Raw genomic sequence first — 115,343 nt, 5'->3', positions numbered from 1 at the left:
CGTGGGTTTGTCCAGGGCAACCTCGAAGGCCTGCGCCTGCTGCAGGCCAACCAGTTGCTGATGAAGGTGCGCGCTGCCGGCCATTGGCTGGCCTGTGATTGCCAGCCCAAGGCCATGCCGGTGCTCAACGTCAACCTCAACGGCAACACCGGCACCCTGTTCCTCAAGAACAACCCGGGCACCGCCGAGCACGCGCCAGACTGTGCGTTCATCAAGGACGAGCGTGAAAGCGCCAGCCGCGACAGCGACACTGATGCACCACCGGCCGCGTGGCTGGCGCCCGATGCGCCGTTGCGGCTGATTGGTGATTTCAAGCGAGCCAGTGAAGCCAGCGGCGAATCCGCGGGTACTGGCGACAAACGCGAACAGCACCGATTGCTGTCGTTGCTGCTGACCCTGATCGAGGCCAGTGGCCTGAACGTCTACGCCACTCACCTGAAAAAAGACCTCACCGGGCAGTTTGCCGAGTTGCGCGGGGTGGCCAGCCGTTATCCGCTGATCGAACGGGTGCCGGCCAGCAACTACCTGGAAACCCGCCTGGACATGAAGCACATGATGATGCTCAAGGCGCGCTTGCGCGAGTCCACGGCCTTTGGCACCCATCGCCGGCATGGCTTGCTGCTCGACTGCGTCAGCCAGATCAAGGCGCGCAAGGTGTTCAACGAGCGCAGCGAGGACGGCTTCGACTTCCAGGGCCATCACCTGCTCTGGGGTGGCAGCAAGACTCCGGGGCCGTTGCTGGCCCTGGCGATCTACTCGCCGGCCAGTGCCGGCAGTCATTTCTATGAGCTGATCCATGTCGCCAGCGTGCCGGTGCTGTCGCGCGGGCAGCTGTTTGCGGTGTACCGCGATGAAGAGCGCGAGCCGCTGAAAATGCTCATCTCGCTGATCGACTGGATGGCCAGCAAGGGCGTCAAGGTGATCATGCGCCGGCCGGTGCTCGGTGGCCAGGGCATGGACGCGCTGGTGCTCAGCTCCGACCAGGACCGGGTGCTGTCGGTGTCACTGACCGAGCAGCCGCTGGGGCCGGAGCCGGAGGGCGAGACCTTCAAGCGCTATGCCGACTTCAAGAGCCTGGACACCTTCCGTAAGTACGTGGCAGGTTTTTTCATGCGCGGGCGCGAGTAGCGCCGTTGGTCGCGTGCGTCGCACCTTCCCTTCGCGGCTGGGCCTAACCTCTGGCACCTGCCCTGAAAAGGAGTTTGACCATGACCCGTAGCGCCCTCGCTGCCTTATTGATTGCCGCATTGCTCGGCACCCAGGCGGTTGCCGCCGGCACCGGCCCGACCAACCCCAACCCGGACACCACCCCGACCACGCCGTTGCCGGGCATCAACACCGGCACCAACCCCACCGACACCCCACTGCCCAGCGGCACCGACCCGCGCACCCAGGGCAATGACGCCGGGCGCCAGGGTGGTAGCGAGACCGATGGCAGCCGGCGCGAGCCGAAGAAAGACGGCAGCGGCTCGGAGAGTGGCGGCGAAGCTGGGGGCAGTGCCGGTAGCTACTAGGCCTGACCTCCAATGTATTACGACCGCTGCGCGCTCGATCGCGGGTCCAGCCCGCTCCCACAGGTTTGGCGTACACAGCACTATTGAGCTGGTACGCCTACCACTGGCGCTTGTCCGGCCGGGTCAGGCCGAGCTTTTCGATCCGGTAGCGCAACATGTCCCGGCTCAGGCCCAGCAGCCGCGCCGATTTGGTGACGTTCCAGTCGGTGCGGTCGAGCATCTTGCGCACCATGTCGCGCTCCACTTCCGGCAAGCTCGCCGAGGCCATGGCCTCAGCATTGCCGAACGCCTCATGCACGGCAGGCGCCGGCATTTCCAGCGGCTCGTCGACCAGGCTCATGCACACGTTGAGCTGGTGCGGGGCGATCAGGTCCTGGGGCGCCAGCAACACCGTCTGTTCAAGCATGTTGCGCAACTCGCGCACGTTGCCCGGCCAGCTGTAGTTGAGCATCAACTCCTCGGCCTCGTCGCAAAAGCGCAGGTTGGGCTTGCCATAGCGTTTGCCATGCAGAGCAAGAAAATGCCGGGCCAGCAGCAGGATGTCTTCACCCCGGGCATACAGCCTGGGCACCTTGATCGAGATAATGCGCAGGCGAAAGAACAGGTCACGGCGAAACTTGCCCTGCTGGACCATCTGCTCCAGGTTGCAGTTGGTGGCGCTGATGATGCGCAGGTCGACCTTGCGCTCCTTCACCGCGCCTATCCGGCGAATGGTGCGGTCTTCCAGTAGCTTGAGCAACTTGGCCTGCAGCAGCAGGTCCATTTCGCCAATCTCGTCGAGGAACAAGGTGCCGCCGTCGGCCGCCTCGACCAGGCCCACCCGGCGATCCTTGGCATCGGTAAACGCGCCCTTCTCATGGCCGAACAGTTCAGCCTCCAGCAGGTTGGCCGGGATCGATGCGCAGTTGAACTCGATAAACGGCCCCTTGCTGCGCACTCCGTCAAAATGCAGGGCGCGGGCTACCAGCTCCTTGCCGGTACCGGTCTCGCCTTCTACCAGCACCGGCGGCAGGTCGCCGCTGGCCATGCGCTGCTCGGCATCGAGCAACTGGCGGATGGTGTGCTTGAGGCCGAGCATGGCCGGTGATTCGCCTATCAGCGCCTGGCCACCTGATTTTTGCGCCTCGCGTTCCTGGTAGAACGACAGGGTACGCTCCATGCGCTCGGTAGCCAGGGCCTTCTCCAGCATCAGTTTGAGCTCGGCCAGCACCACCGGTTTGGTCAGGTAGTGGAAGGCGCCCTCCTTCATCGCCAGCACGGCGTCTTCGACGTTGCCGTAGCCGGTCATCATGATCACCTTGAGCTCCGGCGCGCGCTGGGCCAGGGCCTTGAGCAGCTCGTGGCCGTTCATGCCCGGCAGCGAGTTGTCGGTCAGCACCGCATCGGGCTGACAGCGCGGCAGCTGCTCCAGGGCCTCTTCGGCGCTGTGGCAAACCGTGACCTCGAAGCCTTTGCGCTCAAGGTAGGTCTGGATGTTCTCGGCGAGGATTTGATCGTCCTCAACCACCAGGATGCTCTGCTCCATGGTCCCCTCCCGCTGCAATATTGAAGATCAGGCACACGCGGGTTCCTTCCTCTTCGCGGCTGGCCAGGCTCACCGAGCCACCAAAACGTTCCATGATCCGCTTGACCAGTACCAGGCCGACCCCGAGGCCGCCCTGTTTGGTCGTAAAAAACGGCTTGAAGACCATCCGCTCCTGCTGCTGGGTCATGCCCTTGCCGGTGTCGCTCAAGGCCAGTTGCAGCTGTTTGCCGTCTTCCAGCGCCTGCACCACCACGCTCAGGCGCCCGCCCGTGGGCATGGCTTCGAGGGCATTAGCGAACAGACTGTTGAGAATCTGCGTCAGCAGCACCGGCTGGCTGATCACCCAGGCCGCCTCGGGCGTGTCGATCTGCACCTGGACCTTATGCCGCTCCAGTTGCTGGGCGTAGGCATGGCGGGTGTCGTCGATCGCTGCCACCAGCTCGACCGCTTCGGCATCGTCGTTGACCGGGCGCAGCGACACCAGCAAGTCGCGCACCCAGCGCGACATGCGGTCAACCTGGCTGATGATGTCGCCAATGTTCTTCTGCGCCGGGGCACTGGCGATGTCCTGGGCAAGTTCGGCGCTGGAGCGGATATTGGCCAGCGGGTTGCGCAGGCTGTGGGCCACCGCCGAGGACATTTCGCCAAGGGCGACGAAGGTTTCGCTGGCCACCAGCTGGGTTTGCTGGGTCTGCAGCATGCTCGCGGCGCGGCGCACGATCCAGAACAGGCCGAAGTAGATCAGCGCCCCACCGACCAGGGTCGAGGCCCAGATCAGCACGTAGCCGCGCTGGATGCGCCGCACCAGGTCCTGGGGTTCCTTGTACACCTCGACCATCGACAGCACCTTTTGCCCGTCGCTGTCGAACATCGGGATGTAGTTCTCGATGAACAGGTACTGCGGCGCGCGCTGGAACTTTTGTTCATCGCGGTCTTCATTGGCCTTGTGGTAGCTGGCCGAGACCGGCACTTTCGAGGCGAACGATTCATCCAGGTCGTCGTCACCGACGATTTTCTCCCCGATCAGCTGCGGGTTGGTCGACCAGACGATGGTCCGGTCCAGGGCATAGACGTTGGCCAGCAAAGTGTCGGGCAGGTGTTCGACATGGTCGAGAAACTCCACCCGGGTGGACTCGGCCAGGGTCGGGCTGACCCCCGGGTGGTGCTGGTCCAGGCGCGGGTCGAGCAGCTCGCCCATGGTGGTGCCCGGCGGAATGCGCGAATGGCGCACTTCGGCCTGGGCCATGGCCTGGATGAACTGGGCGGTGAGCATGGCATCGCGCTCGACGCTGTCGGTGACCACGAAGCGGGTCGAGACATAGCCCAGCCCGCCTGCCACCGAAGCGATGATCAACAGGCTGACCAACGAGAACCAGCGCAACAGGTTGAACTGGCGCAAGGGTCGGTCGGCTGCCTGGCTGTCGAGGCCCTCATCGGCCAGTTTTCCGTTGAGCATCTGCATCGGGTCTGGTCCTGCCGTGGATGCTTCTTTTCTTAGAACTTATAGCCCAGCGTGCACACAGGCGTGGCACATCAAAACTAATGGCCACGGCGCCAGTGATAGTATTTTGCCTTTATGGCTGTTGGCGTTCGGCCTCCTGCTCGAGAAAGGCCAGCAAGGCCTGGGCATCGGCCTCGTTCAGGCGTAGGTTGGGCATCGCCACGCCGTTGTATTGCCGGTACAGCGCCATGACCTGCGGGTCTTGCTCGGCGAGCATGCGATCCGGCTCGCGGATCCAGCGGCTCAGCCAGCGCTGCTCGCGGCGCCGGGTAACGCCGAGCAAGTCCGGGCCGACCGCGCGCAGGCCGGTAGCCTGGCCATCTTCCGGGCCGAGGCTGTGACAAGCGGCGCAACGGGTGCGAAACAGCTCTTCGCCGCTGCTCGGTGGGCGAATCTGCGGGGCATCGGCGTAGCTCTGCTCGCTGCTGGGTTGCTTCCAGTTCTGCAGGCTGTTGGCCAGTTGGTCGGCGAGAATCCACGGGTTTTCGAAGGGTGAGGCCTTCATCCAGCGCCCGGTGGCCTGGTTGCCGACGATCAGGCTGAGGTTGTGGTCGCGGCTGCGGCCGTTGTCGACGCCTTCGATAAACAGGCCCAGGCTGCGGCGCAAGGCATCGATCTGGCCTTTGTCGCCGGTCAGAAAGCGCCAGCCGGGCGCCACCTTGAACTTCTGCGCATAGGCCTTGAGCACCTCGGGGGTATCGCTGAGCGGGTCGATGCTGATCGAGTAGAAGAACACCTCGCGCCCGACCCGCTCGCCCAACAGTTGCTGGACCTGGCGCAGGCGCGCGGTCTCCAGCGGGCAGGAATCGCCACAACCGGTGAAGATGAAGTTGATCACCACCACCTTGTCCTTGATCAGGTCGTCGAAAAAGCGCAGGTGCTCACCGTTGTGGTCGATCAGCTCGGTATTGGGGAAGTACTGCGCCCCCCAGGGCGTGGCCTCCTCGGCCAGCCCCGGCAGGCTGCTGCACAGCCAGCAGAGCAACAGGCAACGTGCGATAACGCCCATGGCAACCTCCCCCGGCTATTTGCCGACCTTGACCTGCGGGCCCTTGCCATCGCCGTTGCGCCAGGTGGGCAGCGCCGCCGAGTTGACGTACTTGACCCCGTCCCAGCTGGGCAAGGGCGTGGGCATCAACTGCAACTGGCCGGGGTGCTCGATGTCCCAGCGCAGCAGCATCGAGTTGTCCTCGTGCTGGGTGTTGTGGCAGTGCTCCATGTAGGTGCCGGCGAATTCGCGAAAGTTGATCGCCACCTCGACGTTGTCCAGGCCGTCGGCTTCGCTGCCGATCCGGTAGACGTCCTTGCGCGCCCACTTTTCCCATTCCGGCGGCGCCTTGCCGCCGCGGCTGAGGATGATGCCCTCCTCGAAGTGCACGTGCACCGGGTGGCTCCAGCCGTTGCCACCGTTCTGGATCTTCCAGATTTCCAGGGTGCCGAAGCCGCTGGCGCCGGCGTCGGTGGGGCCAGTGGCCAGCTGAGGCGCGGCGTTGAGCCGGCGCGGGTCCATGTGATAGCCAAAGCCGCCGTCGGTCTTGACCGTCCACGGCGCCTGGTCGGTGCCATCGGAGCGGCCGAAGATGAAGGTGCGATGGCGGGCCTGGGCCAGGCGGGCGATGTCTGCCGGGTTGTCGCGGTGCAGCTTGAGCGGGATCATCACCTTGCCCTCGGCCTTGCCGGGTTTGGCCGGCTCGTAGGCGGCCGGGTCCATGGCCAGGTCCTGGCCGCTGTAGGGCTTGACGTTGAACTGCAGGATCTTGTTGACAGTGGGGTCGCCTTTATCCCATTGCGGGCCCTTGCTGGTCTGCTTGATCACCGCCTGGTACTTCTCCGACAGCACGTCGGCCAGGGCGATGGCCTCTTTGGGGCCCTTGCCGGTGTCGTGGGCCTGGAGGTTGAGCAGGAACAGCTTGTCGCCGGGCTTGATCCCGTTCTTGGCGAAGTTGACGACAATGTCGAAGCGCTCGGCGATGCCCTGGGTCGGCAGGATGGCGTTGTGGTCCTGTTTGTCGCCGTTGGCGTCCAGGTCCATGCTGCCGTCGAACGGCACCGCGTGCTCCATGATGTTGCCGTCGTTGGCAATCATGTGGAATGGCACCCGCGCATAGGAAAGCCCCGAACCCTTGGGCCCGGCGAACTCGCCGCCGCTGCCCTTGATTTCACGCACCAGCGCCAGCTTCAGGTAGCGCGACACCGAACCGTTGAGGATGCGCAGGCGGTAGCTGCGGGCGCGCACGTCGAGGTATGGCTTGTATTGCCAGTTGACCAGGATCTGGTCGCCGAGAAAGCCGTCGGTGTTGAACGGGTTGAACCACAGCTGGCCGTTCTGGCCCCAGGCCTTGTCGGCGATCAGCAGGTTGAGGTCATAGTCGCGATTGCCCCACGACAGCGCCGAGCCGCTGGGCAGGCGCAGGTTGACGCCATCGTCGAAGGCCTCGTTGCCGCGGTCCAGGGCACTGTAGTAGTTCATCATCGCAGCGTTGCCCTTGTAGACGTTCTGCGCGGTGAAATCGAGCATGTGGTCATGAAACCAGTGGGTGCTCATGGTTTCGCGCCAGTCGCCGCGAATACGGATACTGCCGTTCTCGCAGGTTTTCAGCCCCGGGTTGGCGTCGTTGACCCACAGGGTTTCGCCCGGGGTGCAGGGGAACGCCGCGCGCGGGTCTTCGGCGCGGGTGTTGATGCTGTCGTAGCCGGCCAGCTGGATCGGCCAGCGGTAGTCGTAGTACTGGCCCGGGAAGAAGAACGCATTGGCGTAGCCGTCGCTTTCGGCCGGGGCGTGGCCGTTGTGTTCATGGGTGCTGATGGTGTGCAGGCCAAAGCCGTGGTTGGCGGCGGGGTCGATCGGCAAGGCGTTGTAATGGCGCATCAGCAGCGGCTGGCCGTATCGCACCATCAACAGCTTGGCCGGCAAGGTGCCGTCGAAGGTCCATAGCGACTTGTGATCCTGCAGCGGCATGTTGGGGTGGAAGCGGGTATCGACGCCCTTGGTGGTGCCCAGGGTGTTGGCCTGGCCGGCGGTGTTGTAGTAAAGGCCGCCGGGGCCGAACTCGCCGACGCTGTAGTGGTGCATCTGCATGGCGTCACGCAGGCCGCTGTTGATCCGCGCCCCGGCTTGCGCGGTTTTGTAGGCGGCCTGGGGGTAGAACTCGTTCCAGCGCTGGTGCGACCAGCCCTTTCCTGGTGGCCGGCCTTCGGCGGCAGAGCCGATGTGGCGGTTGAGGAACAGCTCGATCTGCTGCTGCCAGGGGTTGCGGTCGACAACGTTGGCAAACTGGCCGGGGAACGGGGTCAGGCCCGGCTGCTTGAGAAAGGCATCGAGCAACGGCCCGGACGGCGCACTGCGCGCGACGTTGAGCGGGTCTTGCTGCGGCGCCGGGCCGGTGCTGGGCGCCGGGAACACCAGCAGCCCGGCGGGGGTGGTCGGGTCGAGGCGGGTCGGGCCGAATTCTTCGAACAGCAGCAGTTGCTGGCTGAACGGCTGGGCGCCGAACATCGGGCTGGGGGCGCCATTGGTGGGGTAGTTGAAGCTGGTTTGCAGCGCTGGCGGGCGCTCGTTCTCCTGGCGCGGGGTGGTGCGGTCGCCCTCGCCCTCGGGCAGGTCGAAGGCGCCGAGGTTGGCCTCGGGCAGCGACAGCAGGTTGTTCAACGCTGCGGCGCTGTCGGCGGGTGGATCGCTAAAGGCCGAGGGGTCGCCAGGCTCTGGCGGCTCGACATCATCCAGGCGGCTGGCGTTGGCATCAGCCATTAAGGCAATGGCCAGGGCGATGCTCAGGACAAGAGGGGTGGGGGTTGGGGTTTTCATCATCTTCACCCAGATTCAGGGACCGGTAATATCGTTTTGCAATTACCTGGCCACATCTGTATCAGGATGTGTATTCGTTAATTATCAATAGGTTATGCCTACTACCTAATATTATTTACGAAGAGTGATGTTGGAAAACCACCCCCAGTTCTGGGTCTTTACCCTGCGGGAGCTAAAAAACAGCAATGTGTTTAAATTCATATAGTTATTAGTATTTATTAAAGTGCTTTATCCGTTACTTCCCCACCACCCTGAACGTCAGCAACACACACGTACCCTGCCCCTCCTCGCTACTGAGCTTCACCGTTCCGCCAAAGCGCTCCATGATCCGCCGCACCAGCACCAGGCCAACCCCCAGTCCGCCTTGCTTGGTGCTGAAGAACGGCTTGAAGGCCATGCGTTGCTGCTCCTCGGTCATGCCCTTGCCGCTGTCGCACAACTGCAGGGTCAGGCCCTGGCGCGTTTGCCGGCGCCGCTCGACACGCAGTTCACCGCCTTCGGGCATGGCCTCCAGGGCGTTGGCGATCAGGCTGTTGAAGATCTGCCCGAGCAGTACCGGCTGGCACAACACCAGGGCCTGGGGCAACTCGCCCATCTGCAGGCGCACGCCCTGGCGCAGCAGTTGCGGGGCAAAGCCTTGCAGGCTGTCCTGCAGCACCCGCAGCAGGTCTACCGGCTCCGGGGTATCGTTCAAGGGCCGCAGCGACTGCAACAGCTCGCGCACCCAGTGGGACATGCGGTCGACCTGGCTGATGATGTCGCCGATGTTCTTCTGCGCCGGCCCCTCTTCGATCTCCTGGGCCAGTTCGGCGCTGGAGCGAATGCTCGCCAGGGGGTTGCGCAGGCTGTGGGCTACCGCCGACGACATCTCGCCCAGGGCCACATAGGTTTCGTTGTTGATCAGGCGCTTTTGCTGCACCGCCAACTGCCGGGCGGCGCGGCGCATGATGCCGTACAGGCCGATGTACACAAGCCCCGCGCCGATCGCCGTGGCCAGCCAGATCAGCAACAGGCCGCGTTCGATACGCAAAATCAGGTCGCGGGGCTCCTTGTAGATCTCGACCATGGCAGTGACGTTGCCGCCCTCGGCATCGAACAGCGGAATGTAGTTCTCGATGAACAACTGCTCGGGCGGGGTAATGAACTTCTGCTCGCTGCGCGCCTGGTCGACGTCGTGGTAGCTGGCCGAGACGCGCATCTTCTGGTCGAAGGCATGGTCAAGGTCGTCATCGGCGTCGATCATCTTGCCCACCAGCGCCGGGTTGCTCGACCAGATGACCATGCGGTCCGGGGCGTAGATATTGGCCAGCAACACGTCGGGCAGGTGGGCGATATGATCGAGGAACTCGCCCCGGGCGCTGCGCCGGGCCTCGGGGTCGACATCCGGGAAGGCCTGGTCCAGGCGCGGATCGAGCAACTCGCCCATGGTCCGCACGTTGGGGATCGACACGTGGCGCACTTCGGCCAGGGCGATGGCCTGGATGAACTGGGCGGTGAGCAAGGCGTCGCGCTCGACGCTTTCATTGATCACGAAGCGGCTGGAGATCAAGCCCAGGCCCACGGCCACTGAAAGGATGATCGCCAGGCTGACGAAGGCGTACCAGCGCAGCAGGTTGAACGGCTTGCGCGCGGCGGCCGGGGCCGGGCTTACGAGCTGCAGGGACGACGAATCGAGGCGTGGCTGGCTGCTCATCACTGACTCCCGAATGAACGCTCCTTAGGTTATAGCCCAGCCCGCGCAATTCCCCCGCCCGCTTGCCCCACTTGCCCCCAACCCTGGGGCCAGCGCCCCGAGTCGAGTGGCTCTGCCGACACCCTGTAACCGCACGCCAGGCCTTGTGCAGCAAGGCCTGCAGGGTATTGAGAATAAATTGGTACGGATGTTGCCGATGCCTGTGCAGACGACCCAAGTCCATGGGCCCGAATGCAAGAGGGAAGACTCATGCACCGTCCAACGCCCCACCCACTGGCTCTGCTGATCCTGGCGAGCATTATCCAGGCACCGGCCCAGGCCGCCCTGTTCGAAGTAGACCCCGGCCCTTACCTGCCCGCTACCGGCGGCTTTGCTGCCTGGTACCAGGACACCCATGGCCGGGTGCTCGACCTGTGCCTGTCCAAGGCGGTCAGTTCGCGGGTGCCCGGTGCACCCGGGGCGCCGTCGTACATGTGCGTGCTCAACCCCGCCCCCGGGGTGTTCGACGACACCCGGCCGATCAGCTTCCCGAGCAACTACCCCGACGAAACCTTCTGGTTCACCGCCGATGCCGCCATCACCGACGCCGCCAGCGGCATCGACCTGACCTACGGCACCGCCATCGAGGCCGCCTTCGCTGCCGAAGACGTGGTCGACGGTGACCAGGTCAGCTTTGCCCGGGTACGTATCCGCGTCGACGTGCCCACGCCAGGCACCTACATCGTCACCCACCCCTACGGCGTCGAAGTGTTCGATGTACCGGCGGCCGGGCGGCGGGCAATCAACATGACCCGCGACATCGGCATCGGCGCGCCGAAAACCTACACCGGCGCGCTCAAGGGCGATGTCGGCCCGTTCCTGCGCGGTGCCGGTGGCCCCTACAGCGAAACCAACCCGGCCACTGGCGCCAGCGAACGCTTCATCGGCGACCCGAACCTGCAGGAAGCGGTGACCGGCAGCCCGTTCAACACCAACTTCGTGCGCATCGAGGGCCCCAACGGCCTGGATTTGCGTACCGAACTGTTCTCGGTCTCGGGCAAGCTCTCCACCGTCGCCCGCCCGACCCCGGTGATCGCCCAGCGCAGCACCTATTCGCGGCACAGCGAGAACGGCGACCTGCGTGCCCAGCAGGACCTGTTCGTACAAGCCCCGCCGCCACCGGCGACCGCCACCCTGGTCAGCCAGACCCCCAACCTCAACCTCAGCGAGGCCAACACCACTGGCGCCTGGTACGCCCAGTCGGTGCTCAACCCATCGCTGCCGCTGAACCTGCAGGTGACCGCCGACAACAGCCTGGCGATCCCCACCAGTACCCCGACCACCCTGACCCTGGCGCTGACCGACCTGGTGGTGATCGAGCGCGCCGAGTACAGCCTGGCCTCCGGGCAACTGACCCTGGTTGCCAGCACCAGCGACGAAACCAGCCCGCCAGTGCTCAGCGCCCGCACCGGCAACGGCGCCACGATCGGCACCCTGAGCGGCAATGGCGCGGTCAAGACCCTCACCACCGGCCTGTCGCCGATTCCGCCCGCCAAGGTCACGGTGACCAGCACCAACGGCGGTAGCGACAGCGAAGAAGTGGTGCTCGTGCCATGAACACTCTTACGCCACGTCCCGTAGCAGGAGGCAGCATGAACAACTGGCCACGCCTGGCGCTCTGCGCAGCCGGGCTTTCCCTCTCGCTGGCCGGCACTGCCTGGGCCGGCCTCAAGGCGGTCGATCCCGGCCCCTACACCCTGGCCACCGGGCGTTACCCGATGTGGTACCAGGACCACGGCAACCTGTCGCTGGAGCTGTGCCAGTCGCGGGCGGCAAGCTCGCGGGTAGCGGTTTCGGTGCCGCCGGCCTACATGTGTACCTTGCTGCCGGAGCCCGGGGTGTACGACGACGCCCTGCCGCTGGTGTTCCCCGACAACTGGCCGCCGGAGATGTTCTGGTTTCTGGCCGAGACCGAAATCCCTGAAGTGGGCAACAGCGGTTACGAGCTGGAAGTCTATGTCGCCGGTATCGAGGCGGCGTTTGCCGCCGAAAACCCGGTGGACGGCGACCAGCAAAGCTTCGCCCGTATCCGTATCCGCGCCTCGGTGCCGCGCACCGGCACTTACGTGATCACCCACCCGTACGGGGTCGAGACGGTCAACGTCACCACCGCCGGGCGCCGCGCCATCAACATTACCCGCGACATCGGCATCGGCGCCCCGGGCAACTTCAGCGGCGTGCTCAACGGCGCGATCGGGCCGTTCCTGCGCGGCGTCGGCGGCCCCTACACCGAGATCAACCCGGACACCGGCGCCAGCGAAACCTACGTCGGCGACCCGAACATCACCGAAGCGGTCACCGGCAGCCCCAATAACACCAACTTCGTACGTATCCAGGGCCCGGCCGGGACCCTCCAGACCAACCTGTTCACGGTCTCCGGCAAGGTCCTCGACCCACGCAAGCAAACCCCTGCCGAACTGCAGCGGGCCAGCTACCGGCGCACCTCGGACGGCACCCGCGTCGAGGTGTTCGCCAAGGCGCCGAACAACGCCACGCTGTGCATGCGCGAGACCCTTGCGCTGGTGCCGGGCACCCCGCCCTCGCCCTGCCAGTTCAACCTGCTGGCCGACAACAATGGCCTGTTCTTCGCCCAGCACCTGAGCAGCGCCGCACCGCCGCCAGTCATCGTCGTCACCGCCAGCGACCCGACCGGCGCCACCCGCCCCACCGCGCTGTCGAGCAAGCTCAGCGACGTGGTCAAGGTCACCACCGCCCGCTATGACTGGGCCAACAAGCGCCTGCGCATCGAGGCCAGCTCCAGTGATGAAGTGCAGGTGCCCGACCTGGTCGCCCAGGGTTACGGGCGGTTGTCGAAGTCCGGCACCCTGCAGACCCTGACGGTCAACGAGCTGAGCCAGCCGCCTGCGATCGTGACGGTGAAATCCGCCGCCGGCGGCAGCGACAGCGAGCCGGTGGTGGTAATCGGCAATGCCCCGGTCGACGCCGCCAACCAGCCGCCAGTGGCCCAGGCCGACGTCGGCAGCACCCGCGTTGGCGTGCCGCTGAGCCTGAACTTGCTGGCCAACGACAGCGACCCTGACGAAAACGTGCCGCTGAGCATCAGCGACCTCACCCAGCCGGCCACCGGCCAGGGCACGGTGGTGCTCAACGGCACCACGGCCGTCACCTACACCCCACCGGCAGTAGTCAATGCGCCGCTGGTGGTCACCTTCACTTACCGTGCCCAGGACAGCAAAGGGCTGAAATCACCCGTCACCAACGTCACGGTCAATGTCGCCGCCAACCAGCCGCCGCTGGCTGTCAACGACACCGCCAGCACCCTCGGCGTGGCCTTGCCGATCAACGTGCTGGGCAACGACAGCGATCCGGATGGCAACGTACCACTGACGGTCGCCAGCGTTACCCAGCCGGCGCTGGGCCGCGGCACGGTCAGCACCGACGGCAACCAGGTCACCTACACCCCGCCGGCAGTGATCCTGGCCGCGTTCAGCACCACCTTCACCTACATCGCCCGCGACAGCGCAGGTGCCCTGTCGGCACCGGCCACGGTCACGGTGCAGGTGTCGCCACGGCCACCGGCAGAGAACTTCACCGTCACCGCCGCAACGGTCACGGCGCGGGCTGGCGGTCGCTTTACCTGGGACATCTCCGGCACCACCTCGGCGATCCTGCTCAACGCCGTCACCGTGCAGGTCAGCACCCCGACCGGCCTGGTCAGCCTGGGCACCACCCCGGTACCGCTGACCGGACGCTGGCGGCTGAGCGTCACCAACAGCGTCGCGCCGAGCACACCGGCACCGACGGCAACCGTCACCACCAGCCTGGGCACCGTGCGCACTGTGCCGGTCACCGTGCAGTAACCACAGGAGAACGACCATGGCGCGCCTGACCACCTTGCTGCTGTGCCTGAGCCTGAGCGCTCAGGGCGCCCTGGCCGACGACCTGATGGACAACGCTGACCTGGCCATGGGCAGCGACCTGGGCGACCTGTCGATGCAGCCACTGGCGCCTTCAAGTGGCCAGCAGGCGCTGGTCGAGCAGAACGGCCAGAGCAACCGCGCAGCGATTGGCCAGGACGGCCAGGCGCTGCTCGGGCGCATCGTCCAGCAAGGTGGCGCGCAGGAGGCGTACATCCTGCAACAAGGCAACGACCTGATGGCCTCGATCAGCCAGCAGGGCTACGGCAACAGCGCCTCGATCAGCCAGAGCGGCAGCAACAACCGCGCGCAGATCGAGCAATACGGCAACAGCAACAGCGCCAGCATCGAGCAGGCCGGCAGCGGGCTTTCCAGCTCGGTGATCCAGGCCGGCAACGGTCAGCGCGTGCAGGTCAACCAATACCGTTAAACCTGGAGGCACCACCATGTTCAAGCTCGCTCCTTTAAGCGCCGCCATTGTCCTGGCCGTTGCCGGCCAGGCCATGGCTGACGACAGCCAGTCGACCCAGAGCCAGTTCGGCACCGAGAACATCGCCGAGGTCAAGCAGACCGCCGCGCCGCTCAGTACCACCACCCAGAACCAGCTGGGCCTGGGCAACAACCACGCCGCCAAGCAGGATGGCGGCAACAGCCAGATCCAGCAAAGCGGCGCCGGCGACTACAACGCCGGCTACGCCGAGCAGTTGTACGAGTTCGGCAGCCAGATCAACCAGCAAAACGCCGGGGCCCTGAACAACACCCACGCCAGCCAGTCGCTGGGGGTCGAGAACAGCGCCCAGCAGACCCAGCAAGGCACCGGCAACTTCTCGTTCATCTACCAGGACACCCAGGCCGGCAGCCAGGGCACCACCTTGCAATTCGGCGATAACAACCGCGCCTTTGTCGAGCAGCAGTACGGAGGCGGCGGCAACAACGCCCTGAGCATCCAGGCCGGTAGCGGCAACTACAGCGCCGCCGAGCACCTGAACTACAACAATGGCCAGATCGGCATCTACCAGGCCGGCGATGACAACTGGGCCTATGGCGATCAGCGCGAAGGCCAGGATGGCAGCGTCACCATCAGCCAGACCGGCAGCGCCAACTCCAGCGAAGTCTGGCAAGACACCCAACTGGGCAGCCAGGCCACGGTGACCCAGTACGGGCAAACCAACGAAAGCGTGCTCGACCAGAGCTTCGGCGAGGGCAACGTGGCCAGCATCACCCAGGCCGGCAGCCTCAACGCCAGCTATGCCGACCAGTTCGGATCGCAGCAGTCGACCACCACGGTGTTCCAGAACGGCCAGGGCAACGTCCACTACACCTACCAGAATGGCGACAACCACGTGCTCACGGTGAGCTCCACCGGCACCGGCAACAAGATCCTCGCCAGCAACTGGAAGGGCGACAAGTCCGGCGGCCAGTTCGGCAGCGCCCAGCGCGCCGAGGTCAACCAGAACGGCAGCGGCAACAGTGCCAACTTCACCCAGGACGGCAGCACCCAGCTCGCCCGCCTGAACCAGAACGGCAGCGGCAACAGCGCCGAACTTGCCCAGGTCGACAACAACAACGAGCTGTATTTTGAACAGAACGGCAGCGACAACCTGCTGATCGCCGACCAGCGCGGCACCGCCAACTACGCCACCGGCGTCAGCAGCGGCGCCGGCAACAGCGTCAAGGTCGAGCAATCGGGCAGCGGCAACCAGAGCTACACCTGGCAGCTGTACGGCGACAACAACCAGGCCAACATCAAGCAGACCGACGGCGTCAACGTCGCCTACGTGACCCAGGGCGGCTCGGCCAACCAGGCGATGGTCGACCAGAGTGGCGCAAACATGGCCGCGACCATCCAGCAGTTTGGTGCGGGTAACCAGGCGACGGTGTTGCAGCAGTAATAGCTTTGGGGCCGCTTCGCGCCCCATCGCCGGCAATCTGATTCTCCCCCCCTTGACCGTGACTCGCCGACAGGCTGGTCACGGTTCTTTTTTTGCCCTTATAATGCGAACAATTCGCAACTGCATCTTTCATGTTTCAGGATCTCCGGGTGTCCCCTACCTCCCCCGCTCCCCAGCAACAGCTCCATGGCCTCTATCGCGATCACCACGGCTGGCTGCAGGCCTGGCTGCGCAAGCGCCTGGGCGACCGTGAGCGTGCTGCCGACATCGCCCACGACACCTTCCTGCGCCTGCTGGTCAGCGGCCGTTTGCCCGGCCACGACGAGGGCCGCAGCTACCTGGTGCAACTGGCGCGCAACCTGGTCATCGACCAGTGGCGCCGGCAACGCATCGAGCAGGCGTACCTGGCCAGCATCGCCCACCTGGACGAACCGCAAACGCCGTCGCTGGAGACCCGCGCGATGATCCTGCAGACCCTGCAACAGATCGACCAGATGCTCGACAGCATGCCGGCCAAGGTGCGCAGCGCCTTTTTGCTGTCGCGCTTCGAAGGCCTGGGCTATGCCGAGATCGCCGAGCGCCTGGGGGTCACCGTAAGCTCGGTGCAGAAGTACATGATTCGCGCCATCCAGGCCTGCTACCAGGTGCTCTACAGCGAATGAGCGCGGTAAACGATGCACCGATCGACGCGGCGATTGTCGAGCAGGCCAGCCACTGGCTGATGCTGCACTGGGACGGCCCGCTGGATGCCGGGCAACGCCTGGCGTTTGCCGATTGGCAAGCGGCCGATGCCGAGCACCGGCGCGCCTGGCAACGCCTGCAAACCCTGCAGCAGACCCTCTCCGCCGTGCCTGCGCAAACTGCCCGCAGCGTGCTCGAAGAGCGCCAGAGCCGGCGTTCGCTGCTGCGCCAACTGTGCGTCGTGCTACTGCTGGGCGGCAGCGCTTACCTGGGGCAGCGCCATCTGCCGTGGCGCGAGGCGATGGCCGACCAGCGCAGCGCCCCCGGCGAAGTGCGCCGCCTGCAACTGGCCGATGGCAGCCAACTGCTGCTCAACAGCCGCAGCAGCGTCAACATCCAGTTCAGCGCACAAGAGCGGCGCATCCACCTGCTCGAAGGCGAGCTGCTGCTGACCAGCGGCAAAGACCCAAGGCCGCTCAAGGTCCAGACCCTGGCCGGTGAAGTACAGGCCCTCGGTACCCGCTTTGCCGTGCGCGAGCTGCAGGATGGCAGCCGCGTCGAGCTGTTCGAAGGCGCCTTGATGATTCGACCCGGGGCGGGCAGCGAGCAGTTGCTCACGGCCGGCCACGGCCTGTGGTTCAACCGCCAGGGCTGCGCACCACAGCATCCGGCCGACAGCAACAGCATTGCCTGGGAGCACGGCCGGCTGATTGCCGAGCGCCTGCCGCTGGGGCGTTTTCTCGAGGAACTGGGCCGCCATCGGCGCGGGGTCATCCGCTGCGAGCCGGCCATCGCCGAACTGCCAATCACCGGCGTATTTGCCCTCGCCGACAGCGAGCGCACCCTCACCGCCCTGCAAGACAGCCTGCCGATCCGCGTGCACTACCTGAGCCGCTACTGGGTGACCGTCACCGCGCGTTGACCGCCCGTGCTTGCACTTTCGAAAAAATAACTGCGCAAGCCGTTGTCGGTTTGCGCCGCTCGTTCGGGTTAGTCATCAAAGCTAACCAATACGCATTCTCAAAGGAGTCTTCGGGATGCCGAACCTGCCGCCCCCCTGCCCGTCCCCCCTGAGCTTGGCAATCCGCAGCGGATTGCTCGCCGGCCTGCTCGGCAGCGCCTGCTGCAGCCTGGCCATGCCCGCCCAGGCCGAAGCTGCCCGCCAGGAACAACGCTTGTACCAGATTCCCGCTGGCACCCTCGACCAGGCCCTGACCCAGTTCGCCGCCAGTGCCGGCCTGCTGCTGTCGGTCGATGCGCGCCTGACCGCCGGCAAGCCGTCGCTGGGCCTGCAGGGCCATTACGCGCCGGCCCAGGCCTTGAGCAAACTGCTGGCCGGTAGCGGCCTGAGCGCCTACTTCAGTGACGACGGCCGGGTGCTGATCGAAAAGACCGCGCACGCCAGTGATGCCCTGGAGCTCGGCGCCACCCGGGTCAAGGGCCAGGCCGAGGACGACGGGCTCAAGGACTACGGCGTGCCACGCTCGGTGGAAACCCGCAATCTGGAGCAACTGGAGCGTTTTCGCGGTCGCTCCAATGCCGACCTGCTCGCCGGCATCGCTGGCGTGCAGACCTCCGACGGGCGCAACGGCGGCGGCATCGAAGTCAACATCCGCGGCATCCAGGGCCAGGGCCGGGTGCCGGTCAAGGTCGATGGCAGCCAGCAGTCGCTGGATGTTTACCGCGGCTACGCCGGCACTGCACAGCGCGCCTACATCGACCCGGACCTGATCAGCGGCGTCACCGTCAACAAGGGCCCGAGCCTGGACGCCGGTGCTTCCGGCGCCATCGGCGGCTCGGTCGAGATGCAGACGCTGACCGTCGATGACATCCTCAAGCCCGGCGAGACCACCGGCTGGCGCCTGCGCGGCTCGCTGGCGGACAACAGCAGCGCCGACGTCCCCAGCGACTATCGGGTGCGCCCACCCACCGAGCGCAATGACCTGCTGCACGCGCACGACTGGTCGCGCAGCCTGGCCTTCGCCCACAAGGACGAAGCCTTCGATGTGGTCGCCGCCTACGCCGAGCGACGTAACAACAACTACTTTGCCGGCAAGCACGGTTATTCGCGCTACGACACCTCGGTAATCAGTGGCGGCGCCCTGGTCGATGCCAACACCGTGGCACGCAACTACTGGCCCGGCGAAGAGGTGCTCAACTCCAGCACCCACAACAAATCCTTCATGCTCAAGGGCACCCTGTACCGCGACAACGGCCTGGAGCTGGGCCTGGGCTACCGCTACATGGATTCGAGCTTTGGCGAAATCATGCCCTCGCAGATTGGCCGCTCAGGCCCGTCGATGACCCAGCCACTGGGCGACTTCAAAAAAGACATCGACCGCTACGACGAAGCCTTCTGGATGAGCGCCGCCCCCGAGTATTACCAGCAATGCTCGGCCATCGCGGCCCCGGTGCCGGACGGCGACAATATGTGGGACAGCACCGGCTGCTTTGTGCGCGAGACCCTCGACCCGGTCTACGACTACAGCGGCGCCAACCAGATGATCTAGTTCAAGCCCGGCAACATGAAGCTGCACACCCTCACCAGCGAGTTCAAATGGCGCCCCGAGGACGACAGCCTGGCCCGCTACATCGACCTCAACGGCCATGCCTGGGCAACCTTCGGGCGCAGCATCATGTACAACAACGTCGGCTTTACCGCGCCGCAACGCGGCCAGGGCTATCAGGACGAGCAAAGCGAGCACTACCGCCAATCGCTCAAGTCCGACCTGAGCAACCTCAAGGTCGGCACTGACATCAGCAACACCAGCCGCCTGCTGACCGGCAGCGGCGACTATGCCCTGACCTATGGCGCCTCGTACCAGTACGAAAGCATCGACCCGAGCCGCAAGCCGTGGCAGGACGACCTGGAAAACAACCGCATCGAACGCAATGGCTATCGCCACGAATACAGCCTCAGCACTGCCCTGGAATACAAACCGGTCCCGCAGCTGACGTTCACCGCTGGCGGGCGCTACAGCGGTTACCGCATCTATGACCGCAACCGCCAGGCGCTGTATGCCGCGCCGGCCGGGGCCGGCCCCGACGAGCCATGGTGGAACGCCGAATTTGCCGGCTTCGCCGACAATGCCGAACTGTCTGGCCACGGCTTCGCCCCGTCCTACAGCGTCAGCTATGCCTTTACCCCCAATGTCATGGCTTACGCCCTGTACAACCAGGGCATGCGCATGCCGTCGCTGTTCGAGACCACCCTGGGCAGCTGGTCGGCAGAACCGAACTACGACTTGCGCCCGGAGCGGATGAAAACCTTCGAGGTCGGCGCATCGTTCAAGGGCAGCAACCTGCTGCTGGACAACGACCAGGCCGGGTTCAAGCTGGCCTACTTTCACAACACCATCGATGACATGGTCACCCGCAACTATCGCTACAACCCCAAGGGCCGCCCCGGTTTCAACGGCGAGTTGAAGATCCGCAACGTCGACAGCTTCACCACCCAGGGCATCGAGCTGCAAAGCCACTACGACAGCGCCTGGTGGTTCGCCGACGCCTCGTACGTCTACAACATCAAGGCCGAAACCTGCGACCGCGCCTTTGCCCAGGCCCTGCGCGACGGCGGCAAGAGCGAAACGCCGGACTGCACCACCGGCGGTTTCCAGGGTTCCTACACCAACACCCAGAACCCGCCGCGCTACAGCGTCAACCTGGTGCTGGGGGCCAAGGCCTTCGAGCAGAAACTGGCCAGTGGCATACGCATGCGCTACACCAGCGGGCCGATGTACGTGCTGGACAAAAGCTGGCACGTAGGCACCACCACACCGCAGCAGCACTACCTGGAAGCGCGCATCTATGATTTTTTCGCCGACTACCAGTTCAGCGATGAACTCAAGGTCAGTTTCAATGTTTACAACTTTACCGACCAGTACTACCTCGACCCCATGTCGCAAAGCATGATGCCAGCACCCGGCCGCACCTCAAGCCTGGCAGCATCCCTACAGTTCTAAAGGCCTTTTGCCATTAATCTGTCGGAATCGCCGTAGCAGGGTTTTACCGCCCTGCTTCGTTAATATTTTATTTTTCTCCTTAAGGGTTTATACGCGAATGGTAATTCTTATCATTCTCGACTTCCCGAACGGCCCGGCCCTTCCGTCCAGGCCGTTCACCCTTTGTTTCAGGAGAGATCTGACATGGTGTCGCGCTTCAACCTCAGCCGCTTGAGCATTGCCTTGCTGGCCACCCTGGGTTCCACGGCACTGGCCGCAGCGCCCCTGGAGCTGCAACCGGATGAAGTCCAGGTGCAGCCCACCGACCTGCCAGTGGACGGCAGCCGGCAGGCGATCGAGCTGGAGAACACCCGGGTGCTGGGCACCGCCGAAGAGGAGCTCAAGCAAGCGCCAGGCGTGTCGATCATCACCGCTGAAGACATCAAGAAGCGTCCGCCGGTCAACGATCTTTCCGACATCATCCGCCGCGAACCGGGGGTCAACCTCACCGGCAACAGCAGCAGCGGCGCGCGTGGCAACAACCGCCAGATCGACCTGCGCGGCATGGGCCCGGAAAACACCCTGATCCTCATCGATGGCAAGCCGTCGACCTCGCGCAACGCCGTGCGCTACGGCTGGAGCGGCGACCGCGACACCCGCGGCGAAACCAACTGGGTGCCGGCCGAAGAAGTCGAACGCATCGAGATCCTCCGCGGCCCGGCCGCCGCACGCTACGGCTCGGGTGCCATGGGTGGTGTGGTCAACATCATCACCAAGCGCCCGACCCAGGACCTGCGCGGCTCGATGACCCTCTACACCATGCTCCCCGAGGACGACTCCGAAGGCACCGGCAAGCGGGTCAACTTCAGCCTCAGCGGGCCGCTCACCGACAGCCTGATCTTTCGCGTTTACGGCAACCTGAACAAGACCGACGCCGACGACATGAAGATCAACTCGGCGCACCAGGCCTATGAAGAATCGCTGATGGCCGGCCGCGAAGGTGTGCGCAACAAGGACATCAACGGCCTGCTGAGCTGGAAGATCGACCCGGCCAACACCGTCGACCTGGAGTCCAGCTACAGCCGCCAGGGCAACATCTTTGCCGGCGACACCATGCTCAACGCCGGCGGCGAGTTCGTCGAGAGCCAGGTGGGCAAGGAAACCAACGTCATGCAGCGCTCAAGCTTTGCCCTGACCCACCGTGGCGACTACGACTGGGGCACCTCGACCGCCTCGCTGTCCTACGACCTGACCCGCAACGAGCGTCTCAACGAAGGCCTGGCCGGCTGGGGCGAAGGCGCGCCATCGGGCGGTGCCGGGCGCTTCGAGTCGCGCCTGCGCAACACCCGCGCCACCGGCGAGGTCAACCTGCCGCTGAGCATGGGCCTGGAGCAGGTGCTGACCCTGGGCGGCGAGTACCTCTACGAGTCGCTCAACGACCCGGGTTCGCTGCGCCCGCAAAGCTATGACCCGGGTGCCGAGCTACCGGGCTTTGACCGCACCCAGACCAAATCCACCGCGCGCAGCTTTGCCCTGTACGCCGAGGACAACATCGAAGTCGGTGAAAACACCATCGTCACCCCCGGCCTGCGCCTGGATCATCACGAAGACTATGGCGACAACTGGAGCCCGAGCCTGAACGCCTCGCACCAGATCACCGAAGCGCTGAGCATCAAGGGCGGTATCGCCCGCGCCTACAAGACCCCCAACCTGTACCAGGCCAACCCCAACTACCTGCTGTACAGCCGCGGGACGGGCTGCAACTCCGGTGAAGTCAACAACGGCGGCTGCTACCTGCTGGGCAACGCCAACCTCGACCCGGAAACCAGCGTCAACAAGGAACTGGGCCTGGCCTATGACAAAGGCACCTGGCGCACCAGCGCCACCTACTTCCGTAACGACTACAAGAACAAGATCGAAGCCGGCAACCAGACCTTGTTCCGCCTGCCCAACGGCCGGCGCATCCTGCGCTGGGAAAACACCGGCAAGGCCGTGGTGCAAGGGGTTGAGGGCAACCTGTTCGTCGAGCTGACCCCGGCGCTGGACTGGAACACCAACTTCACCTACATGATCGAGTCCAAGGACAAGAAAACCGGCGAGCCGCTGAGCATCATCCCCGAGTACACGGTCAACTCGACCCTGGACTGGAATGTCACCGACAAGCTGTCGTTCCAGCTCAACGGCACCTACTACGGCAAGCAGGAAGCGCCAACCTACAACGCCCGGGCCAATGAAACCCTGGACAAGAAGGTGCAGAAGGACGTCGATCCCTATGGCATTGTCGGTATCAGCGGTGGCTACGCGTTCACCAAGAACCTGAGCATGCGCGTCGGGGTCAACAACCTGTTCGACAAGCGCCTGTACCGCGAGGGCAACTCCGATGAAGCCGGGGCACTGACCTATAACGAAGCGGGCCGGGCGTACTTCGCCTCGTTTACCACGTCATTCTGATGGAGTGAGTGGGGGGTGGAAGCTGGCCTCGCAGGTCTCAGGCCGAGTCATTCACCCCGACAAGCCACAACTCAAGTGCGTAGGAATTTTCGACAATTCCTACCACTATTTTCAACGCTTCTATACTTCCCATACTCTTGCAACCTGATTCGACGTATCGTTGGCGGCTCGCCGGCTCCGGCCCGACTCGTCTTCCTGAATGATTCAGGAAACGGCTTACCCTCTTCGTCAAGGAGTTGCGCCAATGCCTACGGTACTGATCGTCGATGATCACCCCACGATTCGCCTTGCGGTGCGCATGCTGCTCGAGCGCGAACGCTACGAAGTGGTCGGCGAAACCGGCGACGGCGTGGCTGCCGTGCAGATGGCCCGCGAACTGCGCCCCGATGTGGTCATCCTTGATATCGGCCTGCCCGGGCTCGATGGCCTGAGCGTGATCAAGCGCCTGCACCTGCTGGAAAAAACCCCGAAAATCATGGTCCTCACCGGGCAACCGGCCAGCTTGTTCGCCCGTCGCTGCCTGGATGCCGGCAGCTCCGCCTTCGTGCACAAAGACGAAGACCTGGAGGCGCTTGTATTCGCCTTGAAAGCCATGGTCAAAGGCTACTCGACCTTCCCCGACATGTCGGCCAACCGTGGCCCGCTGGGTTCTGAAGAAGAACGCCTGGGCAGCCTGTCGCACCGCGAGATGGAAGTACTGCGCATGCTCGCGGCCGGGCTGTCGAACAACGACATCGGCGAACGCATGCTGCTGAGCCCGAAAACCATCAGCACCTACAAAAGCCGGATCATGGAGAAACTTCAGGTAGGATCTTTCGTCGAGTTAATGGCTCTGGCCACTCGTAACCAGGTGATCTGAGCCCGTCATGAACATCCGCCCTGCTCTGCTGGCCCTGGTGCTGGGCTGCCTGCCGCTGTTGCTGCTCGACAGCAGCCTGGCCGATGAGCCCGGCGAGCTGCGCACACTGCTGGCGCGTTCGGTGGTCGGCGGCGAAGGCGTGGCCCTGTCAGCAGATGACCGGCGCTGGTTGAAGGAAAAAGCCGTGCTGCGCCTGGGCACTTCGAGCCCGGACTACCCGCCTTTTGATATCAACGTCAGCCAGAACGAATACGAGGGCCTGACTGCTGACTACGCCGGGCTGATCAGCGAGCTACTGGGCATCGCGGTAGAGGTTCGCCGCTACAACAGCCGTCAACAGGCAATCACTGCCCTGCACGCCGGGGCCATCGACCTGCTCGGCAGTTCCAATGGCTTTGAAGCCGCCGATGCGCAACTGGTGCTCAGCCAACCCTATGCCGACGACCTGCCGGTGATCGTCACGCCCCAGGGCAAGACCCGCGCCGTCGATGACGAACTGGACGGACTGCGCCTGGCCATGGTCGATCACTACCTGCCGGACGAAGAAGTCCAGCACCTGTTCCCCAAGGCCCGCCTGCAGCTGTATTCCTCGACCATGGCCGGTTTGTCGGCGGTTTCGCTGGGCCAGGCCGATGCCTTTCTCGGCGATGCCATCAGCAGTGACTACCTGATCGGCAAGAGCTTTCAGGAAGGCGTGCAGATCTCGCACTTCGTCAAACACGAGCGCGAAACCTTCGCCTTCGCCCTGGCCCTGGGCAACGACCGATTGCTGCGCTTGCTCAACCAGTCACTGGCGGTTACCAGCGAAACCGAGCGGCTGAACATCCTGCGCCGCTGGAGCAGCGGCAGTACCAGCATGCTGCTGGATCGCGACGTGCTGGTGTTGACCACCGAGGAGCGCCGCTGGATCGCACAGCACCCGATTGTGCGAGTGCTGGTCAACAAGTACTTTGCGCCCTTGAACTTCTACGATGACCAGCAGCAGGTCCGTGGCATTACCGCCGATGTGCTGGAGCAGATCAGCCTGCGCACGGGGCTCAAATTCGAGTTCGTCGAAGCCGATGCCGGCGCCGCCGCGATCACGTTGTTGCAACAGGGCAAAGCCGACCTGGCCGGGACCCTGGTCTATAGCCCCGACCGCGCCAGGCAGGTCAACTTCACCCGGCCCTACCTGGTCGATCCCTGGGTGCTGGTCAGCCGGGTTGACAGCGACGACGGGCAAACGCCGGAGCAGTTGCAGGGTAAACGCCTGGCGGTGATCCGCGATTCACCCTTGAAGCCCCAACTACGGGAGCGCTACCCGTCGCTGACGCTGATCGAGGTCGATAACCCGCTCGCATTGATGGAGGCGCTGGCGCAAAAGCGCGTCGATCTGGTGCTGAGCTCGCGTATCAACGCCGCCTACTTCATCAGCCGGCTGTTCAAGGATCGCCTGCGCATCGCCTCACTGTACGGCGATCAACCGATTACCTCCTCGTTTGCCACGGCTTTGCCGGCCACCGAACTCCACGCCATCATCGACAAAGCCCTGCTCAGCATCCCGCCCGACGAACTGGCGAAGCTGACCAACCGCTGGCGCACCAACGCCTTGATCAGCGACAGCCCCTGGTACAACTACCGCTCGCTGATCGTACAGATCCTCATCGTCGCCAGCCTGCTGATCGCCTGCGTGGTGTTCTGGAACCGCTACCTGCGCAGCCTTATCCGCCAGCGCAGCGAAGCCCAGCAGGCATTGCAGCATGAGCTGGGCTTCAGCAAACGCCTGCTCGAAGAGCTGCGCCTGGCCAAGGACCAGGCCGACGATGCCAACCGCGCCAAAAGCACCTTTCTGGCGACCATGAGCCATGAAATCCGCACGCCGATGAACGCGGTGATCGGCCTGCTCGAGCTTGCGGTCAAGGACGCCGAACAGGGCCGCGCCGACCGTGCGTCGCTGCAGGTCGCCTTCGACTCGGCCAACGGCCTGCTGGCGCTGATCGGCGACATTCTCGACATCGCCCGCATCGAGTCCGGGCACATGCAACTGAACGCCGAAGCGACCGACCTGACTGCCCTGGTCGCCGCCACCGTGCGCGTGTTCGAGGGCAATGCGCGGCTCAAGGGCCTGGCCTTGGTCACCGACCTGCAGACCCTCGACGAAGGCCTCATGGTCGACCCGCTGCGGCTCAAGCAAGTGCTGTCGAACCTGCTGGGCAATGCCCTGAAGTTCACCGAGCAGGGCCAGGTGCAAGTCACCCTGCGCTACGGCCCGGCGCAACCCGGCCAACTGCGCCGGGTGCTGCTGAGCGTGCAAGACAGCGGCATCGGCATCAGCGCTGCAGACCAGGCGCGCTTGTTCCACAACTTCGCCCAGGTGGGCGAGCAACCCGCACGCCAGGGCACCGGCCTGGGCCTGGTGATCAGCCGCACCCTGTGCGAGCTGATGGGCGGCCGCCTGAGCCTGAGCAGCAGCCCGGGCCGCGGCACCCGCGTCGATATCGAATTGCAACTGGCGCTGGCGACGGTAATGCATGCCCCGGTGGCGCCGATCGAGCAAGCGCCAGCCACGCAGGCCTTGAACATCCTGGTGGTGGACGACTACCCGGCCAACCTGATGCTGCTTGAGCGCCAGTTGAGCGTGCTCGGCCATCAGGTCAGCCAGGCCGGCGATGGCCAGGCGGCGCTGGGGTTGTGGCTGCAGGGGCAGTTCGAGGTGGTCATCACTGATTGCCATATGCCCGGCATGGACGGCCATCAACTGGCACGGCGTCTGCGCAATGAGGAGCAGCAACAGCAACGCCAGCCCTGCCTGATCCTCGGCCTGACCGCCAACGCCCAGGCCGAAGAACGCGAGCGTTGCCTGGCCAGCGGCATGAACGATTGCCTGTTCAAGCCGATCGGCCTCAATGAACTGCGCCGTCACCTGAGCGGCATCGACAGCCCGGCTGCGCCGGTAGTGGCAAGCGATAACCTTGAAGCACATGCCAGCGGCTTCGAGGTCGACAACCTCAGGTACCTGACCCTGGGCGACCCGCAACTGGTCGAACGCCTGCTACGGGAACTGGCCCAGAGCAACGGCGACGACCTCAAGGCCCTGCGCGCCCTCGGCCCGACGCCCAGCCGCGATGCCTTGCGCAGCCTGGCTCACCGGATCAAGGGCGGCGCCAAGATGCTCAAGGCCCGTGGCCTGGTGCAGCGCTGCGAAGCGCTTGAGCAAGCCTGTGTCGGCGACGCCGGTATCGAGCACCTGCAGGCCCTGGCCAGGGCCCTGGAGCAGAGCCTGCAGACCCTCGACACCGAGCTCAATCAGCGCGTCAGTGCAACTGCAAGGTCGAGTTGATCTGGCTGATCGCATCGACCACATGCTGCGAGCCCTGCTGGATTTCCAGAATCACCTCACCGGCTTCGTTGGCCAGCTCCACGCCAAGGCCCGTGCGGCTCAGGCTCGACTGCATACTGGCCACGGCAGTCAACGACAGGTCGTGGTTCTGGCGCACCACTTCGACGATCTCCAGGGTCGCCTTGCTGGTGCGCGCCGCCAGGTTGCGAACCTCATCGGCGACCACCGCAAAACCGCGTCCGTGCTCGCCGGCGCGTGCCGCTTCGATGGCCGCGTTGAGGGCCAGCAGGTTGGTCTGGTCGGCGATGCTGCGGATGGTCTGGACGATCTGCCCGATCAGTTCCGACTGTTTGCTCACCGCATCGATACTGCGCGCGGCGGCGTTGAGGTCCTGGGAGATTTCCTCGATCACCTGCACGGTTTGTTGCACCACCTGCGAGCCTTTGCGCGCGCAGGCGTCGTTCTGCACCGAAGTGGCATGGGCAGACTCGGCGGCGGTCTGCTGGGTGCTGACCTGGCGGGTGATGTCGCTGGCGAACTTGACCACCTTGTACAGGCGCCCGCGGGTGTCGAAGATCGGGTTGTAGGAGGCTTCGAGGTAAACCATCTGCCCGAGCTTGTTGACCCGCTCGAATCGGTGGGAATGGTACTCGCCACGGTTGAGCGAGGCCCAGAAGGCTTTGTAGGCCGCCGACTCGCTTTCGCTTTTGTGGCAGAACAGGCTGTGGTGCTTGCCCACCACCTCGTCGAGGCGGTAGTGCATGGTATTGAGGAAGTTCTGGTTGGCGTCGATGACCTTGCCATCCGGGGTGAACTCGATCATTGCCATCGAGCGGCTGATGGCGTTGATCAGGCTCTCGGTCTCGTGCTCGTGCTGCACCCGCTGAGTGATATCGGAAGCGACCTTGATGACGCTGGTGACCTGCTGCTGGGCGCCAAGCACCGGCATGTAGCTGGCTTCGAGCCAGACTTCGCGGCCGCGCTTGTCGATCCGGGCGAAGGTGCCGCTGCGCGGCTCGCCACGGTTCAGGTCACGCCACAGCTGGCGGTATTCCTCGCTTTTGCCGAAGGCTTCGTCGCAGAACAGGCGGTGATGCTTGCCGCGGATCTCTTCGACGCCGTAGCCCATGGTCTTGCAGAAGTTTTCGTTGGCGTCGAGGATGACCCCGTCGGGGCTGAACTCGATCATCGCCATCGAGCGGCTGATTGCCGCCAACTTGGCAGTCATCTGGCCCAGGGCCTGGGTGCAACGCTCGATTTCAGCCAGATCGGACTTACGATGCAAATCAAACATTTTGTAACACTCCATGCTCGGGATTTGCTGAGCATAGATGGCGATTGGCACCGTGCAAGCACTCTGACATCACCTTGCAGCGCCCGCCGACTGGCGGTTTCAGCTGCTTTCGCGAACCATCAGTTCGAAGCCCAGATCCTGGCACTGCAACTGACTGCGCTTGCCATCAAGCAGGCCCAACAGCGCCTGCGCGGCGCAACGGCCAATGGCGGCGCGCGGGGTGCGGATCGAGGTCAGGCGCGGAACCATGTGCGCCGAAGCCGGCAGGTCGTTGAAACCGACCATGGCCACCTGCTGCGGCACCTTGATGCCCTGGCGCAAGGCTTCAAGAATCGCCCCCTGGGCCAGGTCGTCGTTGCAGAAGAAAATGCCATCGACATCGGCATGGCGCTGCAGCAGCTGGGCAAACAGCTCGCCGCCCAGGCCGATCGATGAAGGTTGTGGTGCCAGCAGCTCGCGGCCGTGGGCATCCAGGCCGGCTTCGGCCAGGGCCAGGCGAAAGCCTTCGGCGCGCTGCATCACCCGTGGGTCAAGTTGCGCGGCAATAAAGCCCGGGCGCTTGCAACCGCGCTCGAGCAGATGGCGCGCCGCCGCCCTTCCCGCTTCCTGTTGGGAAAACCCTACCGACATGGCCTGGCCTTCGCCGCCCAGCTCCATCATGTGTACGCACGGCACGCCGCTGGCGGCGAGCATCTGCTTGGCGGCGTCGCTGCGGTCAAAACCGGTGAGCAGGATGCCGCGCGGCTGATAAGCCAGGTAGTTGCGGATCAGGTTCTCTTCTTCGGCGATATCGTAGTGATAGTTGCCGATCAGCACTTCAAGACCGCGAGGGCGCATGACCTCGTGAATGGCTTCGAGGGTGTCGATGAACAGGTGGTTGGACAGCGACGGGATCAACACCACGATCGACTGGCTCTGCTTGGAGGCCAATGCCCGCGCGGCCGGGTTGGCTACATAGCCGAGGCTGGCGGCGGCGACCTGGACCTTTTCCACAAGCGCGGGGGCAACCGTGCTGACCCCGCGCAGTGCCCGCGAAGCGGTGATCGGGGAAACCCCGGAAAGCCTGGCAACTTCCGCCAGGGTGGGACGACCGGTAGTACGAGAGCCAATGCGGGTCATGAGGGGTTTTATTTTCGACTTGCAAAGAATGGGGAACGGGCACTAAGGTAGCGCTGTCTCAGACCACAGGCAATGCAAAACTGCATGAGGCCAGGAATGAGCATCCAGACTGCTTTTACAAAATCAATAACATCTGGGTGGGAAGCGCCCGAGACGTTAGCCGTCTCGCTTCAAGATAGCGCTATCTTGCCCTGCAGGAGGTACCGATGAACCCACCCCTCTCCGCGATTGTGGTCATGGGCGTCGCTGGCTGTGGCAAGAGCTACGTCGGTGCCGCCATTGCAGGCCTGAGCGGCGGTCGCCTGATCGAAGGCGACGACTTCCACCCCGCTGCCAATATCCAGAAAATGAGTGCCGGCATTCCCCTGGACGACGACGACCGTGCCGGTTGGCTGATTCGCCTGGGCGAGGAACTGCAAGCGTGCCTGAAGGCCGGCGAGCGTCCGATCCTCACCTGCTCGGCGCTGAAGAAGCGCTACCGCGATGCCCTGCGCCATGCCGTGCCGGACCTTGGCTTCGTGTTTCTCGATCTCACCCCCGCTGAAGCCAGCCGCCGCGTGCTCGCCCGCCCCGGCCACTTCATGCCCGCCAGCCTGATCGACAGCCAGTTCGCCGCCCTCGAACGGCCCAACAGCGAGCCGCTGACCCTGGCGCTGGACGCCACCCTGGCGGTGGACAAGCTGGCCATCGAGGTAGACCAGTGGCTAAAGCCCTGCGGTGAACCGCTGCTGGCGCGAACGGCCTGACCCTGGCTGTTTTTTCGGCTCACCCAAGATAGCGCTGTCTCGACCCGTAAACGCTGTAATAGTTCCGCCCACAACAATGACAATACGAGGCACTGAACCATGTTTGGTTTGGCAACTGATACCTACCTGCTGCTCGATGCGGTGGTCACCATCATCGGCCTGGTGCTGCTGATCACCCACTTCAAGGTCCACCCCTTTGTCGCCCTGACCCTGGCGGCCGGTTTTCTCGGCCTGACCTCGGGGATGCCGGTAGCCAAGGTGATGAAATCATTCCAGGACGGCTTCGGTGGCGTGCTTGGTTTTGTCGGCATCGTCCTGGCCCTGGGCACCATGCTCGGCAAGCTGATGGCCGACTCCGGCGGCGCCGACCAGATCGCCCAGACGCTGATACGCGCCTTCGGCAAACAGAAGGTGCACTGGGCGATGATGTTCGCCGCTTTCCTGGTGGGCATTCCGCTGTTCTTCGAGATCGGCTTCGTGCTGTTGATCCCGCTGGTGTTCATCGTCGCCCGGCGCTCCGGGGTGTCGTTGATCAAGATCGGCATTCCGCTGCTGGCCGGCTTGTCGGTGGTCCACGGCCTGGTGCCGCCGCACCCGGGGCCGCTGCTGGCGATCGGCATCTTCAATGCCGACATCGGCAAGACCATTTTCTACGGGCTGATCGTCGCCCTGCCCACGGCGATCATTGCCGGCCCCCTGTACGGCAACTTCATCTCCAAATACATCCCGGGCAACCCCAACAAGGAGCTGATGGAGCAGATCGCCCGCGAGTCCGACCAGCAGAACCTGCCCAGCTTCAGCATCACCCTGATCACCGTGCTGCTGCCGGTGTTCCTGATGCTGCTGAAAACCTTCGCCGACGTGGTGCTGCCGGCCGAGCACATCGTGCGCCAATGGATGGACCTGATCGGCCACCCGATCAGCGCCCTGCTTGCCGCCTTGCTGCTGGCGTTCTACACCTTTGGCGCGGCGCGCGGGTTCTCCCGCCAGCAGATCATGAAGCTGCTTGACCAGAGCCTGGCGCCGACGGCGGCGATCATCCTGATCGTCGGTGCCGGCGGTGGCTTCAAGCAGATGCTGGTCGATACCGGGGTGGGTAATGTGATCGGGCAGATGGCCGTGCAGGCACAGATTTCGCCGATCATGCTGGCCTGGCTGGTGGCGGCGGTGATTCGTATTGCCACCGGTTCCGCAACGGTGGCGACCATAACCGGCGCCGGGATCGTTGCGCCAGTGATCGGCATGATGCCGGGGGTCAACCGTGAACTGCTGGTACTGGCGACCGGCGCCGGCTCGTTGATTTTGTCGCACGTCAACGATGCCGGCTTCTGGCTGGTGAAACAGTACTTCAACATGACCGTGGCCGAGACCTTCAAGACCTGGAGCATGATGGAGACCATCCTCTCGGTGGTCGGCATCATCTTTATCATGCTGTTGTCGCTGGTGGTCTGAAGACCTGCGGGCTGCTGCGCAGCCCATCGCTGGCAAGCCAGCTCCCACAGGTTCGGTGTACACAGGACCTTGTGGGAGCTGGCTTGCCAGCGATGCAAGACAACGCCTTGCTAGTACATCAGATCAAAAAGCTGCCTTGAAGATCGCCTCGATCTCTGCCTGGCTGGCCACCCGCGGGTTGGTCAGGCCGCAAGCATCCTTCAGGGCATTGGCCGCCAGGGTCGGAATATCGGCCTCCTTGGCCCCCAGCACCGCCAGCCCCGGCGCAATATCAATGGCCCGCGACAGCTGCTCGATCGCCGCCAGGGCGGCATCGCTGCCCTGCTCGGCACTCATGGCGCTGACATCCACGCCCATGGCCTTGGCCACATCGCGCAGGCGCGCGGCGCTGACGCTGGCGTTGAAGCGCTGCACATGGGGCAGCAGCACCGCGTTGCACACGCCATGGGGCAAATCATAAAAACCGCCGAGCTGGTGGGCCATGGCATGCACGTAACCCAGCGAGGCGTTGTTGAACGCCATGCCGGCGAGGAACTGGGCGTAGGCCATGTTTTCCCGGGCCTTGAGGTCGCTGCCGTCGGCCACGGCCTGGCGCAGGTTGTCGCTGATCAGCTCGATGGCCTTGATCGCGCAGGCGTCGGTGATCGGCGTGGCGGCAGTGGAAACGTAGGCCTCGATGGCGTGGGTCAGGGCATCCATGCCGGTGGCCGCGGTCAAGCCCTTGGGCATGCCGACCATCAGCGCCGGGTCGTTGACCGACAGCAGCGGCGTGACGTTGCGGTCGACAATGGCCATTTTCACGTGGCGCGCTTCGTCGGTGATGATGCAGAAGCGGGTCATCTCACTGGCGGTGCCGGCGGTGGTGTTGATGGCAATCAGCGGCAACTGCGGCTTGGCCGACTGGTCCACCCCTTCGTAATCACGGATATGCCCGCCGTTGGTGGCGCACAGGGCAATGCCCTTGGCGCAGTCATGGGGCGAGCCGCCGCCCAGGGAAATCACGCAGTCGCAACGCTCGCGCTGCAACAGCGCCAGGCCCTGCTCGACGTTGGCAATGCTCGGGTTGGGCTTGGCGCCATCGAAGATCGCCGAGTCGATGTCGCGCATCGCCAGCATTTCGGCAATGCGCTCGGCAATCCCGGCCTTGGCCAGGCCCGCGTCGGTGACGATCAGGGCCTTGCGCAGGCCGTATCCGGCAATGGCAGCCATCGCCTCTTCGAGGCAATCGATGCCCATGATGTTGACGGCGGGGATGAAAAACGTGCTGCTCATGGCGAAATCCTCATGCAATGTTCCTTTGCCTTGAGGATCCGCCTGTCTGCCCTGCCCCGTGTTGATCTGAGTCAGCCGAGGAACAGCCGGTAGGCCGGGTTGTCGCTTTCGTCCCAGTAGCGGTAGCCCATGGCGTCCAGCGCCGCGGGCAGGCTGGCCTGTTCATCCTGCGGCACTTCCAGGGCGGCAAACACCCGTGCTTCGGCGGCGCCATGGTTGCGGTAGTGGAACAGGCTGATGTTCCAGCGCTTGCCCAGGCGCTCGAGAAAGCCCAGCAAGGCCCCCGGACGCTCGGGGAATTCAAAGCGCAGCACGCGCTCGTCCGCCCCAGGCCCGGCATGCCCGCCCACGGTGTGGCGCACGTGGGCCTTGGCCAGTTCGTTGTCGGTCAGGTCGAGCACGCTGTAGCCCTGTTCGCGCAGGCTGGCCAGCAACTGGTCGCGCGGGTCGGTCTGCGGATGGGTCTGCACGCCAACGAACAGTCGCGCCTCCTTGCCGGGGTAGTAGCGGTAGTTGAACTCGGTGATCTGGCGCTTGCCCAGGGCCTGGCAAAAGGCGCGGAAACTGCCCGGCTGCTCGGGGATGGTCACGGCGATGATCGCTTCGCGCTGCTCGCCCAGTTCGGCGCGCTCGGCAACATGGCGCAGGCGGTCGAAATTGACGTTGGCACCGGAGTCGATCGCCACCAGGGTCTGACCCTGGGCGCCTTCGCGGGCCACGTACTTCTTGATCCCGGCCACGGCCAAAGCGCCGGAAGGTTCGGTGATCGAGCGGGTGTCGTCGTAGATGTCCTTGATCGCCGCGCACAGCTCGTCGCTGCTGACGGTGATGACCTCATCGACATAGTGGCGGCACAACTCGAAGCAATGGGCGCCGATCTGCGCCACCGCCACGCCTTCGGCAAAGCTGCCGACCTGGGCCAGCACCACCCGCTCGCCGGCGGCCATGGCCGCTTGCAGGCAGTTCGAGTCCTGCGGCTCGACGCCGATCACCTTGACCTCGGGGCGCAGGTACTTGACGTAGGCGGCGATGCCGGCGATCAGGCCGCCGCCACCGACCGGAACGAAGATCGCATCCAGCGCGCCGGGTTGCTGACGGAGGATCTCCATGGCCACCGTGCCTTGACCGGCGATCACGTCGGGGTCGTCGAACGGCGGCACGAAGGTCGCGCCTTCGCTATCGGCCAATTTCAGCGCATGGGCCAGGGCGTGGGGGAAGCTTTCGCCGTGCAGCACCACCTGGCCGCCGCGCGAACGCACGCCTTCGACCTTGAGCTCCGGGGTGGTGGTCGGCATCACGATAGTGGCGCGCATGCCCAGTTCGCGGGCGGCCAACGCCACGCCCTGGGCGTGGTTGCCGGCGGACGCGGTGATCACCCCGCGCTGGCGCTGGGCCGGGCTCAGGCGGCTGAGACGGGTGTAGGCGCCGCGGATCTTGAAGGAAAAGGTCGGCTGCAGGTCTTCGCGCTTGAGCAACACCTGGTTGCCAAGGCTGCGCGACAGCGCCGGCGCCGCTTGCAGGGGCGTTTCGATCGCCAGGTCGTACACCGGCGCCGCAAGAATGCGCCGCACGTAGTCAGACAGCAGGTTCAGCGGCGCGGCAGGTGTGCGGGGGCTAACGGCAAGGCTGGTCATCGGTGACTCCTGGTTTTTTTAAAGTGCCCAGGAGAGAGAGAAAGAACCCGCCTCCAGGGCGGGTTCGGTGCAAGTGCCAGCTAGCCCGCCAAAACGATAATGGCGGTAATAATGCTGTGCTGAGGCGACTGCAGGAATGTGTTCATGCCAGCGAAACTAGCGCAGCCGCCCAGGCAAAGTCAAGCCGGCTCGCGGGCAGAATCGGGCACATCGAACACCCGGTCGAAGGCCCACTGGAACACGAAGGCATAGACAAAGAAGAATGCGAACAGCGCAAGGTTGGTCAGCAGCGCCTGCCACAGGCTGATCTGCAGCCAGCCGGCGACCACCGGCAAGAGGATCAGCACCAGCCCGCCTTCAAAGCCCAGGGCGTGGAGAAACCGCCGCCACAGGGTGCGCTGGCGCTGGGCCTGGCGGGCTTCCCAGTGCTCGAACGCCCAGTTGTAGAACATGTTCCAGGCCAGGGCCAGCGCCGACAGAATCAGCGACAGCACCGTGGAGTGGGCCATGCCGGCATCGAAGGCCCAGGACAGCGCCGGCGCCACGCACAGCACGGCGATGGTTTCGTAGAGAATGGCCTGGACGACCTTGCGCGACTTGCCTTGCATATCTGCCTCCCTGAACGTCAATGAAGCCCCACCCTAGCGGCGTTGAGGCGATGCTTCAATTGAGCTAAATTGAGCCTCCCTCAATTGGCTTGAGCACCGTGTTCGGCAAACTGCCCCTGACTGCCCTGCGCACCTTCGAATCGGCGGCCCGCCTGGGCGGCTTCAAGGCTGCCAGCGACGAACTGGCAGTCACGCCTGCGGCGGTTTCGCACCAGATCAAACGCCTGGAATCACAGCTGGGCCTGCTGCTGTTCGAGCGCAGCCGCCAGGGTGTCAGGCTCAGCGACGCCGGCGAGCGCCTGTACCTGCAGGTGCACCAGGGCCTGGCCAACCTGCAGCAAAGTCTTGACGACCTGCAACCGCCCTGTGATCGCCAGCAACTGACCCTGACCACCACCGCGGCCTTCGCCAGTGCATGGCTGATCCCGCGGCTGGGCGATTTCCATCGCCGCCATGCCGACATCCAGGTGCGGGTGCTGACCGGCAACGAGGTGGTCGACCTGCAGCGCGAGCACCGTTTCGACCTGGCCTTGCGTGCCGAATTCAATCCTGATCCGGCGTTGCAGCGGTTGCCATTGCTGGCCGAGCATTTCGCGGTATACACCCCGCCCGGTTGGCAGCCGCCGCCTGCCAATCTGCCGCTGTCGATGCTTGAAGTGCCGTGGACTTCGGTCAGTGGCGTAGTCATCGACTGGGCCCGTTGGTGCGCCCTGGCCGGGTGTGAAGACTGGCTGCAACGGGCGCGTTTTCATCACTATGACGATGAGCACCATGCCCTGCAGGCAGCCGCTGCCGGCTATGGGCTGGTGCTGGCCAGCAACGTGCTGGTGGCCGACAGTGTGCGCCAGGGTGTGCTGCAGCCGTGGCACCCTGAGGTGCGCTTGCCGGCCGCGCAGTACAGCGCCGTGTGGTTGCCGGGGCGCGAGCGCGAACCTGCGCTGCGGGCGTTTCTCGACTGGCTGGCACTCTCCCTGGGGCCTTGAGCAATCGCTGACCCGCCCATTGGACAACCCCGCCTTCTACTGCTTGTATCTAAACCTTACAAGAGCGGCAGAACGTACAACTTCTCAGAAAAGGACGGACGAGGAGCGGGACAATGGCGTACACAGTCATGATGGTGTTTGGCACACGCCCGGAAGCGATCAAAATGGCCCCGCTGGCCCAGGTGTTGCGCCAGTGGCCGGATATCGAGCTGAACATCTGCTCCACCGGCCAGCACCGGGAAATGCTCCAGCAAGTGCTGCACGATTTTGGCCTGAGCGTCGATGAAGACCTCAAGGTGATGACCCAGAACCAGACCCTCAACGGCCTGTCCCAGCAATTGCTCAAACAGCTCGACGACACCTACGCACGCATCCAGCCCGACATCGTCCTGGTGCACGGCGACACCACCACCAGTTTCATCGCCGCGCTGGCGGCGTTCAACCGGCAGATCCCCATCGGCCACGTCGAGGCAGGGCTGCGCACCGGCAACCTCAAGGCGCCGTGGCCCGAGGAAGCCAACCGGCGCCTGACCGGGGTGATCGCCGACCTGCATTTCCCGCCCACCACCAAGGCCCGCGACAACCTGCTGCGCGAAGGCGTGGTGCTCGAGCACATCGAAGTCACCGGCAACACCGTGATTGACGCGCTGCTGTGGATGCGCGAGCACCTGAACAAGAGCCAGTGGAAACCTGCGCCCGAGTCGCCGCTGGCGCAACTGCGCGACGACCAGCGCCTGGTACTGATTACCGGCCATCGCCGGGAAAACTTCGGCCAGGGTTTCGAACGCATCTGCCTGGCCCTGGCCGAACTTGCCTTGCGTTACCCGCACGTGCAGTTCGTCTACCCGGTGCACCTCAACCCGCAGGTGCAAAAAGCCGTGTACGCGCTGCTCTCGCATCAGCCGAACATCCTCCTGGTGGCGCCCCAGGACTATCAGCATTTCGTCTGGCTGATGGACCGTGCCTACCTGATCCTCACCGATTCGGGCGGCGTCCAGGAAGAAGCGCCGGCACTCGGCAAGCCCCTGCTGGTGCTGCGCAAGGTCACCGAGCGGCCGTCAGTGCTCGAAGGCGGCACGGTGATGCTGGTGGGCACCCAGACCGAACGCATCGTCAAGGAAACCAGCCGCCTGCTCGATGACAGCGAGGCCTACCAACGCATGAGCCGGGTGTTCAGCCCTTACGGCGACGGCCATGCCAGCGAACGCATCGCCGAACGCCTGAGCCGCTGGCTCGAGGAAAACGCCGCTGAGCGAGACGAGGCATGAGCCTGGCCTGGGTCGATTTCTTCACCTATGTATTGTTCGGCCTCAAGCTGCTGGCCATCGTCCTTGCCAGTTTGATGTTCCTGCTCGGCCTGGATGACCTGTTCATCGACATCGTCTATTGGGGCCGCAAGCTGATTCGCCGCTTTCGCATCTACGACAAGTACGAGAAGGCCGACGAAAAACGCCTTTTCGAAGTGCCGGAAAAACCCCTGGCAATCATGGTCCCGGCCTGGAACGAGGTCGGTGTGGTCGGCGAGATGGCGCGCCTGGCGGCCTCGACCATCGACTACGAAAACTACCAGATCTTCGTCGGCACCTACCCCAACGACCCGCAGACCCAGGCCGACGTCGACGCCGTGTGCCTGCACTACCCCAACGTGCACAAGGTGGTGTGCGCGCGGCCCGGGCCGACCAGCAAGGCCGACTGCCTGAACAACATCATCGATGCGATCCTGCGTTTTGAGCAGGACGCGCGCATCGAGTTCGCCGGCTTCATCCTGCACGACGCCGAAGACGTCATCTCGCCCATGGAGCTGCGGCTGTACAACTACCTGCTGCCGAACAAGGACATGATCCAGATCCCGGTCTACCCCTTCGCCCCCGAGTGGCGCGGTTTTACTGCCGGGCACTACGTCGACGAGTTCGCCGAAAACCACGGCAAGGACGTGATCGTGCGCGAAGCGTTGACCGGCCAGGTGCCCAGCGCCGGGGTCGGCACCTGCTTCAGCCGCAAGGCGATCAGCGCCCTGCTCGAAGACGGCGACGGCATTGCCTTCGACGTGCAGAGCCTGACCGAAGACTACGACATCGGTTTTCGCCTCAAGCAAAAGGGCATGAAGTGTATCTTCGCCCGCTACTCGATGAGCGACCCGCAACTGGCCCTCAAGCGCGACTGGCGCTGGGGCATGAGCCGAGAGTTCGCCCAGGTCATCTGCGTGCGCGAGCACTTCCCGCGCGACTGGCAGCATGCGATCCGGCAAAAGTCGCGGTGGATTGTCGGCATTGTCTTCCAGGGCACCAGCAACCTGGGCTGGAGCCGCACCGGCGCGCTCAACTATTTTCTCTGGCGCGACCGCCGCGGCTTGTTCGCCTACCTGCTGAGCTTTCTGGTCAACCTGCTGTTCCTGGTGCTGATCGCCATGTGGCTGGTGACGATGCTGGCGCCCAACGCCTGGCGCTTCCAGTCAATTCTCAGCGACAGCCCGCTGCTGATGACCCTGCTCTGGCTCAACGGCCTGTTGTTGATCAACCGCCTGTTCCAGCGTGGCTTTTTCGTCACCCGTTACTACGGCATCTTCGAGGGGCTGCTGTCGGCGCCGCGGATGATGTGGAGCAACTTCGTCAACTTCTTCGCCAACCTGCGGGCGCTGCGCCAGGTCATGGAAATGGGCGACTCGCGCCGTGTGGCCTGGGACAAGACCACCCACGAGTTCCCGGCCCTCGGCGCGCCGGCACGCACGCCTCTGGGTCAGCGCCTGGTGGCCAAGGGGCTGGTCAGCGAGGCGCAAGTGCAAGCGCTGATCACCAGTCCCGTGCGCCGGCGCCTGGGCCGCGAACTGCTGCTGCGCGGGCTGTTGACCAGCGAGCAACTGGTGCAAACCCTGGCCGAACAACTGGATTTACCCTGGGCGCCATTAAATCCATTCAAACTTGAGCGCAAATTGATTACCCTGCTGCCCCGCCGCCTGGCAGTGCACTACGGGGTGCTGCCGGTAGCGCAAGACGGCGATACATTGATCCTGGCCAGCGAAGGCCCGGTCAGCCAGGTGTCCCTCGGGGTCATCAGCCGTCAACTCAAGCGCCCGGTGCAATATCGCCTGGCGCCCCAGGGCCGGGTCACCCTCGGCCTGCGTTACCACTACCCCAGCCCCTGGCAGAAGGAGGAGACCCGGCACATGCTCGCGGTTCTCGAAAAGCATCAGGACGATGCCGCGTTGCTTGAGCGGGTCAGTCACCACCAAATCATGCTCGGCACCCTGTTGCAGGTGCGCGGCATGGTCCCCCCCACGTTGTTCAACCAGGCCTTGATCGATTTCAACCCGGAGCACATGTCCCTGGGCGAGCACCTGATTGTCCGCGGCATCATCAGCGAAGCGGTACTGCAAGACGCCCTCGCCGAGCAGCTCGAAGAACAGCAAGCCGCTTATGACCTGACCCGGGAGGTGGCATGAGTGTGCGCCCGCCGCTGACGCTGGCCAGTTTGTTGTTGTCGTTCTACACCGTGCACGGCCTGGCCGCGCCGCTTAGCGACTTCGAACGCTTTCGCAGCTACCCCTTCCTTGAACGCAGCTACCGCGAGGCCAAGGCCGACAACTGGAAAGAAGTCGAACGCCTGACCCGCCACCTGCTCGAGCGGGTACCCAACAACAGCGAAGCCCGCGCCTTGCTGATCCAGGCCCTGGCCCATCAGCGCCGCTACCGCGAAGCCGAGCAACTGGCCGAAGCCGCCAGCAGCAGCGACGCCGACGCCCTGCTGGAGCTGCGCCTGACCTGGATCGAGCAGGACCCACCCGCCGCAAGCCGGGTCGAGGGCTGGATCGCCACCAGCAGCCTCAACCAGCGTATCCGCCTGTGGCAGGCCTACAGCCTGAGCCTGGCCAAGTTCGGTGGCGCGGCCAAGGCCCTGGAGTGGCTCAACCACCTGCCGGCCCATGGTGACGACAACATCCTGCGCCTGGCCCGGGCCAACTGGGCCGAGCAACTGCGCAACTGGAGCCAGACCATCGCCGCCCTGGCGCCGCTGGCCGAGCGCGGCGAGCTGCCGGCGCAAGACTGGCAGCGCCTGGCCAACGCCTACGTGCAGCGCCTGGACGAGGCGCCACTGCAACAACTGCTCAAGCAGGCGCCCACCCCCGAGATCGCCCGCCAGACCCGCCTGGCCATGGCCAACCGGGCAATTGCCATGGGCCACACCGAGCTGGCCCAGCGCTGGCTGCAGTCGCTGCCCGAGCAAGACCTGCACGACCCGGCCAATCGCCGGCAGCTGTGGGAACTGGCACGCCAGGGCGATGATGCCGCGCTGGTACGGCGGCTCAGCAACGAGCTGAACCGGCCATGCCTGGAAACCACCGAATGGCTGTCGCGCCACGATCCGCAGGCCGCCCGCGAGCAGCTCAAAGGCTGCCGCGCCGATGACAACCCCAAAGCCTGGCTGGTACTCAACCAGCGCCTGCAGGGCCCGGGTGGCGAGGCGCGTTCCGCACAGATGTGGGAGCGCCTGTACCGCCAGAGCGGCGACCTGCAGGCCCTCGAACAAGCGAGCTTCCTGCAGCTCAAGGAGGGCCGCAAGGAGCATGTGCGCCAACTGCTCGAACAGGCCTACGACCGCCGCCAGGGCCGCTTGCCACAACCCTTGCTGCAGCGCCTGGCCGGGCTTTACAGTGCCGACGATGCGCCGCTCGACAGCCGGCGAATGGCCGCCTTGATCCCGCGGGTCGATGCCGCCAACCGCGCCCTGCTGCTCGCCCGCCTGGCCGAGCGCGGGCAGTGCGACACGGTCCGCCAGGCGATCCCCGCCACACCCAGCGAAGTCGGCCAGTTGCGTGCCCTGGGCCGCTGCGCCATGCCCGAGCGCCCTGGCGAAGCGGTGGTCTATTACCAGGCCGCCGCAGACCTGGGCGATACCGGCAGCCGCCTGCCGCTGGCCTACGCCCTGGAAGCCGCCGGCGATTCCTACGCCGCGCAACCGCTGTGGAAAGCCCTGGCCGACAGCGAGTGGACCGCCAACGCCCGGCTTACCGCCGCGCGCAGTGCGCTGAACGCCGACAATCCTCACCTGGCATACACCTATTGGAAACAGGCAACGCCGGTAACGGCCGATGACTGGGCGCTGGGCGCGGCCATCGCCCAGCGCGACTACCAGGTCCACGACGCCATGGACTACCAGCGCCAGGCCCTCGCGCAGCAACCGCGCCCCGACCATTACTATGGCGCTGCGGTGACCGCCGCGCAGAACGGCGACCTGGCGCAGAGCACCGCCTGGCTTGCCGAGGCCGTGCGCCTGGCGCCAGAGCAGCCGCGCTACAGCGCCGACTACGGCATGCGCCTGGCGGGCTCGGAACAACAAGTAACCCGCGCCCGCTCGATCCCCTACCTTGAGCGCGCCGCCAAGGCCTTCCCCGAGGATTACCGGATCGGCGAAACCCTGGCCTGGCGCTACGACGAAGTCGAGAACAGCGCGGCGGCCCGTAAAGAGCTGCGCCGGGTGCTGGATGTCGAACACGACCTGGTCGATGGCGACGACCAGTTCGGCAGCCTGGACGCCCGCAAGTACCGCCAGCGCCGCGCCCACGAGGCGCTGTCGCGGCGCGACAGCTTCACCCTGGCCAGCACCTGGTCGCCGGCCGGCGTCTCGACCAACGACAACTTTCGCGATGACCGCCAGGACCGCCGCGCCACTTCGCAAAACGTGCAACTGGCGATGTGGGACCACGCCCTGGGCGAAGAGCCGAGCCGCAACGGCAGCACTTTCTCGGTCTATGGCCGGGTGCTGTTCGGCGGCAGCGGGCGCAACGACTATGCGCAGAGCATGGGCACCGGCGTCGGCCTGCGCTACAAGCCGTTGGGCACCAGCAACCTGAACCTGTACACCGAGCTGTACCACCAGCGCCAGATCGACGATGCCCGTTACGGCGGCCTGAGCCTTGGCCAGTTGCTCAGCCCGAGCAAGGTCGGCGACAACTATGGCGACCTGCGCGGCCATGCCGAGTCGAGCAACGACCTGCTGCTGCGCGCCACCGCCTCGTACCTCGACCAGGGCAAATGGCGCAACGACTGGCGGGTCGACGAGGACGAGTGGGACGAGCGTTTCCTCTACCTCGATGCCGCCTGGTGGACCCGCGCCGGCGACCATCAATGGCTGTCGCGCTACCAGCGCGGGCACACCTGGAAGCTGCCCAGTGCCTCGCCACAAACCCTGATGCCGTATGGTTTTCTCGAGTTCTCAAGCCAGGACCCGAGCAACGACTGGCGCCAGGACCTGCGCACCGGCCTGGGCCTGCGCTGGCAATGGTGGTTCGACGACGACCGCTACAACGCCTATCGCGGTTCGCTGAAAGTACGCGCCGAATACCAGCAGTCGCTGGGCGGCAATCTTTATGAACACGCCAACGGCGTGTTGCTGGGTGCGGAGTTGACCTTTTGATGCGCCGCTTGATCGCTGTGATGCTGTTCGTCCTGAGCCTGCAGGCAACTGCCGACGAGCGCCTGTTCTACCAACCGCTGAACCGCGACGCGCAGTTGAGCGAGGCGCAGTGGCGCGCGCTGTGGCAAGCCACTGCGGCCCAGGGCGGCAAAACCCTGATCGTGCAGTGGAGCGCCTATGGCGACAGCGACTTCGGCGGTGCCCGGGGCTGGCTGGCCAACAGCCTGCGCCTGGCCCACGAACAGGGTCTGCAGCTGGTGCTGGGGCTGTACATGGACGCCGCCTATTACCAGCGCATCGACGAACTCGATGGCGCCGGCCTGGCCGCCTATTGGCGCGCGCAACTGGGCAATTCCCTGGCCCAGCAGCGCAAGATCCGCCAGGACTGGCAGTTGCCGGTGGCCGGCTGGTACCTGCCGATGGAGCTGGACGACCTGCACTTTCACAGTGCCGACCGCCGCCAGGCGCTGTACACCCAGCTACAGGCCTTCAATCGCCGCCTGGATGCGCCGCTGCACATCAGCGCTTTCAGCGCCGCGCGCCTGAGCCCGCAAGTCAATGCTCGCTGGCTCGAGCAGCTGGCCAGCCTCAAGCTGCAGGTCTGGTGGCAGGACGGCGCCGGCACCGGGCGCCTGGCGCCGCTGGTGCGCCAGCACTACGAGGATGCCCTGCCCTGCAGCATCGGCATCGTCAACGAAGCCTTTCGCCAGACCAGCGCCGCCGGCCAGCCCTTCACTGCCGTGGCAGCGCCACCGCAGCTGCGCAGCGACTGTCATCCGCGGGCAGTGTTCTCGTTGCGCTACCGGCCCTGGACTCAGGGGGTACTGCCCTTGGCCGGGCACTGAAACCGTCTTCTTTGAGCATTCAGGGCTGCCATGTACAAGACCATCGAACAGCAAGTGCGCAGGAACGTCGCACCGCCGCAACTGCGCGAAGAATTCCGCCAGCACGACTTCGAAAGCCTGAAGTCGTTCAGCTTGCTGGTGTTCGTGCTGAGCCTGGGGATCTGGATTCTGTTCGACCTGATCGTCAGCTACCAGGGCAATCAGGGCCTGACCTGGCTGTCGGCGCTGTTCATCGCGGTGATGGGCATGCTCACCATCATCCTCGGCTTCGTCCGCAAGGCGGCGCATTTCGATGTGCTCAACCTGGTGTTCATCGCCGTGATCACCCTGGCGGTGCGCCTGGTGATCGACGGCCTGCCGCAAGCGCTGCGCCCGGCCTGGATGGTGCTCGGCGCCTCGAGTGTGCTGTACAGCGTGTCGGTGCTGCCGGTGCGGCGCTGGTCGTTCCTGGCGACGATGCTGGTGACCTGGGTCAACCTCAACCCGTTCCAGGTCCCGGACATGCACCTGTTCGAGCTGCGTGGCAGCATGTTCGTCTGCTATGCGGTGTTTCTCAACGGCCTGACCCTGTACAGCTACCTGAAGATGCGCCGGGCCAAGCTGTACAACTTCTACATGGCCAAGTTGCTGCTCGAGCAAGCCTACGTCGATGCCCTGACCGAGATCCCCAACCGCCGTTCGTTCATGGCCAAGGCCGAAAAACACCTGCAGCAGGACGCAGCCGCCACGCGCTACCTGGCGATGATCGACATCGACAACTTCAAGAAGGTCAACGACCAGTTCGGCCACGACATCGGCGACGTGGTGCTCAAGCGCATCGCCGCCAGCATCAAGGCCTCGATGAGCGAATTCGAGTACGCACGGCTGGGCGGTGAAGAGTTCGTGATCTACGTCTGGGGGCTCAACCAGGCCGACGCCGAACGGCGCATCGACGCCCTGTGTCGGCGGGTCCGTGACGAAGTCGCCGAGCATCCGGTGACCATCAGTATCGGCCTGGCGCAAATCCTCGCCGAAGACACCCTGAGCAACGCCCTGGTCAAGGCCGACCAGGCGTTGTACGAGGCCAAGCGCAGTGGCAAGGACCGCTACGTGCTGTGGCGCGAGCCTCTCGGGTTGTAAGCCTTCAGCCCTTCGCGGCGGCCGCCAATGGCGCCGCGCCTTCGCCGAGATGCTCCCGCCACCCCTGCCGAGCCGCCTGGCAGCGAGTGCAAGCCTGCGGCCAACCGCGACCATCCTGCCGGTAAAGGCCGCAATCGTGCCGTCACAGCGGCTGTAGTAGTGCTCTGCCGGTCATCGCCAAGCCCCCTTGCGCTGCCTCTCAAAGCCCCCGTCCGCGTGCACTTGCAGATCATTTGCGCCGCTCTACGCTGCAATTTCGCGCAAACCCGGACAGAGGAACACTCGAATGGATTCGAAGATCACCAGCGAAACCGGCCACCCCTTGACCGCAGGCCAACTGTGCATGTGGTTCAACGCCCAGCTTGCCCCACCCCAGACCAACATGAACCTGGCGGAGTCCGTCGACATATTTGGCGCGGTGGACGTCGAGCGCTTCATGACCGCCCTGCGCCGAGTGGCTGATGAGGCCGAAGCGGTGCGGCTGAACTTCGTTGACAGCGCCGAAGGCCCGCGGCAACTGCTGGCCCCGCGATTCAGGGGGGAACTGCCGTTTCTCGACTTCAGCACGGCGGATGATCCACGGGCCAGTGCCGATGCCTGGATGCATGACGACATCCAGCGCCGCGTCGACCTGGGCTGCGACCCGCTGTGGATGTCGGCGCTGCTCAAGCTGGGCCCGGCGCATTTTGTCTGGTACCAGCGCCCGCACCACATCATCCTCGACGGCTTTGGCGCCGGGTTGCTGGTGCGGCGCCTGGCCGACACCTACCAGGCCCTCGGCGAAGGCCAGCCGGTGTCCGCCGCCAGCGCCTTGCTGCCGATCAGCGAACTGGCCGAACAAGACAGCGAGTATCGCCAGTCGGAGCGCTTTCAGCGTGACCGCGAGTACTGGATGCAGCGCTTCGCCGACCTGCCGGCGCCGATGAGCCTGGCGCGCCAGCGCACCCTCAACCACGACGGCCTGCTGCGCCGCACCGCCCACCTGCCCGCGGCCAGGGTCGACGCCCTGCGCCAGCGCGCCAGCGAACTGGGCAGCACCTTGCCGCAGATCCTCACCGCCGCCACCGCCGCCTACCTCTATCGGGCCACCGGCAACCAGGACATGGTCATCGGTGTGCCGCTCAGCGCCCGGCGCAACGCACGCATGCGCCAGGTGCCGGGCATGGTCGCCAACGCCATGCCGATGCGCCTGAGCATGCGCCCGGACATGAGCCTGGCCGAGCTGGTCCAGGAGGTATCGCGGCAAATGCGCCAGTTGCTGCGCCACCAGTCATACCGCTACGAGCACCTGCGCAACGACCTGGGCCTGCACGGGGCTCATCAGCAGCTGTTCACCACCCTGGTCAATATCGAGCCCTTCGACTACGCCATTGCCTTCGACGGCCACCCTACCCGCGCACGCAACCTGTCCAACGGCACCACCGACGATTTGGGCATCTTCTTCTATGAGCGCGGCCTGGGCCAGGACCTGCAGTTCGATTTCGACGCCAACCCCGGGCTTTACAGCGCCCAGGCACTGGCCGAACACCAGCAGCGCCTGCTCAAGGTGTTCGACGCGCTGATCGAACAGCCCCAACAGATGGTTGCCCGCATCGAACTGCTGAGCGACGAACAGCACCAGCAGTTGCACGCCTGGAACCGCACCGCGGTGGACTACTCGCCGTGGCAGCCGGTCAGCCAACTGATCGAGCAGCAGGCCCGGCGCACACCCGATGCCTGCGCGCTGCTGTTCGCCAACCAGCAGCTCAGCTACGGGCGCCTGAACCAGCAGGCCAATCGCCTGGCCAATCGTCTGCAACAGCACGGCATCGGCGCCGACAGCCTGGTCGCCATCGCCATGCCGCGCTCGCTGGAACTGGTGATCGGCCTGCTGGCCATCCTCAAGGCCGGCGCCGCTTATGTGCCGCTGGACCTGGAGCTGCCGCGCGAGCGACTGCGCTTCATGATCGAGGACAGCGCAGTCCAGTTGTTGCTGACAGCGCAGGCGTACAGCGGCCTTGGCGCCAATCTTGCCCCTGAACTGATGCTCGATGACCTGCTGGACGATGAGCACGGCAACGACGATACCCCCCTCAGCCACGTGCAAGGCAGCAACCTCGCCTACCTGATCTACACCTCCGGCTCCACCGGCCAGCCCAAGGGTGCCGGCAACAGCCATGAAGCCTTGTACAACCGGTTGATGTGGATGCAGGCGGCCTACCCGTTGACGAGCGCCGACACTGTGCTGCAGAAGACCCCTTGTGGCTTTGACGTGTCGGTCTGGGAGTTCTTCTGGCCGTTGATGAGCGGTGCCCGCCTGGCCATCGCCGAGCCCGGGGCCCACCGCGACCCGCAACAGTTGCTGGCGCTGATCCAGCGCTACCAGGTCACCACCCTGCACTTCGTGCCGTCGATGCTGCAGGTGTTTGTGCCCGAGCTCCAACCCGGCCAGGGCCAAAGCCTGCGGCACATCATCTGCAGCGGCGAAGCGCTGCCCGCCGAGCTGCAGCACCAGGTGCTGCAGGCGCTGCCCAATACCGCCCTGCACAACCTCTATGGCCCCACCGAAGCGGCCATCGATGTCAGCCACTGGACTTGTCGCGACGATGGTAGCCACAGCGTGCCGATCGGCCAACCGATCGCCAACCTGCAGGCCTATGTGCTCGACAGCAGCCTGCACCAGCAAGCAATCGGCAGCCCTGGTGAGCTGTACCTGGGCGGCATCGGCCTGGCCCGGGGTTATCACCGCCGCCCGGGGCTGACCGCCGAGCGCTTTGTCGCCAACCCGTTCGGGCCGCCCGGCAGCCGCCTGTACCGTACCGGCGACCTGGCACTGTGGCGCGCCGACGGCCAGCTTGAATACCTCGGGCGGGTTGATCAGCAGGTCAAGCTGCGCGGCCTGCGCATCGAGCTCGGCGAGATCGAGCACCTGCTGGCCAGCCATCCGCAAATTGCCCGCTGTACGGTGCAGGTGCGCGAAGACTGCCCCGGCCAGCAACAACTGGTGGCCTACCTGGTGCTGGCCGGTGAACAGGCGCTGGACCTGGGCCAGCTTGGCTATTACCTGGGCGAGCGCCTGCCCGAGTACATGGTGCCCAAGGTATTTGTGGTGCTGGCGCAACTGCCGTGCACCGCCAATGGCAAGCTCGACCGCCGGGCGCTGCCGGTGCCGGCGCAGCACCTGCAGGCACAACGCCCCGCCGAGCCTGCGCAAGGCCCGCTCGAACAGGCCTTGGTGCAGATCTGGAGTGAACTGCTACAGCGCCAGGGTATCGACCGCAACAGTCACTTCTTTGAACTGGGCGGCCATTCGATCCTGGCAGTGCAAGTCGCCGCACGCTTGCGCCAGCAACTGGGCATAGAAGTGATGCCCACCGATCTGTTCACCCGCCCGGTGCTGCACCAGTTTGCCGAGCAGCTCCAGCGCAGCGCGGACCTGGCCCGTCCTGGCGACCCGTTCACGGTGCTGCTGGAACTGCGCAGCGAAGGCAGCCAGGCGCCGCTGTTCTGCCTGCCGCCGGGCGGCGGCCTGGGCTGGCCTTACGCGGCGCTCAGTGGTTACCTGCCCGACCGCCCGCTGTATGCCCTGCAGGCTCGCGGCCTGCGCAACCCGGGGCTACGCCCGCAGAGCGTCGAAGCCTGCGCCAGCGACTACCTGGCGCAGATCCGCAAGGTCCAGCCGGTTGGCCCGTACCATTTGCTCGGCTGGTCATTCGGCTGCCATGTCGCCCACGCCGTGGCGACCTTGCTGCAGCGCGAGGGCGAGTCAGTGGCACTGCTGGCGCTGCTCGACGGCTACCCGCTGCAACCTCACAGCCAGGTCCCGCAACTGAGCGACCAACAACTGCTGGCCCTGCTGATCGGCACCCTGACCAACAGCCCGGCAGACTTCAGCCAGCCCTTGCAACCGATCGCCGAGCAGCGCCGTTACCTGGCCGAAGTGCTCAACCTGGAAGGCGCGATCGTCCAGGCCTTCTGCGATGAAGTGCGCCAGACCGTGCCGTTGATGGAGCGTTTCAAACCGCAGGTGTTTGCCGGCGAGGTGTTGTTCCTGCGCGCTACCGAAGGGCTGCGTGACGCCCTGTGGCAAGACCCCGAGCACTGGCGCGCCCACGTCGATGGCCGGTTGCAGGTCCACGATATTGCCTGCATGCACGAAAACATGTTGCGTGCTGACGCCGTGGCGCAGATCGCACCGCTGCTGGCCAGGGCCCTGCAGGCCAGCGAAAGCGCCCGCCGTGCCCAGGAGGTGAACCCATGAGCAGCCCATTCGACAACCCGCAAGGGCAATTCCAGGTGCTGCGCAATCACTTGCACCAGCACAGCCTGTGGCCAGCCTACCTGGCCTGCCCGCCCGGCTGGCAAGCGGTGTTCGGCCCGCAGCGCAAAGCGCTGTGCCTGGACTACGTCGAGCAGCACTGGCGCGACTTGCGCCCGCGCCGCTAGCCGCGCGGCAGCCTGATCTTGAACTGCGCACCGCCCAGCGCCGACTGCCCGACCGTCAGGGTGCCGCCCTGGCCTTCGATGGCCCGGCGGCTGATCGCCAGGCCCAGGCCGAAGCCGCCGGTGGTACGGTCGCGGCTGCGGTCCAGGCGGTAGAACGGCTGGAAGATCAGCTCGCGCTGGTCGTGGGGGATGCCGATGCCGTTGTCCTCCACGGTCAGCAGGCAATGGCCCTGGGGGTCGAGGCTCAGGCGCAAGAGGATCTGCCCGTCGCAGTAGCGCATGGCGTTGCGTACCAGGTTCTGCAAGGCACGGGCGGTCAGCCGTGGGTCGAGGATGAAGCGCGGCAGGTTGTCGTCGGCGCGCACCTGCCATTCGATGCCACGGCCATCGAGCTCTTCGGCAAAGCTGCCGAGGATGCTGTCGACCAGCTCCAGCAGCGACACCTCGACCCGCTCGCGGGCCTGGTCGGCGTTCTGCAGGCGGCTGTAAGACAACAGCTCGAGCACCAGTTCATCCAGCTCGCGCACATGCCCGACCAGTTCCAGCAGGCGCTTGCGGCAGTTGGGCGGGACTTCGTCAAACAGCAGCACCAGGCCAAAATCCAGGCGTGTCAGCGGCGTGCGCAGCTCATGGGACACGGCATTGAGCAGTTCGCGCTGCTGGGTCAGCAGGCGTTCGACGTCCTGGGCCATGGTGTCGAACACCTGGGCCAGTTCGCCGATGTTCGAGCGCGGCGGAATATGCGTGCGCTGCGACAGCTCGCCCTGGCCCAGGCGCCGGGCGGTTTCCTTGAGCCGTTCAAGGTCGCGCCAGTGCGGCCAGACCCAGAACAGCAGGCAGCCGAGCAAGGCGGCGCCGATCAGCACGGTCACCACCCAGGACAGCAGGCTGATGTCCAGGGGGTCGGGCGGATTGCTCAGTTCCACCAGCCAGGTGTCGTCCAGTGGTGCCAGGGCGGTCTCGTAGTAGCCCCAGTCGCCCAGGCGCACCACGTTCAGGCCGGCCTTGAGGCGGTCGCGCTCCGCATAGCTGAGGCCAATTTGGTCCTGGCGGCGCAGTTGGATTTCCAGCGGGGCGAAATCCGCCGCCAGTTCCTTGGCCTTGGCCGGCCATTCAGTGCTCGGCACCTGCTCGAACTGCTTGACGATCAAGCGTTGCACGCCACGGGCCTGGTCAAGGTTGTAGGCAATGAAACGCTGGTGAAAGGCGCCGACGATGGCATCGGGAATCAAAAAGATCGCCCCGGCATAGGCGACGATGGTGATCAGGTACAGGCGGATGAGGATTTTCAGCATGAGCCGCTAGAACTCCCACTCGACCCGGCTGAACAAATACCCCTTGCCCCACACGGTCTTGATCTTGCGCGCCTCGCCGGCGCTGTCGTCGAACTTGCGCCGCAGCTTGGAAATCGCCACGTCCACCGAGCGGTCGGTGCCGTTGAACTCGATGCCGCGCAGTTGCTGGAGGATGCGGTCGCGGCTGAGCACCACGCCAGCATTGCGCGCCAGCACCACCAGCAGATTGAATTCGCCGCTGGACAGCTCCACCGGCTGCTCGCGCCAGAACACATTGCGCTCGGCCAGATCGATGCGCAGGCCGCCGACCACGATCAGGTCGCTCTCAAGGCGTGGCTCGTTGATGCTGCTGCGGCGCAGCAAGGTGCGTATCCGCGCCAGCAGCACCCGTGGCTCGCACGGTTTGGTCACGTAGTCGTCGGCGCCCATTTCCAGGCCCAGCACCTGGTCGTGGCTATCGTCGCGGGCGGTCAGCATGAGGATCGGCAGGGCCTGGGACTCGGCGCGCAACAGCCGGCACACCTGCAGGCCGTCGAGGCCCGGCAGCATCAGGTCGAGGATCACCAGGTCCGGTTTGTTGCGCCGCGCCTCGGCCAGCACGTGATCGCCACGGGCAATCACGCTGACGCTGAAGTCGTTGCGCTGCAAGTAGCTGGCGATCAGTTCGGACAGGGCGCAGTCGTCTTCGACCAGGAGAATATTGGGCATGGGCAGTTTGACAGGCTGGGAAAGTCAGGCAGGATATAAGAGCTCACGCGCGCGCAGGATAAAGCTTCACACTTTTTTACACATGGCCTACACAGCTTAACTGTTGCCCGTCGGTCGCCTGCCTTAGCATTGCCGGGTCATTTTCGGAAGATCCGCATGTCCAGTTCAAGTCCCGCCCGTCTGCGCGCCCTGGCGCCGCTGTTGTTGATCACTTTCGCCCTGAGCGCCTGCGACGACAAATCGCCTGCCGAAGAAAAGGCCCCGCCCAGCGCAGTGCGGGTCGAGACCGTGCAGGTGCAGCCGCTGGCGATCACCACCGAGCTCAATGGCCGCATCCTCGCCCCGCGCACTGCCGAAGTGCGCGCGCGGGTGGCCGGCGTGGTGCTCAAGCGCGTGTACCGCGAAGGCAGCGACGTCAAACAGGGCGATGTGCTGTTTCGCATCGACCCGGCGCCGTTCCAGGCCGACTTCGACAGTGCCCGCGCCGCCCTGGCCCGCGCCGAGGCCACGCGCTACCAGGCGCGCCTGCAGGATCAGCGTTACCGCGAACTGATCGCCATCAATGCCATCAGCCGCCAGCAGCACGACGATGCCCGCGCCGCCTTCCTGCAGGCTGATGCCGACGTCGCCGCGGCCAAGGCGGCGCTTGAGCGAGCCAGGCTCAACCTCGGTTACGCCACCGTCACCGCGCCGATTTCCGGACGCATCGGCCGCGCCCTGGTGACCGAAGGGGCATTGGTCGGGCAGAACGAAACCACACCGCTGGCGACCATCCAGCAGCTCGACCCGATCCATGCCGACGTCACCCAGTCGACCCGCGAACTCAATGTCCTGCGCCGCGCCCTGCGTGCCGGCGAACTGCAGCAGGTGGGCCAGGACCAGGCCAGCGCGACGCTGATCCAGGACGACGGCACGCCCTACCCGCTGCCGGGCAAACTGCTGTTCTCGGACATCAGCGTCGACCCGAGCACCGGCCAGATCACCCTGCGCAGCGAGTTCCCCAACCCCGACCTCGACCTGCTGCCGGGCAGCTTCATCCGCGTGCGCCTGGAGCAGGCGGTCAAGCAGCAAGGCATCAGCGTGCCGCAGCGGGCCATCCTGCGCGACAGCGCCGGCAAGCCGAAGGTCATGCTGGTCGATGGCGAACAGCGCGTCAGCGAACGCCCGGTGGTGCTGGGCAGTGTGCAGAACGACCGCTGGATCGTCAGCGAAGGCCTGGCCCCCGGTGACCGGGTGGTGGTCGAAGGCCTGCAGCACATCAGCCCCGGCGACCAGGTAGAGGTCGACAACGCGGGCAAGGACGCCCTCCCCATCGTTCAGTCCAACGGCCAGTGAGGGCCTGATTCATGCCGCAGTTTTTCATTGACCGCCCGGTGTTCGCCTGGGTGGTCGCCTTGTTCATCCTGCTTGCCGGCGCCCTGGCCATCCCGCAATTGCCGGTGGCCCAGTACCCCGACGTGGCGCCGCCGCAGGTGGAAATCTACGCCGTGTACCCGGGTGCCTCGGCGCAGACCATCGACGACAGCGTGGTCAGCCTGATCGAGGAAGAGCTCAACGGTGCCGACAACCTGCTCTATTTCAGCTCGCAAAGCAGCCTGGGCAGCGCCACCATCACCGCCACCTTCGAACCGGGCACCAACCCGGACCTGGCCCAGGTCGATGTGCAGAACCGCCTTAAAGTGGTCGAGTCGCGCCTGCCGCGCCCGGTCACCCAGCAAGGCCTGCAAGTCGAGAAAGTCTCCACCGGCTTCCTGCTGATGGTGACCCTCACGGCCATGGACGGCAGCCTTGACGAAGTCACCCTGAGCGATTTTCTCGCCCGCAACGTGATGAACGAGATCCGCCGCCTCAAGGGTGTCGGCAAGGCCCAGCTGTATGGTTCGGAGCGGGCCATGCGCATCTGGATCGACCCGGCCAGGCTGATCGGCTTCAACCTCACCCCCGATGACGTCAACGAGGCCATTGCCGCGCAAAACGCCCAGGTAGCGCCGGGCAGCATCGGAGACCTGCCGGGCACCGGCACCCAGGAAATCACCGCCAACGTGGTGATCAAGGGCCAGCTCAGCACGGTCCAGGAGTTCCAGGACATCGTCCTGCGCGCCAACCCCGATGGCTCGACCGTGACCATTGGCGATGTCGCCCGGGTCGAGATCGGCAGCCAGGAGTACCAGTACGGCACCCGCCTCAACGGCAAGCCGACCAGTGCCTTCAGCGTGCAGCTGTCGCCCGGCGCCAACGCCATGGAAACCGCGACCCTGGTGCAAGCCAAGCTCAGCGAGCTGTCGCGCTACCTGCCGCCGGGGGCCAAGTTCGACATCCCCTACGACACCTCGCCGTTCGTCAAGGTCTCGATCCAGCAGGTGATCACCACCCTGCTCGAAGCCATGGCCCTGGTGTTCGCGGTGATGTTCCTGTTCCTGCAGAACATCCGCTACACGCTGATCCCGACCCTGGTGGTGCCGGTGGCGCTGATGGGCACCTTTGCGGTGATGCTGTCGCTGGGCTTCTCGGTCAACGTCCTGACCCTGTTCGGCATGGTATTGGCCATCGGTATCCTGGTGGACGACGCCATCGTCGTGGTCGAGAACGTCGAGCGGATCATGAGCGAGGAAGGCCTGGCGCCGCGCGAGGCGACCAAAAAGGCCATGAGCCAGATCAACGGCGCCATCGTCGGCATCACCCTGGTACTGGTGGCGGTATTCCTGCCGATGGCCTTCATGAAAGGCTCGGTGGGGGTCATCTATCAGCAGTTCTCGGTGTCGATGGCAGTGTCGATCCTGTTCTCGGCGTTCCTCGCCCTGAGCCTGACCCCGGCCCTGTGCGCGACCTTGCTCAAGCCGATTGCCAAGGGTTCGCACCACGAAAAAACCGGCTTCTTCGGCTGGTTCAACCGCCGCTTCGAGAGCATGACCAACGGCTACCAGCGCTGGGTGATCCAGGCCCTCAAGCGCAGCGGTCGCTACCTGCTGGTCTACGCGGTGCTGGTGGCCGGGCTGGTGTACGGCTTCAGCCAGTTGCCCTCCTCGTTCCTGCCCACCGAAGACCAGGGCTACACCATCACCGACATCCAGCTGCCGCCGGGGGCCAGCCGCGCCCGCACCGAACAGGTGGCGGCGCAAATCGAGGCGCACAACGCCACCGAACCTGGCGTGGGCAACAGCACGCTGATTCTCGGTTTCAGCTTCTCTGGCAACGGCCAGAACGCGGCGCTGGCATTCACTACCCTCAAGGACTGGTCCGAACGCGGCAGCGACGACAGCGCGCAATCGATCGCCGACCGCGCCAACGCCGCCTTCAGCCAGCTCAAGGACGCCATCGCCTATTCGGTGCTGCCACCGCCGGTGGACGGCCTGGGCACTTCCAGCGGTTTCGAGTTCCGCCTGCAGGACCGCGGAGGCCTCGGCCATGCCGGCCTGATGGCGGCGCGTGACCAGTTGCTCGCCGCCGCCGAGAAGAGCCCGGTGCTGGTCAACGTGCGCGAAAGCGCCCTGGCCGAAAGCCCGCAGGTGCAGCTGGAAGTCGACCGCAAGCAGGCCAACGCCCTGGGCGTATCGTTTGCCGATATCGGCAACGTGCTCAACACTGCGGTGGGTTCCAACTACGTCAACGACTTCCCCAACCAGGGGCGCATGCAGCGCGTGGTGGTGCAGGCCGAAGGCGACCAGCGCAGCCAGGTCGATGACCTGCTGAAAATTCACGTGCGCAACAGCAGCGGCAAGATGGTGCCCCTGTCGGCGTTCGTCCAGGCCAAGTGGATCACCGGCCCCGTGCAGCTGACCCGCTACAACGGCTACCCGGCGATTGCCGTGTCGGGCGAGCCGGCACCGGGCTATAGCTCCGGCGAGGCGATGAACGAGATCCAGCGCCTGGTCGACCAACTGCCCTTGGGCATGGGCCTGGAATGGACCGGGCTGTCGCTGCAGGAGCGCTTGTCCGGCTCCCAGGCGCCGATCCTCATGGCCCTGTCGCTGCTGGTGGTGTTCCTGTGCCTGGCGGCCTTGTACGAGAGCTGGTCGATCCCGACCTCGGTGCTGCTGGTGGTACCGCTGGGGGTGCTCGGCGCGGTGATTGCGGTGAGCCTGCGCGGCATGCCCAACGATGTGTTCTTCAAGGTCGGCCTGATCACCCTGATCGGCCTGTCGGCGAAGAACGCCATCCTCATCATCGAGTTCGCCAAGAGCCTGGTCGATGAAGGCCACGACCTGGTCGATGCCACCGTGCAGGCGGCGCGCCTGCGCCTGCGGCCGATCGTCATGACCTCGCTGGCATTCATCCTCGGCGTGGTGCCCCTGGCAATTGCCAGCGGCGCAAGCTCCGCCAGCCAGCAGGCGATCGGCACCGGGGTGATCGGCGGCATGCTCAGCGCCACCCTGGCGGTGGTGTTCGTGCCGGTGTTCTTTGTTGTGGTGATGCGCCTGACCGGCAAACGCCGGGCCAAGGCTCAAGCCCCTGCGCCAGAAGCCAGCGACAGCTGATCTGGACAGACCGCGGCGTGCATGGGAAGGTGAGCGGCTGATACTGCCAGGAACCCTGACCATGCCCGCCGCCCCGCCTCCCTGCTCCATCCTCATTCTTGCCGGTGGCCGTGGCCAGCGCATGGGCGGCCAGGACAAAGGCCTGCTCGACTGGCAGGGCCAGCCGCTGATCGCCCACATCCACGCCGTGGTGCGGCCGCTGACCGACGACCTGATCATCTCCTGCAACCGCAACCAGGACCGCTACCGGGCCTATGCCGATCAACTGGTCGGCGACGCCGAGGCGGACTTCCCCGGGCCGCTGGCCGGAGTACTGGCCGGGCTTGCAGTGGCGCGCCACGACTGGATACTGGTGCTGGCCTGCGATGCGCCACTGATTGACCAGGCACTGATCCTTGAGCTGATGAACCTGGCCAATGACCAGCAGCAACCGGCGATGGTCCGCCAGGGTGGTTACTGGCAGCCGATGTTCAGCCTGATCCCCTGCGCCTTGCGCAGCGACTTGCAGCAAGCCTGGGACGCCGGCGACCGGGGGGTGCAGCGAACCTTGCGCCAGCATCCGCTGCGGGCGCTGGAGTGCGCCGAGGGAGACCCGCGCCTGAGCAATTTCAATACCCCGGATTTTTTGCGCGGCTGATCGCGGGGTAAACTCAGTAGTCCTGCCCCGCCACCACCGTCGCCTGTTTACCCGGCTGTACGACGCGCTGGAATGCCGCTTTTACTTGCGCAGGCGTCACCGCCTCAAGCTGCTCGCGCCAGGTCACCAGGGTGTCGTCCGGCAGCTGGTTCAAGGCGACCTGCGCCACGTGCTCAAGCAGGCGCTGGCGGCTGGTACCGTCAAAATGGGCAAGCAAACGCGCCTTGGCCTCGTCCAGCTCCTCCGGGCTCGGGCCTTCGCTGACAAAGCGTGCCAACGCTTGATGAACCGCCTGCTCGGCCTGCTGCTGGTACCCGGCGCTCACTTCCACAGAGATCACAAACGCCCCGGCTTGCTGGCCCATGGCGAAATAGCTGGCCGATTGCCAACTGACATCACCGCCAAGCGCCTGGCCGATGGCCCGATTGAGCCGCGTCGGCCAGTGCTCGCCACCGAGAATGTCGCTGCCCAGCAGCAACGGGAAAAAGTCCGGGTCGCTGCGCGGCACCGCCGGCTGGCCGATCTGTATCCAGATCGTGCCTTGCTGTGGCTCGATCTGCTGGTGGCTGGCCTGGCTCAGGGCCTGCACCTTGGGCAGCGCCGGCAATGCCGTGCACTGACCGCTCGGCAAGCGCCCCAGTACCGCGCTGGCCACGGCATCGGCCTGGGCCCGGTCAAGCTTGCCGACCAGGCTGACCGTGGCCCGGCACGGCAGCATCATTGCCGTGTAATGGCTGCGCAGATCTTCCATGCGGGTACGTTCGAGCATGGCCGGGGTCAGGGCATAGCCGAACGGCAGCGCGTATTCGTACAGGTCGATCTGCTTGTTGCGCTGCAGCCCCGGGCGGGTCAGCTCGCGGGCATAAGGGTGGTCGCCGTACAGCGCCTGGGCAAAGCGATGCCCTACCCCGGGAAAACGCTTGGTGGTTTCACCGTTGACCTGGCGAATGTAATAGGGCTTGGCGCGAAACCAGATACTGCCGGCAAAGGCCGGCTCGGCAATCTGCCGGCCGAGCAAGGCGCTGGCCTCGGCCTGGCGCTGGGGGTTGGTGTCGGTGATGGTCAGGATGTAGCTGAAACGGTCGGCATCGACCTGGGTATTGAGTTGGCTGTCCAGGCGCATCCAGTCCATGCGCAGCGCGTTGCCGTTCAGTTCCGGGGCGTCGCCCTGGGCGTGCACACCTTCCACCGCGAGGACCGCGCCAAGCACCGCCAGGCCCGGTTGGTCCTGTGGGTCGCGGCGGCTGCCGGCATCGAAGTCGACCTGGATCTGCAGGTTGCTGGCCTGGCTTTGCGCCAACAGGTAGACCCGCGCGCCACTGGGCTGGGTCCAGTGTTCAATGGCCAGGCTGTCGGCCGCCACGGCCGGGGCGATTGCGCTCAATCCCAACGCGCAGGTGAAGAGTCGTTCCATCAGGGTCATAGCAATTTCTCAAAGGACCAGGGCGCGGACGCTACGCACTTGGCTCGCGCAGATCAAGCCCGGGCAACGGCTGACACTGGCGCCGGCAGGCTTTATGCTCAGCCGCCACCTTTTCAGGGTGAAATAAATGGTTCTTCACGGAATCCCGGGGGCTATGATCCTTGGGTTGGGTTGGGTTGTTGCGGTTACGGCTGCGGGCTTATCCATTTGATGTGTCGCGGTTGCCGGCCCCTTCCGCCTTTACGGCGGCCTACTTTTCTCTTGGGAAAAGGTAGGCAAAACCGCTCGCTCCAGCATACGGCCCTACGCTGCGCTCCGGGTTCCTTCGCTACGGTGCCTTCCAGGGGCATCGCGGCCTACGACTTGCTTCGCCAAGTCTACGTCTCGCGACTTCGGCCTCGGCCGAAGGGTGCTACGCACCAGCCCCCTCCAGACACCTACGCTCAGCCTCCTGAAGTCGCGAAGTTACGGGCGGCGCCTGCACTGACGTATCTGCCAAAGCAGATGCTGGCGAAGCCATGCTGACGCAGAAGCGAGACAAGCCCGCTGCTAAAATGAGTTCCAACTTGCTTGATCTTGATCTAGATGTCCCCAATCCTGGATTCCATGAAGAGCCATAAAAAATGCCAGCCCTGAGTGCCCGCGAGGTTTGCCAGCAACTGCGTGATGCCGCCCTCGGCGTTCGCCCATTGCGCCGTGTCGGGGTTGAGATCGACATCGATGGCTGGCGCCTGCACCTGGATTTCGACGGCAGCCACTTGCACCATTGCCTCGCCTGCCGCAGCAGCGATGGCCGTGTAGGCACGCTGGACAGCTGGCAATGGGGCACAGATCCGGTGAGCTTGCTCAGCACCTGGGAGCTGGCGCAGGTCGAGCGGTTGCTGCGACTACAAACAGAAAATTCAACACAGTGTTGATATTTAAAATTTACGTTGATAGCCTACCTTCACCGTCCAACGCCCACGAAGGCTGCGATGAAGGTTTGCCCAGCAGAAAACCACGAACAGCAACTTATCCTCGGCGTGCTGCACAGCACCCTGAAAATGCTCAGCCAGGTCGTCGGTAACCATACCGAGGTTGTCCTGCACGACCTGCTTAACCCTGAGCGCTCGATCCTCGCCATCGCCAACGGCCATGTCACCGGGCGCCGGGTCGGTGATTCGCTGCTCGGCAGCCCGCGTCATGATCTGGGCTTTGCCGCGGTGCGCCGGGCCATGGACGATCGCAGCAGCTGCGAGCCGATCGTGGTCGACAACTACGCCACCCTCGCCCCCGACGGCCGCACCTTGCGCAGCGCTACCGTGGTCTATCGCGACAGCAGCGGGCAGCCGTTTGCCAGCCTGTGCGTGAATGCCGATCTGAGCGCCGTCGAAGCTGCGCACCAGTTGCTCGGCGGGCTGCTGGGCCTGGCCAGTGCGGCCGCGCCGGTGGCGGACGAGACCAGGGACCTGCAACAGCTGATGGCCGAGATCATTCACGACGCCTGCCCCGGCGGTGTGCTCGGCATGAAGACGGCGCAAAAGCGCGAAGCGGTGCGGCTGATGCAGGAACGCGGCCTGTTTCTGGTCAAGGGCGGCATCGAAAAGGCCGCGGCATCGCTCGGCGTGACCCGCTACACCATCTACAACTACCTGGAGCAGCTCCGGGCAACAGACAACGGACAGCAATGACCCATGCAAGTTGAAATATTCCAGGTAGACGCGTTCTCAGCCACGGCGTTTGGCGGCAATCCGGCAGCGGTGTGCCCGCTTGAAGCCTGGCTGGCAGACGCGACGCTGCAGCAGATTGCTGCCGAAAACAACCTCTCGGAAACCGCGTTCGTGGTCGCCAATGGCGAGCTGTTCGAGCTGCGCTGGTTTACCCCGACGGTAGAAGTCGACCTGTGCGGCCACGCCACCCTCGCGGCGGCCTGGGTGCTGTTCGAGCAATTGGGCGAACAACGCGACACCCTGCGCTTTGCCACCCGCAGCGGCGAGTTGCGCGTTCGGCGTGACGGCGCTCGCCTGGCCATGGACTTCCCGGCCCGCCAGCCACAGGCGCTGGCCGTGCCCGAGGGCTTGTTGCAGGCGTTGGGGCTTGAGCGGATCGAGGCGCTGTACCGCACCGATGACTACCTGGTGGTGGTCGACGACCCGGCGCTGGTCGCAGCGCTTGCCCCCGACTTCGCCGCCCTGGCCGCCTTTGACGTGCGCGGCATCGCCGTCACCGCCCCGGGCCGCGAGGTTGACTTCGTCTCGCGCTGGTTCGGCCCGCGGGTAGGCGTCAATGAAGACCCGGTCACCGGCTCTGCCCATACCTCGCTGGCGCCCTACTGGGCCGCGCGCCTGGGCAAGCACAGCCTCAGCGCCGAGCAAGGCGGCCTGCGCAAAGGCCAGTTGCATTGCCAAGTGCTCGACAACGGCCGGGTGATCATCAGCGGCCAGGCGGCGCTGTACCTGCGCGGCACGATTTTTATCTGAGCAGGCTCAAGCACTGCCCGCCCAGGCCACAGGCGATCACCACCAGCCAGGGCGGCAGCTTGAAGGCCATCAGTGCGACCAGCGCCAGCAACACCAGGACAACATCCAGCGGCTGGCCAATGGCGCTGGTCCACAGCGGCTGATACAACGCCGCCAGCAACAGCCCCACCACCGCCGCATTGACGCCCAGCATCGCCGCCTGCAGGCGCGGGTGGCGGCGCAGGCGCTCCCAGAACGGCAACGCCGCGAACACCAGCAAGAACGCCGGGGCGAAGATCGCCAGCAGGCACAGCACCGCCCCCAGCCAGCCGGACTGCGGCCCGTGCATCGAGGCGCCAAGAAAGGCGGCAAAGGTGAACAAGGGGCCGGGCACAGCCTGGGCAGCGCCGTAACCTGCCACAAACGTCTCGTTGCCGACCCAGCCGGTGGGCACCACTTCAGCCTGCAGCAGTGGCAGCATCACGTGTCCGCCACCGAACACCAGCGCGCCGGTGCGGTAGAAGGCATCAATCATGCTCAAGGTCGGATCGGGCCAGAGCCCGGCCAGCAGCGGCAAACCGAGCAACAGGGCGAAGAACAGCAGCCACCACCAGCCGCCAGCGCGCTGGCTGACCCCGATCGGCAAAGGCTCGTGGACAACGCTGTCGCCCGGTTTCAGCAGCATCAACCCCGCGCCAGCCGCTGCAACCATCACCGCCACCTGCGCCCCGGCACCGGGCAGCAACAGCACCAGGCCGGCAGACGCCAGCATCAGCACAATCCGCGGCGCATCCGGGCACAACGTGCGGGCCATGCCCCACACCGCCTGGGCGACAACCGCAACCGCCACCACCTTAAGGCCATGGAGGGTGCCGGCCGGCACCGCCTCGGCATAACCGCCCAGCCCCAGGGCCAGCAGGGTCAGGGCCAGCGCCGAAGGCAGGGTGAATCCCAGCCAGGCCGCCAGCGCCCCGGCGTAACCTGCGCGCGACAGGCCCAGGGCGATGCCGACCTGGCTGCTGGCAGGGCCCGGCAGAAACTGGCAAAGCGTCACCAGGTCGGCATAGCTGCGCTCGCTCAGCCAGCGCCGACGGCTGACAAACTCCTGGCGAAAAAAGCCAAGGTGGGCGACGGGGCCACCGAACGACGTCAGGCCCAGGCGCAGGAAGATCAGGAAAACCTGCCATGGCGTGTGATCGTTGGCGTGGGGCATACAACGCTCGTTCTACCGGACTGCGCCCATCTTGCCAGCGATGGGCTTTGTGCAGCCAGAAAATTACCAGCGCTGCGCACTCGATCGCGGGGCAAGCCCGCTCCCACAGGTTCGGCGCTGCCTTCAGCATTGGATTGATGCCGGCTCAGAACGACTTGCTGGCACTCACCACCACAGTCGCCGAGCACAGGTCGTCATAGCCATACCAATTGCTGCACTCGCTTTTGGACAGGTCGGTGTCGATGTAACTCAAGCCCCAGGTCACGCCGACAAACTCGCGACTCAGCTTTGCCTCCCACTCATGGTACGCATTGCGGTCATCGCCACTGGCCGACCAGAACGCCGGGTCCTTGACATCGTTGCGCCCTGCCCGCAGTTCCAGGCCGACCTCGGCCGGCAAGGCGAAGCTGTAGGCAACATAGCTGTACAGAGTGTCCTGGTCCTTGCCAAAGGCGTTGGGCGCATCGCTTGAGTAATAGGCGCCCAGCTTGAGCCCATAGAGGTCAAGAATGGCGTAGACCTCGCTCATGTTGAACTGGCCTTCCTTGGGGTAGCTGTATTTGAGGTAGCCAATATCCAGGCTGATGGCATCGCTGGCCTGCCAGTACCAGCCGGCGTAGTACTCGATTTCCTGGCGGGTCTTGTAGTCGAAGCCGTAATCCACCGTCGAAGTCCAGGCGCCCAGGTACAGGCCGCTGCTGTGCATCAGCGTGGCGCCGGCCTGCAGCGCCGGATCACCGAGGCTTTGCGAGATGCCCCGGGAGCGGTAGTCGCTGGTCGCGGCCAGGCTCATGTCGAGGCTGAAGGAATCGTTGAGTGTCAATGCCTGGGCCGTCAGCGGCGCCAGGCAGGCGAAAGCAATGAGCAAGCGTGTGTTCATACCAGACCCTTGTTGTTATGCGTGTGCGGGTAACGGCGCAGTCAGGACTCGCTGGCGTACACCTGCTTGCCGGCGAAGTAGGTCTTGAGCACCCTGGTGTCGAACAGCTCCTGGGCGCTGACCTTGAACACATCGCGATCGAGCACGATCAGGTCGGCCTGCTTGCCGGGCGCTAGCGAGCCGATCTGCCGTTCCAGGCGCAGGGCCTTGGCGGCGTTGAGGGTGTAGGCCTGGAACATGACCTGGCGGTCGACACGTTCCTTGGCATTGAGCACACCCAGCGGGCCCTTGCGGGTCATGGCCTGGGCAATGGCATTCCACGGGTTGGGGCTGGACACCGGCCAGTCGCTGGCGCCGGCGATCAGCGCACCGGCCTGTTGCAACGAGTGCGCCGGGTATTGATAGGCGTAGCCCTGGGCACTGACGTAGGGTTTGACCAGCTCGACGGTGTAGTTTTCAGCGGTCGCCCAGAGCATCTGCATGGAGGCGATCACCCCCAGTTGCTTGAAGCGCGCAAAGTCCTTGGGGTCGACCATCTGCAGATGGCTGATGCTGTGCGCCAGCGGCTTGCCTTGCAGCGTGCGTGCATAGGCCACGCCATTGAGCGATTCGCGCACCGCCCGGTCACCGACCGCATGCATGTGCACAATCCAGTCGCGCTGCTCGGCCGCGGCCACCAGCTCGCCGAAATGCTGCGGCTCGATCAACAACTGGCCGTTCTTTTGGCTGTTGCTGTACGGGGTGATGACCGCCGCCGACTGCCCCGGATATTCGAGCACGCCATCGACAAACACCTTGATGCCCGGGAAACTCAGGTTGGGCACCCCCTCGAACTGCTTCACGACCTGGGCCAGCACCTCAAGGTCGGCCGGCCGGCTCTTGGGGTTGGTGATCATCAGCGCCGCGACATGGGCATTGAGCTCACCGCGCTCGGCCAGCGCCCGGTACAGCGGCAGCACGCCAACGGTTTGCGCCGTAGCCTTGAAATCGAACAGCGAATCGCCGCTGCCGGCATTGGCTGCGGCATCCATCCAGGCGGTGACGCCATACTGGTTGTTGACCCTGACCGCCTCGCGTGCGGCCTTGAGCATCACCTCCTGGCTGGCTGCGGGGATCTGGCTGCGGACCTGGTCCCAGCGCGCTTCGGCGAAGTAGCCGTTGGGGCTGAAGTCGGCCTCGTGGCCGACATAGCTGCGGTCTTGCTCGGACAGGCTTTTGACCCACGCCGCGTCGATCTGCATACGCTTGAGCATGGCCTGGTTGGCCCAACCGGTATGGCCGTCGATGCCACTGAGCACCAGCGGCTGAGTGGCCCAGCGGCCCTGGTTGAACAACTGGCCAAGTTCGCGACTGTTGTCCCAGTAGGCCGAACTCGCCCCGGCGACACTGATCACATCGCCAGCCTTGCCACGGCCTTGTTCGACCTCGGCAAGGATCCACTGCTCAAGCGCGGGCAGCGGCTTGACCTCATCCTGCAGGTTGGCGCCGAGGCTGTCGTAGGCCGCCACCACCGGGTGGCTGTGGCTGTCGATCATGCCGGGCATCAGCACCTTGCCGGCCAGGTCGATGCGTTGCGTGTGGGCGTCGGCCAGGGCCTGGATCTGCGTATCGCTACCCACTTGCAGGACCTTGCCATCCTTGACCGCAACCGCCTGCATCAGGCCCTGGCCGGGTTCGCCGGTGTAGACCTTGCCGTTGAACAGCACCAGGTCGGCGGCGGCCAGGGCCGGCAGCGAAGCACAGGCCAGGGCAGTGGCCAACAGCGTGGGGATCAATCGTTGCATTGCAGCGCTCTCTTGTTGTTATAGGGCTGGTGACACCCTATAGCGCGCAGCGCGGCAATGGACCTCTGCAAATGAGGAGGGTCAGGCGGTTTTTTCCGCCACCGGCATCGACAGGCGCAACGCCGCACCCAGCTCCACCTTGCTCTTGACCCCCAGTTGCACGTAGCAATTGCGCAGGTAGGTGCGCACCGTCGCCGGACTCAAGGACAGCATCCGGGCGATTTCCTTGTAGGAGTGCCCGGCGGCAAACAGCATGGCTGCGGTGCGCTCGCGAGGCGCCAGCAGCACCCCTGGCGCGGGTGCTTCCAGCGACACAATCACATGCTCGCCATTGGCGCTGAGGGTCAGGCTGCTGCGCCCGAGGCGCATCACGCACGGCGCCCTGGCCAGTTGCGCGCACACCTGGGGCGGCAGCAACGAGCCGCTCCAGCCCGGCAGCGCCTGCTCGATTGCCGCGCACACCCGCGCGCCCACATACAGCAAGCTGCCATCGAGACGGGCAATGGCGAAATCGGCAGCCGCGTTGCCGGTATCGAGACGGATCATGTCCTGCACCTGGAAGCGCCACAGTTGCAGCAGCTGCTCGCAGAAGGCGGCGAACAAGCCGTCTTCGCTTTCGCAAAAGGCAGCGTCGTGCTCGCCGCGGTACAGGCAGACGTAGAAGTTCAGGCCGCTTTGCGGCAGCTCGAAGGTAATGCACATCAAGTGATAGAGGTCGTAGCGGCGGGCGAAGACATTGACCGCCTCGTTGGGGTCGGTGAACTCGCTGTCGCGCACCACCTGCCCTGGCCGCGCCAGGGTGGTGTGGGCGAAACAGTCGATGCCGGCAACCTCGCTCCATTCGCGGGCAAAGGCCGGCGGCAGGTCGATGCGCCCGTGCATCCAGCTTTGCGGCGCAGCGGTTGCGCCAGCGCCAGACATCTCGCCCCACCAGGCCGAGGCAAACGGCACTATTGCGCGAAACGCCTGCAGGCCCTCGGCGATGAAGTGCGAGCCGCCACCCTCGCGGGCCAAGCTCGCCAGTTGCAGGACACAACGATTGAACGCCTTGAACTGGGTACTGCTGAGCATTGGCCAACCCTGTTTGCTGCCGAACGGTGGCGCCGACAGTGACACAGGGGTGCAAGAGCGTCCAGCCCAGGGCCGCTATGCGGCCCATCGCCAGTGAGGCCGGCTCATATCACCAGTCGTAAGTCATTTCAAGCGACGCCACCCGCTCCTGCCCGTAGTAGCAGCCAAAGGAATAGTTGCAGTCCGAGACATACTCGCGGTCAAACAGGTTCTGCACGTTCAGGCTGGTCTGCAGCCCGCGCAGGCTTGGGTCGAGTTTGCCCAGGTCGTAGCGGATAGTGGTGTCGTAAACGACGAACGCCGGCACGTCGAAGGCGTTGGCCGAATCCCCCGGCTTGCGCCCGGTGTAGCGCGCGCCGGCACCGACGGTCAGGCCGTTGAGCGCAGCCTGGGTGAAGTGGTAGTCGGCCCACAGGGTAGCCGACACCGGCGCTTGCGCCTCGGAACGGTTGCCCTTATCGCCATAGTTGCTCTTGGTGTAGAACGAGTCGATGTAGGTGGCCGCCGCCAGCACGTCGAGGTTGTCGAGGCGGGTCTTGAGCTCGAGCTCGACACCGCGCGAGCGCACTTCGCCGTCCTGGCTTTCGTACTCAGGGTAGAGCTTGTCGCCGGTCTTGACGTTCTTCTGGGTCAGCTCGAACAGCGAGGCGGTGATCAGGGTCTTGTCCAGCGGCTGGTACTTGACGCCGATTTCATACTGCTCGCCTTCGGTCGGCTCAAAGGCCTTGGCGCCGCGCTGCGGGGCGCTGGTGCCGATGGTCGGCAGGAACGACTGCGAGTAGCTGATGTAAGGCGCCAGGCCGAACTCGGTGACGTAGGTCAGCCCTACCCGGCCGGTGAACTTCTGGTCGTTCTGCTCGGTGATGGTCCGCGCCAGCAGGTCCTTGTTTTCGACCTTGGCCCAGTCCTGGCGCCCGCCGACGGTGATGATCCACTGGTCGAGCCTGATCTGGTCCTGCACATACAGGCCGGTCTGGCCGATGGTGTTGTCCCATTGGGTGGTCAGCTGCGGCACCACGTCGTCGGTGGGGTAGTTGCTCGGGTTGTACAGATCGACCGGGGCCACGCCATAGGCATTGTAGCCGGTGTACTTGCGGTTGAAGCGGCGGTAGTCGAGGCCCACCAGGGTGGTGTGCTGCAGGCGGCCGGTGGCGAACTTGTACTCCAGGTTGTTATCGATGGTGTAGGCGGTGTTGTGCTGGCGCCAGTCGAGCTTGGTGCGGGTGGCGTGGGTCTGGTCGAGCACGCCGGTGTCGGCATCGCTGACGAAGCCGCGCAGGTAGAAACCCTTGTAGCGGTCGCGGATGTCGATGTAGCGCGCGGTCTGGCGGTACTTCAAGTCGTCGCTGAAGGCATGGCTGAAGTCGTAGCCGAGCACAAACTGGTCGCGCCGGTAGTCGTTGTAATGGGAGTCGCCGAGAAACGCATCGCGGTCGATGCGCTGGCCATCGGGGCCGCGGTCGAGCGAGCCGATTTTCGGCAAGGCCTGGTAATCGGCCAGGCCGTCATCGCGCTGCAGCTGGGCATACAGGGTCAGCGCGGTGTCTTCGTTAGGCGCCCAGGTCAGGCTCGGCGCCAGCAGCATGCGCTGGCTGTTGGTGTGGTCGAGCTGGTCGTTGCCCTTTTTCGCCACGCCCACCAGGCGGTAGCTGAGGGTCCCGGCTTCATCCATCGGGCCGCTCAGATCAATCGCGCCATTGACCCGGCTGTAGCTGCCCAGGCCGAACTTGACCTGGTTGCGCTGTTCGCGGGTCGGGCGTTTGGAGACCATGTTGACGATACCGCCCGGCTGGTTCTGGCCATACAGCACCGACGACGGGCCCTTGAGCACTTCGATGCGTTCTAGGGTGTAGGGGTCGATCTGCGGCGCACCGCCCAGGCTTCCGGCGTACGGCAGGTAGGCACCGTCCAGGTACAGCGGGGTCGGGGCGAAGCCGCGGCTGGTGATCTCGTCGGCAATGTTGTTGCGGTCGGTAAAGCCGTTGACGCTCAGGCCCGGGGTGTAGCGCAGGGCCTGGGTGAGATTGCGCGCGCCCTGGGTTTCGACCTGGGCGGCGGTGACCACGTTGACCGCCTGGGGGATTTCCAGGATAGGCGTGTCGGTCTTGGTGCCGGTGGCGCTGCGGGTGGCGACATAACCATCGACCGGCCCGTAGGCCGACTCGACCGCCTTGCCGTTGATGGCGGTGGCGTCCAGCTGCACGCTGGCGTCATCGCCCGCCCCTGGCAGCAGCGAGTAGCTACCGCTGTCCTGGCGCAGCAGTTGCAGGTTGCTGCCGGCCAGCAGCTGGCGCAAGCCGGCCTCGACGCTGTAGCGGCCATGCAAGCCTGGCGATTGCAGGCCACGGGTATCGGCCGGCTGGAACGACACGGTGACCCCGGCGCTGGCGGCAAAGCGGGTCAGCGCCGACTCCAGGGAGCCGGCGGGAATGTCGAACTGGCTTTCGACGCGGGTCTCGGCCCAGGCCGGCGCAGCGGCCATCAGGCTGGCGCCGGCGCCTGCCAGGGCCGAGCCGAACAGCGCGGCCTGAATGGCACGGCGCAAAGGGGTGAGTGTGCGCAGGTTGCGCGTGGAGTGTGGATTACAAAGGGACATGCAGTTTCCTTTCGCCCGTTGGCAGTGGTGGTGGCGTCTGAGGCGCCTCTACCTACAAGTCGAATGAGAATCTGAATCAACACCCCCCTTGTGAAAATAATTTTCTGCTGCGTTTCAGGCCGCTTCGACCCTGACCCAGTAGCGGCTGAACTGGCGAATACGCACCGGCAAGGTGCTGCTCAGGTTGGCGAGAATAGGGTCGCTGTTGGCCAACTGGAAGGCCCCGGAAATTCTCAGGCCGGCCACCGCCGGGTGGCACCCCAGGTGCCCGGGCCGGTAGCGCTGCAATTCGTTGATAAAGTCGTCCAGGCGCCAGTCGTGCACCACCAGCAGGTCGCGCAGCCAGGCGTCGGCCTCGGGGTTGGCGGGCTGCAACGGGCTGATGCTGGCGCGCTCAAAGCTCAGTTGCTGGCCGGCCTCGACCCGCACGGGGGTGAGCAGATCAGCGCTGCAACGCACTTGCACGGCATGCTCCTGCACGCTCACCCGGGTGCGCCCGGCGTCGCGGCGTACGATAAAACGCGTGCCCAGCGCGCGAATGCTGCCTTCGCCGGTATGCACGATGAAGGGCCGGGCCAGGGCATCTTTTGCCGTTTCGATGAGGATCTCGCCGCTGAGCAGGCGCAGTTCGCGCAGCTGCCCGCTGTAGTGAATATCCACCGCGGTAGCGGTGTTCAGGTGCAACTGGCTGCCATCCTGCAGGCCTATGCTGCGCCGCTCGCCGGTGCCGGTGCGCTGGTCGGCGATCAAGGCCGGCAACGGCGTGGTCTGCCAGGCCAGGGTCCCTGCCCCGCCCGCGGCCAGCAGCAGCGACAGCACCTTGAGCACTTCGCGGCGCTTGGCCTGGGCGCTGGCCAGCAGCGGCCGGGCAACGCCAGCACTGACCTGAGCAAAGGTGCCTTGTACCCGCTGCAAGCGCTCCCAGGCCTGGCGGTGGCGCGGATCACCGGCCAGCCACTGTTGGTGGGCAAGGCGGGTAGCCGGGTCTGGCGCTTCGCAGCGCAGTTCGACGAACCAGTGGGCGGCCGCTTCGAGGGTGGCGCGATCCAGGCGCTGGGCGCTCACCGCTCAGTCCTCGGCCAGCAGCAGGCAATGGGTCAGGGCGCGCACGGCGTGTTTCTTCACCGTGTTGACCGCGAGGTTCTGGCGCCGGGCGATTTCCACGTAGCTCAGGCCGTCGAGCTGGGCCATGAGAAAGATCTCGCGGGTCTTGCGCCCCAGACCGTCAAGCATGGCGTCGATTTCCATCAGCGTCTCGATCACCAGGGCGCGGGTTTCCGGCGAGATGTCGAGCAGCTCCGGGCGTGCGGCGAGGGTTTCGAGGTAGGCCTGCTCCAGTGCGCGGCGGCGGAACAGGTCGATCATCAGGCTGCGCGCGACGGTGCTCAGGTAGGCCCGTGGCTCACGCAATTCCGGGGCCTTGCGCTGGGTCATGACGCGGATGAAGGTGTCCTGGGCGAGGTCCGCGGCATGCTCGCGGCAGCCCAGGCGCTTGCGCAGCCAGCCGCACAGCCACGGGTGATGCGCCTCATACAGCGTGTGAACAGCGAGTTGCAGCGAAGGGTCAGCGCTGGACATGGAGGCGGCCTGGGCAAAGTTATCTGGTAATGAATCTCATTCATTATAGTTAGATCCAAATTTGCCAGGCAAGCCGCAATGCAGTTGCCGCTCCACCCACCAGGACAGCGGCAGGGTCAGCAGCAGGAGTGCCGCCAGGCTGATCACCGCCGTGGTGATGCCGGCGCTATCGCCAACAGCGCCAAACACCACCGGTGCCAGGGCGCCGCCGCCGATGGTGCCGGTGTAGAACAGGGCAAAGGCCTGGTCGCGCCTGCCCGCCCCCGCCAGCTCCGGCACCACACCGTAGAGCACCGACGAGGTGCCATTGAGCACCAGGCCCAACAGCGGCAACAGCACCAGCATCGGCGTCAGCGGCAGGTACAGCATCGACACGATCAGCAGCGCAGTGAGCGACTCGGTGCACCACACGGTTTTCATCATGCCGATACGTGCGCCCAGGTAGCCGCACAGCAGCTTGCCGAAGGCGCCGCCGACGAACAGCAGCATCAGCGCCAGGCCGATACCGGCGGAGCCTGCGCCCTTGGCTTGCAGCAGAAACGGCAGAAAGGTGAGAAAGCCCATGCGTACCGCACTGTCGAGGGTGCCGGTGAGCAGCAAGGCGGCCAGGCCGCTGGCGGAGTCGCTGCCAACAGCAATCACTGCTTTGCGCACGCCCGGCGCCGCCGACGGCTGCGGCGCGATCAGCCACCAGAGCAGCGCAGCGGCCGCAAGGCCAAGGATGCCCAGCACGGTGACGCTGGTTTGCCAGCTGGTCACCACCAGCAACAGGCCGACTCCGGCGGGCACCAGCATCTTGCCGATATCACCGGCAAAGTTGTAGTGCGCCAGCGCCTCCTTGACCTCGCCGCCGGCCTCATGACTATCGCTGACCAACGACGATGCCAGCGGGTGCTGGGTACTGGCACCGAGGCCGCCCAGCAACAAGGCGAACAGCAGCATACCCAGGCCCCCGGCCTGGCCAGCCACCAGGTAGGCCAGCCCGGCCAGGGCGGTGCCGCCGACCAGCAGACGCTCACGGCCCCAGCGTTTTGCCGCGCGGCTGGCCAGCAATTGCAGGCCAGCCATCATCCCGGCGTAGGCGCCACGCAGCAGGCCGACCTGGGCGAAGCTCAGGGCAAACTGCGCCTGCCACAGCGGCAGCAAGACGTAGATGACATCGGTGAGGCCATCGTGCACGGCGTGGGCCATGCTGGCGGCAATCAGTGAACGACGGCGGGTGTTCATGCATAAAGGCTCGGGCGGGAAGACCAGAGCCTTTATAGATCACGGTTTTTGCGTATGACCAATACCGTTTTCAGACCGATCGATACCGGTTCAGTACACCGCCCCCACCGGATAGACAAAGGCATTGACGTCATAGAACGGCGTACGCTGGTAGAACCAGTGCAAGCGTGCGCTGGGGCTGGCGGCGAAGGCCTTGTCACCCTTGAGCTTGCTGTCGAACTCGGCCTTGAGCTCGGGGCTTTCGGCGAGCATCTTGCGCGCCATCGGCTCCATCACGTATTCCTCAGGTTCTTCCGCCGCCACCAGGGTCGCATTGAAAAAGCCCCAGGCCCAGAACGAGTCGGGGCTTTCGGGGTACAGCAAATTGACCGCCAGCACGCCCAGCGGCTGGTCGGTATCGATCACCACCGAGCCGGCCGGGAAGGTCTGCAAGCGCTCCAGCGGCTTGGCCACGCCACTGACCAGCAAGCGCCCTTCGTAGCCCGGGATCTGGTTGACCTGGGTGCGATCGGGCTCGAAGCCCCCCGCCACTTTTACCTGGTCCATGCGATACAGGGTGACGGCAATCGGCGTCGGCTTGTCGAGGGTGGTCATGTGGATGCCATGGGCCTTGAGCCGGGCAATCACCTCGCGCCACTGGCCCGGCACCACATACTGTTTAGGCCGTTTGACCACCAGGTCGGGCTCGGTGTTGCCCGTCACCGGCACGCTGAGCTTCTTCGGCGTGTTGCTCCAGACGAGGGTCCTGGCACCGGTGATCGGCGACTGCTCATAGCGGTAGTCACCGACAGTAAAGGCGGTGCTCTGGGCCTTGCCCGGTTTCCAGGTGAGGGTCACCTGCTCCTGGGCTTCGAGGCGTTCGCGGTCCTGGCGGATGGCTTCGCCAAGCGACGTGGCCTGATCGCCAATCACCTGGAACATGCTCTTGAGCATCACGTAGTTGCCCAGCACCTGGGTTTGATACGGGTGCAAGGCGTGCTGCTCGATGAGGATCGACGGCACGTTGCGGATGTCGCCGTACTGGTTGGAAAAGCGCGCGTAGTCGGTGCGGTACGGGTAGTAACCCTGGGTCGGGTCCTGGTTGCTGTTGAGGCTGATGCATTCATGCACCACATGGCCGTCGGCCTCCAGCGCCTGGTACACCGGTGCGCGCATGACCTTGTCGATCCAGGCGCTGCTGGCCGGCGACCAGCCGTTGCCATTGTGGCAATAGGAGCTGTCGTAGGGGTACATGGCGCCGTCGGTGGAATGGGTGTCGGCAAAAAAGCTCAGCTGGTAGGTGTTGAACACCCAGGCGACGTTGCGGATCTCGGCGCTGTCGAGCTTGGTGAAATCGCGGTTGAGGTTGTAGTTCAGGCCGTTGACCCGCCAGCCGGTTTCATCCGGGCCGTTCTGGTTGATGCGCCCGTAGGCGCTGCGGCGCAGGTCGCCGTCGACATTGACGGTAGGGATGAAAAGGATGTTGACCTTCTCCAGTAACGCAGCCAGCGGTTTATCGCCAGTGGTCATGTCGCGCAGGAGCATGAACATCGCGTCCTTGCCATTGGCTTCGCCGGGGTGAATCTGGGCTTCGACGAAAATCGTCGGCTTGCCCGACTCGTTGAGCCCGGCCGGCGACTTGTCGACCTCAAGGGAAGCGATGGCCATCAACATCGGGTGGCCTTCGGCGCTTTTCTCCGGCAGGTCGTTGAGCACGATGCTGCCCCCGGAGGCGGCGGCCAGGCGGGTCATGTAGGCACGAGTTTCGTCGTAGTTGCTGGTCTGGCGAAATTCGCTCGCCTCGGCCTGGGTGATCAGCGGGTTGTCCGGCCTGGCCAGGTAACGGGTGCTGGCCAGGGTCTGGGCGAACATCGCTGGCAGGATGCGCTGCTTGGCAGCCGGGGAATACAGGCTATCGTCGATATACGACGGCGCGCTGGGCAACGCCGCCGGGGCTTGCACGGCAGCGCCCAGCAACAGCGCGACAACGAGGGGCTGCAAAAGCGGGTGTTTCATGATCGATCCCTGTCATGAGAGGCAGGTGCCCACCTTAAACCACAATGTGTAAGCAGACGAGAGCCAGGCCGGGTCACAGATACGGCTGTTCTTCCCCCGGGCTGCGCTGGAAATGGCGCTTGTACTCGCGGCTGAACTGCGAGGTGCTCTGGTAGCCCACCCGGTGCGCCGCCTGGGCCACGCCCATGCCCTCACCGATCAGCATCTGCTGGGCCTTGAGCAAGCGCAGGCGCTTGAGGTACTGCATCGGCGACAGCAAGGTGCTGCGCTTGAAGTGCTCGTGAAAGGTCGAGGCGCTCATGTTCGCGCACGCCGCCAGCGCTTCGACGCTCAGCGGTTCGGCATAGTGCTCGCGCAAGTAGCTGAGCGCCGCCGCGATGCGGGCAAAGTGGCCCTGCTGCTCGACCAGTGCCCGCAACACCCCGGCCTGCGGCCCGCGCAAGGCCACATACAGCACCTCCCGCACCCGCGCCTGGCCCATTACCTGGCAGTCCAGCGGGTCGAGCAGGCAGCGCAGCAAACGCTCGACGCTGTCGCGCATAGCCTCATCCAGCGCCGCCGAGGTCATCGACTCCGGGGTTTGCGCCGTGATCGCCCGGTCTGGCGCCAGGCCCATGCTCTGCACCAGCTCCCCGAGCACGCCGCGGTCGATGGCCACCGACACCCCCAGCAGCGGCTCGTGCTCGGTGGCAAAGGTCTCACACATGAACGGCACCGACAGCGCCTGCACCAGGTAATGCCCGGCGCCGTATTCCAGGGTACGCGGCCCAAGGCGCGCCAGCTTGCTGCCCTGGGCGAGGATCATCAGGCTCGGTTCGTAAATCTGCGGGCTGCTGGCCACGTAGTGACTGGCCGACAGCACCTGCACCTGGGCAAGTGGCGTGTCGACAAAACCCGGGCGCAGCGCCAGGGAGCGGATCAGGGTACAGAGGGTGGCGTTGGCATCGGAGTGGCGAGTGAGCTGCATGAAAAACCGCACGGAGGATTGGACACTGACATCATCGCAGCTTCACGGCCAGGCGCCAGCACCCGGCGACCAAGTACGGAGTTTTAGGCATGACTGGCGGAGGAATGACGATAGGCGAGCCGACGCTGGATGCGCAGAATGCGCAGCCTTCACCGATCACCGTTTATTGAGGCCCTATGTACACAGCCATCGGTTACGCCGCCCAGTCCGCCACCACGCCCCTGGCGCCCATGACCTTCCAGCGCCGCAGCCCGCGCGCCGACGATGTGGCGATCGAGATCCTCTACTGTGGCGTGTGCCACTCCGACATCCACCAGGCCCGCAACGAGTGGGGCATCGCCGTGTATCCGCTGATGCCCGGCCACGAGATCGTCGGCAAGGTTACCGCCGTCGGCGCCAAGGTCAGCCGCTACAGCGTCGGTGACCTGGTCGGCGTGGGCTGCATGGTCGACTCCTGCCGCCACTGCGAAGCCTGCCAGGCGGACCTGGAGCAATACTGCCTGCAAGGCCCGACCATGACCTACGCCACCCCCGACCGGGTCGACGGCAGCAACACCATGGGCGGTTACTCCAGCAGCATCGTGGTCAGCGAGCACTTTGTCGTGCGCATTCCACAAGGCCTGGACTTGCCCAGCGCGGCGCCGATCCTCTGCGCCGGCATCACCACCTACTCACCGCTCAAGCATTACGGGGTCAAGCCCGGTGACCGCGTGGGCATTCTCGGCATGGGCGGCCTGGGCCATATGGGCATCAAATTCGCCAAGGCCATGGGCGCCGAAGTCACCCTCTTCACCCGCTCGCCGGCCAAGGCCGAAGAAGCCCGGCGCCAGGGGGCTGACCACGTGATCGTGTCCACCGATGAGGCGCAGATGCGCGCCGCGGCCGAGCGTTTCGATTTTCTTCTCGACACCATTCCGGTCCAGCACGACCTCAACCCCTACCTGCAGACCTTGAAGTTCGACGGCGTACACATTCTCGTCGGCCTGATCGAGCCGGTCGACCCGGCGCTGCACGCCGCCAACCTGGTAATGAAGCGCCGGGTGCTGGCCGGCTCGCTGATCGGCGGCATCGCCGAAACCCAGGAAGTGCTGGAGTTCTGCGCCGAGCACGGCATCAGTTGCGACATCGAGATGCTCGATATCGGTAACATCAACGAAGCCTTCAGCCGCATGATCGCCGGCGATGTGAAGTACCGCTTCGTCATCGACATGGCCACGCTCAAGGCCTGAGCCTGTCAGGCAAACACCTGGCTGTACTCGTGGGCGCGGTGCAGGGAAATGCCCTTGGCCTGCTCCACCGCCAATGGGTGGCTGCTGGCGGCCAGGGTCACGCTGGGGCGCGAGGTCGGGCCGCTCAACTGCAACCGGCCTTCAAGCCCCAGGGTTTCTGCCAGGGTCGGAATACTGTTGGCCAGGCGCACGGCAAAAGGCGGCTCGGCGGCCTGGTGCTCATCGCGCCAGAGCTCACAGACGCGCTCGAAATCCGCCGGCTGCAGTTCGACCCAGATACCGATGCAGTAACTATCGTTGATTTGCGCCACGGCCAGCGGCAACAGTGCCCGCAAAAAAAACCGCTCGCCGGCGATCACGCACCAGTCGTTGCTTTCCCTGACCTTGCTCTGGCGTTCCTCGGCGGCTAGCGCGAACAGCGCATCCGGGCGCCGAAACGCAAGTTCCCCCAGTTCATCGCCGTGGTCGTTACCGCACTGACTGCACATCATCAAAGCTGCCTCCTGCACCGGATTGATTGGTTAAGGGGCGCGACTCTAGCAGGCTCGCCGGGCAAAGTTGAGCTGCGGCTGATTGCCCCACCGGGTCTGGCAGCCGTTGTACTGGTCTAGGGTTAAGGGTTCAGCCGTTGCACCCCACCTGAGCAGGACGTTCAGGTGCTGACTCAAAGGAGCCCCTCATGGACGAGATCCCCCTGCTGCGCAAATGCCTCGGCTTGCTCTATAGCCTGGTCTGTTACCTGTTCTCCATGCTGGTGCTGGCGTACTTCGTGGGCTTTATTGGCCCCCCGGAAGTTCCCAAGGACATCAACTCCGGCCCGCCGACCGCCTGGTACTTCGCGGTGCCGATCAATGTGCTGCTGATCAGCCTGTTCGCCCTGCAGCACAGCGGCATGGCGCGCAAGGGCTTCAAGCAGTTCTGGCTGCAATGGGTACCGGCGCCCATCGAGCGGGCCACCTATGTGCTGTTCAGCAGCCTGGCGCTGAGCCTGCTGTTCCTGCTCTGGCAACCGATTCCCCTGACCCTGTGGGATGTCCAGGCGCAACCGGCCCGCGGGCTGATCGAGGCGCTCTACTGGCTGGGCTGGATCATCCTGGTGCTGGCCACCTTCCTGCTCAGCCACTTCGAACTGTTCGGCCTCAAGCAGGCGTTCGACGCCTTTCGCCCACACCCCGGCGAAGCCAGCGCCTTCAAGACCCCCTGGCTGTACCGGCTGGTGCGCCACCCGTTGTACCTGGGCTTTGTCATGAGCTTCTGGGCGACGCCGCAGATGACGGTTGGCCACTTGCTGTTTGCCGGGGTGAGTACCTTGTACATCCTGATGGGCACGCTGCTGGAGGAGAAGGACCTGGTGCAGTTGTTTGGCGAGCAGTATCGGCAGTATCAGCGCAAGGTCGGGATGTTGTTGCCTTTTGTGGGGCGCAGATAGATTGATCGCGGGGCAAGTCGAGGCGTCGCACCGCCGCTCCCACAGGATTGCGCGGCCCCGCGATGCTTTTGGCTACACCGACACTTTCAACATCCCCCGCTCGACAATGAAATCAATCACCCGCTGCAACCCCTGCCCGGTCTTGAGGTTAGTGAAGGCCCAGGGTCTTTCCGGACGCATGCGCCAGGTGTCCTTTTCCATCACCTCCAGCGAAGCGCCGACATAAGGCGCCAGGTCGATCTTGTTGATCACCAGGAAATCCGACTTGGTGATCCCCGGCCCGCCCTTGCGCGGGATCTTCTCGCCTTCGGCAACATCGATCACGTACACAGTGAGGTCGGCCAGCTCCGGGCTGAAGGTGGCGCTGAGGTTGTCGCCGCCGCTCTCGACGAAGATCACTTCGAGGTTGCCGAATTTGCGCGCCAGCTCTTCCACCGCCGCCAGGTTCATCGAGGCATCTTCGCGGATCGCGGTGTGCGGGCAGCCGCCGGTTTCCACTCCGACGATGCGCTCGGGGGCCAGGGCGCCGGCCTCGGTGAGGATGCGCTGGTCTTCCTTGGTGTAGATGTCGTTGGTTACCACGGCGATTTCATAGTGGTCGCGCATGGCCTTGCACAGCGCTTCAAGCAGCGCGGTCTTGCCGGAACCGACCGGGCCGCCGACACCAACGCGCAGGGGTTGCTGATAACTTTGCATGGGGCTTTCCTCAGGAGCGGAACAATCGGGTGTATTGGGTTTCGTGGCGCGCCGAGGCAATCGCCAGCAGCGGCAGGCCGCCGCCAAGCTGGTCATCGTCCAGGGCCAGAGCAGTTACCAGCACAGCGGGCAAGGTTTCGCTCAGGTCACGCAACAGGGTCTGCGCTGCTTGCTGGCCGAACGGCACCAGCTTGACCCCGGCCATCACCGCGCCTTCGAGCCAGGCATAGCCGTGCGCGAGGGCCAGGTCAACCAAGGGGATATCCCAGTGCACGCCCAGCCAGGCCATGCCGCCGAGTTGGCTGAGCTCAAGCGAACTGCGCCATTGGGGTGCCTGGCCCAGTTGCCAGCCGTCGAGCAAACGGGTCAGGGCCATGCCGCGCTGGCGTTCTTCCAGGCGCAGTTCGGCGGTTTCGCGGTTGGCCAGCAAAAACCGGCTCCAGCGCGCGAAGGCTTCGGCGTCATCCGCCAGGCAAGCCTGGTACAAGCGCGCCAGCAGCGGCCAGTCGAGGTGGCACAGGGTGTCTTCGATCTGCTGGCGTTGCCAGGCGCGAAAGCCTTCGGCGCCCTGCACCCAGCCGGCCTCCACCGCCCACTCCAGGCCTTGCGAGTAGGTAAAGCCGCCTACCGGCAGGCTGGGGCTTGCCAGCTGCAACAGGCGCAGCAGCTTCAGGTTGCTGCTCATCAGCCGGCCAACACCAGCGCGGCACCGGCCAGCAAGCCGCCACCGAAGGCTTTCTGCAGGCCGGTGTGCCGACGCAGCAGGCACCCCCCGGCAAAGCCTGCCAGCAGCAACAGGCCACTGACCGTGACGAAACCTGCGCTGAACACCCAGAACGCACCCGGGCTGGCTTCAACGCCGTGGGCCCAGCCGTGGAACAGGGCAAACAGCGGCATGGCCAGGGCCAGCAGCACCTGGCGGCTGGGCAGCAGCAGCGCGGCAGCGGCCACCAGCAGCGAGCCGATGATCATCTGCTCCATGCCGATCACACCGCCGAACACATGGCCCATCAGCGCCCCGCCGAACATCGCCCCGAGGGTCAGCAACGGCAGCGCCAGGGTACGCCCGGTCAGCGCCGCGAGCACCCCGGTGCCAAGCAGCATGAGCAAGTGATCGAGGCCGGTCAGCGGGTGCAGCAAACCATCCTGCAGCGGATTGGCATCATGGCCGGGGTGGGCAAAGGCCGGAAGCGCAACCAGCAGCAACGCGAGGGTGACGAGTTTTTTCATGGGACAATCTCCTTATCGACAATCAGTGGTGAGCGACGCGAACGAACAGGTGGTCACTGTGGGCATGGCTGTGCGGGGCACTCTGGTAGGCCCCGGCTTCAGGCTCGAACGGTGCTTGCTCGACCGTTACGTCAAGGCCCAGGCCACGGACCATTTCATCCAGCACATGGTCGTGCTGATAGCGCAGCAGGCCGGCCTCGATCTGCAGCGGCACATGGCGGTTGCCCAGGTGATAGGCGGCGCGGTTCAGCAACAGTGGATCGGCGCAGCGCACGCTGGACACCTGCTCGGCCGCCGCCAGCACGCGAATCACCTCGCCGCCCTGCGCTTGGCCAAGCAGCTCGCCACCGCGCAGCAACTGCCCGCGTTCGAGCATCAGGCCGGCCTCGCGGCCATCGTCGAGGGTGACGCGCACGCGGCTCTTGATCCGCGTATCGACAGTGAGGGTGACGGTGCCGCTTACCGTGGCGGCGTCGCTCAGGCGACGGGTCAACAGGATCATCTTCGCTCCTTAAAACAGAAAATAACGCTGGGCCATCGGCAACACCGTGGCCGGTTCGCACACCAGCAGTTCACCGTCGGCGCGCACCTCGTAGGTTTGCGAGTCGACCTCGATCATCGGCAACAGGCCGTTATGGACCATGTCGCCCTTGCGCACTGTGCGACAGCCCCGGGCCTCGCCGATCAGGCTCTGCAGCCCCAGTTGCCGGTGCACGCCACGCGCGATCGCCGCCTGCGACAGGAAGGTCATGCGCGTGGCGTGGCGCGCGGCACCGAGGGCGCCGAACATCGGTCGGTAGTGCACCGGTTGCGGGGTCGGGATCGAGCCGTTGATATCGCCCATCGGCGCCATGGCGATCATCCCGCCCTTGATCACCAGCGCAGGCTTGACGCCGAAGAACGCCGGCGCCCAGAGCACCAGGTCGGCGAGTTTGCCGGCCTCCACCGAGCCCACTTCGTGGGCGATGCCATGGGTCAGCGCCGGGTTGATGGTGTACTTGGCGATGTAGCGCTTGACCCGGAAGTTGTCGCTGCGCGCGGTATCCGGCGCCAGCGGGCCACGGCGCAGTTTCATCTGGTGCGCCACTTGCCAGGTGCGCAGCACCACTTCGCCGACCCGGCCCATGGCCTGGGAGTCGGACGAGGTCATGGAAAACGCGCCCAGGTCGTGGAGGATGTCTTCGGCGGCAATGGTCTCGCGACGGATACGCGACTCGGCAAACGCCACGTCCTCGGCAATGCTCGGGTCCAGGTGGTGGCAGACCATGAGCATGTCCAGGTGCTCGTCGACGGTGTTCTGGGTGTAGGGCAAGGTCGGGTTGGTCGAGGACGGCAGCACATTGGCAAAGGCCGCCGCGCGGATGATGTCCGGCGCATGGCCACCGCCGGCGCCTTCGGTGTGGAAGGTATGGATGGTGCGATCGCCAATCGCCGCCAGAGTGTCCTCGATACAGCCCGACTCGTTGAGGGTGTCGGTATGGATCGCCACCTGCACGTCGTGCTCTTGCGCCACGCCCAGGCAGCAGTCGATGGCTGCCGGGGTCGAACCCCAGTCTTCGTGCAGCTTCAGGCCCACGGCGCCGGCTTCGATCTGCTCGCGCAAGGCTTCGGGCCGCGAGGCGTTGCCTTTGCCCAGCAGGCCGATATTGATCGGCAGCTGGTCGGCGGCCTGGAGCATGCGCGCCAGGTACCAGGGCCCGGAGGTGCAGGTGGTGGCATTGGTGCCGGTGGCCGGCCCGGTGCCGCCGCCAATGAAAGTGGTAATGCCCGAGGTCAGCGCCTCTTCGACCTGCTGCGGGCAGATGAAGTGGATGTGCGAGTCGATGCCGCCAGCGGTGACGATCTTGCCTTCGGCGGCGATCACTTCGGTGCCCGGCCCGACTGGCAAGGTCACTCCCGGTTGCACATCGGGGTTGCCAGACTTGCCGACACCGACGATGCGCCCGTCCTTGATGCCGATGTCGGCCTTGACGATGCCCCAGTGGTCGATGATCAGCGCGTTGGTCAGCACCAGGTCCAGCGCCTGCGCGGCAAGCATCTGGCCCTGGCCCATGCCGTCGCGGATGACCTTGCCGCCGCCGAACTTGACCTCCTCGCCATAGATCGTGAAGTCCTTCTCGACCTCGACCCACAGCTCGGTGTCGGCCAGGCGTACGCGATCGCCCACCGTCGGGCCGAACATGTCGGCATAGGCCCTGCGCGAAATGCGGCTCATGCCTGATTCTCCAGCTTGCCCATGACCTTGCCCTGGAAGCCGTAGACCTCACGCTTGCCGCGATACGGCACCAGCGGGACGGTCCGCGCCTGGCCCGGTTCGAAACGCACGGCGGTGCCAGCGGCGATGTCCAGGCGGTAACCTCGGGTCGGCTCGCGCTCGAACACCAGGGCGTTGTTGACCTCGAAAAAGTGATAGTGCGAGCCGACCTGCACCGGCCGGTCGCCGTGGTTGGCGACGGTGACGCTGATCACCTCAAGGCCGGCGTTGAGTTCGATGTCGCCGTCGGCAACCTGTATTTCTCCGGGAATCATCCTGTGCTCCTAGACAATCGGGTCATGGACGGTGACCAGCTTGGTGCCGTCGGGAAAGGTCGCTTCCACCTGCACATCGGCGATCATCTCGCTGACCCCGGCCATCACCTGGTCACGGCGCAGCACCTCGCGGCCGAGGTTCATCAGCTCGGCAACGGTGCGCCCGTCGCGGGCGCCTTCCATCACCGTGGCACTGATCAAGGCCACCGCCTCCGGGTAGTTGAGCTGCAGGCCACGGGCCAGGCGCCGTTCGGCCAGCAGTGCGGCGGTGAACAGCAGCAGTTTGTCTTTCTCTCGCGGGGTCAGCTCCATGGCGTTCTCTCAGGTGGCCCAGATCCGCGGCGGGCATGGCGCCAGGCCGACCACGACGGGTCGCAAGGTGTGCCAGAGCCGCTGCAGGGTAAGTTGCAGGCGTTGGTTGTCGTGATCGAGCAGGCGTACCACCAGCAACTGGCCAAGCAGGGTCGCGCCGGCCGGGGCGCCCAGGTCTTCAAGCAAGGCGCGGCTCTGTTCAAGCAGTTCGCTGCTGGCCGGATAGGCGCAAAAGGTTGCTTGCAGCGGCAAGCCGGCGACTTTGTCGAGCTGCCCGCCGTCGATGCGCAGACGCTCGTGCAGGCCCGGGTCGTCGGCCAGCTCGATGTGCAGGCGACTGTCGACGGCGCCGTGACTGAAGGTCTCGGCCATCACCGGGCGGCCCAGGCACAGGGTTTCCCAGGCCAGCAGGCGCGCGCCAGGCGCCAGGGTAAAGCGGTTTTCCAGGCGCACGCGGGCGCCGGCAAAACAGATGTTGCCCTGGGGCAGCCATTCGAGCGTGCTGTTTTCGGCCAGGTAAAAATGCTGCTGGAGGATCGAGGTCGGGCCGCCGCTGCGGTAGAACTTGGTCGCTCCGGGCATGGTCAGCAGCGCATGGCTGCCGGGCTCCAGGTGCACATCGAGCAGCAGTTTGTCGCCGCCGACCACGCCACCCGGCGGATGCAGCACGTAGACGTGGCACGGCGCGCCTTCGGGATAGAACGGCCGCTGCACCAAAAGAGGACCGAAATGGCGCCGCGCACCAATACAGGTCCTGCTCTCGCCCCGAACGAAACGCAGCCGCAGCTCGGCGCGCCAGCCGGCATCTGCGGTGTCCAGGTCGGGGGTTGCGGGGAGCGACATGCCTCAGGTTCCAGTAAACGCTGCACCAACTCGGCGACAGACGCATTTGCAAGAAACAACCTACGCGCTCAAGCGAATCCAGCGACTTGCAGGTTTGACCAATCGATCAGTAATCGATAGCTGAGGCAAAGCACATAGCGGGCCAAGATGGCGCGCTGGAGGGGTTTGATTAAACAGCCGGCATGCACCGGTTTAGCGCTGTGTGCTTGCCGCGTGTTTAAACCCGGGCATCAGACCATGCCTACAACGGCGGCTATTCCTGACGCAGCCGCTTGCGGTGCTCGGCAACTTTATGCCGGTTGCCGCACACCGCCATGCTGCACCAGCGCCGTCGGTGCGACTTGGTGCGGTCGTAGAACCAGAGGATGCAGTCCGGGTGTTCGCAGGTCCTGACCAGGCTGAAGTCGCCACCGGCCAGCAGCTCGGCCGCTTGCTCGGCAAGCGGCGCCAGCAGTTGCTCGGGCGAACGCCGCTCGGCCACCCGCAGCAGTTTCGGGTTGGCGTCCTGGTCCCACACGAGTTGCCCGTGGCTGGCGCCCTGGGCCAGGAAGCGGTTGAGGATCGCCGGATCGCCGCGCTCGCCCGCCTTGCGCTGCTCGACCAGGTCGCGCAGCGCTTCACGCAAGGTGACTGCCGCCGCCAGCAAAGCGCCCTTTACCAGGCGCGGCATCGCCTGCGGGTGCAAGCCCAGGCGCTGCAGCCACGCCAGCACGTCGGCATCGCTGCGCCAGAAATCGGTGCGCTGGCCGTCGACGATGGCGACGGTGTTGAGCATGTCCAGCACCGGGTGGTCGGCAAGGACATAGGGTTCGGTGATGGCGTCGGTCATGGCCGTTCTCGGCAGCGGGCGTTGCTCCATGGTAACCCTTATTCTCAGCATTTCAAGTTACACGGCCGATCATCACTGCACCTTGGTAACCTCTTAAATTGTATTTGACAGGTTACAAACTCCATGCAAGATTTGTTTGCGCAGTAACCTAATAAATCAATTTACCCGGTTACAGAGGATCAGTCCGATGAGCACTCCTGCCCCAACCGTGCGCTACCAGTTCGTCGACGCCGACGGCGTTCGCGTGTTCTACCGTGAAGCCGGCGAGCCCGGTGCCCCGGTGTTGCTCCTGCTGCATGGCTTCCCCAGTTCATCCCATCAGTTTCGCGACCTGATCCCGCTGCTGGCCGCGCACTTTCATCTGATCGCCCCGGACCTACCGGGTTTCGGCTTCACTGAAGTACCGGCCGAGCGCGAGTACCGTTACAGCTTCGATGCCCTGGCGCAGACCCTGGGCGCCTTTGTCGATGTGCTGAACCTCAAGCGCTATGCAATGTATGTGTTCGACTATGGCGCGCCCACCGGCCTGCGCCTGGCCGTGGCGCACCCTGAACGGGTTACCGGCTTCGTCTCGCAAAATGGCAATGCCTATCTGGAAGGGCTGGGCGATGCCTGGGCGCCGATTCGCCAGTACTGGGCTGACCCGTCGGCGGCCAACCGCAAGACCGTTGGCGATGCGGTTCTGCATCTGGAAGGCACTCGCTGGCAGTACCTGCATGGCGTGGCGGATCCGAGCCTGGTCGCACCCGAGTCCTTCAGCCTCGATGCGCTGTTGCTGGAGCGTGCGGGCAACAAGGAGCTACAGCTCGACCTGTTCCTCGACTACGCCAACAACCTTGAGCGCTACCCGCAGTTCCAGGCGTTTTTGCGCGAGTACCAGGTACCGTCGCTGATCATCTGGGGCAAGCACGACCCGTTCTTCATTCCACCGGGGGCCGAAGCCTATAAACGTGACAACCCCAATGCCGTGGTGGAGTTGCTGGACACCGGCCACTTTGCCCTGGAGACCCATGCGCCGCACATAGCCCGGCGGATTATCGAGGTGTTGGGCTGAGCATCAACCCGTGCCTCTTGTGCAGCAATGATCTGCAATCAGTCCGATTGCTGCGTCATGACCCGATCAATACCCTTGAGCACACCCACTGTGCTCCAGGAACCCGATCATGGTCATGCAAATCCGCCTTACGCAAACCGGCGCCCCCGCCGTCCTGCAGCTCGTACAAAGCACCGCGCAAGCACCCGGCCCCGGCGAGGTCTGGCTTGAACAGGCGGCGATCGGCGTCAACCCGCTGGACGTCAGCCAGCGCAAAGGCGATGTGCCCATCGCCCTGCCCTGCGGGCTGGGCCTTGAGGGCGCCGGAACGGTAGCGGCAATCGGCGCCGGCGTCAGCGGCTTGGCTGTCGGCGAGCGCGTCGGCTACGCCACCGGCCCCCTGGGCGCCTATGCCAGCGCCCGACTGTACCCCGCCGAGCGGCTGGTGAAACTGCCCGATGATCTTGGCCTGGAACAGGCCGCCGCCGTGCTGTTCAAGGGCATCACCGCCCATTACCTGCTTCACAGCACGTACCCGGTCGGGCCCGGCACGCGGCTGATGATCTACGGCGCCGCCGGGGCCCTGGGGCAATTGCTGGTGCCCTGGGCCAAGCACCTGGGCGCATTTGTGATTGGCGTGGTCTCCAAGCCGGAAAGTGTCGCCCGCGCCCGTGCCGCCGGCTGTGATCAGGTGCTGGTGTTCGACGCCGCGACCCTCGCTGCGCAGGTGCTGGATATCACTCAAGGGCGCAAACTCGACGTGGTCTACGACCCGATTGGCCGGCTGTCGTTCGAGGCCTCACTGGACAGCCTGCGCCCGCGCGGCTTGCTGGTGTCCTGCGGCATGGCCTCGGGAGCGCCGCCAGCCATCGAGCTGAGCACCCTCAACGCCAAGGGCTCGTTGTTCATCACCCGGCCGTCGCTGGCGGCGCACACGGCAAGCGCTGGCGAGTACCAGCAGCGCGCCGGGGAGGTGCTGGCAGCGCTGGCGGCAGGTATCATTCGCGCGCAGATCTGGCAGCGTTATGCCCTGGCCGACGCCGCACTGGCCCATGACGACCTGCAACAAGGACGCTCACAGGGCGCAATCATCCTCACGCCCTGACCTACCGAGGTAACCGCGATGGACCCGTTCGACAGTCGCCAGGCCGATGAGCTTGCCACCCTCCTGGCGCTGTTCGAGCACGGCTCGTTTGCCGCTGCCGGGCGCACGCTGCAGCGCCACCCGTCGGTGCTGTCCAAACGCCTGGGGGCCCTGGAACAGCGCTTAGGCATTCGCCTGGTCGAGCGCACCACCCGCCAGTTGCGCTTCACCGACGAAGGCGCACGCCTGGTCGAGCGCCTGCGCCAGGCCGCCAGCCTGATCAGCGAGGCCGAGCGCGAAGCCGCCGAAGGTGCGACCCTGGTGCGCGGGCGCCTGCGTATCGCCCTGCCCTCGTCCATGGGCCGGCTGTGGCTGAGCCCGATGCTTGCCGAGTTTGCCCTGGCGTTTCCCCAGGTGCAGCTTGAGACCGAATACGCCGAACGTTTTGTCGATATCGTCGCCGAAGGCTTCGATGCGGCGATCCGCATTGGCGAGCTGGCCGACAGCCGCCTGGTGGCGCGCAAGCTCTGTGAGCACCGGCGTATCCTCTGCGCAGCGCCAGCCTACCTGCAACAGCACGGCCAGCCGCAAACCCCGGCCGACCTCGCCGGGCATAACTGCCTGGGTTTTACCGGCCTGCGTTCGTACCCGGAGTGGCGACTGACAGGCTTTGGTCAGCAGCAGACGGTAAAAGTGCGCGGCTCGCTGGTCAGCAACGACAACGAAGCGCTGCTGACCGCCGCCCGGGCCGGGGTTGGCATCCTTGCCGGCGGTGACTGGCTGATGCAGCACGACCTCGACAGCGGCCGCCTGCTGCGGGTGCTGCCCGACTGGCAGCTGGATGCCGACGCCGGCATTTACCTGGTGCGCCCCGGCGCCCGCTACAACAGCGCCGCGACCCTCGCCTTCAAGCAGTGGATCGAGGCGCGCTTCAATGATGGAGCGCCGTGGAGAGCGTAAGTAACCAGACTAACTTTCATTGACTTATAACAAAAAAATAAGCAACAAATTCTAAAACGATATCAATACCTATCATTTTTGTCAGTTCCCTCAGACCGGCGAGCGCTGCATGCTTCTGGGACGTCACCCAGGGAGCAACACACATGTCCAATTCATTTATTGCAACACTCTACGGAAAAATTGACGACAACAAACTGAGTCGTGTTCCCGTAACGTTGACCCGATTCGACGAGGTTGAAACCTCCACCCCGGGCAAAAACTTTGCAATGCAAGCGGGGTACAGCCTGATTGATCAAGACTGGCTCACGCTTAACCCCAGAGATCCGCAACCCGTCGAGCTCATTTTTGAATACCAGACCAGTAACAATAAATATAAAATTAAAGTAAACACCGGCACTTACAAAGACAGAACGATGAGCATCAGTAAATCGGGTTACGTAGGTGCGTACAATAACCCGGGCGGCGATTACGTTTTTTTTGAACTACAGCTCAATGGCCAACGCGTCCTTGGTGAGTCGCTTGGCACGACAACCGAGCGCATCAAAATTCTGAACAACAACGGCGGCGCATTGCAGATGTTCAAAGGCCATCATTATGAGTACCCAAACCAATGGAATTACATTACAGATTGCGATGGCTGGGCGCAGATTGAATTCTACCTCACTATAACCAAGCGGATTTAGATACGTGCAAAACTTACAGCATGGGCTGCTCATTGGCTCACCCGTAGCAGCCCATGACCTCTTACAGCCTCGGAGTATGAAACACTAAATTTTTGGTGTAGCTGTTCGCGGGGCGCTCCAGCACTTCTTCTACATCACCCTGCTCGACAATCTGCCCTTCCTTGATCACCACCACCCGATCGGCAATCGCCCGCACCACCCCCAGGTCGTGGGTGACGAACACCAGGGTCATGCCCTCACCTTGCAATTGCTTGAGCAACGCCAGGATCGCCGCCTGCACCGAAACGTCCAGCGCCGAGGTCACTTCATCGCAGATCAGCACGCTGGGTTCGCACACTAGCGCGCGGGCAATCGCCACCCGCTGGCGCTCGCCACCGGAGAGGTGATGGGGGTACTTGTCAGCCACCGAGGCGGGTAAGGCCACCCGCTGCAGCGCCGCCTCGATACGCGCCCGGCAGGCCTGGCCCTTGAGTTTGAAGAAGTGCTCCAGCGGCGCCTGCAGGCACTGGGCCACGGTCTGCCGGGGATTCAGGGCGCGGTACGGGTTCTGAAAAACATACTGGATGCGATGTCGGCTGGCGCTGGGCCGCTGCCGGGCCAGCAGGCTCAACGGCTGGCCGTCGAAACGCAGCTCACCGCTGGCGTTGTCGCCAAGGCCTGCCAGGGTGCGGGCCAGGCTGGTCTTGCCCGAGCCAGACTCGCCGACCACCGCCAGGCATTCGCCTGCCTGCACGTCGAGGGCCAGGTCGAACAGCACCTGGCGGTCGTAGCTGAGGTTCAGATTGCTGATCGCCAGCAGCGGTGCCTGATCGGCGCGAATCGCCCGAACCTGTAGCGCCGCGATCGGTGCTGGTGCCTCAAGCTGCGGATGCAGGCAAGCGACCTGTTGCTGCGCCTCGAGGGCTTGCAAGCCCGGCTCGGCCTGTTCACAGGCAGCCGTTCGCCGTGGGCAGCGCGGCGCAAACGCGCAGCCATGGGCACGCTGGCCCGGCGCCGGGGCATGGCCGGGAATTGCTTGCAGCGGGTGCTGGCGGGCAACGTCTGGAATCGCCGCCAGCAAGCCCAGGGTGTAAGGGTGGCTGGGGCGGGCGAACAGCCGTTGGCGGCTGGCGACTTCGACGATGCGCCCGGCGTACATGACCATCACCCGGTCGACCAGGTCCTTGATCACCGCCAGGTCGTGGGACACGTACACCGCCGCCACACCCTGCTCCTTGCACAGCCGGCGCAGGGTTTGCAGGATGTGCGCCTGGGTGCTGACGTCCAGCGCCGTGGTCGGCTCGTCGAGGACGATCAGCCGTGGACGCAACACGAAGGCCAGGGCGAGCATCACCCGCTGTTGCTGGCCGCCAGACAACTGATGAGGGAAGCGCCGCAGGAACTCGGCGTCGCCCGGCAGGCCGACGTCTATCAGGGTCTGCTGCAGGCGCTGTTGCTGCGCCGGCTTTGCCAGTTGCGGTTCGTGGGCGTGCAGGGTTTCCAGCAACAAGCGGCCGATGCGCAGCGCCGGGTTGAGGGCTTGCGCCGGGTCCTGGGCGACGTAGCCGATCAGCCCGCCACGGGCCTGGCGCAGGGCTTCGCCGCGCAGCTCAAGGAGGCTGACGTCGGCGACCGCGATCTGCCCGGTGGCAATCCGTGCACCGCGCCGGGCGTGGGCCAGCAAGGCGGTGGCCAGGGTGGTCTTGCCCGAGCCGGACTCACCGACCAGGCCGAGGATTTCACCGGGGGCCAGGCTGAAGTTGATGTGGTCGATGATGTCGGCGCTTGTGTTGAGTTCAACCCGCAGGTTTTGCACCCGCAGGGCCGGCTTTTCGCGGGTCAAGCTCGCTCGTGCCACTGTGGGAGCGGGCATGACCGGCGATGGCGCATAGGAATTCATCGGCGCTCTCCCGCGCTGTGCCGGGCAATGCCTTCGGCGAAGATGTTGGTGCCGTAGGCGAACACCCCGATCAGCAGCGCCGGGGCCAATACCGCCCAGGGCTGAACCAGCAGGCCAGCCTGGTTTTCATTGATCATCAGGCCCCAGTCGGCAGCCGGCGGCGCCACGCCGTACCCCAGGTAACTGAGGCCCGAGAGCATGCCGATGCCCCAGGTGAGCATGTTGCCAAAGTGCACCAGCAACGGCGTGAGCACGTTGGGCAGGATCTCGCGCACAAGGATGCGCGTGCGCGAAAAGCCCATCATCTGCGCCGCCTCGACGAACTCCTGGCTGGCCACCGCTACCGCGCTACCCCGGGCCAGGCGGATCACCCCGGGGGTGAAGGCAATGGCCACGGTAAGCACGATCAGCCACGGCGCGCGGCCGAGCATCGAGACGATCAACAGCACCAGGATCAGGTCGGGGAACGCCAGCCAGACATCCGCAAGCCAGGTGATCGCCTGGTCCAGGCGCTGGCGCGACAGACCGGCCAGCAGACCCAGTACGGTGCCGACGACCAAAGCAATCGCCGCTGCCGCCAGCGACATCCACAAAATCGACAGGCCGCCATTGAGCAACCGCGACAGCACGTCATGGCCGAGAAAATCGTGGCCCAGCGGCGCATCCGCTGCCGGCGCGCCGTACACCCCGCCGACCATGTCGGTGGGCGCATGGGGCGCCAGCCACGGCCCGAACAGGGCCAGGAGGACGATGGCCAGGGTCACCAGGGCGCCGCGGCGAATCTGCGGCTCACGCCACCAGCGTGAATTGAACATGGGCTATTCCTCTCAAGGGGCTTTGGCTGCCGGGCGCCGCCACCAGCTCTGGATGCCACGGCGGTTGCGCTGGATCAGGGTGGCACGGCGGGCGGTGCGCAGTTTGGGGGTGAGCAGCACGGTGAACAGGTCGGCCACCAGGTTGATCAGCACCACCCCGAGGGTGATGACCAGCACCACGCCCTGCACCAGCGGCAGGTCGCGCATCTGGATCGCGCTGTTGAGCTGGGTGCCGATGCCCGGGTAGCTGAAGATCACCTCGGCGAGCAAGGCGCCGCCGATCAGGGTGCGCAGGGTCAGGGCCACGCCCTGGATCGCCGGCACCAGGGCATTGGGCAAGGTGTGGCGCCAGACGATGCGCCATTCGGCGATGCCGCGCAGGCGCGCCGCGCTGACGTAGTCCGACTCCAGCGCTTCGATCATCGAGGCGCGGACCATGCGCGCCAGGTACGGCAGCGACGACAGGCTCAACGCGAAGACCGGCAGCAGCAGGTACTCAAGCTGCTGCCACAGGGCCTTGTCCGGATCAAGGATCGACACCGCCGGCAGCAGGTTGACCTGGGGCATGGAGAACAGCAGCACCAGGCCGATGGCCAGCAAGAATCCCGGCGTGGCTTTAAGGAAGATCAGCGCCGACAGGCCAAAACGGTCCAGGCGGCTGTCGCGGCGCAAAGCCAGGCTGACGCCGATGCCCAGGGCCAGCGGCACCACCAGCACCAGCACGCCGGCCAGCAGCGCCAGGGTATTGCCGAAGCGGCTGAAAATGATCGAGGCCACCGGCTGGCTGGAGTCCAGCGAGATGCCCAGGTCACCGCGCAGCACCTGGCCAAGCCAGCTGCAATACTGCACCAGGATCGGCCGGTTCAGGCCCAGTTGCTCGCGCAGGGTCAGCACGCTTTGCAGCGGCGCCTCGGGGCCGAGGATGACCCGCGCCGGGTCCGACGGCAATGCCTGGGTGGCGATGAACACCACCAGGCTGATAACCCAGGCGGTAAGCAGGCCGTAGCCCAGGCGGCCGATGAACCACGGCAGCCAGGCCGGGAGTCGGGAAGTTCGTGCGCAGGGTTCAGGCATGATTTAACCACAGGCTGTCAAAGCGCCAGGAGGCGAAGGTGGTCTGTTCGCCGTGCAAGCCGCCGACCTTGCTGGAGGCGGCATCGAGCACGTCGGTAAAGCCCCAGATCAGCAAGCCGCCGCGTTGGTGCTGGATGCTCTGGGCCTCATGCACCAGTTGCTTGCGCCGCTCAAGGTCGGGCTGGCCGAGGGCCTGGGTGAACAGCTCGGAGAAACGCCCATCGCGAAAATTGCTGCGGTTGTAGATCGCCAGCGGCGCGTCGTTGTGCAGGCCGGTGGCCAGGAAGCCACGGGCAGGCGTGGAGCCTGGCGACATCAGCCACTGCTCTTTCTGCGGGCCGTTGAACACCGAGCTGTCCACGGGTGTGACCTTGACCTGGACCCCGGCCTTCTTCGCCTGTTGAGCGAACACCAGCGCGGCGTTGACTTCGTTGGCGGTGGTGGTCAGCTCGACGCGCAGGTCGGTGGCACCGGCCTGGCGCAGCAGCGAGCGGGCCTGGTCGAGGTCGTAGCCGCGCTGGGCGATGGCGTGGTTGTAGGTCGGGTCTTGCGGCGAATACAGGTCGTTGGCGATGCGCCCGAAGCCATTGAGGCCACGGCCGATCAGCTCTTGCCGATCGGCCAGCAGGCGAAAGGCCTGACGCACCCGCTCGTCCTGGAACGGCGCCTTGGCAGTGTTGAGGTTGAAGCCGCTGAACGAGGTGGTGGGCGAGACCACCAGTTGCAAGCGTGGGTCGGCCTTGATCAGGGCGCTGTGCTCGGCCTGCACACCGCTGGCGACGTCGATCTGCCCGGCGCGCAGGGCGGCGACCCGCGACACCTGGTCCTTGAATTCGATGATCTCCAGCTCGTCGGCGTAGGGCTGGTTGGGTTTGTAGTAATTCTCGAAGCGGGTGAACAGCGCGCGCTGGCCCGGCACGAAGCTTTTCAGCCGGTACGGCCCCGCCCCCACCGGGTTGCTTAGCGGATCGTAATCGGTCGGCACGATAGCGCCGAAGGCAATCAGGGTTTCGTCCAGCGGGAAGAAGCTGCGGCCCTGCTTGAAGCGGATCTCGATGGTACGCTCATCGAGCTTGCGCAAGGCCTGGCGGTCGATGGCACCGACCAGCCCGGCAAACGGCGAGGCCAGTTTCGGGTCGGTCAGGCGCAGGATCGAAAACAGCATGTCGTCGGCAGTGATGCTCTTGCCATGGTGGAACTCCAGGCCCGGCTTGATGCGGATGGTCCAGGCGCTGGCATCGGCGTTGGGCTCGGCGAACTCGGCCAGGCCCAGGCGCGTGCTGACGTCGTCGTTCCACTCCCAGAACTTGCTGTACAACGCCCAGCCGCGAATGATCCCGCCGCCAGACGGCTTGTGGGCATCAAGATTGCCGGCCTGGTCGCCGTCGATGATGCCAACCCGCAAGCGCCCGCCACGCACCGGCTGGGTGGGCCGGCTGATGGCGCCGACCACCGCCGGCTCGCCGGCGCCGCAACCTGTGAGCAAACTGGAGCCGAGCAACAGGCCGCCACCGACGGCCAGGCTGTTGCCGAGAAACACCCGGCGGGAAAATTCGTTTGGCATGGGCAACTCCTTAAGCCGGTTCGGCAACCGTGCGCGCACTCAGGTGCGCAATGTCGAAACCGTGGTCCAGGTCGAGCAAGGGGAACAGCAGGTCGGCGACCCGGTGGGCTTCATCAATCAGCGGGAAGCCCGAGAGGATGAACGCCGAGGTGCCCTGGGCCTCGTACTCGCGAATCCGTTCGGCCACCTGCTCGGCGCTGCCGACCAGGTAGGTACCGGCCGCCGGGCCGAGAATGTTGAAACCGAACAGGCTCGGGCCGGTCCAGACGTTGGGATAGATCTCAAGCTCCCGCGCGGTGGGCAGGCGGCCGTCGCGAATGCTCTGCACATTGCGCTGGATCTGCGGGTTGTCACTGCTGAAGGTCTCCAGGCTCTGCCCGGGCGGCAACTGGCGTTCGATGGCGGCGCGGGCGGTGGCCAGCGAAGTCTGCTGCAGCAGTTTTTCGGCGTGGGCCCAGGCCTCTTCCTCGGTTTCGCGCACGATGATCTGCAGGCGCGTGCCAAAGGTCAGTTCGCGGCCGATCTTCGCCGCCTCCGCCGCCACCCGGCGGAACTTGTCGCCAAGCTTTGGCGGGGTGTCGGCAAAACTCAAGTAAACGTCCAGCAGTTGCACCGAATGAGCCACGCCCGGGCCCGAGGTGCCGGCGCCCCACAGCGGTACGCTGGCGCGTTTTGGCGGGTGCCAGCCGCCCAGCGGGTGACGTGCCGCCGCAGCCGGGCGCGGCGCCAGCTTGACGTACTGACCGTCAAAGCCTGCGGTTTCGCCGGTATAAATACTCTGGAACGCGCGCCAGTATTCCAGGCTGAACTGGTAGCGCTCGTCGTGCGGGTAATGCACGCCGAGGGTGGCCAGGCCGGCGTCGCTGCCGTTGACCACGTTGAACAACAGGCGGCCGTTGGAGAACTCGTCAAAAGTCAGCGCCCACTTGGCCAGCACCGCCGGCGACAGCTCGCCCGGATGCTGGGCCACCAGAAAACGCAGGCGCTCGGTGGCGTCGATCAGCGCGGCGGCCACTGCCAGGCTTTCGTTGGGGCTTGAACCCAGCAGCGAGCCGTAGTAACCCAGGCGATCGCTGGCCACCGCCAGTTGCTTGAGGTGGGCGAAATCGGTTTTCCAGCGCCCCTGGGCTTCCCACGGATAGGGGCCATCGGGGCTGGTCAGGTACCAGAGAATTTTCACTGCCATGGTCTTTCCTCAGGCGCGAATGCGGTCGGTGGCGGGAATCAGGCCCAGTTCGCTGGCCTTGTCGATCAGCCTGCTCATCTTCCATTGCTGGGTGAGCACGCCCGGGCCGAAGGGCCGCGAGCCGCCGATGGCTTCGGCCAGCAGTTGCAGTTGCGCGCCCTCCTCCAGCAGCACGATGAACTCGGCAGTGGCGCGCAGGCCCTGCTGGCCCCACACCGTGGCGCCACCGTTGGCTTCAAGGATGGCCGGGGTGAAAGGGTTCTCGGCCAGGCGTTCGAGGATGAAATCGACCTCGTCCTGGCGCCGGTCGATGTAGGTCGGCAGCTCGCGGGCCAGCTGGAAGCGCTGCACCGGCACGTAGTTGAACGGCAAGGTGCGCTGGGTCTGGGCCCAGGCGCCGAGGTACGGCGAGTGCACATGCGACACCGTGGTGATCTGCGCCTGCTCGCGGAACAGTTTGGCGTAACGGCCCAGGCCACCCTTGCCCTGGCCATGCACCAGGTTGCCGGCCAGGTCGCTGACCGTGGCCTGCAGCGGTTTGCGGTACTCCCACGGCCCCGGGTAGTTGACCGACACCAGCAGCTCGCGCCCCGGTACCCGTTCGATAAAGCCGACGGTGCCGTTGGCGGTGATGGTGTTGGTTTCGCGGAACACGGTGAAGGCCTGCCCGGCCTCGTCGAGCACCTGCTCGATGAAGGTTTGCAGCTCGGCGTCGATCAGGTGCTCGGTGGTCAGTACGGTCATGGCAATGCTCCTTTAAGCGCGGGCGCGGCGTTCAGCCAGCAGTTGCTGGGCGGCTTGCAGTGGACGCGGGTCGACCCAGTCGGCCAGGGCAAAATCGGCTTCGAGAAAGCCGTGCAGGTTGAGGAAGGTTTTCTGGATGTCGAGGTACGCCAGGCGTTCGGCCGAAAGGTCCGGGGCCAGGGTGGTATGAAAGTCGCCGCGGTAGGCTTGATCGACGCCTTCGGCACCGGCGCGGGTTTCGTCCTGAAGGATGCGCAGCAGGCCGTCGCGGTTGTCGCGGGCCCAGTCGGCGGCGCGCAGGGTCTGGGCAAGAAAGCGCACCACCAGCTCGAAGTGATCGTCGAGCAGGCTCTGGTGCACGGTGATCGGCCGTGGCGTGCCGTTGTTGATGCGATAGCGTGGGTCTGTGATCTGGTCCAGGTCAATGCCCACCACCAGGCCCAGGCGCCGGGCGGCATCGGCGGCGGCAGCGCCCTTGACGTAGACCGCATCGACCTCGCCGCGTACCAGGTAATCCAGGCCCGACCACAGGCGTTGCAGGCCCTGCTGCGGGGTCGGTGCATCGTCCTGGGACTGCAGCGCCACCTCCACCAGCTGGACATCATCGAAGCTCAGCCCGGCCAGGCTCAGCGCGCCCTTGTAGCCGTGCAGGCTCATGGCCCGGGCGATGCTGCCGGGGCGGTTGGCGCCCCAGGCCGGTAGCGCCAGGCGCTTGCCCTTGAGGTCGGCGGCGCTGCGAATGCCCGAATCCGGGCGCACCAGGATGGTCTGCCATTCCTCGATCCAGGTCAGGCCGATCAGCCGGCTCGGTGCACCGGCGGCGCGGGCGGCCAACGCCGGCACGTTACCGCCCTCGCGAAACAGCCCGGGCAGTTGGTGATCGTAGTGGTGATGACCCAGTTGCCGGACTTCCTGCAGGGTTTCTACCGGCAGGCCGTCGGCGGCGAATTCTTCCGTGAGCCAGCCCAGGGTGTAGGCGATGCCGGAAGCGGTCGGCACCGGGCAGCGGGTGAACCAGAGTTGCTCAAGCGTGGTTGCGCTGGGCAGTGGCAAGGTGGCGGCGATTGTCATGGGCATGCTCCATCAAGCGGATCGAATCGGCCAGGTGGCCTGTGCCTGAGCTATTGCAGCGCCCGTGCCAACTCGGCAAAGCCCTGATTTCATTGGGCTTTGCCCCTTGCCGCAAGGCGCGACTGCTGATCTGCCAGCAGTCGGGCCGCAAGCCTGCTGCTGCCAGAGCAACAATCACCGGCTTACTGCTGCCCCAGCAACACCCGGCACCGGCAAAAACGCCGCAAGCCCTGCCCCACGGGGCTTTGCCGCCACTGGCACAGAACCTGCTCAAGGCCCTGGGTACCTGTTCATTCAAGGAAGCCCTATCGTGAGTACCCTGCCCCATCGCCTGCACAGCCCCGCCCAGGCCATCGCCGCGGCCCATGAAATTGCCGAGCAAATCGCCGCCCTCGCTGCCGACCCGTTGCTCAACCGCGAACTGCCCCGGCGCCAGGCGCAGTTACTGTCCGACAGCGGCATCACCGCCATCGGCGTACCGACAGCGCTCGGCGGCCTGGGCGCGTCGGTCGAGACCATCGTCGAGACCGTGCGGATCATCTCCCGCGCCGACGGCGGCGTCGGCCAGTTGCTGCAGATTCACAACGTGATGCTGCGCGGCGTGCTCAGCGGCTACCCGGATGCCGTGCGTGATCGGCTGATCGCCGATGTACTGGCCGGCAAGCGCCTGGGCAATGCCCTGGCCGAGGTCGGCGGCAAGAACAAGTTCGCCCTCAAGACCCGGGTCGAGCGCCGCGCCGATGGCAAGCTGATCCTCAACGGCAGCAAGTTCTACTCCACCGGCGCCTACCTGGCCGAGTGGATCTCGCTGACCGCCGCCAGCGATGACGGCGGCGCCGGCGTGCTGCTGCAGCGCGACACGCCCGGCCTGACCCTGGTCGATGACTGGGACGCCTTCGGCCAGAACAACTCGGTCAGCGGCACGGTAATCTTCGACAACATCGAGCTGGACGAGCGCTACGTGCTGCGCCGCCAGGGCCCGATGAAGCGCACCGGCCTGACCTTCCCGCAGATCCTCCACGCCGCCATCGACACCGGTATCGCCGCCGGCGCCCTGCAGGCCGGCATCGACTACCTCAACCAGCACGCCCGGCCGTGGGTCGAGAGCGAGGTGGAACGGGCCAGCGACGAGCCGCACATCATCCGCCAGATCGGCGAGTACGCGGTGGCCCTGCGCGCCGCCGAATCGCTGCTGCGCGACGCCGCGCGAACCTTCGACGCCCACGAGCAGGACCCGGACAACAAGGCCCTGGAAGACGAGCTGATCCTTTCGGTGGCCAGCGCCCGCGCCCATTCCGATGGCGCTGCGCTGAAGATCTCCAGCGACATCTTCTCGCTGCTCGGCGCCAGCTCATCCTTGAGCAAGTGGAACCTCGACCGTTTCTGGCGCAACGCCCGGGTGCACACCACCCACGACCCGATCCGCTGGCGCCTGCACCACGTCGGCAACTACTACCTCAACGGCATCGACCCCGGCGAATACACCGCCATCCTCACTGCCAAGCAAAAGGCCGGCGCCAGCCGCTGAGCACACACTTTCCTCCTGCCGCGAGTCCTTCATGAGCCCTCGACACCCGCTGCTGCGCAGCCTGGCGATCTACGGTGAAATGCCCTGGCGTTTCGCCCTGGTCGCCGGGCTGTTCGTTTCCATCAACCTTGGCCTGGTCTGGCAGCAATGGCTGATCGGCCACGCCCTCAACGAGGTCAGCGCCGGCACGGCGGTGCAGCGTCTGGCCGATGGCAGCCTCGACGGTCAGCGCGCCTGGGGCTGGTTCTGGCTGATCCTCGGCGTGGCCCTGGGCCGCGCGCTGCTGCAGTACGCCGCCGCCATCGGCTCGCTGATCCTTGGCCAGGCGCTGCTCACGCGCCTGCGCGAGCGCCTGCTGGAGCAGGTGCTGCGCCTGCACCTGGGTTATCACTGGCAGCACGGCATGGGCGAGATGGTCACCCGCACCACCCGCGATGCCGACAAGGTCCGCGATGCACTGGTGAGCTTCTGGCGCCAGCTGGTCGAAACGCCGCTGGTGATACTCGCCACCGTCGGCCTGCTGGCCTGGTACCACCCGTGGCTGGCGCTCGGGCCGCTGCTGCTGACGGTGATCGGCGTGTGGATATTCGTAGTGCAGACCGAGCGCCTGGTCAGCCTCGACCGCGCGGTCGGCGCCGCCTACGACCGGGTCAATCAGGACCTCGCCGAGGGCATTGGCGCGGTACGGGTGATCAAGTCGTTCGGCCTGCAAGCCCAGCGCATCGACGGCTTCGAGCGTCAGGTCCTGCAGTTCAGCGGCCTGGCACGCCAGGCCCTGGCCTACGCCAGTTCGCGGATTCCACTGCCGCAGGCGGTGGTGGCGCTGGGGCATGTGTGGATACTGGTGGTGGGCGCGCAATTGGTCGCCGCCGGCCGGATCGGCATTGGCGAACTGGTCACATCACTGCTGATCGCCACCACCCTGGTGTTTCGCATCGAAGGCATCGGCCGGGTGATGCAGACCTTCGCCGACGCCCGCGCCTCGGCCGGGCGGATCTGGCAGTTGCTGGATGCGCCGGCGGCGATTGTCGGCGGCAGTCAGCGCCTGCCCGAGGGGCCGCTGGGGCTGAGGCTTGAAGACGTCAGTGTCGCCGCCCCTGGCGGTGGCCAGGCGATTCTGCATCACTGCTCGTTCGAACTGGCCCCCGGTGAAACCGTCGCCCTGGTCGGCGCTACCGGCACCGGCAAGAGCCTGCTGGCCAGCCTGTTGCCACGCCTGAGCGATGTTGCCCAGGGCCGTGTGCTGCTCGGCAACGCACAATCCGGCTGGCAGGACATTCGTGACCTGGAGCTGCGCGACCTGCGCCGACGCGTGCATGTACTGCCTCAGGAGAGTTTTCTGTTTGCCGACAGCCTGGCCACCAACCTGCGCCTGAGTGCGCCTCGCGCCAGCGACCCGCAACTGCTCCAGGCCCTGCACCAGGCTGCTGCCGACGATATCCTCGAACGCCTGCCCGCAGGCCTCGACAGCCCGCTCGGCGATCGCGGCGTGACCCTCTCCGGCGGCCAGCGCCAGCGCTTGTGCCTGGCCCGGGCCTTGCTCGCGGCGCCGGCCATTCTCTGCCTGGACGATGCCACCAGCGCCCTGGATGCGCTGAGCGAAGGCCGGGTGCTGGACAACCTGCGCCAGCAGGCAAGCGCCACCACCCTGCTGCTGATCGCCAGCAAGGTTTCCACCGTGCAACGCGCCGACCGCGTGCTGCTGCTCGACCACGGCGCCATCGCCGACAGCGGCACCCACGCGCAACTGCTGCAGCGCAACCCGACCTACCGTGACCTGCTGGGGATCGACCATGGCTAAGCCACTGCCGGGCAACGCCCTGAGCGATATTGAAATCGAGGAGCTACTGGCAAAAAAAGCCCTCGACCGCAGCATGTTCCAGCGCCTGCTGCCGTTGTTGCGGCCGGTGCGCAAACAGATCGCCTGGGTCATCGGCCTGGAGCTGCTGCTGGTGTTTACCGTGTTCCTGCGACCCTGGTTCGTTCGTGAACTGCTCGACCGCGGTCTGATCCACGACGGCAATCGCTGGCTGCTCGACCAGCCGCTGGTGCTGTGGCTGGGGCTGGGCCTGGCGGCCAGTTGGCTGGGGCGCTTTGTGCTGGCCGGGGTATCGCAGTATATCGCCGGCAGCGCGGCGATCCAGGTGCTCAACCAATTGCGGGTGCGGGTGTTTGCCCACGTCCAGGCCTTGAGCGTCGGTTACTTCGACCGCACCCGCGCCGGGCGTATCATTTCCCGCGCCGACCGCGATGTCGATGCCCTGGAGCCGCTGCTGATCCAGGGCCCGCCGGAACTGCTCGGCGCCCTGCTGCGCTGCAGCCTGGCGGCGGTGATGCTGTGGCTGATCGAGCCGCTGTTCTTCTTCAGCCTGATCGGCAGCGTGCCGCTGCTGCTGGCGGCGACCTGGGCGTTCAAGCGCATCGCCCAGCGCAACTGGGCCAAGGTCGCCGAACAGCGCAGCCGCTTCACCGCGCACCTGGTCGAGAGCGTCAGCGGCGTGCGCCTGCTACAGCAGACCGGCCAGCAGGCGCCGAACCTTAAGCGTTACAAACAACTGCTGCACGACTTCAACGAAGCGCTGATCATCGGCAGCCTGCGCTCGGGCTGGTTCGCGCCCTTTACCGCGCTGCTCAGCGCCGCCGGCATGGCGGTGCTGGTGCTGGTCGGCGGCTACAGCCTGGCCAAGGGCACGGTCACGGTCGGCCAGGTCGGCGAAAGCCTGTTCTACGTGATGCTGTTCCTTGGGCCATTGCAAGAGCTGACCGACCTGTTCGAACGCTATGCCACCGGCTCCGCCTCGGCCCAGCGGATCTTCCTGTTGCTCGACACCGCGCCGCAGATTGTCGACCCGGTGGCGCCGGTGGACTTGCCCACGGCGCGCGGCGAGGTGCATTTTCAGCAGGTGCGCTTTGCCTATTTGCCGCAACCCACCCGGCCGGTGATCGACGGCCTCGACCTGCGCATCAATGCCGGCGAGGTGCTGGCGATTGTCGGCCCGTCCGGGCATGGCAAGAGCACCCTGGTGCAGTTGCTCACACGCTTCTACGAAGTTGATCACGGCGCGGTGACCCTCGATGGCGTCGATATTCGCCAGCTCAGCCAGCAACAGCTGCGCCGCCACGTTGGCGTGGTACTGCAGGACAACGTGCTGTTCAACGGCAGCATCCTCGACAACCTGCGCCTGGCCGCGCCGCATGCCGATGACGACACGCTGATTGACGCGGTGCGCGAGCTGGGCGCCGACGAGGTGCTGGAGCGCCTGGCGCATCGCTATGACACCCAGGTCGGGCCGCTGGGCAGCCACCTCAGCCAGGGCCAGCGCCAGCTGGTGTGCCTGGTGCGCGCCTACCTGGCGGACCCGGCGGTGCTGGTGCTCGACGAGGCCACCTCGGCGGTCGATGTGCACACCGAGCGGCGCATCCAGCGGGCGCTTCGGCGCCTGTGCGAGGGGCGCACGGCGATCATCATCGCCCACCGCCTGGCGACCATTCGCGATGCCGACCGCATCGTGCTGATTCGCGAGGGCAAGCTGGTCGAGCAAGGGCCGCATCAGCAGTTGCTGGCCAAGGGTGGCGATTATGCGGCGTTGTATCGGCGCTATCAGCACGGTGCCGAGTTACAGGGGGAAGCTTGCTGACAAGCAGGAAGGCTTTGCCTTCCATCGCCGGCAAGACCGGCTCCCACAGTGGATCTGTGTACACCAAACCTGTGGGAGCGGGCTTGCCCGCAATGCTGTGGTGCTGCAACCGCCGCAGCCATTGCTGACCGGTTGCTGCCCTGGCAGCACCTCAGCCCCAAAACCCCAGCAATTACGGGCCCGCGCGGCGTGGCATGGGCGTTGCACCGCTGTCTCTACCTTCATCGAGGAACATCCATGAGCACCGAATTCTTCTGGCGTCTGCCCCTGGGCACCGACGGCCCGCAACTGAGCACCGACAAGCACAACCGCGGCAGTTTCAGCCGCAGCCCCGGGCATATCGCTCCCGGCCTGTTGCAGGACGGCAGCGCCGATGGTTTCACCTACATCGACTACATCGCCCAGGTGGCCAAGGCCGCAGAACTTGCAGGCTTTGAAGGCGCGCTGCTGCCCACCGGCCCCGAGCCGTGGATCGCCGCCGCGGCCCTGGCCCGGGAAACCCGCCGCTTGCGCTTTCTGATCGCCTTCCAGGCCACCTGGACCCTGCCCGCCTACGCCGCGCAGCAGGCGGCAATCCTCCAGCACCTGAGCCACGGGCGCCTGGACTGGAACATCATCACCGGCGGCAACCCGACCAGCCAGCGCGCCCAGGGCGACTTTCTCGACCACGACCAGCGCTACAAGCGTACCGGCGAGTTCCTCGACATCATCCAGGGCTTGTGGAGCAACGAGCGCTTCTCTTACGACGGCGACATCTACCGCCTGGAAAACGGCGCACTGCCGCCGCACCTGGGTAACGAACGCAAGCCGGGGGTGTACTTCTCCGGCTTCTCCGAGCCGGCGCTGGAAGTCGCCGCCCGCCACGCCGACGTGTACCTGAACTGGGCCGAGCCGGTTGAGCAGCTCAAGCCGCACATCGAGCGGGTACGCGAGCTTGCCGACAAGCAAGGGCGCACGGTGCGTTTCGGCCTGCGCGTCGACCTGTTCGCGCGTGAAACCGAAGACGCCGCCTGGCGCGACCTGCGCCGCCAGTTCGACAAGCTCGAAGGCAAGCCCAGCGCCGTCTCCAAGGCCTTCACCAGCACCAGCGACTCGGTGGGTGGCGCGCGGCAAACCGCCTATCACCAGAACATCCAGCGCTTCGACGACCTGATCATCGGCGCCAACCTCTGGGCCGGTTTTGCCAAGGCCAAGCCTGGGCCGACCGTGGGCCTGGTGGGCAGCCACGAGAATATCGCCGAACGCCTGGCCGAATACCGCGACGCCGGATTCTCGACCTTTATCCTGGCCGGCAATCCGCACCTGGAAGAAGCCTTGCGCATCGGCCAGGAGGTGCTGCCGCTGGTGCGCCAGGCGCCGCTGGCCAGCCTGCCGCTGACTGCCAGCGCCTGACCGGAGCCCGATATGAGCACATCCCTCGATACCCTCTGGTACACCCGCTGCCCGGTGCCCACGGGCCTGGGCATTGCCGTTCAGCAGGGCTGGCTGCAGGACAGCCTGCACACGCTTGGCACCCAGGTGCAGTCGATTCGCGAGGCCGACGATGCTGCGGTGCGCGAGTCGCACTTCGATCACAGCCTGCGCCACTCGGTGCGTCATGGCGGCAGCATTCCAGCAATCTGGGCCCGCGCCCAGGGCCGCGAGACGCGCCTGATCGGGCTGTCCTGGGCCGATGAGGCGCAGTTGATCCTGACCCGCGCCGACAGCACCATTCACAGCATCAGGCAACTGGCCGGCAAGCGCTTCGGCCTGCCCGACCGCGCCCGCGCGCAAATCGACTTCACCCGCGCCCAGGCCCTGCGCGGGCTGGAGAACGCGCTGAAACTCGAGGGCTTGCAGGTCGGCGACTTGCAGCTGGTCAACTACCGCTACGACAGCGGTTTCAGTGACAGCCCGCTGCGCGTTGTTGCCGGCAGCAGCGTGGCCAGCAGTGACGAGGCGCGCAACCTGGAGCTGATCGGCCTGCTGCGCGGCGAAGTCGATGCGATCTTTCTCAAGGGCGCCAGCGCCGTGCAGCAGGCCCATGATTTCGGTCTGCGCACATTACTGGACATCGGCGCCCACCCCGACCCGCTGATGCGCAGCAACAACGGCACGCCGCGCACCCTGACGGTCGACCAGGCACTGCTCGACCAGCACCTGCCGGTGGCCACCCAGGTGCTCGACAGCGTCCTGCGCGCCGAAGCCTGGGCCCATCAGCACCCAGAGCAGACCCGCCGCTACCTGGCGCTGGAAACCAACAGCAGCGAGTACTGGGTCAGCCGCGCCTACGGCGAAGACGCGCACCTGCGCTTGCGCACCGCCCTCGACGAACAGGCCATCGCCGCCCTGCAAGACTTCGTGACCTTCCTGCAGCGCTGGCGCTTTATCCGCACGGCGTTCGATGTACGCCAATGGATCGACCGCCGCCCCATGGACGGGCTGCATACCGCACTGGCCGGCTAACCGGCCACCTGACAAGGACTAGAACCGACAATGAGCACACCCCTCGATACCCTCTGGTACACCCACAGCCCGGTGCCCACCGGCCTTGGCATCGCCGTGCAAAGCGGGCGCCTGGCCGAAGCCTTCCAGCCGCTGGGCACCTCGATCCAGTCGCTGCGCGAATCGAGCGAGCGCGAAGTGCGCGAAGCCCATTACGACCACCACCTGCGCAACTCGGTGCGCCACGGCGGCAACATCCCGGCGATCTGGGCCTACGCCAGCGGCGTGCAGACCCGTGTGCTGGGCCTGAGCTGGGCCGATGAGGTGCAGTTGATCCTAACCACCGAAGACAGCGGCGTACGCACTGTGCGCGACCTCAAGAACCGCCGCTTCGGCCTGCCGAAATGGGCCAACGTGCAGATCGACTTCACCCGCGCCCAGGCCCTGCGCGGGCTGGAGAACGCGCTGAAGCTCGAAGGCCTGAACGTCGCCGATGTCGAGCTGGTCGACTACCCCTACGGCGGCACTCACAGCGATGAACAGGTCACCCATGTGCATGGCGCGGCGGTGACCCTCGGCGTCAACCGCGTCAGCCGCCGCAACAACGAGCTGATCGGCCTGCTGCGCGGCGATATCGACGCGATCTTTTTAAAGGGCGCCACGGCCCTGCAACTGGCCCACGAATTCGGCCTGCGGGTAGTGATCGACACCGGCTCCCACCCCGACCCGCTGATTCGCGCCAACAACGGCACGCCGCGGACCCTGACCGTGGACATCAACCTGCTGGAGCAGCACTTCGGTGCCTGCAAGCGCATCGTTGATGTGCTGCTGCGTACCGAGCAGTGGGCCTGGGCCAATGCCGATGAAACCCGGCGCTATCTTGCCCGCGAGCTGAACACCAGCGAGTACTGGGTGGCAGCGGCCTATGGCGAGGACGCCCACCGGCGCTTGCGCACCACCCTCGATGGCCGCTCGATCGAGGCGTTGCAGGACTTCACCGATTTTCTCCATCGCTGGGACTTTATACCGCGGCGTTTCGATGTGCGTGAGTGGATTGATTTCAGTGTGCTGGAGGCGGTGATCGGCTCGACATCGCGGGTGGCGACCTGAGGGTTTTTGGGGCTGCTTTGCAGCCCATCGCTGGCAAGCCAGCTCCCACAGGGTTGGTGATTGCTGCTGGAGCAGCAGGCATTCCACAGCCCCCTGCTGAATAACTAGCAGTCACCGCTAAAAAACCCAACAAAACCCTTTAAATACAACACGATACAAACATGGCACAAACCCTGCTCTATCCCCTGCAACTGCACATCCGGGGAGACCAGCAGCATGCACACACTTAACCCAATCGCCAAAGGCATCGGCCTGAGCATCCTGCTGGCCAGCCAGTCGGAACTGCTCAGGGCCGAAGACAACACCAGCACTACACCGGCGCTGAAAACCGTTACGGTCACCGCCCAGCACCGCGAAGAAACCCTGCAGGAAGTGCCGGTGGCAGTCACCGCAGTGCAAGGCAGCAGCATCACCGCCGACGGCGTGCGCGCCATGGGCGATATCACCACCTTCATCCCCAACGCCTCGGCGAAGAACCCCGACGGCGATGGCCGCCCGCGCTGGTACATTCGCGGCCTGGGCACCGGCGACACCGGCGCCGCCACCGTCTACCCGGTGGGTATCTACGCCGACGACGTCTACCTCAATGCGCCGGTGGCCGGCGGCGGCCCGCTGTTCGACCTTGAGCGCATCGAGATCCTGCGCGGCCCGCAAGGCACCCTGTACGGCAAGAACACCACCGCAGGCGCGGTGAACATCATCTCCAAGAAGCCGGGCTTCGATACCGACGGCTTTGGCACCCTCGGCTTTGGCAGCAAGAACGAGCGCATCTTGAGTGGCGCCATCGGCGGCGCCCTGGTCGATGAGCGCCTGGCAGCAAGGGTGTCGCTGTACTCCGAAGAGCGCGATGGCTTCACCCATAACCTGACCAACGACCAGACCTACGGCGACGTCAACAAGAAGGCCGTGCGCGTGCAGTTCCTGGCCAGGCTCAACCCCGACCTGGAAGCGCTGTGGAAAATCCACGGGCGCCAGTTCAAGGGCGATGGCAGCAGCGGTTCGCTGCCGCTGGGGCGCTACTACAACGTCGGCTACCAGCGCCCGGAAGGCCGGCGCATCGAGCTCAACGTCGATGAAGATGCCAAGCTCGACCACAACGGCACCTCGCTGACCCTGAACTGGGACATCGGCGACTACAAGCTGACCTCGATTACCGCCTACGACTACATCCGCAACCAGCAACTCAGCGACGCCGACTACACCCCCTATGAAGTCAACGGCGCCGCCGACAGCGACAACCGTTACGACCAGTACTCCCAGGAATTTCGCCTGGCCTCGCCGCAACAGGAAACCCTGCGCTGGATGCTCGGCGCCCACTACTTCCACGAAACCCTCGACAGCAGCGCCTTGCGCACCGTCACCCCGGGGCCTACGCCCAACGGCACCGGCTCCAACCAGACCGGCGGCACGGTGGATTTTCGTGACCTGAGCTACACCCACAAAACCGACAGCTACGCGCTGTTCGGCAACCTCGCCTACGACCTGAGCGACAACCTGACCGTTACCGGTGGCCTGCGCTGGACCACCGAGAAAAAGGACATCGACCTGGACCTGGTGCAACTGACCCGCGCCAGCGCCAACGGCCCGCTGATCCCGCTGACCGCCAGCGGCAGCAACGGCTCTCAGGAAGAGGCCAAGCGCTGGGACGCCTGGACTTACGACTTGACCCCCGAGTACCGCATCAACGACAACCTGCGGGTGTTTTTTCGCTATGCCCATGGTTTTCGTTCCGGCGGTTTCAACACCGGTCTATCCACCAGCCTTGCGCAGTTGACCACGGTCGATCCGGAAGAGCTGGACGCCTACGAGCTGGGCCTGAAGTCTGAATGGCTCGACCACCGCCTGACAGTCAACGCCAACCTGTTCTACTACGACTACCAGGACATCCAGGTCAACCTGCTGACGGTCAACAACGGCATCCTCACCACCGCGCTGACCAACGGCGCCAAGGGCAAGGTCAAGGGCGCCGAGCTTGAGCTCGAAGGCCAGCCGACCGACTACCTGCACCTGCGCGCGGCGCTGTCGTTCCTCGACACCGAGTACACCGACTTCAAGAACACCAACCCCACCACCGGCGCGGTGACCGCCGACTACAGCGGCAACAGCTTCGTGCGCTCGCCGCGTTACGTGGTGTCGCTGGGCGGCGACTACACCATCCCGCTGGAAGTCGGCGGCAAGCTGGTGGCCGGTGCCGATGTCAGCTTCCGTGACCGCGAGTACTTTCTGGCCGACCGCCAGAGCAGCGCCGACCAGCCGCTCAACCAGCCGCACTACACCCTGGCCAACAGCCGCCTGACCTGGTTCAGCCCGGATGAAAAGCTCAGCGTCACCGGTTTCGTCAATAACCTCACCGACCGCCGCTACCAGGTTCACGGGCGCCCCAACGGCACCGCCGGCCAGTACGTGATCACCTATGGCGACCCGCGCACCGTGGGCCTGAGTGTCACCAGCCGGTTCTGATCGCTGCACCCTTTCTGCCTTAAAGGAGTCTGTTCCCATGTTCCGACCTACCCCCTTGGCTGGCGCCATCGCGCTGGTCATCGGCGGCTTCGGCGCGCCCGGCGTTTACGCCCAGGCGCCGGGCGCCAGCGACAGCAAGCTCGACACCGTGGTGGTGGTCGGCACCCGCCGCAGTGATGTCACCGCCCTGCAGAGCGCCGTCCCGGTGGATGTGCTCAGCGCCGAGCAGTTGCAGGAAACCGGCGCCCAGGATTTGTCCGGGGCACTCACCGCGCTGTCGCCGTCGTTCAGCTTCCCGCAGTCGCCGCAAGGCGCCTTTGCCGGCTCCATCGCCCAGGGCGCCTCGTTGCGCGGCCTGGCCTCCGACCAGGTTTTGGTGCTGGTCAACGGCAAGCGCCGCCACAGCAGCGCCAACGTCACCCGCCAGGGCCTGGCCAACGGCCGCGGCGCGGCGGCGGTGGACTTGAGCCTGATCCCGTTGAGCGCCATCTCACGGGTGGAGATCCTGCGTGACGGCGCCGCCGCCCAGTACGGCTCGGATGCCATCGCCGGGGTGATCAACATCGTGCTCAAAGAGAACGACGCCGGTGGCAACCTCGGCTATCGCTTCGGCGGCTACGCCAAGGGCGACGGCCTGCAGCGCAAGCTCAGCGGCTGGAAAGGCCTGGCGCTGCCCAACGATGGCTTTCTCAACCTGAGTTTCGATGCCGGCAGCCAGGACCCGGCCAGCGACACCCGCGCGGACAACCGGATCTTTTACCCAGGCTCGACCAACATCAACAGCGAGCGCGAACAGAACAACCGCTACCGCACCTGGAACTGGGGCTCGGGCAATGTCTCGGACCAGTACAACCTGGTGGCCAACAGCGAGCTGGGCATCGGCGACGGCCTGAGCGCCTACGGCTTTGCCACCTACGCGCACAAGAACACCGACGCCGAAGGCTTCTTCGACCCGCCCACCACCCTGCGCAACAACTACGCCAGCGTGGCCCTGCAACGCTACCCGGACGGTCGTTTGCCGATCACCCGCTACAACCTTGAAGACTATGCCGTGACGGGTGGCCTGCGTTACGAAGACGAACACCTGGGCAAGTTCGACCTGGCCGCCAACTACGGCAACGACACGCTCAAGTCCACCGACCGCAATGCCATCAACCCCAGCTGGGGCAACGCCAGCCCGGAGAAAATCTACACCGGCGAGCGCGAGAACGAACAGACCAACCTGACCCTGGACTGGGTCCGCGACTTCCCCACCGACCTGCTGGCCAAGCCGCTGACCCTGTCGGCGGGCCTGGCCTGGCGCAAGGAGAACTACCGCCTGAGTGCCGGCGAAGCGGCCGGCTGGCAGAACGGGCCGCTGTTCAACACCCTCGACCCGCTCACTGGCCGGCGCATTCCCGGTTACTACGCCGGCATCACCCAGGTCGATGCCGCCTCGCTTGAGCGCAAGGTGCTCGGTGCCTATGTCGATGTCGAAGGGCAGATCACCGACAAGTTCCAGGCCGGGGTGGCGGTGCGTTCCGAGCACTATTCGGACTTTGGCGACACCACCAACGGCAAGCTGTCGCTGCGCTACGACTTCACCCCGCAGATTGCCGCGCGCGGCAGCATCAGCTCCGGCTACCGCGCGCCGTCGCTGGTGCAGAGCGGCCTTTCGTCGTTCAGTGTGCAGGTGGTCGAGCAGCCTTCGGGCAGCGGCAACTGGGTCGAGGTGCAGCAGCGCACCCTGCGCGCCGACAGCCCGGAAGCGGCCCTGCTGGGTGGCCGGGCGTTGAAGCCGGAGGAGTCCACCAACCTGTCGCTGGGGCTGGTCTGGCGGCCACTGAGCAATGCCTCAGTGACCCTCGACGCTTACCGCATCGATATCGACAACCGCATCACCCTCTCCGACCAGCTGCCGGGCAACGTGGTCGGGCCGATCTTTGCCGGCACGCCCTACGCCAACATCCAGAGCGCGGCGTTCTACACCAACATCGCCGACACCCGCACCGACGGCGTCGAGCTGGCCGGGCAGTACCAGTGGGAGTTGCAGCAGTTTGGCCGGCTCAACCTCACCGCAGGCTTTGCCAAGACCCGCACGCGGATCACCGAGCTGCGCGATGTCGGCGGTATCAGCGGTGAGCAGATCGTCGGCCGCGCCACCCAGGGCCTGATCGAACACGGCACGCCGGAAGACAAACTGACCTTGAGCGCCAACTGGCTGTATGAGAACTGGGGCGTGACCCTGACCCAGCGCCGCTATGGCGAGTGGCAGAGCCTGAACAGCAGCAACCCGGACCTGGACCAGACCTTCAGCGCGCAGTGGATCACCGACCTGGACCTGAGCTACAGCTTCGACCAGGGGCTGAAATTATCGGTGGGCGCGATCAACCTGTTCGACAGCCATCCGGACAAGCTCGATGGGCCACAGTTGTATGGGGTGCCGAAGTATTCGATTACCTCGCCGGAGGGGGCGCAGGGGGCGTTTTACTATGCGAGTGTCAGTTATGACTTTTGAGGCTTGAAGGCCGCCATCGCTGGCAAGCCAGCTCCCACAGGTACAGCATGCACCGAACCTTGTGGGAGCTGGCTTGCCAGCGATAGGGCCCTACGGAGCTAGTAGTAGGCGTTTTCTTTCTGACTGTGGTCAGTCACATCACGCACACCCTTGAGCTCGGGAATACGCTCGAGCAAGGTCCGCTCGATGCCTTCCTTCAAGGTCACGTCGGCCTGGCCGCAGCCCTGGCAACCACCACCGAACTGCAGCACGGCGATGCCGTCCTCGACCACTTCGATCAGGCTGACCTGGCCGCCGTGGCTGGCCAGCCCCGGGTTGATCTCGGTTTGCAGGTAGTAGTTGATGCGCTCGTTGACCGGGCTGTCTTCGTTGACCATCGGCACCTTGGCGTTCGGCGCCTTGATGGTCAGCTGGCCGCCCATGCGGTCGGTAGCGTAGTCGACCACGGCATCCTCAAGAAACGGAATGCTGACCGCGTCAAGGTAGGCAGTGAAGGTCTTCAGACCTACCGCCTCGTCTTCCGGCTTCTCCTCGCCCGGCTTGCAGTAGGCAATGCAGGTTTCTGCGTAGGTGGTGCCCGGTTGGGTAATGAAAATGCGAATGCCAATACCCGGGGTGTTCTGCTTTTCCAGCAGATCGGCCAGGTAATCATGCGCGGCGTCGGTAATAGTTATGGCGCTCATGGAAGTTCCTCACAGACTTGCCGGCAGTTTACGCCAACCTGGCCGCCGAACAAAGTCCTAGTAATTCTGTCAGGAAAGGCTTACCGCCACCGGCGTGCCGCGCCGGGCCTCGAACCAGGCGCTCATGCGCCGGTACAAGCGCTTTTCCAGCAGCAGGTAACTGGCCCACGACAAGCCGGCGATCAACGGTACACACAGGGCAAACACGGCATAGGGGCTGAGGTTCAGGCGCTCGCTGGCAAACCAGCCGGCATACAGCACCAGCACGTGGATCAGGTACACCGAGTACGAGCAATCGCCCAGCGCCTTGAGCAGGCGATTGCCCTTGAAGTACGGCTCCAGGGCAATGCAGGCGAAAACAATCAACGCGCTCGGCACGCCCCAGTGCAGCAAGCGCATCGAGGCATCCAGGTGATAGATCGCCAGCCCCGCCGCCGCCAGGATCGCCAGCGGCAGCCACAGGCCCTGGGCGATCCAGCCGCGCCGGTAAAGCACGCCGATGCCGATACCGAGCAAAAATTCATAGACGATATTGTTGCGGTAGAAGTGATTGAGCAGCCCGGCGCGGGTCAGCACCTCGCTGACCAGCAGCAAGGCCAACGCCACCAGCAATAGCCGGTGTTGCTGGCGGACCACGAACACCAGCGAGAACAGCAGGTAGAAGAACATCTCGTAGTTCAGGGTCCAGCCAACATTGAGGGTCGGGTACTGGCCGTAACCGCCGGGGTTCTCGGCCGGAATGAACAGCAACGACAAAAGAAAATGCTCAAGGTCGATGGCCTGGTGCGGCATCCACTGGCTGGCCGCAACCAGCAGCAAGGCCATCAGCGCGGTGTAGAACCAGTAGGCCGGCACGATACGCAGCGCCCGGTTGAGCAGAAAGCGCCGGGCCGGCATGGCCTTGTCGCGGGTCGAGAGGTAGATCACCAGACCGCTGATGACGAAGAACACATCCACGCCCACGGCGCCGCGGTCAGTCAAGAACTGTCCAATCGGGCCACTGGCATGGAAGTCGAAGAAAATCTGCATGAAGTGATGGCAAACCACCACCCAGGCGGCAAGCGCCCTTAAAGCCTGAAGCGAATACAGCATCCGGTTACCTGCGTCTCAAGTCCCACTCAAGCCCCGGCCGGAACCGGGGCCGCATGAGAGCTCGGACCACAGGTTGCCGGGAAAGGTCAGGCGACCTTCCCGGCGGTCATGTCTACAGGTTCTCGTAGCGGTTCATGTCGAGCACCCCCGACTCCACCGCGTCGGTCTCCTTGATGTAGCTGTCGAGGTCATGGAAGTACTGCCAGAACTGCGGATGGCTGCGGCGCACACCCCAGCGCATGACGATGCGCTCGAACCTGGCGGTGTCGTCGCGAGCCGCTTCCAGGTCTTCGACGAACTCCGGCACATCGCTGGCCGGAACGTTGAACATGAAGTTGGGGTAGCTGCTGAGCACGCCCGGCACCAGGGTCAGGGTGTCCAGGCCCGGCTGGTAGCGGTAGGCCTCGCCGAGCATGAAGGCGACGTTGCTGTGTGCGCGGTTGCGCAACAGGCTGTAGACCTGGCGCTGGCCGCCCTGCCCTTCGATGCGCAGCATGGTCGCTTCAGGCAACTGATTGATCACCTTAAGGCCCGCCGCCGGGCGCGAGACCAGGCGGCTCAGCGACTGCTCGACATCACGGAACTCCTCGCTCATTTGCGGCCGCGAGCAATAGGCGCCCTGGCAGCGGTTGATCGGGTCGGGCGCGGCGTTGAGGCTGCCGGTGCGCTGGATCAGCTTCAGACCGAAGTCACGCTTGGGGTCGCGCTTGTCGAGTTTCAGTGCGCTCGGGGTGTCGGTGTCGATGTCCTCATAGTCCATCCACATCTTCACCTTGCCGCCGTTCTGGTACCAGTCGCTGAGGATCGCGCCACGGGCATCGGCCGGCATCAGGCGCAGGAAGTTGACCTCAGCGCCATTGCGGATCAGGTCGAAGTACAGCCGCGTCTGCGCCTGGTGCGAGACGTTGCCATAGACATCGAAGTTGACCGCCAGCTGGTAATAGGTGCGTTCGAACAGCGGGTAGTCGAACAGCCAGATGGTTTTTGGCACGTCACCGATCAGGCCCTTGCTCACCGAGGCGCTGTCAAAGTGACGGAAGATGGTCAGCAGCGCGTTGTCGTTGCCGGCCCAGAGGGTCGACCAGCTCGGCGGCGGCACTTCGGCATAGGCCTCGCGGCGCAGCTTTTCGTACTCGTTGCGCTTGTCGCGGTAGGCATGCCAGAGGGTCAGGATGCTGCCGACGTCGTCGATCTGCCCGGGCATCGCCAGCAGCGGCGTGGCCTGGCCGCGGTACTCGGCATCGGTCAGGTAACGGTCGTGGGCCGGCTCCTGGAACAGCGTCCAGAAGTTGTCGCGGATCACGTCGGTGGCAATCTGGCCTCGGCACACCGGGCCGCGGATGAAGGTGCGCACGAAGTACTCGGCGTTATCCAGCATGAACTGGTAACGGGCCACCGCCGGGATCGCTTCGAAAGTCTCGAACGGGTTGGCGCGGTGGCGCGGGCCGTAGCCAGGCAGCGCATTGGCGTGCCAGTCGCCGCTGTAGAACAGCTGCTTGACGCGTTTTAGCTTCTGCGGGCCCATCGGGTAGGTGATGTGGGTTTTATGCACGATCACGCCCTGCACCGGCATCAGCCGGTAATAGAAGTCGGTGCCCGGCGGGTCGTTGGGCCGGCGCGTGGCGATCAGGTCGATCGGCTGGCCGCTTGGGGTGCGCGAACGTACCCACTGGAAGAAATGCCCCTGCTCGCCGCCAACAAAGTGGATGTGGGCAAGGAACAGGTGCTCGTACAGCCAGCGCCCGACCAGCGCTTCGGTCGAACCGGGGCGGTTGAGCAACGCTTCCCAGTCGGCAATTTGCGCGGCCTCCCTGGCGCTCGGCTGGATCGGCTCGTGCTCCACCGGCGCACCGGCCGCCAGCCAGCGCTGCAGGGTCTGGTACTGGGCATCGGTGAGGCCGGTAACTGCCAGCGGCATGCCCTCTTTCGGGTGCGCGCCGGCATAGGCGTCGAACTCACCGGGCAATGGGCACATGTTGTTGCGGTTCAGGCCCAGGACAATCTCCTCGGGCAACTTGGCGTTGGGCGTCAGCGGGGTCTTGTGCCCAAGCTCGAGCATGCGCGCCATCAGCGCGGCCTGGCTGCCCTGGTTGTCGAGCACCGAGTAAAAGCCCTTGCGCTGCCAGCCTTCGGTGCTGGTGGCATCGTAAAACAAGCGCGTCGGCGCGACCGCCTTGCTGCGCTCGCCCTGGTACACCGGCACCTTGGAGGCACCGCGCGAGGCGCCCTCGGCACTGCCCAGGTTGAGCTGGCAGGCCGCGTCGTTGCAGGCGTGGCAGGCCACGCATTTCTCGGTGAAGATCGGTTGGATGTCCCGGGTATACGAAATAGCCGAGCTTGATTGAGGGGCTTGCCCCAACGCCACGCCGCTGATGAACAGAGCGAAAGCGCCGGCAAGAAAGCGATGCACCATGTGCCGAATGTCCTGGGTATTGATAGCTTCACGATTCTACCGGTGCTGGCGGCGTGCCAACATGAATGAAATTCATGTAAATCTTCAACACGTCTAAAAACCGCGCAGCTTTGTTATTATTCCGCAACTTTTGTTTTTGCCCGACCAGGTAGTCCTATGTCTGACCGCAGCGCTCGTTTCCAAGCACTTCAGCAAGCACTCAAAGAGCGCATCCTGATTCTCGATGGCGGCATGGGTACTATGATCCAAAGCTACCGCCTCGAGGAACACGACTATCGTGGCACGCGCTTCGCCGATTGGCCAAGCGATGTCAAAGGCAACAACGACCTGTTGCTGCTGTCGCGCCCCGACGTCATCGCCGCCATCGAGAAGGCCTACCTGGACGCCGGCGCCGACATTCTCGAAACCAACACCTTCAACGCCACGCAGATTTCCCAGGCCGACTACGGCATGGAGTCGCTGGCCTATGAGCTTAACCTCGAAGGCGCACGCATCGCCCGTCAGGTCGCCGATGCCAAGACCCTCGAGACCCCGGACAAACCGCGCTTCGTTGCCGGCGTGCTCGGCCCCACCAGCCGCACCTGCTCGATTTCCCCCGACGTCAACGACCCGGGCTATCGCAACGTCACCTTTGACCTGCTGGTAGAAAACTACCTTGAGGCGACCCGCGGCCTGATCGCTGGCGGCGCCGACCTGATCCTGATCGAGACCATCTTCGACACCCTCAACGCCAAGGCGGCGATCTTCGCCGTGCAGCAGGTGTTCGAGGAAGACGGCGTCCAATTGCCAATCATGATCTCCGGGACCATCACCGACGCTTCCGGCCGCACCCTGTCGGGGCAGACCACCGAAGCGTTCTGGAACTCGGTGCGCCATGCCAACCCGATCTCGGTGGGCCTGAACTGCGCCCTCGGTGCCAAGGACCTGCGCCCCTACCTCGAAGAGCTGTCGAGCAAAGCCGGCACCCATGTCTCGGCGCACCCCAACGCCGGCCTGCCGAACGCCTTCGGTGAGTACGACGAAACCCCGGCCGAAATGGCCGTGGTGGTCGAAGAGTTCGCCGCCAGCGGCTTCTTGAACATCATCGGCGGCTGCTGCGGTACCACCCCGGGGCATATCCAGGCGATTGCCGAGGCGGTCGCCAAGTACCCGCCACGGGCCATTCCCGACATCCCCAAGGCCTGCCGGCTGTCGGGCCTTGAGCCGTTCACCATCGACCGCAACTCGTTGTTCGTCAACGTCGGTGAGCGCACCAACATCACCGGTTCCGCCAAGTTCGCCCGCCTGATCCGCGAAGAGAACTACACCGAAGCGCTGGAAGTCGCCCTGCAGCAGGTCGAGGCCGGCGCCCAGGTGATCGACATCAACATGGACGAAGGGATGCTCGACTCCCAGGCGGCCATGGTCAAGTTCCTCAACCTGATCGCCGGTGAGCCGGACATTTCCCGCGTACCGATCATGATCGACTCCTCCAAGTGGGAAGTGATCGAAGCCGGCCTCAAGTGCATCCAGGGCAAGGGCATCGTCAACTCGATCTCGATGAAGGAAGGCGTCGAGGCCTTCAAGCATCACGCCAAGCTGTGCAAGCGCTACGGCGCCGCCGTGGTGGTGATGGCCTTCGACGAGGTCGGCCAGGCCGACACCGCCGCGCGCAAGCGCGAGATCTGCCAGCGCAGCTACGACATCCTGGTCAATGAAGTGGGCTTTCCGGCCGAAGACATCATCTTCGACCCGAACATCTTCGCCGTTGCCACCGGCATCGAGGAGCACAACAACTACGCCGTCGACTTCATCGAAGCCTGCGCCTATATCCGCGACCACCTGCCCTACGCCCTGAGCTCGGGCGGTGTTTCCAACGTGTCGTTCTCGTTCCGTGGCAACAACCCGGTGCGCGAGGCGATCCACTCGGTGTTCCTCTACCACGCGATCCAGAACGGCCTGACCATGGGTATCGTCAACGCCGGCCAGCTGGAGATCTACGACGAGATCCCGCCGGCGCTGCGCGAGCGGGTCGAGGACGTGGTGCTCAACCGCACCCCGGAAGGCACCGACGCCCTGCTGGCGATCGCCGACGACTACAAGGGCGGCGGCGCGGTCAAGGAAGTCGAGAACGAGGAATGGCGCTCGCTGCCGGTTGGCAAGCGCCTGGAACATGCGCTGGTCAAGGGCATCACCGCCTTTATCGTGGAAGACACCGAAGAGTGCCGCCAGCAGTGCGCGCGCCCGATCGAGGTGATCGAAGGCCCACTGATGAGCGGCATGAACGTGGTCGGCGACCTGTTCGGCGCCGGCAAGATGTTCCTGCCCCAGGTGGTCAAGTCGGCGCGGGTAATGAAGCAGGCGGTAGCGCACCTGATTCCCTTCATTGAACTGGAAAAAGGCGACAAGCCCGAAGCCAAGGGCAAGATCCTCATGGCCACGGTCAAGGGCGACGTGCACGACATCGGCAAGAACATCGTCGGCGTGGTGCTCGGTTGCAACGGCTATGACATCGTCGACCTCGGCGTCATGGTCCCGGCCGAGAAGATCCTGCAGACCGCCCGCGAGCAAAAATGCGACATCATCGGCCTGTCCGGCTTGATCACCCCGTCGCTGGACGAGATGGTCCATGTTGCCCGCGAAATGCAGCGCCAGGACTTCCACCTGCCGCTGATGATCGGCGGCGCGACCACCTCGAAGGCCCACACGGCGGTGAAGATCGAGCCCAAGTACAGCAACGACGCGGTGATCTACGTCACCGACGCCTCACGCGCGGTGGGCGTCGCCACCCAGTTGCTGTCCAAGGAACTCAAGCCAGGCTTCGTCGAGAAGACCCGCCTGGACTACATCGAAGTGCGCGAGCGCACCGCCAACCGCAGCGCCCGCACCGAGCGCCTGAGCTACGAGCAGTCGATCGCCGCAAAGCCCAAGTATGACTGGGCCGGTTACCAGCCGGTGGTGCCGAGCTTCACCGGCGTCAAGGTACTGGAGAACATCGACCTCAAGGTACTGGCCGAGTACATCGACTGGACGCCG

Annotated in this window: 86 protein-coding genes and 2 pseudogenes (2 of these 88 cut by a window edge); 44 read left to right on the top strand and 44 right to left on the bottom strand. The window is 65.1% G+C overall.

Annotated elements, in window-relative coordinates:
• Both ACIOVF_RS14710 and ACIOVF_RS14705 read left to right on the top strand, forming a co-directional pair.
• Window positions 1-1,128, top strand: partial view of a hypothetical protein gene (locus ACIOVF_RS14710; RefSeq protein ID WP_401290355.1) — the 3' portion only. 66 nt of this gene lie to the left of the window's left edge; the window shows 1,128 of its 1,194 coding nt (coding positions 67-1,194); its start codon lies off the left edge, out of view; the stop codon is at window positions 1,126-1,128.
• An 80-nt stretch (window positions 1,129-1,208) separates the two neighbouring features.
• On the top strand, window positions 1,209-1,514 hold the full coding sequence (locus tag ACIOVF_RS14705) for a hypothetical protein (RefSeq protein WP_401290352.1): 306 nt from the start codon (window positions 1,209-1,211) through the stop codon (window positions 1,512-1,514).
• Window positions 1,515-1,611: 97 nt separating this feature from the next.
• Here the strand turns inward: ACIOVF_RS14705 and ACIOVF_RS14700 are convergent, their stop codons facing one another.
• The 5 genes from ACIOVF_RS14700 to ACIOVF_RS14680 all read right to left on the bottom strand — a co-directional run bounded on the left by ACIOVF_RS14700 (window position 1,612) and on the right by ACIOVF_RS14680 (window position 10,038).
• On the bottom strand, window positions 1,612-3,039 hold the full coding sequence (locus tag ACIOVF_RS14700; protein WP_093383333.1) for a sigma-54 dependent transcriptional regulator: 1,428 nt from the start codon (window positions 3,037-3,039) through the stop codon (window positions 1,612-1,614).
• Window positions 3,014-4,501, bottom strand: coding sequence for a HAMP domain-containing sensor histidine kinase (locus ACIOVF_RS14695; protein ID WP_093383336.1), 1,488 nt, complete (start codon window positions 4,499-4,501; stop codon window positions 3,014-3,016). Before ACIOVF_RS14695 ends, ACIOVF_RS14700 begins: the two co-directional genes overlap by 26 nt.
• A 112-nt stretch (window positions 4,502-4,613) precedes the next feature.
• Window positions 4,614-5,549: an SCO family protein gene (locus ACIOVF_RS14690; RefSeq protein ID WP_401290349.1), complete on the bottom strand. Its 936-nt coding sequence runs from the start codon at window positions 5,547-5,549 to the stop codon at window positions 4,614-4,616.
• 15 nt (window positions 5,550-5,564) lie between these two features.
• Window positions 5,565-8,345: a multicopper oxidase domain-containing protein gene (locus ACIOVF_RS14685; RefSeq protein WP_401290346.1), complete on the bottom strand. Its 2,781-nt coding sequence runs from the start codon at window positions 8,343-8,345 to the stop codon at window positions 5,565-5,567.
• Window positions 8,346-8,580: 235 nt separating this feature from the next.
• A complete protein-coding gene (locus ACIOVF_RS14680) occupies window positions 8,581-10,038 on the bottom strand; it encodes a HAMP domain-containing sensor histidine kinase (protein WP_045198726.1) in 1,458 nt (485 codons plus the stop codon).
• 249 nt (window positions 10,039-10,287) lie between these two features.
• Here ACIOVF_RS14680 and ACIOVF_RS14675 point away from each other — a divergent pair, with 249 nt between their 5' ends.
• From ACIOVF_RS14675 to ACIOVF_RS14625, 11 genes are all read left to right on the top strand, one after another.
• The gene (locus ACIOVF_RS14675) at window positions 10,288-11,634 is read left to right on the top strand and encodes a hypothetical protein (RefSeq protein ID WP_045198724.1); all 1,347 of its coding nucleotides are present in this window, start codon (window positions 10,288-10,290) and stop codon (window positions 11,632-11,634) included.
• A gap of 35 nt (window positions 11,635-11,669) precedes the next feature.
• On the top strand, window positions 11,670-13,898 hold the full coding sequence (locus ACIOVF_RS14670) for an Ig-like domain-containing protein (RefSeq protein ID WP_045198722.1): 2,229 nt from the start codon (window positions 11,670-11,672) through the stop codon (window positions 13,896-13,898).
• Between the two features lie 16 nt (window positions 13,899-13,914).
• Window positions 13,915-14,385 carry a curlin gene (locus ACIOVF_RS14665; protein ID WP_401290341.1) on the top strand — a complete coding sequence of 157 codons (471 nt, stop codon included), beginning with the start codon at window positions 13,915-13,917 and terminating at the stop codon, window positions 14,383-14,385.
• 16 nt (window positions 14,386-14,401) lie between these two features.
• Window positions 14,402-15,847: a curlin gene (locus tag ACIOVF_RS14660; protein ID WP_045198720.1), complete on the top strand. Its 1,446-nt coding sequence runs from the start codon at window positions 14,402-14,404 to the stop codon at window positions 15,845-15,847.
• Window positions 15,848-15,996: 149 nt separating this feature from the next.
• Window positions 15,997-16,509 carry a sigma-70 family RNA polymerase sigma factor gene (locus tag ACIOVF_RS14655; protein ID WP_249744355.1) on the top strand — a complete coding sequence of 171 codons (513 nt, stop codon included), beginning with the start codon at window positions 15,997-15,999 and terminating at the stop codon, window positions 16,507-16,509.
• Window positions 16,506-17,450 (top strand): FecR domain-containing protein, encoded by a 945-nt coding sequence (locus ACIOVF_RS14650; RefSeq protein ID WP_401290337.1) that lies wholly within the window; start codon window positions 16,506-16,508, stop codon window positions 17,448-17,450. The genes ACIOVF_RS14655 and ACIOVF_RS14650 overlap by 4 nt, the downstream gene beginning before the upstream one ends.
• 115 nt (window positions 17,451-17,565) lie before the next feature.
• On the top strand, window positions 17,566-19,038 hold the full coding sequence (locus ACIOVF_RS14645; RefSeq protein ID WP_401290334.1) for a TonB-dependent receptor: 1,473 nt from the start codon (window positions 17,566-17,568) through the stop codon (window positions 19,036-19,038).
• 15 nt (window positions 19,039-19,053) lie between these two features.
• Entirely contained in the window at window positions 19,054-20,490 is a 1,437-nt protein-coding gene (locus ACIOVF_RS14640) for a TonB-dependent receptor domain-containing protein (protein ID WP_401290331.1), read from the top strand.
• Window positions 20,491-20,673: 183 nt separating this feature from the next.
• The gene (locus ACIOVF_RS14635) at window positions 20,674-22,920 is read left to right on the top strand and encodes a TonB-dependent siderophore receptor (protein WP_401290328.1); all 2,247 of its coding nucleotides are present in this window, start codon (window positions 20,674-20,676) and stop codon (window positions 22,918-22,920) included.
• A gap of 244 nt (window positions 22,921-23,164) precedes the next feature.
• Window positions 23,165-23,779 (top strand): response regulator transcription factor, encoded by a 615-nt coding sequence (locus tag ACIOVF_RS14630; RefSeq protein WP_258610538.1) that lies wholly within the window; start codon window positions 23,165-23,167, stop codon window positions 23,777-23,779.
• Between the two features lie 7 nt (window positions 23,780-23,786).
• Window positions 23,787-27,098, top strand: a complete 3,312-nt coding sequence (locus ACIOVF_RS14625; protein ID WP_401290324.1) for a transporter substrate-binding domain-containing protein — start codon at window positions 23,787-23,789, stop codon at window positions 27,096-27,098.
• Here ACIOVF_RS14625 and ACIOVF_RS14620 read toward each other — a convergent pair.
• The 3 genes and pseudogenes from ACIOVF_RS14620 to ACIOVF_RS14610 form a co-directional block, all read right to left on the bottom strand.
• Window positions 27,073-27,504 (bottom strand): annotated as a pseudogene (locus ACIOVF_RS14620) (methyl-accepting chemotaxis protein); the annotation flags it as partial. The gene ACIOVF_RS14625 and the pseudogene ACIOVF_RS14620 overlap by 26 nt on opposite strands.
• A 105-nt stretch (window positions 27,505-27,609) precedes the next feature.
• Window positions 27,610-28,293 (bottom strand): annotated as a pseudogene (locus ACIOVF_RS14615) (PAS domain-containing protein); the annotation flags it as partial.
• Between the two features lie 198 nt (window positions 28,294-28,491).
• Window positions 28,492-29,511 carry a LacI family DNA-binding transcriptional regulator gene (locus ACIOVF_RS14610; protein WP_195883901.1) on the bottom strand — a complete coding sequence of 340 codons (1,020 nt, stop codon included), beginning with the start codon at window positions 29,509-29,511 and terminating at the stop codon, window positions 28,492-28,494.
• A gap of 206 nt (window positions 29,512-29,717) precedes the next feature.
• On the opposite strand from ACIOVF_RS14610, the gene ACIOVF_RS14605 reads away from it, so the two are divergent.
• Together ACIOVF_RS14605 and ACIOVF_RS14600 are read left to right on the top strand one after the other, a co-directional pair.
• The gene (locus ACIOVF_RS14605; protein WP_093383393.1) at window positions 29,718-30,257 is read left to right on the top strand and encodes a gluconokinase; all 540 of its coding nucleotides are present in this window, start codon (window positions 29,718-29,720) and stop codon (window positions 30,255-30,257) included.
• 99 nt (window positions 30,258-30,356) lie between these two features.
• Entirely contained in the window at window positions 30,357-31,709 is a 1,353-nt protein-coding gene (locus ACIOVF_RS14600) for a GntP family permease (RefSeq protein WP_045198708.1), read from the top strand.
• A 123-nt stretch (window positions 31,710-31,832) separates the two neighbouring features.
• Here the strand turns inward: ACIOVF_RS14600 and yiaY are convergent, their stop codons facing one another.
• The 3 genes from yiaY to ACIOVF_RS14585 form a co-directional block, all read right to left on the bottom strand.
• Window positions 31,833-32,981 carry an L-threonine dehydrogenase gene (gene yiaY, locus ACIOVF_RS14595; protein WP_093383396.1) on the bottom strand — a complete coding sequence of 383 codons (1,149 nt, stop codon included), beginning with the start codon at window positions 32,979-32,981 and terminating at the stop codon, window positions 31,833-31,835.
• A gap of 71 nt (window positions 32,982-33,052) precedes the next feature.
• Window positions 33,053-34,615 carry a threonine ammonia-lyase, biosynthetic gene (ilvA, locus tag ACIOVF_RS14590; protein ID WP_401290318.1) on the bottom strand — a complete coding sequence of 521 codons (1,563 nt, stop codon included), beginning with the start codon at window positions 34,613-34,615 and terminating at the stop codon, window positions 33,053-33,055.
• A 179-nt stretch (window positions 34,616-34,794) separates the two neighbouring features.
• Window positions 34,795-35,223, bottom strand: a complete 429-nt coding sequence (locus ACIOVF_RS14585; protein ID WP_123566036.1) for a PACE efflux transporter — start codon at window positions 35,221-35,223, stop codon at window positions 34,795-34,797.
• 98 nt (window positions 35,224-35,321) lie between these two features.
• Between ACIOVF_RS14585 and ACIOVF_RS14580 the strand changes: the two genes are divergently transcribed.
• The 8 genes from ACIOVF_RS14580 to ACIOVF_RS14545 all read left to right on the top strand — a co-directional run bounded on the left by ACIOVF_RS14580 (window position 35,322) and on the right by ACIOVF_RS14545 (window position 49,006).
• Window positions 35,322-36,206 carry a LysR substrate-binding domain-containing protein gene (locus tag ACIOVF_RS14580; RefSeq protein WP_401290315.1) on the top strand — a complete coding sequence of 295 codons (885 nt, stop codon included), beginning with the start codon at window positions 35,322-35,324 and terminating at the stop codon, window positions 36,204-36,206.
• Window positions 36,207-36,319: 113 nt separating this feature from the next.
• Window positions 36,320-37,474, top strand: coding sequence for a non-hydrolyzing UDP-N-acetylglucosamine 2-epimerase (gene wecB / locus ACIOVF_RS14575; protein WP_093383410.1), 1,155 nt, complete (start codon window positions 36,320-36,322; stop codon window positions 37,472-37,474).
• Window positions 37,471-39,645, top strand: a complete 2,175-nt coding sequence (nrfB, locus tag ACIOVF_RS14570) for a cyclic di-3',5'-guanylate-activated glycosyltransferase NrfB (RefSeq protein WP_401290311.1) — start codon at window positions 37,471-37,473, stop codon at window positions 39,643-39,645. The genes wecB and nrfB overlap by 4 nt, the downstream gene beginning before the upstream one ends.
• Window positions 39,642-42,617, top strand: coding sequence for a phage receptor (locus ACIOVF_RS14565; protein WP_401290308.1), 2,976 nt, complete (start codon window positions 39,642-39,644; stop codon window positions 42,615-42,617). The genes nrfB and ACIOVF_RS14565 overlap by 4 nt, the downstream gene beginning before the upstream one ends.
• Entirely contained in the window at window positions 42,617-43,462 is an 846-nt protein-coding gene (locus ACIOVF_RS14560; RefSeq protein WP_045198696.1) for a DUF4434 family protein, read from the top strand. Before ACIOVF_RS14565 ends, ACIOVF_RS14560 begins: the two co-directional genes overlap by 1 nt.
• Window positions 43,463-43,492: 30 nt before the next feature.
• Entirely contained in the window at window positions 43,493-44,581 is a 1,089-nt protein-coding gene (locus tag ACIOVF_RS14555) for a diguanylate cyclase (protein ID WP_258597601.1), read from the top strand.
• A gap of 286 nt (window positions 44,582-44,867) precedes the next feature.
• The gene (locus tag ACIOVF_RS14550; RefSeq protein WP_401290304.1) at window positions 44,868-48,821 is read left to right on the top strand and encodes an amino acid adenylation domain-containing protein; all 3,954 of its coding nucleotides are present in this window, start codon (window positions 44,868-44,870) and stop codon (window positions 48,819-48,821) included.
• Window positions 48,818-49,006, top strand: coding sequence for an MbtH family protein (locus ACIOVF_RS14545; protein WP_045198690.1), 189 nt, complete (start codon window positions 48,818-48,820; stop codon window positions 49,004-49,006). The genes ACIOVF_RS14550 and ACIOVF_RS14545 overlap by 4 nt, the downstream gene beginning before the upstream one ends.
• Here ACIOVF_RS14545 and ACIOVF_RS14540 read toward each other — a convergent pair.
• Window positions 49,003-50,301 carry an ATP-binding protein gene (locus tag ACIOVF_RS14540; RefSeq protein ID WP_045198688.1) on the bottom strand — a complete coding sequence of 433 codons (1,299 nt, stop codon included), beginning with the start codon at window positions 50,299-50,301 and terminating at the stop codon, window positions 49,003-49,005. The genes ACIOVF_RS14545 and ACIOVF_RS14540 overlap by 4 nt on opposite strands.
• Window positions 50,302-50,307: 6 nt before the next feature.
• A complete protein-coding gene (locus tag ACIOVF_RS14535; protein WP_045198685.1) occupies window positions 50,308-51,009 on the bottom strand; it encodes a response regulator transcription factor in 702 nt (233 codons plus the stop codon).
• A 156-nt stretch (window positions 51,010-51,165) separates the two neighbouring features.
• Between ACIOVF_RS14535 and ACIOVF_RS14530 the strand changes: the two genes are divergently transcribed.
• From ACIOVF_RS14530 to mobA, 3 genes are all read left to right on the top strand, one after another.
• On the top strand, window positions 51,166-52,344 hold the full coding sequence (locus tag ACIOVF_RS14530) for an efflux RND transporter periplasmic adaptor subunit (protein ID WP_195883891.1): 1,179 nt from the start codon (window positions 51,166-51,168) through the stop codon (window positions 52,342-52,344).
• A gap of 11 nt (window positions 52,345-52,355) precedes the next feature.
• A complete protein-coding gene (locus ACIOVF_RS14525) occupies window positions 52,356-55,484 on the top strand; it encodes a multidrug efflux RND transporter permease subunit (RefSeq protein ID WP_401290299.1) in 3,129 nt (1,042 codons plus the stop codon).
• 61 nt (window positions 55,485-55,545) lie between these two features.
• A complete protein-coding gene (mobA, locus tag ACIOVF_RS14520) occupies window positions 55,546-56,121 on the top strand; it encodes a molybdenum cofactor guanylyltransferase MobA (RefSeq protein WP_401290296.1) in 576 nt (191 codons plus the stop codon).
• A 13-nt stretch (window positions 56,122-56,134) separates the two neighbouring features.
• On the opposite strand, the gene ACIOVF_RS14515 is transcribed toward mobA, so the two are convergent.
• Window positions 56,135-57,535, bottom strand: a complete 1,401-nt coding sequence (locus tag ACIOVF_RS14515; protein WP_401290293.1) for a M16 family metallopeptidase — start codon at window positions 57,533-57,535, stop codon at window positions 56,135-56,137.
• 632 nt (window positions 57,536-58,167) lie between these two features.
• Between ACIOVF_RS14515 and ACIOVF_RS14510 the strand changes: the two genes are divergently transcribed.
• The 3 genes from ACIOVF_RS14510 to ACIOVF_RS14500 are packed head-to-tail and all read left to right on the top strand — an operon-like array spanning window position 58,168 to window position 60,003.
• Entirely contained in the window at window positions 58,168-58,461 is a 294-nt protein-coding gene (locus ACIOVF_RS14510; RefSeq protein WP_213601467.1) for a hypothetical protein, read from the top strand.
• 57 nt (window positions 58,462-58,518) lie between these two features.
• Window positions 58,519-59,214 carry a transcriptional regulator gene (locus tag ACIOVF_RS14505; RefSeq protein WP_401290290.1) on the top strand — a complete coding sequence of 232 codons (696 nt, stop codon included), beginning with the start codon at window positions 58,519-58,521 and terminating at the stop codon, window positions 59,212-59,214.
• 3 nt (window positions 59,215-59,217) lie between these two features.
• Window positions 59,218-60,003 (top strand): PhzF family phenazine biosynthesis protein, encoded by a 786-nt coding sequence (locus ACIOVF_RS14500; protein ID WP_093383466.1) that lies wholly within the window; start codon window positions 59,218-59,220, stop codon window positions 60,001-60,003.
• Here the strand turns inward: ACIOVF_RS14500 and chrA are convergent.
• The 10 genes from chrA to ACIOVF_RS14450 all read right to left on the bottom strand — a co-directional run bounded on the left by chrA (window position 59,996) and on the right by ACIOVF_RS14450 (window position 73,293).
• On the bottom strand, window positions 59,996-61,195 hold the full coding sequence (gene chrA, locus ACIOVF_RS14495; protein ID WP_401290287.1) for a chromate efflux transporter: 1,200 nt from the start codon (window positions 61,193-61,195) through the stop codon (window positions 59,996-59,998). The two genes, ACIOVF_RS14500 and chrA, sit on opposite strands and share 8 nt — an antisense overlap.
• A 145-nt stretch (window positions 61,196-61,340) precedes the next feature.
• Window positions 61,341-62,075: a TorF family putative porin gene (locus ACIOVF_RS14490; RefSeq protein ID WP_401290284.1), complete on the bottom strand. Its 735-nt coding sequence runs from the start codon at window positions 62,073-62,075 to the stop codon at window positions 61,341-61,343.
• A 41-nt stretch (window positions 62,076-62,116) separates the two neighbouring features.
• Window positions 62,117-63,859 carry an amidohydrolase gene (locus ACIOVF_RS14485; protein ID WP_401290282.1) on the bottom strand — a complete coding sequence of 581 codons (1,743 nt, stop codon included), beginning with the start codon at window positions 63,857-63,859 and terminating at the stop codon, window positions 62,117-62,119.
• Window positions 63,860-63,940: 81 nt separating this feature from the next.
• Entirely contained in the window at window positions 63,941-64,930 is a 990-nt protein-coding gene (locus tag ACIOVF_RS14480) for a LuxR C-terminal-related transcriptional regulator (protein ID WP_045198664.1), read from the bottom strand.
• Between the two features lie 109 nt (window positions 64,931-65,039).
• Entirely contained in the window at window positions 65,040-67,526 is a 2,487-nt protein-coding gene (locus ACIOVF_RS14475) for a TonB-dependent siderophore receptor (protein WP_401290277.1), read from the bottom strand.
• A 114-nt stretch (window positions 67,527-67,640) separates the two neighbouring features.
• Window positions 67,641-68,591: a FecR domain-containing protein gene (locus tag ACIOVF_RS14470; RefSeq protein WP_045198659.1), complete on the bottom strand. Its 951-nt coding sequence runs from the start codon at window positions 68,589-68,591 to the stop codon at window positions 67,641-67,643.
• A 3-nt stretch (window positions 68,592-68,594) separates the two neighbouring features.
• Window positions 68,595-69,104 (bottom strand): sigma-70 family RNA polymerase sigma factor, encoded by a 510-nt coding sequence (locus tag ACIOVF_RS14465; protein ID WP_045198658.1) that lies wholly within the window; start codon window positions 69,102-69,104, stop codon window positions 68,595-68,597.
• Window positions 69,105-69,140: 36 nt separating this feature from the next.
• Complete coding sequence (locus ACIOVF_RS14460; RefSeq protein WP_045198657.1) at window positions 69,141-70,331, bottom strand: MFS transporter; 1,191 nt, start codon at window positions 70,329-70,331, stop codon at window positions 69,141-69,143.
• Window positions 70,332-70,421: 90 nt separating this feature from the next.
• The gene (locus ACIOVF_RS14455; RefSeq protein WP_093383489.1) at window positions 70,422-72,326 is read right to left on the bottom strand and encodes a M14 family metallopeptidase; all 1,905 of its coding nucleotides are present in this window, start codon (window positions 72,324-72,326) and stop codon (window positions 70,422-70,424) included.
• A gap of 73 nt (window positions 72,327-72,399) precedes the next feature.
• Window positions 72,400-73,293 carry an AraC family transcriptional regulator N-terminal domain-containing protein gene (locus tag ACIOVF_RS14450; protein ID WP_401290271.1) on the bottom strand — a complete coding sequence of 298 codons (894 nt, stop codon included), beginning with the start codon at window positions 73,291-73,293 and terminating at the stop codon, window positions 72,400-72,402.
• Between the two features lie 176 nt (window positions 73,294-73,469).
• Here ACIOVF_RS14450 and ACIOVF_RS14445 point away from each other — a divergent pair, with 176 nt between their 5' ends.
• Window positions 73,470-74,522 carry an NAD(P)-dependent alcohol dehydrogenase gene (locus tag ACIOVF_RS14445; RefSeq protein WP_401290268.1) on the top strand — a complete coding sequence of 351 codons (1,053 nt, stop codon included), beginning with the start codon at window positions 73,470-73,472 and terminating at the stop codon, window positions 74,520-74,522.
• A 5-nt stretch (window positions 74,523-74,527) separates the two neighbouring features.
• On the opposite strand, the gene ACIOVF_RS14440 is transcribed toward ACIOVF_RS14445, so the two are convergent.
• On the bottom strand, window positions 74,528-75,013 hold the full coding sequence (locus ACIOVF_RS14440) for a DUF2199 domain-containing protein (protein WP_093383494.1): 486 nt from the start codon (window positions 75,011-75,013) through the stop codon (window positions 74,528-74,530).
• Window positions 75,014-75,201: 188 nt separating this feature from the next.
• On the opposite strand from ACIOVF_RS14440, the gene mddA reads away from it, so the two are divergent.
• Entirely contained in the window at window positions 75,202-75,951 is a 750-nt protein-coding gene (mddA, locus tag ACIOVF_RS14435; RefSeq protein WP_401290265.1) for a methanethiol S-methyltransferase, read from the top strand.
• Between the two features lie 72 nt (window positions 75,952-76,023).
• On the opposite strand, the gene ureG is transcribed toward mddA, so the two are convergent.
• From ureG to ACIOVF_RS14390, 9 genes are all read right to left on the bottom strand, one after another.
• The gene (gene ureG / locus ACIOVF_RS14430; RefSeq protein ID WP_045198646.1) at window positions 76,024-76,647 is read right to left on the bottom strand and encodes an urease accessory protein UreG; all 624 of its coding nucleotides are present in this window, start codon (window positions 76,645-76,647) and stop codon (window positions 76,024-76,026) included.
• Window positions 76,648-76,657: 10 nt separating this feature from the next.
• A complete protein-coding gene (locus tag ACIOVF_RS14425) occupies window positions 76,658-77,332 on the bottom strand; it encodes an urease accessory protein UreF (protein ID WP_401290261.1) in 675 nt (224 codons plus the stop codon).
• Complete coding sequence (locus tag ACIOVF_RS14420) at window positions 77,332-77,877, bottom strand: HupE/UreJ family protein (protein WP_045198641.1); 546 nt, start codon at window positions 77,875-77,877, stop codon at window positions 77,332-77,334. The genes ACIOVF_RS14425 and ACIOVF_RS14420 overlap by 1 nt, the downstream gene beginning before the upstream one ends.
• A 22-nt stretch (window positions 77,878-77,899) precedes the next feature.
• A complete protein-coding gene (gene ureE / locus ACIOVF_RS14415) occupies window positions 77,900-78,379 on the bottom strand; it encodes an urease accessory protein UreE (protein ID WP_401290256.1) in 480 nt (159 codons plus the stop codon).
• A gap of 9 nt (window positions 78,380-78,388) precedes the next feature.
• A complete protein-coding gene (ureC, locus tag ACIOVF_RS14410; protein ID WP_401290253.1) occupies window positions 78,389-80,092 on the bottom strand; it encodes an urease subunit alpha in 1,704 nt (567 codons plus the stop codon).
• Complete coding sequence (locus ACIOVF_RS14405; protein WP_045198635.1) at window positions 80,089-80,406, bottom strand: urease subunit beta; 318 nt, start codon at window positions 80,404-80,406, stop codon at window positions 80,089-80,091. The genes ureC and ACIOVF_RS14405 overlap by 4 nt, the downstream gene beginning before the upstream one ends.
• Before the next feature lie 9 nt (window positions 80,407-80,415).
• A complete protein-coding gene (locus tag ACIOVF_RS14400) occupies window positions 80,416-80,718 on the bottom strand; it encodes an urease subunit gamma (protein ID WP_093383521.1) in 303 nt (100 codons plus the stop codon).
• 9 nt (window positions 80,719-80,727) lie between these two features.
• Window positions 80,728-81,561: an urease accessory protein UreD gene (locus ACIOVF_RS14395; RefSeq protein WP_401290249.1), complete on the bottom strand. Its 834-nt coding sequence runs from the start codon at window positions 81,559-81,561 to the stop codon at window positions 80,728-80,730.
• Window positions 81,562-81,814: 253 nt separating this feature from the next.
• On the bottom strand, window positions 81,815-82,390 hold the full coding sequence (locus tag ACIOVF_RS14390) for an ABATE domain-containing protein (protein WP_045198628.1): 576 nt from the start codon (window positions 82,388-82,390) through the stop codon (window positions 81,815-81,817).
• 187 nt (window positions 82,391-82,577) lie between these two features.
• Here ACIOVF_RS14390 and ACIOVF_RS14385 point away from each other — a divergent pair, with 187 nt between their 5' ends.
• The 4 genes from ACIOVF_RS14385 to ACIOVF_RS14370 all read left to right on the top strand — a co-directional run bounded on the left by ACIOVF_RS14385 (window position 82,578) and on the right by ACIOVF_RS14370 (window position 86,150).
• Window positions 82,578-83,444, top strand: coding sequence for an alpha/beta fold hydrolase (locus ACIOVF_RS14385; protein ID WP_045198626.1), 867 nt, complete (start codon window positions 82,578-82,580; stop codon window positions 83,442-83,444).
• A gap of 109 nt (window positions 83,445-83,553) precedes the next feature.
• Window positions 83,554-84,528, top strand: coding sequence for a quinone oxidoreductase (locus tag ACIOVF_RS14380; RefSeq protein WP_045198624.1), 975 nt, complete (start codon window positions 83,554-83,556; stop codon window positions 84,526-84,528).
• 18 nt (window positions 84,529-84,546) lie between these two features.
• Entirely contained in the window at window positions 84,547-85,467 is a 921-nt protein-coding gene (locus tag ACIOVF_RS14375; protein WP_045198622.1) for a LysR family transcriptional regulator, read from the top strand.
• A gap of 143 nt (window positions 85,468-85,610) precedes the next feature.
• Complete coding sequence (locus ACIOVF_RS14370; RefSeq protein ID WP_401290244.1) at window positions 85,611-86,150, top strand: hypothetical protein; 540 nt, start codon at window positions 85,611-85,613, stop codon at window positions 86,148-86,150.
• Window positions 86,151-86,211: 61 nt separating this feature from the next.
• Here ACIOVF_RS14370 and ACIOVF_RS14365 read toward each other — a convergent pair whose 3' ends face one another.
• The 7 genes from ACIOVF_RS14365 to ACIOVF_RS14335 are packed head-to-tail and all read right to left on the bottom strand — an operon-like array spanning window position 86,212 to window position 94,483.
• The gene (locus tag ACIOVF_RS14365) at window positions 86,212-88,002 is read right to left on the bottom strand and encodes a dipeptide ABC transporter ATP-binding protein (RefSeq protein WP_401290599.1); all 1,791 of its coding nucleotides are present in this window, start codon (window positions 88,000-88,002) and stop codon (window positions 86,212-86,214) included.
• Between the two features lie 23 nt (window positions 88,003-88,025).
• A complete protein-coding gene (locus ACIOVF_RS14360; protein ID WP_401290241.1) occupies window positions 88,026-88,844 on the bottom strand; it encodes an ABC transporter permease in 819 nt (272 codons plus the stop codon).
• Between the two features lie 12 nt (window positions 88,845-88,856).
• Window positions 88,857-89,918, bottom strand: a complete 1,062-nt coding sequence (locus tag ACIOVF_RS14355; protein ID WP_401290238.1) for an ABC transporter permease — start codon at window positions 89,916-89,918, stop codon at window positions 88,857-88,859.
• A complete protein-coding gene (locus ACIOVF_RS14350; RefSeq protein WP_045198612.1) occupies window positions 89,911-91,482 on the bottom strand; it encodes an ABC transporter substrate-binding protein in 1,572 nt (523 codons plus the stop codon). The genes ACIOVF_RS14355 and ACIOVF_RS14350 overlap by 8 nt, the downstream gene beginning before the upstream one ends.
• A 10-nt stretch (window positions 91,483-91,492) precedes the next feature.
• A complete protein-coding gene (locus ACIOVF_RS14345) occupies window positions 91,493-92,668 on the bottom strand; it encodes an LLM class flavin-dependent oxidoreductase (RefSeq protein ID WP_401290235.1) in 1,176 nt (391 codons plus the stop codon).
• A gap of 9 nt (window positions 92,669-92,677) precedes the next feature.
• Entirely contained in the window at window positions 92,678-93,412 is a 735-nt protein-coding gene (locus tag ACIOVF_RS14340; RefSeq protein ID WP_045198608.1) for a class II aldolase/adducin family protein, read from the bottom strand.
• Between the two features lie 12 nt (window positions 93,413-93,424).
• Window positions 93,425-94,483: an ABC transporter substrate-binding protein gene (locus ACIOVF_RS14335; protein ID WP_093383571.1), complete on the bottom strand. Its 1,059-nt coding sequence runs from the start codon at window positions 94,481-94,483 to the stop codon at window positions 93,425-93,427.
• A 310-nt stretch (window positions 94,484-94,793) separates the two neighbouring features.
• On the opposite strand from ACIOVF_RS14335, the gene ACIOVF_RS14330 reads away from it, so the two are divergent.
• The 8 genes from ACIOVF_RS14330 (at window position 94,794) to ACIOVF_RS14295 (ending at window position 108,140) form a co-directional block, all read left to right on the top strand.
• Entirely contained in the window at window positions 94,794-96,011 is a 1,218-nt protein-coding gene (locus ACIOVF_RS14330) for an acyl-CoA dehydrogenase family protein (RefSeq protein WP_401290231.1), read from the top strand.
• 31 nt (window positions 96,012-96,042) lie between these two features.
• Entirely contained in the window at window positions 96,043-97,812 is a 1,770-nt protein-coding gene (locus tag ACIOVF_RS14325) for an ABC transporter ATP-binding protein (RefSeq protein WP_401290228.1), read from the top strand.
• A complete protein-coding gene (locus ACIOVF_RS14320) occupies window positions 97,805-99,649 on the top strand; it encodes an ABC transporter ATP-binding protein (RefSeq protein ID WP_045198603.1) in 1,845 nt (614 codons plus the stop codon). The genes ACIOVF_RS14325 and ACIOVF_RS14320 overlap by 8 nt, the downstream gene beginning before the upstream one ends.
• A 237-nt stretch (window positions 99,650-99,886) precedes the next feature.
• Window positions 99,887-101,041, top strand: a complete 1,155-nt coding sequence (locus tag ACIOVF_RS14315) for an LLM class flavin-dependent oxidoreductase (RefSeq protein WP_401290225.1) — start codon at window positions 99,887-99,889, stop codon at window positions 101,039-101,041.
• Between the two features lie 12 nt (window positions 101,042-101,053).
• Window positions 101,054-102,094 (top strand): ABC transporter substrate-binding protein, encoded by a 1,041-nt coding sequence (locus ACIOVF_RS14310; RefSeq protein WP_401290222.1) that lies wholly within the window; start codon window positions 101,054-101,056, stop codon window positions 102,092-102,094.
• Between the two features lie 30 nt (window positions 102,095-102,124).
• A complete protein-coding gene (locus ACIOVF_RS14305; RefSeq protein ID WP_045198597.1) occupies window positions 102,125-103,183 on the top strand; it encodes an ABC transporter substrate-binding protein in 1,059 nt (352 codons plus the stop codon).
• Between the two features lie 216 nt (window positions 103,184-103,399).
• Entirely contained in the window at window positions 103,400-105,643 is a 2,244-nt protein-coding gene (locus ACIOVF_RS14300; protein WP_401290218.1) for a TonB-dependent receptor, read from the top strand.
• Between the two features lie 37 nt (window positions 105,644-105,680).
• Window positions 105,681-108,140: a TonB-dependent receptor plug domain-containing protein gene (locus ACIOVF_RS14295; RefSeq protein WP_401290215.1), complete on the top strand. Its 2,460-nt coding sequence runs from the start codon at window positions 105,681-105,683 to the stop codon at window positions 108,138-108,140.
• A gap of 98 nt (window positions 108,141-108,238) precedes the next feature.
• Here the strand turns inward: ACIOVF_RS14295 and nfuA are convergent, their stop codons facing one another.
• The 3 genes from nfuA to ACIOVF_RS14280 all read right to left on the bottom strand — a co-directional run bounded on the left by nfuA (window position 108,239) and on the right by ACIOVF_RS14280 (window position 112,328).
• Window positions 108,239-108,823: a Fe-S biogenesis protein NfuA gene (gene nfuA / locus ACIOVF_RS14290; protein ID WP_045198594.1), complete on the bottom strand. Its 585-nt coding sequence runs from the start codon at window positions 108,821-108,823 to the stop codon at window positions 108,239-108,241.
• A 69-nt stretch (window positions 108,824-108,892) separates the two neighbouring features.
• Window positions 108,893-109,915, bottom strand: a complete 1,023-nt coding sequence (locus ACIOVF_RS14285) for an acyltransferase family protein (RefSeq protein WP_401290212.1) — start codon at window positions 109,913-109,915, stop codon at window positions 108,893-108,895.
• Window positions 109,916-110,027: 112 nt separating this feature from the next.
• Window positions 110,028-112,328, bottom strand: a complete 2,301-nt coding sequence (locus tag ACIOVF_RS14280; protein WP_093383624.1) for a fatty acid cis/trans isomerase — start codon at window positions 112,326-112,328, stop codon at window positions 110,028-110,030.
• Between the two features lie 156 nt (window positions 112,329-112,484).
• Here ACIOVF_RS14280 and metH point away from each other — a divergent pair, with 156 nt between their 5' ends.
• On the top strand, window positions 112,485-115,343 hold the 5' portion of the coding sequence (gene metH / locus ACIOVF_RS14275) for a methionine synthase (RefSeq protein ID WP_045198589.1). Its footprint extends 849 nt past the window's final position; the window shows 2,859 of its 3,708 coding nt (coding positions 1-2,859); the start codon lies at window positions 112,485-112,487; the stop codon falls past the right edge of the window.

Source organism: Pseudomonas sp. NPDC087612 (genome assembly GCF_044743505.1).
Classification (GTDB): Bacteria; Pseudomonadota; Gammaproteobacteria; order Pseudomonadales; family Pseudomonadaceae; genus Aquipseudomonas.
Note: the sequence above shows the minus strand (reverse complement) of the source record. Positions and strands in the feature narration are given on the sequence as shown.

Bases quoted from the DNA above. Each gene is read 5' to 3' on its own strand.
- ACIOVF_RS14390 (WP_045198628.1), bottom strand. From the start codon at position 82,390: ATGACCGACGCCATCACCGAACCCTATGTCCTTGCCGACCACCCGGTG.
- ACIOVF_RS14650 (WP_401290337.1), top strand. From the start codon at position 16,506: ATGAGCGCGGTAAACGATGCACCGATCGACGCGGCGATTGTCGAGCAG.
- ACIOVF_RS14480 (WP_045198664.1), bottom strand. From the start codon at position 64,930: ATGCTCAGCAGTACCCAGTTCAAGGCGTTCAATCGTTGTGTCCTGCAA.
- ACIOVF_RS14660 (WP_045198720.1), top strand. From the start codon at position 14,402: ATGTTCAAGCTCGCTCCTTTAAGCGCCGCCATTGTCCTGGCCGTTGCC.
- ACIOVF_RS14490 (WP_401290284.1), bottom strand. From the start codon at position 62,075: ATGAACACACGCTTGCTCATTGCTTTCGCCTGCCTGGCGCCGCTGACG.
- ACIOVF_RS14585 (WP_123566036.1), bottom strand. From the start codon at position 35,223: ATGCAAGGCAAGTCGCGCAAGGTCGTCCAGGCCATTCTCTACGAAACC.
- ACIOVF_RS14500 (WP_093383466.1), top strand. From the start codon at position 59,218: ATGCAAGTTGAAATATTCCAGGTAGACGCGTTCTCAGCCACGGCGTTT.
- ureC (WP_401290253.1), bottom strand. From the start codon at position 80,092: ATGAGCCGCATTTCGCGCAGGGCCTATGCCGACATGTTCGGCCCGACG.
- ACIOVF_RS14530 (WP_195883891.1), top strand. From the start codon at position 51,166: ATGTCCAGTTCAAGTCCCGCCCGTCTGCGCGCCCTGGCGCCGCTGTTG.
- mddA (WP_401290265.1), top strand. From the start codon at position 75,202: ATGGACGAGATCCCCCTGCTGCGCAAATGCCTCGGCTTGCTCTATAGC.
- ACIOVF_RS14315 (WP_401290225.1), top strand. From the start codon at position 99,887: ATGAGCACCGAATTCTTCTGGCGTCTGCCCCTGGGCACCGACGGCCCG.
- mobA (WP_401290296.1), top strand. From the start codon at position 55,546: ATGCCCGCCGCCCCGCCTCCCTGCTCCATCCTCATTCTTGCCGGTGGC.
- ACIOVF_RS14680 (WP_045198726.1), bottom strand. From the start codon at position 10,038: ATGAGCAGCCAGCCACGCCTCGATTCGTCGTCCCTGCAGCTCGTAAGC.
- ACIOVF_RS14505 (WP_401290290.1), top strand. From the start codon at position 58,519: ATGAAGGTTTGCCCAGCAGAAAACCACGAACAGCAACTTATCCTCGGC.
- ACIOVF_RS14515 (WP_401290293.1), bottom strand. From the start codon at position 57,535: ATGGAACGACTCTTCACCTGCGCGTTGGGATTGAGCGCAATCGCCCCG.
- nrfB (WP_401290311.1), top strand. From the start codon at position 37,471: ATGAGCCTGGCCTGGGTCGATTTCTTCACCTATGTATTGTTCGGCCTC.
- ACIOVF_RS14295 (WP_401290215.1), top strand. From the start codon at position 105,681: ATGTTCCGACCTACCCCCTTGGCTGGCGCCATCGCGCTGGTCATCGGC.
- ureG (WP_045198646.1), bottom strand. From the start codon at position 76,647: ATGCAAAGTTATCAGCAACCCCTGCGCGTTGGTGTCGGCGGCCCGGTC.
- ACIOVF_RS14350 (WP_045198612.1), bottom strand. From the start codon at position 91,482: ATGCCAAACGAATTTTCCCGCCGGGTGTTTCTCGGCAACAGCCTGGCC.
- ACIOVF_RS14695 (WP_093383336.1), bottom strand. From the start codon at position 4,501: ATGCAGATGCTCAACGGAAAACTGGCCGATGAGGGCCTCGACAGCCAG.
- ACIOVF_RS14550 (WP_401290304.1), top strand. From the start codon at position 44,868: ATGGATTCGAAGATCACCAGCGAAACCGGCCACCCCTTGACCGCAGGC.
- ACIOVF_RS14705 (WP_401290352.1), top strand. From the start codon at position 1,209: ATGACCCGTAGCGCCCTCGCTGCCTTATTGATTGCCGCATTGCTCGGC.
- ACIOVF_RS14465 (WP_045198658.1), bottom strand. From the start codon at position 69,104: ATGTCCAGCGCTGACCCTTCGCTGCAACTCGCTGTTCACACGCTGTAT.
- ACIOVF_RS14380 (WP_045198624.1), top strand. From the start codon at position 83,554: ATGGTCATGCAAATCCGCCTTACGCAAACCGGCGCCCCCGCCGTCCTG.
- ACIOVF_RS14555 (WP_258597601.1), top strand. From the start codon at position 43,493: ATGTACAAGACCATCGAACAGCAAGTGCGCAGGAACGTCGCACCGCCG.
- ACIOVF_RS14320 (WP_045198603.1), top strand. From the start codon at position 97,805: ATGGCTAAGCCACTGCCGGGCAACGCCCTGAGCGATATTGAAATCGAG.
- yiaY (WP_093383396.1), bottom strand. From the start codon at position 32,981: ATGAGCAGCACGTTTTTCATCCCCGCCGTCAACATCATGGGCATCGAT.
- ACIOVF_RS14700 (WP_093383333.1), bottom strand. From the start codon at position 3,039: ATGGAGCAGAGCATCCTGGTGGTTGAGGACGATCAAATCCTCGCCGAG.
- ACIOVF_RS14420 (WP_045198641.1), bottom strand. From the start codon at position 77,877: ATGAAAAAACTCGTCACCCTCGCGTTGCTGCTGGTTGCGCTTCCGGCC.
- ACIOVF_RS14440 (WP_093383494.1), bottom strand. From the start codon at position 75,013: ATGATGTGCAGTCAGTGCGGTAACGACCACGGCGATGAACTGGGGGAA.
- ACIOVF_RS14425 (WP_401290261.1), bottom strand. From the start codon at position 77,332: ATGAGCAGCAACCTGAAGCTGCTGCGCCTGTTGCAGCTGGCAAGCCCC.
- ilvA (WP_401290318.1), bottom strand. From the start codon at position 34,615: ATGACCAGCCTTGCCGTTAGCCCCCGCACACCTGCCGCGCCGCTGAAC.
- ACIOVF_RS14670 (WP_045198722.1), top strand. From the start codon at position 11,670: ATGAACAACTGGCCACGCCTGGCGCTCTGCGCAGCCGGGCTTTCCCTC.
- ACIOVF_RS14365 (WP_401290599.1), bottom strand. From the start codon at position 88,002: ATGCCCGCTCCCACAGTGGCACGAGCGAGCTTGACCCGCGAAAAGCCG.
- ACIOVF_RS14605 (WP_093383393.1), top strand. From the start codon at position 29,718: ATGAACCCACCCCTCTCCGCGATTGTGGTCATGGGCGTCGCTGGCTGT.
- ACIOVF_RS14360 (WP_401290241.1), bottom strand. From the start codon at position 88,844: ATGTTCAATTCACGCTGGTGGCGTGAGCCGCAGATTCGCCGCGGCGCC.
- ACIOVF_RS14610 (WP_195883901.1), bottom strand. From the start codon at position 29,511: ATGACCCGCATTGGCTCTCGTACTACCGGTCGTCCCACCCTGGCGGAA.
- ACIOVF_RS14475 (WP_401290277.1), bottom strand. From the start codon at position 67,526: ATGTCCCTTTGTAATCCACACTCCACGCGCAACCTGCGCACACTCACC.
- ACIOVF_RS14305 (WP_045198597.1), top strand. From the start codon at position 102,125: ATGAGCACACCCCTCGATACCCTCTGGTACACCCACAGCCCGGTGCCC.
- chrA (WP_401290287.1), bottom strand. From the start codon at position 61,195: ATGCCCCACGCCAACGATCACACGCCATGGCAGGTTTTCCTGATCTTC.
- ACIOVF_RS14525 (WP_401290299.1), top strand. From the start codon at position 52,356: ATGCCGCAGTTTTTCATTGACCGCCCGGTGTTCGCCTGGGTGGTCGCC.
- ACIOVF_RS14285 (WP_401290212.1), bottom strand. From the start codon at position 109,915: ATGCTGTATTCGCTTCAGGCTTTAAGGGCGCTTGCCGCCTGGGTGGTG.
- ACIOVF_RS14535 (WP_045198685.1), bottom strand. From the start codon at position 51,009: ATGCCCAATATTCTCCTGGTCGAAGACGACTGCGCCCTGTCCGAACTG.
- nfuA (WP_045198594.1), bottom strand. From the start codon at position 108,823: ATGAGCGCCATAACTATTACCGACGCCGCGCATGATTACCTGGCCGAT.
- wecB (WP_093383410.1), top strand. From the start codon at position 36,320: ATGGCGTACACAGTCATGATGGTGTTTGGCACACGCCCGGAAGCGATC.
- ACIOVF_RS14690 (WP_401290349.1), bottom strand. From the start codon at position 5,549: ATGGGCGTTATCGCACGTTGCCTGTTGCTCTGCTGGCTGTGCAGCAGC.
- ACIOVF_RS14685 (WP_401290346.1), bottom strand. From the start codon at position 8,345: ATGAAAACCCCAACCCCCACCCCTCTTGTCCTGAGCATCGCCCTGGCC.
- ACIOVF_RS14375 (WP_045198622.1), top strand. From the start codon at position 84,547: ATGGACCCGTTCGACAGTCGCCAGGCCGATGAGCTTGCCACCCTCCTG.
- ACIOVF_RS14645 (WP_401290334.1), top strand. From the start codon at position 17,566: ATGCCGAACCTGCCGCCCCCCTGCCCGTCCCCCCTGAGCTTGGCAATC.
- ACIOVF_RS14460 (WP_045198657.1), bottom strand. From the start codon at position 70,331: ATGAACACCCGCCGTCGTTCACTGATTGCCGCCAGCATGGCCCACGCC.
- ACIOVF_RS14635 (WP_401290328.1), top strand. From the start codon at position 20,674: ATGGTGTCGCGCTTCAACCTCAGCCGCTTGAGCATTGCCTTGCTGGCC.
- ACIOVF_RS14385 (WP_045198626.1), top strand. From the start codon at position 82,578: ATGAGCACTCCTGCCCCAACCGTGCGCTACCAGTTCGTCGACGCCGAC.
- ACIOVF_RS14485 (WP_401290282.1), bottom strand. From the start codon at position 63,859: ATGCAACGATTGATCCCCACGCTGTTGGCCACTGCCCTGGCCTGTGCT.
- ACIOVF_RS14665 (WP_401290341.1), top strand. From the start codon at position 13,915: ATGGCGCGCCTGACCACCTTGCTGCTGTGCCTGAGCCTGAGCGCTCAG.
- ACIOVF_RS14560 (WP_045198696.1), top strand. From the start codon at position 42,617: ATGCGCCGCTTGATCGCTGTGATGCTGTTCGTCCTGAGCCTGCAGGCA.
- ACIOVF_RS14450 (WP_401290271.1), bottom strand. From the start codon at position 73,293: ATGCAGCTCACTCGCCACTCCGATGCCAACGCCACCCTCTGTACCCTG.
- ACIOVF_RS14325 (WP_401290228.1), top strand. From the start codon at position 96,043: ATGAGCCCTCGACACCCGCTGCTGCGCAGCCTGGCGATCTACGGTGAA.
- ureE (WP_401290256.1), bottom strand. From the start codon at position 78,379: ATGATCCTGTTGACCCGTCGCCTGAGCGACGCCGCCACGGTAAGCGGC.
- ACIOVF_RS14395 (WP_401290249.1), bottom strand. From the start codon at position 81,561: ATGTCGCTCCCCGCAACCCCCGACCTGGACACCGCAGATGCCGGCTGG.
- ACIOVF_RS14300 (WP_401290218.1), top strand. From the start codon at position 103,400: ATGCACACACTTAACCCAATCGCCAAAGGCATCGGCCTGAGCATCCTG.
- ACIOVF_RS14345 (WP_401290235.1), bottom strand. From the start codon at position 92,668: ATGGCAGTGAAAATTCTCTGGTACCTGACCAGCCCCGATGGCCCCTAT.
- ACIOVF_RS14545 (WP_045198690.1), top strand. From the start codon at position 48,818: ATGAGCAGCCCATTCGACAACCCGCAAGGGCAATTCCAGGTGCTGCGC.
- ACIOVF_RS14400 (WP_093383521.1), bottom strand. From the start codon at position 80,718: ATGGAGCTGACCCCGCGAGAGAAAGACAAACTGCTGCTGTTCACCGCC.
- ACIOVF_RS14445 (WP_401290268.1), top strand. From the start codon at position 73,470: ATGTACACAGCCATCGGTTACGCCGCCCAGTCCGCCACCACGCCCCTG.
- ACIOVF_RS14675 (WP_045198724.1), top strand. From the start codon at position 10,288: ATGCACCGTCCAACGCCCCACCCACTGGCTCTGCTGATCCTGGCGAGC.
- ACIOVF_RS14540 (WP_045198688.1), bottom strand. From the start codon at position 50,301: ATGCTGAAAATCCTCATCCGCCTGTACCTGATCACCATCGTCGCCTAT.
- ACIOVF_RS14355 (WP_401290238.1), bottom strand. From the start codon at position 89,918: ATGCCTGAACCCTGCGCACGAACTTCCCGACTCCCGGCCTGGCTGCCG.
- ACIOVF_RS14630 (WP_258610538.1), top strand. From the start codon at position 23,165: ATGCCTACGGTACTGATCGTCGATGATCACCCCACGATTCGCCTTGCG.
- ACIOVF_RS14510 (WP_213601467.1), top strand. From the start codon at position 58,168: ATGCCAGCCCTGAGTGCCCGCGAGGTTTGCCAGCAACTGCGTGATGCC.
- ACIOVF_RS14335 (WP_093383571.1), bottom strand. From the start codon at position 94,483: ATGACAATCGCCGCCACCTTGCCACTGCCCAGCGCAACCACGCTTGAG.
- ACIOVF_RS14405 (WP_045198635.1), bottom strand. From the start codon at position 80,406: ATGATTCCCGGAGAAATACAGGTTGCCGACGGCGACATCGAACTCAAC.
- ACIOVF_RS14280 (WP_093383624.1), bottom strand. From the start codon at position 112,328: ATGGTGCATCGCTTTCTTGCCGGCGCTTTCGCTCTGTTCATCAGCGGC.
- ACIOVF_RS14640 (WP_401290331.1), top strand. From the start codon at position 19,054: ATGAAGCTGCACACCCTCACCAGCGAGTTCAAATGGCGCCCCGAGGAC.
- ACIOVF_RS14565 (WP_401290308.1), top strand. From the start codon at position 39,642: ATGAGTGTGCGCCCGCCGCTGACGCTGGCCAGTTTGTTGTTGTCGTTC.
- ACIOVF_RS14600 (WP_045198708.1), top strand. From the start codon at position 30,357: ATGTTTGGTTTGGCAACTGATACCTACCTGCTGCTCGATGCGGTGGTC.
- ACIOVF_RS14370 (WP_401290244.1), top strand. From the start codon at position 85,611: ATGTCCAATTCATTTATTGCAACACTCTACGGAAAAATTGACGACAAC.
- ACIOVF_RS14455 (WP_093383489.1), bottom strand. From the start codon at position 72,326: ATGAAACACCCGCTTTTGCAGCCCCTCGTTGTCGCGCTGTTGCTGGGC.
- ACIOVF_RS14340 (WP_045198608.1), bottom strand. From the start codon at position 93,412: ATGACCGTACTGACCACCGAGCACCTGATCGACGCCGAGCTGCAAACC.
- ACIOVF_RS14310 (WP_401290222.1), top strand. From the start codon at position 101,054: ATGAGCACATCCCTCGATACCCTCTGGTACACCCGCTGCCCGGTGCCC.
- ACIOVF_RS14625 (WP_401290324.1), top strand. From the start codon at position 23,787: ATGAACATCCGCCCTGCTCTGCTGGCCCTGGTGCTGGGCTGCCTGCCG.